Source organism: Rhodococcus sp. JVH1 (assembly GCF_000280725.2).
GTDB lineage: Bacteria > Actinomycetota > Actinomycetes > Mycobacteriales > Mycobacteriaceae > Rhodococcus_F > Rhodococcus_F jostii_A.
This window is the reverse complement of record NZ_CP166289.1, coordinates 2920459-3034883: the sequence shown is the minus strand read 5'-3', so window position 1 is coordinate 3034883 and position 114425 is coordinate 2920459. Positions and strand designations below refer to the sequence as shown.

General features: G+C 67.5%; 106 protein-coding genes and 2 pseudogenes (2 of these 108 only partly in view). 42 read left to right on the top strand and 66 right to left on the bottom strand.

Going from position 1 to position 114425, the window contains the following annotated elements:
- From pucL to JVH1_RS13755, 7 genes are all read right to left on the bottom strand, one after another.
- On the bottom strand, positions 1-216 hold the 5' portion of the coding sequence (gene pucL / locus JVH1_RS13785; protein ID WP_009477568.1) for a factor-independent urate hydroxylase. It extends 696 nt beyond the left edge of the window; 216 of the gene's 912 nt are visible here — the first part of the coding sequence; its start codon is at positions 214-216; the stop codon falls past the left edge of the window.
- 3 nt (positions 217-219) lie between these two features.
- A complete protein-coding gene (gene uraH / locus JVH1_RS13780) occupies positions 220-549 on the bottom strand; it encodes a hydroxyisourate hydrolase (RefSeq protein WP_009477569.1) in 330 nt (109 codons plus the stop codon).
- The gene (uraD, locus tag JVH1_RS13775) at positions 549-1061 is read right to left on the bottom strand and encodes a 2-oxo-4-hydroxy-4-carboxy-5-ureidoimidazoline decarboxylase (RefSeq protein WP_009477570.1); all 513 of its coding nucleotides are present in this window, start codon (positions 1059-1061) and stop codon (positions 549-551) included. The genes uraH and uraD overlap by 1 nt, the downstream gene beginning before the upstream one ends.
- A gap of 44 nt (positions 1062-1105) precedes the next feature.
- A complete protein-coding gene (locus JVH1_RS13770; protein ID WP_009477571.1) occupies positions 1106-2425 on the bottom strand; it encodes an amidohydrolase family protein in 1320 nt (439 codons plus the stop codon).
- Between the two features lie 120 nt (positions 2426-2545).
- Entirely contained in the window at positions 2546-3313 is a 768-nt protein-coding gene (locus tag JVH1_RS13765; protein ID WP_009477572.1) for an alpha/beta fold hydrolase, read from the bottom strand.
- Positions 3310-4374 (bottom strand): isopenicillin N synthase family oxygenase, encoded by a 1065-nt coding sequence (locus tag JVH1_RS13760; protein WP_009477573.1) that lies wholly within the window; start codon positions 4372-4374, stop codon positions 3310-3312. The genes JVH1_RS13765 and JVH1_RS13760 overlap by 4 nt, the downstream gene beginning before the upstream one ends.
- Positions 4355-5737 (bottom strand): uracil-xanthine permease family protein, encoded by a 1383-nt coding sequence (locus tag JVH1_RS13755; RefSeq protein ID WP_043780798.1) that lies wholly within the window; start codon positions 5735-5737, stop codon positions 4355-4357. The genes JVH1_RS13760 and JVH1_RS13755 overlap by 20 nt, the downstream gene beginning before the upstream one ends.
- Before the next feature lie 141 nt (positions 5738-5878).
- On the opposite strand from JVH1_RS13755, the gene JVH1_RS13750 reads away from it, so the two are divergent.
- Complete coding sequence (locus tag JVH1_RS13750; protein ID WP_009477576.1) at positions 5879-6442, top strand: helix-turn-helix domain-containing protein; 564 nt, start codon at positions 5879-5881, stop codon at positions 6440-6442.
- A 3-nt stretch (positions 6443-6445) separates the two neighbouring features.
- On the opposite strand, the gene JVH1_RS13745 is transcribed toward JVH1_RS13750, so the two are convergent.
- From JVH1_RS13745 to JVH1_RS13715, 7 genes are all read right to left on the bottom strand, one after another.
- Entirely contained in the window at positions 6446-7174 is a 729-nt protein-coding gene (locus JVH1_RS13745; RefSeq protein WP_009477577.1) for an aspartate/glutamate racemase family protein, read from the bottom strand.
- Between the two features lie 10 nt (positions 7175-7184).
- Complete coding sequence (locus JVH1_RS13740) at positions 7185-8723, bottom strand: NCS1 family nucleobase:cation symporter-1 (protein ID WP_009477578.1); 1539 nt, start codon at positions 8721-8723, stop codon at positions 7185-7187.
- A 180-nt stretch (positions 8724-8903) separates the two neighbouring features.
- Positions 8904-9617 carry a GntR family transcriptional regulator gene (locus JVH1_RS13735; RefSeq protein ID WP_009477579.1) on the bottom strand — a complete coding sequence of 238 codons (714 nt, stop codon included), beginning with the start codon at positions 9615-9617 and terminating at the stop codon, positions 8904-8906.
- A gap of 10 nt (positions 9618-9627) precedes the next feature.
- Entirely contained in the window at positions 9628-10560 is a 933-nt protein-coding gene (puuE, locus tag JVH1_RS13730; RefSeq protein ID WP_043780800.1) for an allantoinase PuuE, read from the bottom strand.
- Positions 10557-10712 (bottom strand): hypothetical protein, encoded by a 156-nt coding sequence (locus JVH1_RS13725; protein ID WP_009477581.1) that lies wholly within the window; start codon positions 10710-10712, stop codon positions 10557-10559. Before JVH1_RS13725 ends, puuE begins: the two co-directional genes overlap by 4 nt.
- Positions 10713-10799: 87 nt before the next feature.
- Positions 10800-12047 carry an aldolase/citrate lyase family protein gene (locus JVH1_RS13720; RefSeq protein ID WP_051033755.1) on the bottom strand — a complete coding sequence of 416 codons (1248 nt, stop codon included), beginning with the start codon at positions 12045-12047 and terminating at the stop codon, positions 10800-10802.
- Positions 12048-12108: 61 nt separating this feature from the next.
- On the bottom strand, positions 12109-12687 hold the full coding sequence (locus JVH1_RS13715) for a TetR/AcrR family transcriptional regulator (protein ID WP_009477584.1): 579 nt from the start codon (positions 12685-12687) through the stop codon (positions 12109-12111).
- A 78-nt stretch (positions 12688-12765) separates the two neighbouring features.
- Between JVH1_RS13715 and zapE the strand changes: the two genes are divergently transcribed.
- Positions 12766-13683, top strand: coding sequence for a cell division protein ZapE (zapE, locus tag JVH1_RS13710; protein WP_009477585.1), 918 nt, complete (start codon positions 12766-12768; stop codon positions 13681-13683).
- 43 nt (positions 13684-13726) lie between these two features.
- On the opposite strand, the gene JVH1_RS13705 is transcribed toward zapE, so the two are convergent.
- On the bottom strand, positions 13727-15043 hold the full coding sequence (locus JVH1_RS13705) for a TrpB-like pyridoxal phosphate-dependent enzyme (protein WP_009477586.1): 1317 nt from the start codon (positions 15041-15043) through the stop codon (positions 13727-13729).
- A 115-nt stretch (positions 15044-15158) separates the two neighbouring features.
- Between JVH1_RS13705 and JVH1_RS13700 the strand changes: the two genes are divergently transcribed.
- Genes JVH1_RS13700 through JVH1_RS13680 form a run of 5 tightly spaced genes read left to right on the top strand, consistent with a single transcriptional unit; the run spans position 15159 to position 19093 of the window.
- On the top strand, positions 15159-16133 hold the full coding sequence (locus JVH1_RS13700) for a DUF4129 domain-containing protein (RefSeq protein WP_009477587.1): 975 nt from the start codon (positions 15159-15161) through the stop codon (positions 16131-16133).
- Positions 16115-16597 (top strand): hypothetical protein, encoded by a 483-nt coding sequence (locus tag JVH1_RS13695; RefSeq protein ID WP_009477588.1) that lies wholly within the window; start codon positions 16115-16117, stop codon positions 16595-16597. Before JVH1_RS13700 ends, JVH1_RS13695 begins: the two co-directional genes overlap by 19 nt.
- The gene (locus JVH1_RS13690) at positions 16594-17550 is read left to right on the top strand and encodes a MoxR family ATPase (protein WP_009477589.1); all 957 of its coding nucleotides are present in this window, start codon (positions 16594-16596) and stop codon (positions 17548-17550) included. The genes JVH1_RS13695 and JVH1_RS13690 overlap by 4 nt, the downstream gene beginning before the upstream one ends.
- Positions 17547-18770: a DUF58 domain-containing protein gene (locus tag JVH1_RS13685; protein WP_009477590.1), complete on the top strand. Its 1224-nt coding sequence runs from the start codon at positions 17547-17549 to the stop codon at positions 18768-18770. The genes JVH1_RS13690 and JVH1_RS13685 overlap by 4 nt, the downstream gene beginning before the upstream one ends.
- Entirely contained in the window at positions 18767-19093 is a 327-nt protein-coding gene (locus JVH1_RS13680) for a hypothetical protein (protein ID WP_011596912.1), read from the top strand. Before JVH1_RS13685 ends, JVH1_RS13680 begins: the two co-directional genes overlap by 4 nt.
- On the opposite strand, the gene JVH1_RS13675 is transcribed toward JVH1_RS13680, so the two are convergent.
- The 3 genes from JVH1_RS13675 to kstD all read right to left on the bottom strand — a co-directional run bounded on the left by JVH1_RS13675 (position 19072) and on the right by kstD (position 22346).
- Positions 19072-19572, bottom strand: a complete 501-nt coding sequence (locus JVH1_RS13675; RefSeq protein WP_005263843.1) for a C40 family peptidase — start codon at positions 19570-19572, stop codon at positions 19072-19074. The two genes, JVH1_RS13680 and JVH1_RS13675, sit on opposite strands and share 22 nt — an antisense overlap.
- 181 nt (positions 19573-19753) lie before the next feature.
- Positions 19754-20638: a MaoC/PaaZ C-terminal domain-containing protein gene (locus JVH1_RS13670; RefSeq protein WP_009477592.1), complete on the bottom strand. Its 885-nt coding sequence runs from the start codon at positions 20636-20638 to the stop codon at positions 19754-19756.
- On the bottom strand, positions 20628-22346 hold the full coding sequence (kstD, locus tag JVH1_RS13665) for a 3-oxosteroid 1-dehydrogenase (RefSeq protein ID WP_083849815.1): 1719 nt from the start codon (positions 22344-22346) through the stop codon (positions 20628-20630). Before kstD ends, JVH1_RS13670 begins: the two co-directional genes overlap by 11 nt.
- 148 nt (positions 22347-22494) lie before the next feature.
- On the opposite strand from kstD, the gene JVH1_RS13660 reads away from it, so the two are divergent.
- The 3 genes from JVH1_RS13660 to dmpG are packed head-to-tail and all read left to right on the top strand — an operon-like array spanning position 22495 to position 25257.
- Positions 22495-23280 (top strand): 2-keto-4-pentenoate hydratase, encoded by a 786-nt coding sequence (locus JVH1_RS13660; RefSeq protein WP_009477594.1) that lies wholly within the window; start codon positions 22495-22497, stop codon positions 23278-23280.
- A 10-nt stretch (positions 23281-23290) separates the two neighbouring features.
- Positions 23291-24193, top strand: coding sequence for an acetaldehyde dehydrogenase (acetylating) (locus tag JVH1_RS13655; protein ID WP_009477595.1), 903 nt, complete (start codon positions 23291-23293; stop codon positions 24191-24193).
- 44 nt (positions 24194-24237) lie between these two features.
- Entirely contained in the window at positions 24238-25257 is a 1020-nt protein-coding gene (gene dmpG, locus JVH1_RS13650) for a 4-hydroxy-2-oxovalerate aldolase (protein ID WP_009477596.1), read from the top strand.
- A 39-nt stretch (positions 25258-25296) separates the two neighbouring features.
- Here the strand turns inward: dmpG and JVH1_RS13645 are convergent, their stop codons facing one another.
- From JVH1_RS13645 to JVH1_RS13635, 3 genes are all read right to left on the bottom strand, one after another.
- Entirely contained in the window at positions 25297-25674 is a 378-nt protein-coding gene (locus JVH1_RS13645) for a VOC family protein (protein ID WP_009477597.1), read from the bottom strand.
- Between the two features lie 135 nt (positions 25675-25809).
- The gene (locus JVH1_RS13640; RefSeq protein WP_005244812.1) at positions 25810-26157 is read right to left on the bottom strand and encodes a hypothetical protein; all 348 of its coding nucleotides are present in this window, start codon (positions 26155-26157) and stop codon (positions 25810-25812) included.
- Between the two features lie 2 nt (positions 26158-26159).
- Positions 26160-27368 carry a Rieske 2Fe-2S domain-containing protein gene (locus tag JVH1_RS13635; protein WP_009477598.1) on the bottom strand — a complete coding sequence of 403 codons (1209 nt, stop codon included), beginning with the start codon at positions 27366-27368 and terminating at the stop codon, positions 26160-26162.
- Between the two features lie 190 nt (positions 27369-27558).
- Between JVH1_RS13635 and hsaA the strand changes: the two genes are divergently transcribed.
- From hsaA to hsaB, 4 genes are read left to right on the top strand one after another with little or no spacing between them, the layout of a single operon-like run.
- Positions 27559-28734 carry a 3-hydroxy-9,10-secoandrosta-1,3,5(10)-triene-9,17-dione monooxygenase oxygenase subunit gene (hsaA, locus tag JVH1_RS13630; protein WP_009477599.1) on the top strand — a complete coding sequence of 392 codons (1176 nt, stop codon included), beginning with the start codon at positions 27559-27561 and terminating at the stop codon, positions 28732-28734.
- 8 nt (positions 28735-28742) lie between these two features.
- Positions 28743-29621: a 4,5:9,10-diseco-3-hydroxy-5,9,17-trioxoandrosta-1(10),2-diene-4-oate hydrolase gene (gene hsaD / locus JVH1_RS13625; protein WP_009477600.1), complete on the top strand. Its 879-nt coding sequence runs from the start codon at positions 28743-28745 to the stop codon at positions 29619-29621.
- Positions 29621-30523 carry an iron-dependent extradiol dioxygenase HsaC gene (gene hsaC / locus JVH1_RS13620; protein WP_043780805.1) on the top strand — a complete coding sequence of 301 codons (903 nt, stop codon included), beginning with the start codon at positions 29621-29623 and terminating at the stop codon, positions 30521-30523. The genes hsaD and hsaC overlap by 1 nt, the downstream gene beginning before the upstream one ends.
- Complete coding sequence (gene hsaB, locus JVH1_RS13615; protein WP_009477602.1) at positions 30520-31107, top strand: 3-hydroxy-9,10-secoandrosta-1,3,5(10)-triene-9,17-dione monooxygenase reductase subunit; 588 nt, start codon at positions 30520-30522, stop codon at positions 31105-31107. Before hsaC ends, hsaB begins: the two co-directional genes overlap by 4 nt.
- A gap of 3 nt (positions 31108-31110) precedes the next feature.
- Here the strand turns inward: hsaB and JVH1_RS13610 are convergent, their stop codons facing one another.
- Positions 31111-32559 (bottom strand): NAD-dependent succinate-semialdehyde dehydrogenase, encoded by a 1449-nt coding sequence (locus JVH1_RS13610; protein ID WP_009477603.1) that lies wholly within the window; start codon positions 32557-32559, stop codon positions 31111-31113.
- Positions 32560-32673: 114 nt separating this feature from the next.
- Here JVH1_RS13610 and JVH1_RS13605 point away from each other — a divergent pair, with 114 nt between their 5' ends.
- The 3 genes and pseudogenes from JVH1_RS13605 (at position 32674) to JVH1_RS13595 (ending at position 35303) form a co-directional block, all read left to right on the top strand.
- Entirely contained in the window at positions 32674-33915 is a 1242-nt protein-coding gene (locus JVH1_RS13605) for an aspartate aminotransferase family protein (protein ID WP_009477604.1), read from the top strand.
- Positions 33916-33983: 68 nt separating this feature from the next.
- Positions 33984-34478 carry a DUF3830 family protein gene (locus tag JVH1_RS13600; RefSeq protein WP_009477605.1) on the top strand — a complete coding sequence of 165 codons (495 nt, stop codon included), beginning with the start codon at positions 33984-33986 and terminating at the stop codon, positions 34476-34478.
- Positions 34479-34549: 71 nt separating this feature from the next.
- Positions 34550-35303 (top strand): annotated as a pseudogene (locus tag JVH1_RS13595) (PhzF family phenazine biosynthesis protein).
- 2 nt (positions 35304-35305) lie between these two features.
- On the opposite strand, the gene JVH1_RS13590 reads toward JVH1_RS13595, so the two are convergent.
- Both JVH1_RS13590 and JVH1_RS13585 read right to left on the bottom strand, forming a co-directional pair.
- The gene (locus JVH1_RS13590; protein WP_007295505.1) at positions 35306-36466 is read right to left on the bottom strand and encodes an iron-containing alcohol dehydrogenase; all 1161 of its coding nucleotides are present in this window, start codon (positions 36464-36466) and stop codon (positions 35306-35308) included.
- 12 nt (positions 36467-36478) lie between these two features.
- Positions 36479-37969: a CoA-acylating methylmalonate-semialdehyde dehydrogenase gene (locus tag JVH1_RS13585; protein WP_371112982.1), complete on the bottom strand. Its 1491-nt coding sequence runs from the start codon at positions 37967-37969 to the stop codon at positions 36479-36481.
- A gap of 111 nt (positions 37970-38080) precedes the next feature.
- Here JVH1_RS13585 and JVH1_RS13580 point away from each other — a divergent pair, with 111 nt between their 5' ends.
- The gene (locus tag JVH1_RS13580) at positions 38081-38974 is read left to right on the top strand and encodes a LysR family transcriptional regulator (RefSeq protein WP_009477609.1); all 894 of its coding nucleotides are present in this window, start codon (positions 38081-38083) and stop codon (positions 38972-38974) included.
- Position 38975: 1 nt separating this feature from the next.
- Here the strand turns inward: JVH1_RS13580 and JVH1_RS13575 are convergent, their stop codons facing one another.
- The 7 genes from JVH1_RS13575 to hisD form a co-directional block, all read right to left on the bottom strand.
- On the bottom strand, positions 38976-40040 hold the full coding sequence (locus JVH1_RS13575; protein ID WP_009477610.1) for a LacI family DNA-binding transcriptional regulator: 1065 nt from the start codon (positions 40038-40040) through the stop codon (positions 38976-38978).
- 72 nt (positions 40041-40112) lie between these two features.
- Positions 40113-41498: an NAD(P)/FAD-dependent oxidoreductase gene (locus JVH1_RS13570; protein WP_043780843.1), complete on the bottom strand. Its 1386-nt coding sequence runs from the start codon at positions 41496-41498 to the stop codon at positions 40113-40115.
- A 175-nt stretch (positions 41499-41673) separates the two neighbouring features.
- Positions 41674-42513: a sugar phosphate isomerase/epimerase gene (locus JVH1_RS13565; RefSeq protein WP_009477612.1), complete on the bottom strand. Its 840-nt coding sequence runs from the start codon at positions 42511-42513 to the stop codon at positions 41674-41676.
- Between the two features lie 12 nt (positions 42514-42525).
- On the bottom strand, positions 42526-44325 hold the full coding sequence (locus JVH1_RS13560; protein ID WP_009477613.1) for a thiamine pyrophosphate-binding protein: 1800 nt from the start codon (positions 44323-44325) through the stop codon (positions 42526-42528).
- Between the two features lie 34 nt (positions 44326-44359).
- The gene (locus JVH1_RS13555; protein ID WP_009477614.1) at positions 44360-45946 is read right to left on the bottom strand and encodes a GMC family oxidoreductase; all 1587 of its coding nucleotides are present in this window, start codon (positions 45944-45946) and stop codon (positions 44360-44362) included.
- 171 nt (positions 45947-46117) lie between these two features.
- Entirely contained in the window at positions 46118-47512 is a 1395-nt protein-coding gene (locus tag JVH1_RS13550) for an aspartate ammonia-lyase (protein WP_009477616.1), read from the bottom strand.
- Positions 47509-48834, bottom strand: a complete 1326-nt coding sequence (gene hisD, locus JVH1_RS13545; protein ID WP_009477617.1) for a histidinol dehydrogenase — start codon at positions 48832-48834, stop codon at positions 47509-47511. The genes JVH1_RS13550 and hisD overlap by 4 nt, the downstream gene beginning before the upstream one ends.
- Before the next feature lie 132 nt (positions 48835-48966).
- Here hisD and JVH1_RS13540 point away from each other — a divergent pair, with 132 nt between their 5' ends.
- The 3 genes and pseudogenes from JVH1_RS13540 (at position 48967) to JVH1_RS13530 (ending at position 53345) form a co-directional block, all read left to right on the top strand.
- Entirely contained in the window at positions 48967-50508 is a 1542-nt protein-coding gene (locus JVH1_RS13540; protein WP_009477618.1) for a PucR family transcriptional regulator, read from the top strand.
- Positions 50509-50694: 186 nt separating this feature from the next.
- Positions 50695-52011: pseudogene (locus JVH1_RS13535) on the top strand (MFS transporter); the annotation flags it as partial.
- Between the two features lie 113 nt (positions 52012-52124).
- The gene (locus JVH1_RS13530) at positions 52125-53345 is read left to right on the top strand and encodes an MFS transporter (protein WP_009477621.1); all 1221 of its coding nucleotides are present in this window, start codon (positions 52125-52127) and stop codon (positions 53343-53345) included.
- 72 nt (positions 53346-53417) lie between these two features.
- Here JVH1_RS13530 and JVH1_RS13525 read toward each other — a convergent pair whose 3' ends face one another.
- Genes JVH1_RS13525 through JVH1_RS13515 form a run of 3 tightly spaced genes read right to left on the bottom strand, consistent with a single transcriptional unit; the run spans position 53418 to position 57474 of the window.
- Positions 53418-55004, bottom strand: coding sequence for a GMC oxidoreductase (locus tag JVH1_RS13525; protein ID WP_009477622.1), 1587 nt, complete (start codon positions 55002-55004; stop codon positions 53418-53420).
- Positions 55001-56788, bottom strand: coding sequence for a thiamine pyrophosphate-binding protein (locus JVH1_RS13520; RefSeq protein WP_009477623.1), 1788 nt, complete (start codon positions 56786-56788; stop codon positions 55001-55003). The genes JVH1_RS13525 and JVH1_RS13520 overlap by 4 nt, the downstream gene beginning before the upstream one ends.
- 20 nt (positions 56789-56808) lie before the next feature.
- Positions 56809-57474 (bottom strand): ThuA domain-containing protein, encoded by a 666-nt coding sequence (locus tag JVH1_RS13515; RefSeq protein WP_009477624.1) that lies wholly within the window; start codon positions 57472-57474, stop codon positions 56809-56811.
- Between the two features lie 209 nt (positions 57475-57683).
- Here JVH1_RS13515 and JVH1_RS13510 point away from each other — a divergent pair, with 209 nt between their 5' ends.
- Both JVH1_RS13510 and JVH1_RS13505 read left to right on the top strand, forming a co-directional pair.
- Positions 57684-58790 carry a LacI family DNA-binding transcriptional regulator gene (locus JVH1_RS13510; protein WP_009477625.1) on the top strand — a complete coding sequence of 369 codons (1107 nt, stop codon included), beginning with the start codon at positions 57684-57686 and terminating at the stop codon, positions 58788-58790.
- Between the two features lie 46 nt (positions 58791-58836).
- Positions 58837-59721, top strand: coding sequence for an LLM class flavin-dependent oxidoreductase (locus JVH1_RS13505; protein ID WP_009477626.1), 885 nt, complete (start codon positions 58837-58839; stop codon positions 59719-59721).
- Between the two features lie 43 nt (positions 59722-59764).
- Here JVH1_RS13505 and JVH1_RS13500 read toward each other — a convergent pair whose 3' ends face one another.
- From JVH1_RS13500 to JVH1_RS13430, 15 genes are all read right to left on the bottom strand, one after another.
- On the bottom strand, positions 59765-60799 hold the full coding sequence (locus tag JVH1_RS13500) for a proline racemase family protein (RefSeq protein ID WP_009477627.1): 1035 nt from the start codon (positions 60797-60799) through the stop codon (positions 59765-59767).
- A gap of 180 nt (positions 60800-60979) precedes the next feature.
- The gene (locus JVH1_RS13495; RefSeq protein ID WP_043780845.1) at positions 60980-61876 is read right to left on the bottom strand and encodes a dihydrodipicolinate synthase family protein; all 897 of its coding nucleotides are present in this window, start codon (positions 61874-61876) and stop codon (positions 60980-60982) included.
- A gap of 182 nt (positions 61877-62058) precedes the next feature.
- Positions 62059-63399 carry an MFS transporter gene (locus JVH1_RS13490; RefSeq protein WP_009477629.1) on the bottom strand — a complete coding sequence of 447 codons (1341 nt, stop codon included), beginning with the start codon at positions 63397-63399 and terminating at the stop codon, positions 62059-62061.
- Positions 63400-63474: 75 nt separating this feature from the next.
- The gene (locus JVH1_RS13485) at positions 63475-64809 is read right to left on the bottom strand and encodes an NAD(P)/FAD-dependent oxidoreductase (protein ID WP_009477630.1); all 1335 of its coding nucleotides are present in this window, start codon (positions 64807-64809) and stop codon (positions 63475-63477) included.
- A complete protein-coding gene (locus JVH1_RS13480; protein WP_009477631.1) occupies positions 64806-66245 on the bottom strand; it encodes an NAD(P)/FAD-dependent oxidoreductase in 1440 nt (479 codons plus the stop codon). Before JVH1_RS13480 ends, JVH1_RS13485 begins: the two co-directional genes overlap by 4 nt.
- On the bottom strand, positions 66238-67671 hold the full coding sequence (locus JVH1_RS13475) for an FGGY family carbohydrate kinase (RefSeq protein ID WP_009477632.1): 1434 nt from the start codon (positions 67669-67671) through the stop codon (positions 66238-66240). Before JVH1_RS13475 ends, JVH1_RS13480 begins: the two co-directional genes overlap by 8 nt.
- 36 nt (positions 67672-67707) lie before the next feature.
- Complete coding sequence (locus JVH1_RS13470; RefSeq protein ID WP_009477633.1) at positions 67708-67965, bottom strand: hypothetical protein; 258 nt, start codon at positions 67963-67965, stop codon at positions 67708-67710.
- Complete coding sequence (locus tag JVH1_RS13465; protein WP_009477634.1) at positions 67962-69401, bottom strand: aldehyde dehydrogenase family protein; 1440 nt, start codon at positions 69399-69401, stop codon at positions 67962-67964. The genes JVH1_RS13470 and JVH1_RS13465 overlap by 4 nt, the downstream gene beginning before the upstream one ends.
- A 44-nt stretch (positions 69402-69445) precedes the next feature.
- A complete protein-coding gene (locus tag JVH1_RS13460; protein WP_009477635.1) occupies positions 69446-70909 on the bottom strand; it encodes an APC family permease in 1464 nt (487 codons plus the stop codon).
- A gap of 199 nt (positions 70910-71108) precedes the next feature.
- Positions 71109-71771 carry a PolC-type DNA polymerase III gene (locus JVH1_RS13455; RefSeq protein WP_009477636.1) on the bottom strand — a complete coding sequence of 221 codons (663 nt, stop codon included), beginning with the start codon at positions 71769-71771 and terminating at the stop codon, positions 71109-71111.
- Entirely contained in the window at positions 71750-73570 is a 1821-nt protein-coding gene (locus JVH1_RS13450; RefSeq protein WP_009477637.1) for a putative nucleotidyltransferase substrate binding domain-containing protein, read from the bottom strand. Before JVH1_RS13450 ends, JVH1_RS13455 begins: the two co-directional genes overlap by 22 nt.
- Entirely contained in the window at positions 73563-74348 is a 786-nt protein-coding gene (locus JVH1_RS13445; RefSeq protein WP_009477638.1) for a GntR family transcriptional regulator, read from the bottom strand. Before JVH1_RS13445 ends, JVH1_RS13450 begins: the two co-directional genes overlap by 8 nt.
- Before the next feature lie 60 nt (positions 74349-74408).
- Positions 74409-74918 carry a hypothetical protein gene (locus JVH1_RS13440; protein WP_009477639.1) on the bottom strand — a complete coding sequence of 170 codons (510 nt, stop codon included), beginning with the start codon at positions 74916-74918 and terminating at the stop codon, positions 74409-74411.
- Positions 74915-76552: a GMC family oxidoreductase gene (locus JVH1_RS13435; RefSeq protein ID WP_009477640.1), complete on the bottom strand. Its 1638-nt coding sequence runs from the start codon at positions 76550-76552 to the stop codon at positions 74915-74917. Before JVH1_RS13435 ends, JVH1_RS13440 begins: the two co-directional genes overlap by 4 nt.
- Positions 76553-76679: 127 nt before the next feature.
- Positions 76680-77438 carry an SDR family NAD(P)-dependent oxidoreductase gene (locus JVH1_RS13430; protein ID WP_009477641.1) on the bottom strand — a complete coding sequence of 253 codons (759 nt, stop codon included), beginning with the start codon at positions 77436-77438 and terminating at the stop codon, positions 76680-76682.
- Between the two features lie 252 nt (positions 77439-77690).
- Between JVH1_RS13430 and JVH1_RS13425 the strand changes: the two genes are divergently transcribed.
- The 8 genes from JVH1_RS13425 to JVH1_RS13390 all read left to right on the top strand — a co-directional run bounded on the left by JVH1_RS13425 (position 77691) and on the right by JVH1_RS13390 (position 85991).
- Positions 77691-78209 (top strand): RbsD/FucU domain-containing protein, encoded by a 519-nt coding sequence (locus JVH1_RS13425; protein ID WP_009477642.1) that lies wholly within the window; start codon positions 77691-77693, stop codon positions 78207-78209.
- 1 nt (position 78210) lies between these two features.
- Positions 78211-78999 carry an alpha/beta fold hydrolase gene (locus JVH1_RS13420; protein WP_009477643.1) on the top strand — a complete coding sequence of 263 codons (789 nt, stop codon included), beginning with the start codon at positions 78211-78213 and terminating at the stop codon, positions 78997-78999.
- Positions 79000-79043: 44 nt separating this feature from the next.
- Positions 79044-79424, top strand: a complete 381-nt coding sequence (locus JVH1_RS13415) for a DUF1937 family protein (RefSeq protein WP_009477644.1) — start codon at positions 79044-79046, stop codon at positions 79422-79424.
- 96 nt (positions 79425-79520) lie between these two features.
- A complete protein-coding gene (gene treS, locus JVH1_RS13410) occupies positions 79521-81722 on the top strand; it encodes a maltose alpha-D-glucosyltransferase (RefSeq protein ID WP_009477645.1) in 2202 nt (733 codons plus the stop codon).
- Between the two features lie 60 nt (positions 81723-81782).
- Positions 81783-82436 (top strand): hypothetical protein, encoded by a 654-nt coding sequence (locus JVH1_RS13405; protein WP_009477646.1) that lies wholly within the window; start codon positions 81783-81785, stop codon positions 82434-82436.
- A gap of 107 nt (positions 82437-82543) precedes the next feature.
- Positions 82544-84082: an arylsulfatase gene (locus tag JVH1_RS13400; protein WP_009477647.1), complete on the top strand. Its 1539-nt coding sequence runs from the start codon at positions 82544-82546 to the stop codon at positions 84080-84082.
- A 5-nt stretch (positions 84083-84087) separates the two neighbouring features.
- Positions 84088-85032, top strand: coding sequence for an HAD family phosphatase (locus JVH1_RS13395; protein WP_009477648.1), 945 nt, complete (start codon positions 84088-84090; stop codon positions 85030-85032).
- A 74-nt stretch (positions 85033-85106) separates the two neighbouring features.
- Positions 85107-85991, top strand: coding sequence for a formylglycine-generating enzyme family protein (locus JVH1_RS13390; protein WP_237735247.1), 885 nt, complete (start codon positions 85107-85109; stop codon positions 85989-85991).
- On the opposite strand, the gene JVH1_RS13385 is transcribed toward JVH1_RS13390, so the two are convergent.
- From JVH1_RS13385 to JVH1_RS13370, 4 genes are all read right to left on the bottom strand, one after another.
- A complete protein-coding gene (locus JVH1_RS13385; protein ID WP_009477650.1) occupies positions 85983-86330 on the bottom strand; it encodes a YidH family protein in 348 nt (115 codons plus the stop codon). The genes JVH1_RS13390 and JVH1_RS13385 overlap by 9 nt on opposite strands.
- Positions 86327-87817 (bottom strand): protein kinase family protein, encoded by a 1491-nt coding sequence (locus tag JVH1_RS13380; RefSeq protein ID WP_009477651.1) that lies wholly within the window; start codon positions 87815-87817, stop codon positions 86327-86329. Before JVH1_RS13380 ends, JVH1_RS13385 begins: the two co-directional genes overlap by 4 nt.
- Positions 87818-87957: 140 nt before the next feature.
- Entirely contained in the window at positions 87958-89328 is a 1371-nt protein-coding gene (locus tag JVH1_RS13375) for an amidase (RefSeq protein ID WP_009477652.1), read from the bottom strand.
- A gap of 36 nt (positions 89329-89364) precedes the next feature.
- Positions 89365-90339: a D-2-hydroxyacid dehydrogenase gene (locus tag JVH1_RS13370; protein WP_009477653.1), complete on the bottom strand. Its 975-nt coding sequence runs from the start codon at positions 90337-90339 to the stop codon at positions 89365-89367.
- Positions 90340-90419: 80 nt separating this feature from the next.
- Between JVH1_RS13370 and JVH1_RS13365 the strand changes: the two genes are divergently transcribed.
- From JVH1_RS13365 to thpD, 4 genes are read left to right on the top strand one after another with little or no spacing between them, the layout of a single operon-like run.
- Positions 90420-91163 (top strand): hypothetical protein, encoded by a 744-nt coding sequence (locus JVH1_RS13365; protein ID WP_005254469.1) that lies wholly within the window; start codon positions 90420-90422, stop codon positions 91161-91163.
- 34 nt (positions 91164-91197) lie between these two features.
- Entirely contained in the window at positions 91198-91938 is a 741-nt protein-coding gene (locus JVH1_RS13360) for a maleate cis-trans isomerase (RefSeq protein WP_009477654.1), read from the top strand.
- A complete protein-coding gene (locus tag JVH1_RS13355) occupies positions 91925-92602 on the top strand; it encodes a GntR family transcriptional regulator (protein WP_009477655.1) in 678 nt (225 codons plus the stop codon). Before JVH1_RS13360 ends, JVH1_RS13355 begins: the two co-directional genes overlap by 14 nt.
- 36 nt (positions 92603-92638) lie before the next feature.
- A complete protein-coding gene (gene thpD, locus JVH1_RS13350) occupies positions 92639-93553 on the top strand; it encodes an ectoine hydroxylase (protein ID WP_009477656.1) in 915 nt (304 codons plus the stop codon).
- Between the two features lie 41 nt (positions 93554-93594).
- Here the strand turns inward: thpD and JVH1_RS13345 are convergent, their stop codons facing one another.
- Positions 93595-94038 (bottom strand): MarR family winged helix-turn-helix transcriptional regulator, encoded by a 444-nt coding sequence (locus tag JVH1_RS13345; protein ID WP_009477657.1) that lies wholly within the window; start codon positions 94036-94038, stop codon positions 93595-93597.
- A gap of 155 nt (positions 94039-94193) precedes the next feature.
- Between JVH1_RS13345 and JVH1_RS13340 the strand changes: the two genes are divergently transcribed.
- Positions 94194-95393 (top strand): MFS transporter, encoded by a 1200-nt coding sequence (locus JVH1_RS13340; protein WP_009477658.1) that lies wholly within the window; start codon positions 94194-94196, stop codon positions 95391-95393.
- Positions 95394-95395: 2 nt separating this feature from the next.
- Here the strand turns inward: JVH1_RS13340 and JVH1_RS13335 are convergent, their stop codons facing one another.
- The 5 genes from JVH1_RS13335 to JVH1_RS13315 all read right to left on the bottom strand — a co-directional run bounded on the left by JVH1_RS13335 (position 95396) and on the right by JVH1_RS13315 (position 101181).
- Positions 95396-96367, bottom strand: coding sequence for a beta-propeller fold lactonase family protein (locus JVH1_RS13335; RefSeq protein WP_043780851.1), 972 nt, complete (start codon positions 96365-96367; stop codon positions 95396-95398).
- A 52-nt stretch (positions 96368-96419) separates the two neighbouring features.
- Positions 96420-97268 carry an amino acid-binding protein gene (locus tag JVH1_RS13330; RefSeq protein WP_009477660.1) on the bottom strand — a complete coding sequence of 283 codons (849 nt, stop codon included), beginning with the start codon at positions 97266-97268 and terminating at the stop codon, positions 96420-96422.
- A 147-nt stretch (positions 97269-97415) separates the two neighbouring features.
- Positions 97416-99446: a neutral/alkaline ceramidase gene (locus tag JVH1_RS13325; protein WP_009477661.1), complete on the bottom strand. Its 2031-nt coding sequence runs from the start codon at positions 99444-99446 to the stop codon at positions 97416-97418.
- A 158-nt stretch (positions 99447-99604) separates the two neighbouring features.
- A complete protein-coding gene (locus tag JVH1_RS13320; RefSeq protein ID WP_009477662.1) occupies positions 99605-100333 on the bottom strand; it encodes an acetoacetate decarboxylase family protein in 729 nt (242 codons plus the stop codon).
- Positions 100330-101181, bottom strand: a complete 852-nt coding sequence (locus JVH1_RS13315) for an SDR family oxidoreductase (protein ID WP_009477663.1) — start codon at positions 101179-101181, stop codon at positions 100330-100332. The genes JVH1_RS13320 and JVH1_RS13315 overlap by 4 nt, the downstream gene beginning before the upstream one ends.
- A gap of 140 nt (positions 101182-101321) precedes the next feature.
- Between JVH1_RS13315 and JVH1_RS13310 the strand changes: the two genes are divergently transcribed.
- Positions 101322-102497: a cytochrome P450 gene (locus JVH1_RS13310; protein ID WP_009477664.1), complete on the top strand. Its 1176-nt coding sequence runs from the start codon at positions 101322-101324 to the stop codon at positions 102495-102497.
- On the opposite strand, the gene JVH1_RS13305 is transcribed toward JVH1_RS13310, so the two are convergent.
- The gene (locus tag JVH1_RS13305; protein WP_043783116.1) at positions 102494-103585 is read right to left on the bottom strand and encodes an IS630 family transposase; all 1092 of its coding nucleotides are present in this window, start codon (positions 103583-103585) and stop codon (positions 102494-102496) included. The two genes, JVH1_RS13310 and JVH1_RS13305, sit on opposite strands and share 4 nt — an antisense overlap.
- Positions 103586-103699: 114 nt before the next feature.
- Positions 103700-104581: an aldo/keto reductase gene (locus tag JVH1_RS13300; protein ID WP_009477665.1), complete on the bottom strand. Its 882-nt coding sequence runs from the start codon at positions 104579-104581 to the stop codon at positions 103700-103702.
- A gap of 64 nt (positions 104582-104645) precedes the next feature.
- Between JVH1_RS13300 and JVH1_RS13295 the strand changes: the two genes are divergently transcribed.
- Entirely contained in the window at positions 104646-105461 is an 816-nt protein-coding gene (locus JVH1_RS13295; RefSeq protein WP_009477666.1) for an HAD family hydrolase, read from the top strand.
- Positions 105462-105512: 51 nt separating this feature from the next.
- Here the strand turns inward: JVH1_RS13295 and JVH1_RS13290 are convergent, their stop codons facing one another.
- From JVH1_RS13290 to fadD3, 5 genes are read right to left on the bottom strand one after another with little or no spacing between them, the layout of a single operon-like run.
- Complete coding sequence (locus JVH1_RS13290) at positions 105513-106562, bottom strand: acyl-CoA dehydrogenase family protein (RefSeq protein WP_009477667.1); 1050 nt, start codon at positions 106560-106562, stop codon at positions 105513-105515.
- Positions 106559-107527 (bottom strand): acyl-CoA dehydrogenase family protein, encoded by a 969-nt coding sequence (locus JVH1_RS13285; RefSeq protein ID WP_009477668.1) that lies wholly within the window; start codon positions 107525-107527, stop codon positions 106559-106561. Before JVH1_RS13285 ends, JVH1_RS13290 begins: the two co-directional genes overlap by 4 nt.
- On the bottom strand, positions 107524-108684 hold the full coding sequence (locus JVH1_RS13280) for an acyl-CoA dehydrogenase family protein (protein WP_009477669.1): 1161 nt from the start codon (positions 108682-108684) through the stop codon (positions 107524-107526). Before JVH1_RS13280 ends, JVH1_RS13285 begins: the two co-directional genes overlap by 4 nt.
- Positions 108685-109557 (bottom strand): enoyl-CoA hydratase, encoded by an 873-nt coding sequence (locus JVH1_RS13275; protein ID WP_005254492.1) that lies wholly within the window; start codon positions 109555-109557, stop codon positions 108685-108687.
- The gene (gene fadD3 / locus JVH1_RS13270) at positions 109554-111101 is read right to left on the bottom strand and encodes a 3-[(3aS,4S,7aS)-7a-methyl-1,5-dioxo-octahydro-1H-inden-4-yl]propanoyl:CoA ligase (RefSeq protein WP_009477670.1); all 1548 of its coding nucleotides are present in this window, start codon (positions 111099-111101) and stop codon (positions 109554-109556) included. Before fadD3 ends, JVH1_RS13275 begins: the two co-directional genes overlap by 4 nt.
- Before the next feature lie 48 nt (positions 111102-111149).
- Between fadD3 and JVH1_RS13265 the strand changes: the two genes are divergently transcribed.
- The 4 genes from JVH1_RS13265 to JVH1_RS13250 form a co-directional block, all read left to right on the top strand.
- Complete coding sequence (locus tag JVH1_RS13265) at positions 111150-112370, top strand: acyl-CoA dehydrogenase family protein (RefSeq protein ID WP_009477671.1); 1221 nt, start codon at positions 111150-111152, stop codon at positions 112368-112370.
- The gene (locus JVH1_RS13260; RefSeq protein WP_009477672.1) at positions 112367-113170 is read left to right on the top strand and encodes an SDR family oxidoreductase; all 804 of its coding nucleotides are present in this window, start codon (positions 112367-112369) and stop codon (positions 113168-113170) included. The genes JVH1_RS13265 and JVH1_RS13260 overlap by 4 nt, the downstream gene beginning before the upstream one ends.
- A 91-nt stretch (positions 113171-113261) precedes the next feature.
- Positions 113262-113876, top strand: a complete 615-nt coding sequence (locus JVH1_RS13255) for a TetR/AcrR family transcriptional regulator (protein ID WP_009477673.1) — start codon at positions 113262-113264, stop codon at positions 113874-113876.
- Between the two features lie 13 nt (positions 113877-113889).
- A protein-coding gene (locus JVH1_RS13250) for an acetyl-CoA C-acetyltransferase (RefSeq protein WP_009477674.1) crosses the window boundary here: on the top strand, positions 113890-114425 show its beginning. Its footprint extends 613 nt past the window's final position; 536 of the gene's 1149 nt are visible here — the first part of the coding sequence; the start codon lies at positions 113890-113892; the stop codon falls past the right edge of the window.

The following is a 114425-nucleotide window of genomic DNA, read 5'->3' as shown; positions in this document are numbered from 1 at the left end:
GTAGGAGAACGCCGTCTGCTTCTGGGTGTCGGTGGGCAGCACCGAACTCTGGTCGCCGGCGAGATGCGCCGCCGAGAAGTCACCGCGCAGGCAGGTCGACACGCTCACGTCCCGGATCTCGTGCCGGGGGGTGTCGCGGTAGATCCGCACGATGCGGTTCTCGGCTTTGCCGTACTGGTGGTCGCCCAGGACGATGGCGCCGGTGAGGTCGGTCATTCTTCAGCTCCCGCGGTAGGTGGAATAGGCGTAGGGGGACAACAGCAACGGGACGTGGTAACCGCGCTGCGGGTCGTCGAGGACGAACGTGACGGAGACCTCCGGGTAGAACGTCTCCTGGCCGCGGGCGGCGAAGTACTCGCCGGTCTCGAAGACCAGCGAATAGGTGGCCGCGATCAGACCCTCGGGAGCGATCTCGGCTATGCGGCCGTCCGCATCGGTCGACGCGCTCGCGATGACGTCGCGTTCAGGTGACAGCAGGTGAACGAACATCCCGGCCGCGGGTGTGCCGTCGGTGGCGTCGAGCACATGGGTGCTGAGGATCTTGGACATCAGTGTTCGGTGTCTCCGATCTCGCCGAGAAGGCGTTCGAGGCGTATCCGGTTGATGGCGGCCAGTTCGGTCCGCAGGATCTTGCGCTCCGTCGCGCTGTCGTTGCCGAGGCGGTCGCGCAGCACGTCCAGTAGTTCCTGCGCCGACCGGCCGGACGCGCACACCAGGTAGACGTGCCCGAACTTCTGCTCGTACTCCTCGTTCCCGGCCCGCAGGCGCGCGCGGACGTCGTCGTCGGCGGAGGCGACCGCCGATTGTTCGCGAGCGGAGGACGGGTTGTCGGCCCGGTCGCCGATCCTCGGGTGGCCGGCCAGGGCCGCGTCGATCTCGGACTCCGTCAGGTCGCCGAGAACGTTGTCGGCGGCGGTGTACAGCGCGTCGGCGGACGGAAACGGGCGGCCCGCGGCGACCCGCTCCGCCCACACCGCCGACGAGCAGCACTGCACGAGCAGATCGGCGGCCCGCGCGTCGCTCAGTGCGTTGAACGCGATCAGGCCGGGCGGTTCGGTCATGAGGGCTCCTCGCTCGTGCGCCTTTTCGGTACCTCTGGCTACCACTATGGCGCACCGGTGGCGGTCAATTCGGCGATAAGCCCCGCTTCGTCGACCCTGGTGCTGTGCCCGTCCCGGATCAGTACTTCGCCGTCGACCAGGACGGTGTCGACGATCTGCCGGCTCCCGGTGGTCAACAGCGTCGCGCCCGGATCGCGGACCGGCAGGCAACCGAAGTCGCGCTCGAAGCGGATCACGGTCAGGTCGGCCGGGCCACCGACGGAAACACCGTCCGGGCGGGACGCGAAACCGAGATTCCCGTTCGCGCCGTTCGTCGCGAGGTCCATCATGGCGTCGAATCCGAACAGGTCGGCCGTCTTGCGGTGGGCCCGCTGCACGTAGGCGCCCATGCGCAGCGTTTCGAGCATGTCCTGGGTGTCGTTGCTGGCGGCGCCGTCGACGCCGAGCCCGACCGCGATCCCCGCCGCGAGCATCTCCGGGACCGGGGCGACACCGCTTCCGAGTCGCATGTTGCTCATCGGGTTGTACGAGACGGCCACACCGCAGCGGGCCAGCACCTCGCGCCCGTGGGCGTCGAGTTCGCAGCAGTGCACGGCGAGCAACCGGTCCCACAGGAATTCGTTCGTGTCGAGATAGTCGACCGCGCCTGCGCCGGCATGCTCACGGCACATCACGTCGTCGGTGGGCGTCTCCAGCAGGTGGATCGACACGGTCATGTCGCGTTCGCCGGCGAACTGCCGCACCGCTGCCATCCCCTCCGGCGTCAGCGATCGGGGATTCGGGACGGCCAGACCGACCGTGACGCGTGTGCCGTCGGCCTGCTTGACCAGCTGGTCGGTGTGCTCGAGCACCCCGGCCAGCGGCTGCAGGAGGCGCGGGTCGACGCCCCACTTGCGCGTTGCGTCCGCCCGGTCCGCGACTCCGCGACCGAGGAGCGCCCGCACCCCGGTGTGCTCCAGGGCGCGCAGCACCGCGTCGTGCACGTCCGGAGACGGATGCGGCCACATGTGCTCGACCAGCGCCGTGGTGCCGCTGCGCAGGGCGTCGAGACTTGCGGCGACCGCGGCCAGATACGCCCGCTCGTGGGTGATGACCGCGGACTCCTCACCCACGGTCAGCAGCCAGCTGAGCAGCGGCTGCCCCTCGCCGATGCCGCGCATCAACGACTGCTGCAGGTGGGTGTGGGTGTTGACGAATCCGGGGATCAGGTAGGCACCCGACCCGTCGACGGCCGTGGCCCCTGACGGCGCCGGAGCGGTCGGGCGGATCTCGGTGATCAGACCGTCGGCGATCAGGACGTCGCGGTGCGGCAGCCAGCTGCCGTTCGAGTAGACGGTGACATCGGAAATCAGATCGGCATGCATCCGCATCCTCCATGGGTTCTCGGGAGTGCGGCTGGTTCGCGCCCGCCGGACACGGGTTCGCCCGTTGCTCGTTTCAGCCATGGGCAACGTGCTCCGAAATATAGGAGGCTCGTGTGTCCATCAGATTTCCCGTGCGGAAACAGTTCTCGGACCGACCGAGGCGCAGAAGTCGACGAGTGCCGTGAGCAGGGCCGCGCGCGCCGACAGCTGCGGGGCGTGATCGCTGTCCAGTGTCACCACCCGCGCGCCCGGCACCCGGGCCTGCATCGCACGCTGCGTCACGAGCGGCACCGAACGGTCGAGCGTCGCCTCCACGTACAGGCGGGGGACGGAGCCGAACCGCTCCGGCGTCCACGCCGGGGCCATCAGACGTGCAGTCTCGAGTTGCGGCAGCAGCTTTCGCGCAGCAGCAATTGCAGCACCGGCCGACGACTCGTGAAAGAACACGGCGGCCGCAGCTTCCGGCGGCACGACGGTTCCGGACCCGTCGGGGGTGGACTCCAGCCAGGCCGAGATCCCGACCGGTTCCGGTAGACCCAGGTCTCCGCAGAGGTCGCCGAAAGTGCTTCCCGAGGGCAGCATCATTCCGGCGACATACGCCGCACCCGAGATCCGGTGCGGAAGGCGTTCGACCACCTGGGTGGCCACGATGCCGCCTCCGGAGTGGCCGACCACGAACACGGGCCCGTCCAGCGAATCGATATGTGCGACCACCACATCCGCGACGTCGTCCAGATCGGTTCGCGCGCCGTCCGGCCAGCTCCCCACGCCGGGAAGATCGAGCGGGTGCGGCTCGTACCCGCTGTTGCGCAACGGCTCCAGAAGTGTGTCCCACACCCAGCTGCCCGCCCACGCGCCGTGAATCAATACGACGTGCCCACGATTCACCGGGCGGCCGCCCGTTCCGCGGCGGCGAGGACCCGCTCGGTCTCCCGCCCCGCGGCGGTGTTCTTCTTGCCGTGACGGGAACCCGCCAGTTTCGCCTTGATGTGCTCACGGACCGTCACCGGCGCGTACCCGTCGTCGGAGTGTTCGCACAGTCCCGGCAGGGTCGCGATCACCGCGTCGACGTTGCCGTCGTGGAAGAACGCCGCCGATCGGCGGCGCTTGATCGTTCCGTCGACGACGGGCGGAGTCACCCGGTGCAGCGTCGACATCCACCGGTCGTTCGTGAGCCGGGCGGTGAGGTCGCCGAGGTTGACGAGCAGTGCGCCCTCCGCGGGACTCACATCGTGCCAGCGCTCGTCGCGCCCGAGAACCTGCAGGCCGGCCACCCGGTCGGCCCACAGCACCGTAACCAGTCCGAAGTCGGTGTGCTCACCCATGCCGGTCAGCTCGCCGTCCAGGGTGACACTGCCTTCCGGCAGCGCGTAGTTGTTCATGCGGAGGACGTCGATGGAATGGTCGGTCAGGGCGGTGAAGAAACCCGGATCGAGCCCGAGGGCGTCGGCGAAGATCCGCGTCAGGGTGTGGGCGACGCGCTCGCCGTGCGCGTAGTACTCCTGGACGGAGTCGGTGAACGAGGGCACCTCGGGCCACACGTTCAGTCCGTAGTCGGCCTCGGAAAGGTTCAGGTCCGGGAACGACCGGGCCTCCGTCCCGACGTTGTAGGCCTCGAAGAAGTCGTTCATCCGGGTGGCCGATTCGACGCCCAGGCTCAGGCTGAGCGACTCGCTCTTCGGCGGGCTGTACCCGCGGTTCGCGCCCTCCACGCGATACGTCTTCTTCGTCTCCAGGGGCAGCGCGAAGAAGTCGTCGACGGCGCCGGCGAGTCCCTCGATCACCGGTTCGGGGATGCCGTGACCGAGGATCTGGATGAATCCGACGGTGGCGCAGGCGGAGTCGATCTCGCGCGCCACCCGGGCGCGTTCCGAGTCGGACCCGCCGGTCACGTACGAGGAGATGTCGATGACGGGGACGTCGAACGGCTCAGGCACGGGCGGCAACATGCGGCTCCTCGGAGGTCGGGGAAACGGGGTCGGCTGCGATGACGGGTGCGGAGGCGGCGCGGGCCGCGGCGCCGATCCGGGTGTGATTGAACAGCAGGTTCAGGGAGAACGCGGAGATCGCGGCGAGTGTGATGCCGCTGCCGAGCAGGATCTGGGCGGACGAGTTGAAATGCTCGAACATGCCCTCGGCGAACTCGGGGAGCAGGCCGATGCCCACCGACACCGCGACGATGGTGGTGTTGATCCGGTCGCTGAGATCCACCTTGCGGAGCGTGTTCATCCCCACCACGGCGACCGTCGAGAACAGGATGATGCCGACACCGCCGACGACCGGGGCGGGCAGGGCCGCGACGACGGTGCCCATCTTCGGGATGAGTCCGAGGACGATCAGGATGGCACCGCTGGTAGCCGTCACGTACCGGCTGTGGATGCGGGTGGTGGCGACGGCTCCGACGTTCTGCGTGAAGATCGTGTCGACGAATGCGTTGAAGATGCCGCCGAGTACGCCGGACAGCGCATCGCCGACGAGTCCGCGAGCCACGTCGCCCTTGGTGAGTGGCTTGCCGGTGATCTCGCCGAGGGCCAGCATGCTCGCCGTCGACTCCGCGAACACCACGGCCATCACGATGCTCATCGCCACCACTGCCGTGATCGGGAACTCCGGTGCCCCGAAGTGGAACGGCGCGGTGATGCCGAACCAGGGGCTGCCGGAGACGCCGCCCAGGTCGATCAGGCCCATCGGAATTGCGACGAGCGTGCCGATCACGAGGGCGAGGAGCACGCCGAGCTGGGTCCAGATCCCGCGGCCGAGGCAGAGGAATGCGATCGCGACGAGCACGACGACCCCGGCGAGCATGATGTTGCCGGGATCCGCGAAAGTGGCTGCCGTCGGATCGTTTCCGACGACGAGACCGGCGGCGACGCCGATCAGGGAGATGCCGACGACGGTGAGGACGACGCCGGTGACCAGCGGTGGGAAGAACCGGATCAGCCGCGCGAAGGGTACGGCGAGGGCGAGTCCGACGACGCCGCCTGCGAGCATCGAGCCGTACACCGCCTGCAGCCCGTATTCCTTGGCGATGAGGATCATCGGAGTCAGCCCGGCGAACGTCGCGCCACAGACGATCGGCAGCCGTGCGCCCGCAAGCTTCCCCACCCCGAGGCTCTGGATGATCGTGATGATCCCGGCGATCAGAAGGTCGGCGCTGATCAGTAACGCGACGGTGGACTTGTCGAGTCCTACTGCGGCCCCGAAGACCAGCGGAACGGTGATGCAGCCGGTGTACATGATGAGCACGTGCTGCAGACCGAAGGCCGCCTGCCGCACCAAGGGCAGGCGCTGGTCGACTGCGTGGAAGGACATGGGTCGATCTCCGTCCGAGTGAAGGGAGCGTTCGAGTTCACGTTCTATTGAGCACGCCAATCTTTACTAAGCAGGGTCAATTTCGTTTCGTCCGTGTTATCAGTCGCGGATTCCGCGAAACACGGTGCTAGCGTTCGCCTCATGGACGAGGATCAACACCTGCTGGCCGTCGCCATCGGCACCGCGATCAGATCGGCCCGGCATGACGCGGGGCTGACGCTGCGCGACGTGGCGGCCAAAACGGGACTGTCGCAGCCGTTCCTGAGTCAGGCCGAGAACGGCCACTCGGTGCCGAGCGTCATGAATCTGCACCGGGTAGCCCAGGTACTGGGAACCACGGCGCACGCCCTGCTCGAACAAGGTGCGCGCACGCCGACGAGTCTGGTGCGCAGCCGCGAGGGCAGACGCTTCGCACTGTCGGACGGAGCCGTGCTCCGGTTCTGTTCCACGGGGGTGCGCGCGATGGAACCGAACGAGGTGACGGCGCAACCGGGTTCGCAGGCCGGCGAGCACACCGAACACGCCGGCGAGGAGTTCATCTACGTCATCGACGGCAGCGTCCGCGTGGAAGTCGGCGTCGAGGAGAGTTACGTGCTCGACAAGGGAGACACTCTGTACTACCCGGCCACCGTGCCGCACCGGTGGTTCAACGACGCCGCGGAACCGGCGAGGTTCCTCATCACGAGCACCCCGCCGTCCTTCTGACCGTCAGCGGCCGAAACCCTCGAGCAGTCCGGTGTACTTCTTGGGCAGGGGAGCCGCGAATTCTCCGCGCGCGCCGGTCCGCAATCCGAGCATCACGAGGGACTGCACCATGAGGGTGGCCGCCGCCACGCCGTCGACCACCGGCACCCCGAGTTCCGCCGAGATGACGGCGCACAGGTCCGCCATGCCCGCGCACCCCAGCACGATCGCGTCCGAACCGTCCCGGTCGAGGGCGACGCGGCAGGCCTCGGTGATTACCTTCATTGCATCCGGATCGCGGTCGAGGTCGAGGACGGCGATCTCGCACGCGTGCACACCGAGGCAGAAGCGTTGCATCCCATACCGTTCGGCCAGTTCCCAGGCCCGGCCCCGGGTTCGTCCCAGCGTCGTGACGACGCTGAACCCGCGGCCGAGGAAACTCGCGGCGTGCATGGCCGCCTCTGCGATCCCGAGGACGGGCCCGGAGGCCAGTTCACGGGCCGCGTCGAGGCCGGGGTCGCCGAAGCAGGCGATCACGTACCCGTCCACCCCGGCCGCCTCACCACGTGCGATCTCCTCGAGAAGGCCGGGGACGCTGAGTGCTTCGTCGTAATGACTCTCGATCGAAGCCGGACCCATCTGGGGGCTCACCGCCTCGACGAGCGTCCCAGGCCCCGCGACGGAGCGCGCGCAGTCGCCGATCTTGTCGGTCATCGACTGGGTGGTGTTGGGATTGATGATCTTGATGTGCACGTTCGTCGACCTACGCTTCGATCGGGGCCGTGCGATTCGCACGACGGGCACCGGCGGACAACCCGAGGTAGCAGACGAATCCGACACCCATGCCGAGGAACCACGAGTACTGGGCCGCACCCGCCATGCCCCACACTTCGAGTCCGAACGGCTGGGCTTTGAGGATCACGGGAATCATCGCGACCAGAGCTCCGACGACGGTGGAGATGATCGCAGCCGGGTTGTAACCCTTCTTGTACCAGTATGTTCCGCTCTCGGACATGGTGAACATGTCGTCCAGGATCACCCGCTGCCTGCGCACCAGGTAGTAGTCCGCGATGAGGATTCCGAACAGCGGTCCGATGAACGCTCCCAGCGTCTCGAGCGTGTAGTGGATCACCTCGGGGTTGTTGTACAGGTTCCACGGTGTGATCAGGACGGATCCGACGGCGGCGATCATTCCGCCCGTACGCCAGCTGATGCGCTGCGGGCTGACGTGCGAGAAGTCGAAGGCAGGAGAGACGAAGTTGGCGACGATGTTGATACCGATGGTGGCGACGATGAAGGTGAGGAGGCCGAGGACGACGGCGAACAGGTTGTCCATCTGCGCGACCGTCTCGACGGGATCGGTGATCAGGCGGCCGTACACGGGCAGGGTCGCGGAGGCGGTGACGACGGTGAGGATCGAGAAGAACAGGAAGTTCACCGGGAGACCGAGGAAGTTGCCGCGCTTGACCGCGCCGAACGTCTTGCCGTATCGGGAGAAGTCGCCGAAGTTGAGCATCGGGCCCGAGAAGTACGACACGACAAGGGCGATCGCGCCCAGCACCACGGGCACAGCGGACCAGCCGGTGTAGTTGACCTCGCCGAGGTTCAGGCTGATGTTCGACCATCCGGCCTCACTGATCAGGTAGATCGCGAGCATCAGCATCACGACGTAGACCGCGGGACCGCAGAAGTCGATGAACTTGCGGATGCTCTCCATGCCGCGCCAGAAGACCAGCGCCTGCAGCACCCACATCGTCATGAACCCGGCCCAGCCGAGCGCCGACAGTCCGAGGAATCCGTGCTCGTGCACGTCCGCCCAGGGCGCCAGACCCGGCCAGATCTTCAGGCCGAGGATCACGAACGCATGCGACGCCAGGTACGTCTGGATTCCGTACCAGGCCACCGCGATGAGTCCACGGATGATGGCAGGCACGTTGGCGCCCAGAACACCGAAGGCGCTGCGGCACATGACCGGGTAGGGGACACCGGTGACCTGGCTGGGCTTGGCCACCAGGTTCGCGAACACGTTGACGATCGCGATGCCGACCACCAGGGCGACGAGGACCTGCCAGCTGGTCAGCCCGAGCGCGAACAGGCTGCCCGCGGTGACGTAGCCGCCGACGCTGTGCACGTCGGACATCCAGAACGCGAAGATGTTGTACGAAGACCACGACTGCGTCTTCAGCGGCGCGAGATCGTCGTTGGTGAGTCTCGGGTGATAGCCGGGCTTGATCAGCCCGGCGCCGGCCAGGTGTGCACCGGGGACGGTTTCCCCCTCGTTGGAGGGCGCTGTCTGAGTCATCGTTTTGCTCCCTGGTGCAGTACGGACACGACTGCGTCGACGTAAGGGGTGCCTCGGTGAAAAGCACACCACCGAAGTGCTGGGAGCAAAAGTAGTTTTCGGATATTTCCTGCCTGTGACGGCGAAGATATATTCTCGCCGGGCGCCGGTGTGAGCTGAGAATATATCTTGCCGGACGGCTTACCCGGGCGTGTCCCGGAAGATTCCGGTGTCCGTGGGGAGGGCGGCGATCACCGTGTCGAGTTGTTCGTTGTGCCGGTCGGTGGCCGCCTTCAACGCCGCGGCGTCGCGGGCGAGGAACGCCGCAAGCATGTCCCGGTGCCCGAGATGGAGTTGCAGCCGCGCCGGCGTTCCCACCTGCGACATCGGCTGCACCGGCTCGGTGATGTTCCACGCCGATTCGAACATGTGCAGCAGTCGCTGCATCCGGCAGGGCGACGCCAGGGCCAGGTGGAAGTTGCGGCTCTCCCGGTGGTACGCGGTCAGGTCGTCCTCGAGAACCGAGCGGTCGAGTGCCGCGTACGCCTGCCTGGCCCGGGTGTCGTCGGCGTCGTCGGCGAGGGTGATCGCCACGGAGTGCGCCGCCGACTCGAGGACGCCCCGCACCAGGTAGAGCTCCTCGAGTTCGTCGACGGTCAGCCGGGCGACCGTGTACCCGGCGTTGGCCCGGTGGTCGACGAGACCCTCGCCGATCAGCGTCTTCAGCGACTCCCGGATCGGGATACGGCTGACGCCGAAGTGCTCGGCCACCTCGTCCACCGGGATCGGGGTGCCGGGTGGGGCGCCGCCGCTGAGGATCACCCGGCGCAACTCCTCCAGGATCACGGTCTGAGAGCTGCCGGGATCGCGGTTGGCCAGGTTCGTGACCAGCATCGACGGTCGTCGCGGGGGCATGGGTCCGTCCTCAGGCGGGGTGTACGTCGCGCCAGTGGCGGGCGATCTCGATGCGCCGGGCGACCCAGACGTCGTCGTGGGACTGCACGTGATCGAGGAAACGCTCCAGCGCCGCGGTGCGGGCGGGCCTGCCGACGATGCGGCAGTGCAGGCCCACGGACAGCATCTTCGGCGCCCCGACCGTTCCCTCCGCGTACAGGACGTCGAAGGCGTCCCGCAGGTGCGCGAAGAACTGCTCGCCGCTCGGGAAACCGCCGGGCGACGCGAACCGCATGTCGTTGGTGTCGAGGGTGTACGGCACCACCAGGTGGTCGACGAGGCCCTTCCCGGGGGCATCGACCTTCACCCAGTACGGGAGGTCGTCGGCGTACGAATCGGAGTCGTACTCGAAGCCGCCGTGCTCGACGACCAGCTGCCGGGTGAGCGGGGAGTCGCGGCCGGTGTACCAGCCCAGCGGTGCCTCGCCGGTGAGGTCGCGCAGTATCTCCACCGCCTCGGCCAGGTCCTTGCGCTCGGCGTCCTCGTCGGAGAGCTGGTACGACTTCCACCACAGACCGTGGCAGGCGATCTCGTGTCCGAGTTCGCGAAAGGCACTGACGGCTTCGGGGTTCCGCTGCATCGCCTTCGCCACCGCGAAGATCGTGAGCGGGAGCCCTCGTCGCTCGAATGCCCGGAGCACGCGCCACAGTCCGGCGCGGGATCCGTATTCGTAGATCGATTCCATGCTCATGTGCCGGTTCGGGAACGGCTGGGCCCCGACCATCTCGGACAGGAACGTTTCCGACGCCTCGTCGCCGTGGAGCACGTTGTTCTCGGCGCCCTCCTCGTAGTTGAGGACGAACTGGACGGCGATCTTCGCGCCGCCCGGCCACTGCGGATCGGGCGGGTGCTGGCCGTATCCGACCAGGTCGCGTGGGTAGCTGGAGTCGAAACCGTGGGTCATGATGCCAAGCCTGCCCGACCGGCCTCGGTCACGGAACCCCACCGGCGCAACCGCGCCGTGCCGCCGTCCGGGACGATCTTCCCGCCGAGTGTGCGTACCTCCAGGTCCGGCAGACTCCGGAAGCCGGGCGGGGTCAAGGTGTTCGGGCTCACGGGTGCGGCTACCTCCTGATCGGGCGTGGGGCAAGTGTAGGGCGTCGAAGTGGGTGTTGCGGGCGGTCCTCGTGCGCGGCGAGGTGCTCAGCTCCCCGGAATCACCGCCCGGGTGAGGAGGTCGCGCAGGGTGTCCACCGTGCATCCCGGGGCCTGCGCGCGGACGGCGTCCTCGTCGAACGCGCCGCACGCCAGTCCCCGCAGGATCACCGTCGCGAGGGCCTGCGCGGTCGCCGGTTCGTCCATCACCCCGCCACCCTGGCGGTCGAGGTACGCCTGCACGCGGGTGGCCGCGGCGGGCAGCGCGGCGCGGTAGAAGTCGAACGTCGCGAGCCAGCGGGTGATCAGGTGCCCGGGATGCATGTCCCATCCCTGGTAGTACCCGCGTTCGAGCGAACGGGTGACGAGCCGGTAGTGCCGGGCCAGCGCGACGTGGATCTCCTCGTCGCTGCCCTGCGGGATGACCTGGGTGGATCCGTCGCACACCCACACCCCAGTCTGGGCCGCCGCCACCAGCATCACAGACTTGGCGTGGTCGGCCACCGGGTGCTCGAGCGACTGGAACCGGGACGCGATTCCGCAGGACGCGCTGTAGTCGTAAGTGCCGTAGTGCAATCCGGTGCAGCGCCCGTCGGCGAGGTGGATGGCCTTCGCGACGGTCACGGTGCCGTCGGGTCCGAGCACGGCCTGCGGGCTCTCGATCTGCAACTCGAAGAGCAGCGACCTGTCGGGGAGCCCGTACGCGCGCTCGAGTTCCTCGCACAACGCGACGACGGCGGTGACCTGCTGGGCCGCACGCAGTTTCGGCACCGTGAACACGAAGCCGTCGGGAACCCCACCCGCGCCTTCGAGGACGAGTTCGAGCGTCCGGATCCCGCGGCGGCGCTCGTGCGGGGCCAGACCCTTCGCGCGGATGCCCAGCGACCGCGGGCCGGACGGGTCGGACGAGAGCAGTCGCAGCGTGCGCCCCGCCTCCAGTGCGGCCGCGTCCTCGACGTCGTCGCTCCGCCAGCCGTAGCCGTCCTCGAAATCGATCCGCAGATCCATGACCGGACGGTGCTCGAGCATCGCGCGGACGTCGGGAAGCGCACCGGTCGTTCCGATTTCGGACAGCGCATTCGTGTGCCTGTCCAGCAGTTCGACAGCCTGCTCGCCCCACACCCTCGGCGTGTCCGGTCCGGCGTCCGCCGCACTCACATAGACGGTGTGGACGGGCTGCGGTTGCTGCCGATCACCCGGAAAGGCGTCCGCGAGGTCGGTGTCGACGGGGTCGAGGAGTGCGTCGACGCGGTCGAAACCGCTGTCGGGGAGACGGCTGAGGTACTGGGGGTTCACGCCACGATCTTGGCAGAAATGCGGGATTCTCGTCGTCCACACCGCGCCGGGTGACCTTCGTTCAGGCCGTCACACCGCGCAGATACGACTCGACGGCGCGGGCCAGCTGCCGCACGCTGCGTTCGGTGCCGGGCTCGATGCCGTCGAGTGACCTGGCTCCTGCGAAACGGTCGAAGACCAGGCCTTCGACGACGCTGACGAAGTCCGCGCCCGCGTTCTCGGGGTCGGTGACGCCGAGGGCGTCGAACAATTCGGTGGCGCGGGCACGGGAGAACAGGCACGTCGCGAGGAGTGCGTGCAGTTCGGCATCGCCGGACAGTTCGACGGTCAGAGCGTGCCGCGCGACGACGTCGTCGTGGCGGGTGTGCAGCAGCCGGTCCAGCGACCGGGCCACGCCCTCGGCGAGGGATGCGAGGTCGAGCGGCGGGGCCGCCGTGGTCTCGAATTCCCGCCGCGAGCGTTCGGCGAGCCGGCGGACGGCGGATTCGATCAGGGCACGCCGGGTGCGGAAGTAGTAGGACGTGGACCCGCCCGGAAGATCCAGGGCGCGGTCGACGGCCCGATGCGTCAGCGCCCGCATGCCCTCGCGCGCGATGATCGCGATGGCCGCGTCGGCTATCTGCTCACGCCGCTCGGGCACGGTGTCTTCCTCCTCACATCGGCTTGTCGCCCGAGACTCTACATTCGTAGTGTTTCCTCTGTGGATGTAGAGGTTCTGTTGGACGACGCGCAGCGCGCGGCCGCGGCCGTCCTGCACGAGACCGCCGAGGGCCTGGAGCAGGGGAGGCCCGGAGTTCGCGGCGTGTACCTGTGGGGGCCCGTCGGACGTGGCAAGACGTGGTTGATGGACCGCTTCTACGGGTCGGCCGCGGTCCCGAAGCGGCGCGTGCACTTCCACTCGTTCTTCCGCCGACTCCACGCCGACGCGCACGCGCTGGGGTCCATCGACCTCGCGATCGACGCGGCACTCGGGGATGTCCGGCTCCTGTGCTTCGACGAGTTCCACCTGCACGACGTCGGGGACGCGATGCTGGTCGCGCGACTGCTGAAGGTCCTGTTCACCCGCGGAATCACGCTGGTCGCCACGTCGAACTATCCACCGGACGGGCTGTTGCCGAATCCGCTGTTCCATCACCTGTTCGCGCCGGCGATCGCCGTGCTGAAACAGAATCTGACCGTCGTGCGGGTGGCCGGTCCCGTCGACTACCGCACCGTGGCCACGGCGGACGCCGGGTTCGCTTCCGGACGCTTCGTCCGGGTTTCCGAGACCGAGCCCCCGGCCCTGTGCGAGCGCGTCGCTCTGACCGTCGGGACCCGCACGGTGACGGCCGCCGCGGTGCGGGACCGCACGGTCTGGTTCGAGTTCGCGGTGCTGTGCGGCACCCCGACCGCACCCGCCGACTACCTCGAACTGTCGGAGCGGTTCGGGTGCTGGGTGATCACCGGTGTCCCCCGACTGCGGGAGGCAGGCGCGGAGACCGTGCGGCGGTTCGCGAACGTCGTCGACGTGCTGTACGACCGGGGAACCGCGCTGACCCTGGTCGCCGACGCGTCGCGGGACGACGTGTTCGCCGGGCTCGACGGCACGCTCGACTTCGACCGGCTTGTGAGCAGACTGTCGACGCTGAGCCGGTGACCACCGAGGCAGACCCGTACGTGGGTCTACCTCGGTGAATCGATCAGACGTACCGGCTGTACGCGGGGAGGTCCAGCTGGCCGTTGCCGGACAGTCCGATGACCACGACCTCCGGTTCGGTGACCGTGCGGGCGTGCTCGATGGCAGCGGCCACGGCGTGCGTGGATTCCGGCGCGGGGATGATGCCTTCGGCGCGGGCGAAGAGCAGGCCCGCGGCGAGTGCGTCGTCCTGTTCGATCGCGGTCGCGTCCATCAGCCCGAGGGCGACGGCGTGCGAGACCATCGGCGACATGCCGTGGTATCGCAGTCCGCCCGCGTGGATGGCGGGCGGAACGAAGTCGTTGCCGAGGGTGTACATCTTCAACAGCGGCGTCAGGCCTGCGACGTCCCCGAAGTCGTAGCGGTACTCGCCCTGCGTCAGCGACGGGCAGGCCGCCGGCTCACACGCGACGAGGCGGGTGGTGGTGCCCTCGCGCAGATTGCGACCCAGGAACGGGAACGTCAGGCCCGCGAGGTTGGAACCACCTCCGGCGCAACCGAATACCGTGTGCGCGACAGGCTCACCCGCCTCCTCCAACTGGACCAGAGCTTCCTGGCCGATCACGGTCTGGTGGAGCATGACGTGGTTGAGGACGCTGCCCAGCGAGTAGTGCGCGCCGGGATCGTTGGCGGCCACCTCGACGGCCTCGCTGATCGCCATGCCCAGCGAACCGGTGGTGTCGGGGTGCTCGGCCAGGATGGCCCGACCGGCTTCGGTCAGGTCGGACGGAGACGGATGACAGATGCCGCCGTATGCCTCCATCTGGAGTCGGCGGTACGGCTTGGCGTCGAACGAGGCGCGAACCTGCCAGACCTCCACCTCGAGGCCGAGCAGGGCGCCGGCGAACGACAGCGACGCGCCCCACTGGCCCGCGCCGGTCTCGGTGGTGAGCTTGGTGGTGCCCTCGAGTGCGTTGTAATAGGCCTGTGCCACAGCCGTGTTCGGCTTGTGTGATCCGACCGGGCTGACACCTTCGTACTTGTAGTAGATCCGTGCCGGCGTGCCGAGCACTCGCTCGAGCCTGCGTGCGCGCACCAGCGGCGACGGCCGCCACATGCCGTAGATCTCGCGGACCGTCTCGGGGATCTCGATGTACCGTTCGGTCGCGACCTCCTGCTCGATCAGTCTCGCGGGGAACAGAGGTGCCAGGTCTTCCGGTCCGAGCGGCTCACGAGTGCCGGGATGCAGATGCGGCGGAACGGGTTCCGGAAGATCGGCTGCAAGGTTGCACCAGTGCGTGGGCACGGCCGAGGGGACCGCAACCCCCAGAGGTTCCAGCGAACGCGCCAGTTCGGCTCCGGTTACCGGGGACGTGGTCAAGTAACTCTCCTTCGTGGATGGATACGTCCCGAACATGCTGCGCTGTCCGCCGCCGTGAACGGGTGATTTTCCCGGTCCCCGCGTGTCACGATGGAGGGGCAACTCGGGAGTGAGGATGCCGGACCGTCGCGTGCGAACCAGGCTCGTCCACACGGTCGCCCTGCTGGCGGCCGTCGTGACGGTCACCCTTGCCGTCCGGGTGGTCCCCGCGCCCGACACCCCCGCGACACCGTCGGAGCCGGGCGCAGGTGCGACGCGCGCTCTCGTCATCCTCTCGGCGATCGCCGTCGTCGTCGCGGCGGTGGCGCTCGCGTCCGCCTTTCGCAGCGGTCGGCCGAGGGCCGCACCCGACCCGCCGCCGGTCGGGCTCACCGGAAACACCGGGTCCTCGGTCTCGCGCCGACACATTCTCGGATGGGCGGCGTTCGCCGCGCTTCTCGTGACCGCGGCGTTCCTCCTCGGGTCCGTCGGCGGTGACGAGCCGGTCGACCGTCAGCGGTCGACGGCGAGCCCGACCACCGACGACGGGGCCGACCGAACCGACGCGTCCGTGCCCACCGACACACGCCCACCGCCCGACATGGTGAACGAATCCCGCGAGGACCTGGCGGAATTGTGGACCGCGGCAGCGATTGTCGGTCCGATACTGGTGACCGTGCTGATCCTCGGCGCCGTGGCTCGGCGCCCCCTCCGGGCCCGGGTCGGCGGCTGGACCGCGGCGAGTTCCCCCGACGGTCCGGCTGCCTCGCAGTCGCTGGCCCGGGCGGCGGAGGAAGGTCTCGCCGTGGTCGTGGCACCGAGTCTGCCGCCGCGTGAGGCCATCATCGCCAGCTACGCCGCCATGGAAGATGCGCTGTGCGAGGCACCGGGCGCCGAACCGCGGGAGTCGGACACCCCGTCCGAAGTGCTCGCTCGCGCAGTACAATTCGGAGCGCTGCGCTTCGAGGCGGCGGCGCCGCTGGTGCGGCTGTTCTCCGAGGCACGGTTCAGCCTGCATCCGATGGGCGAACAGCACCGTGACGAGGCCGCCGATCTGCTCCGGCGCGTGCTCGACGACCTGGGGAGCGACGCGTGCTCGCCCTCGCCGTAGCCGGTGTCGGGGCAGTGCTGGCCGTGGAGGTCCCGCTGGTGGCCGCCGGCCGGTACAGTGCGGCCGTGCTGGTCGCGGGAGCGGTGACCGCGCTGGTGCTCTTCGAGATTCGACGACGCATGGCACCCGGGGAAGTCGACGACCAGCCGCCGGGCCTGGAGGCGGAACGGGCCGAGGTGACGGCCCGCTGGATGGCGCGGACGGAATCATTGATCAGCTGGGCGGACGGTACGCGCGGCGACTGGGATCACCATCTGCGTCCGCTCCTGGCGCGCGAGTTCCAGCAGTCCACCGGACATCGGCAGGGACTCGACCCCGCCGACACGGCGGCCGCGGGTGAGGTGTTCTTCGGCGACTTGTGGCAGTGGGTCGATCCCGAGTGCGTGCAGCGCTCCGACAGGGCCGCACCCGGTCCGGGCCGGGACGTGCTCGACCGGATCCTGCAACGGCTGGAGCAGCTGTGACGATGCCCGCCGAGGTCACCACCGCGCGCGCCCACGCGGTGCTGGCGGAGGTCGAACGGGCGGTGGTCGGCAAGCACGACGAACTCACGTCGATCCTGCTCGCGGTACTCGCCGGCGGGCACGTGCTCATCGAGGATCTGCCCGGACTCGGAAAGACCCTGGTGGCACGATCTTTCGCTGCCGCGCTCGGGCTCGACTTCACGCGGGTCCAGTTCACCCCCGACCTGTTGCCCGCCGACCTGCTCGGCGCCACCATCTACGACATGCCGTCGGGGCGCTTCGAGTTTCGTCCGGGCCCGATCTTCACCAACCTGCTCCTGGCCGACGAGATCAACCGCACCCCGCCCAAGACCCAGGCCGCACTGCTCGAGGCGATGGCCGAGGGGCAGGTCAGCGTCGACGGCACCACCCGGATCCTGCCGCGTCCCTTCGTCGTGCTCGCCACCGACAACCCCATCGAATACGAGGGAACCTACCCGCTGCCCGAGGCGCAGCTGGACCGGTTCGCGCTCCGCCTGCGACTGGGGTACCTCACCGAGACCGACGAGCACGAGATGCTGCGCCGACGGCTCGACCGGGGATCCGCCGCCGTCGTCGTCGAGCAGGTGGTCGATGCGGCTGACCTCCTGGCGATGCGCGAATCGCTCGAGCAGGTCAGCGTTCATCACGACGTCCTCGGGTATGTCGTCGCGCTCGCGAACGCCACCCGGCATCACCCGCAGGTCGAGGTCGGGGCCAGCCCCCGCGCGGAACTCGACCTCGTGCAGCTCGCTCGGGCGCGTGCGCTCCTCTCGGGCCGCGACTTCGTCATACCCGAGGACATCAAGGCCCTGGCCGTTCCCGCTGTCGCGCATCGCATCAGCCTGCGCCCGGAGATGTGGGTGCGCCGCATCCGCAGCGACGACGTCCTCGCGGAACTGTTGCGCCGTCTCCCCGCGCCGAGGGCACGATGACGGAGCACCGGCTGACGTGGCGTGCGTCGCCTGCAGCCCTCGCGCTGACGACCTGCGCGGCCGTGGCGCTGACGGCGGGTGTCGTGGGGCGGTGGTGGGAACTGATCGTGTTCGCCGCCCCGATGCTGGGAGCGCTCGGCACGGTGATGTGGTTGCCCCGCCCGGCCACCGGCGTCCGCGTCGAGGCGTCGGCACGCATGCTGCGGTGTTTCGAATCCGAGTCCGTGCACTTCTCGGTGGACGTGACGGCGTGCGATGGTGCGGCGCAACTCGCGGTGGCGCCGACGCCGTCCGACGGCTACACGGTCGAGCAGGTCGGTGACGGCGACTATGTGGTGTCGGCCGACCGGTGGGGCCGGTACGAACCGGCGCTGACGGTCACAGCACGTGCAGGCGGCGGCCTGCTCACGGCGTCGCTGCCGGTTCCCGTCGCGGAACTGCGAGTGTTCCCGTTGGCGCCGCCGATGCCGACTCCGTTGCCCCACGCCACCCTTCCGGACCGGATCGGCGCGCACCGCACCCGCCGATTCGGTTCGGGCGTCGAGTTCGGGGACATCCGGCCGCACGCGCCGGGGGATCCGTTGCGCAGCGTCAACTGGCCGGTGAGTGCCCGGCGCGGCCGCCTCCACGTCACCGAACGGATCATGGACCGCGCCGCGGACGTCGTCGCCGTACTCGACACCACCCCGCAGGCACCGGGCCCGGCGTCGGAGAGCCTGCACCGGACCGTGCGCGGGGCCACGCAGGTGGTGCAGACGGCCCTGCAGCGCGGCGACCGCGCCGGGGTCGTCGCCCACGGGCTCCGGCTGCGATGGCTCGGCGCAGACATCGGACGCAGGCAGTTCTATCGGATCCTCGACACCGTCCTCGACTCCGACGCCGGCGCCGCCGAAGGCACACTCGTCCCGCGGGTCGCGTTGCCGCCGCGGGCGGTGGTCATCGCGTTCTCCACCATGCTGGACACCAACTTCGCGCTGTCGTTGCTGGAGTTGAGGCGTCGCGGTCACGTCGTCGTGGCCGTCGACGTGCTGCGCGGCCCGCCGTTCGAGTACGAACTCGATGCGATGACCGGCAGGATGTGGCGGCTCGAGCGGCGGAACATGTACCGGAACATGGGTGTGCTCGGTGTTCCGGTGGTGGCGTGGGACGACGATTCCGCACTGGATCTGGCGCTGGCCCTCGCCGATCGAGCCCGTCGGCCGTCGGGGGCACTCCGATGAGATGGGTCGCGGTGGTCGCGGTGCAGGCAGCGTTGATCGCGCTCGTCCTGGGCGACGCGTCGGCGTTCGCGGCCGCCGCCGCGGGGGTCGCCGCGACGGCACTGTTGCTCGTCGCGTACGCCGGCCTCGCACCGGGAATCTCGACGCTACTGCTGGGCGCGGTCGTCACGGCGGCCGCCGCCGGTCTGGCAGCGACACTGCCGGAAGGGCCGGCGTGGGCGTCCCTCTTCGGGCCGGTGGCGGTGGTGGTGCTGTTCCTCGTCGCGGTGTGGCCGTACGTCGGCAGACGCACGACCGAGAGTCAGAACCGGCGGATGCTGTAGATGTGGAACTGCGACAGCGGCGCCAGACCTACGGGGACGCCGCGTCCGTACGCATTGAAGACCTGGCCGAAGCCCGCGTAGATACCGATGTGCGACGCGTCAGGGTTGAGCACCACGATGTCGCCGGGAGCCAGCGCCCACAGTGGAATGGGTGCGCCGACCTCAGCCTGCTCCCACGTGGTGCGTGGCAGATTCACCCCCGCCTGCCGGAATGCCCACTGCACCAGCCCCGAGCAGTCCCACGCGTCCGGACCCGTCCCACCCCACAGATAGGGCTTGCCCGTCTGGGTCGTCGCGGCCGCGAGCGCAGCCAGCCCGGTCGGGGTGGGAATGGGCGTCGGGAGAACGGACGAACCCATCGAACTGCCGCCGGTGCTGCCGCTGTCGGAACTGCCCGCCACGGGTGCGGCGTTCGCGGGGAGAGCGACGAGGGCGGTCGCACAGAACGCGAGAGCACCGGCAACGGCAGCGCGCCGCACGGGACGGAGATGTCTGCGCTGGGACACGAGGTCCCCCCTTTGTTCGCTACTGCTCGTGGAGAGCCGTGAAACCGCCCCGACCATCGGTTGACACGTCTCGATGAGGTCACGGAAAGCGTACAAAGTGTTGCGGCATCGTGCCTGATATTCGCGAATATCCGCCCGAACTGGGCACATTCGGTCAAATTTCGGTAACTGTCACCCCCTGGGCCAGGGTCAGCACCACGTCGGCCAGGGCCGGAGCATGATCACGCTCGGGAACCGTGGCCGAGATGAGGAGCCTGCCCTCGTCCCGCCAGATCCGCGTGTGCAGCGTCTCGCCGGGAAAGACCACGCCCGCGAACCGGACTCGGAAGCCCGCGACCTGCGATGCGTCCGAGTCGAGTACTGCGTCGACGGCCGCTTTGCACACCATCCCGTAGGTGCACAGGCCGTGCAGGATCGGGGCGGGAAACCCTGCGGCGGAAGCGAACTTCGGGTCGGAATGCAGGGGGTTGCGGTCGCCGCACATCCGGTACATCAGCGCCTGCTGCGGAAGGACGGGGGTGTCGACCTCGACGTCGGCAGGCCGGTCGGGCAACTCCACGGACTGGGACGGCCCGCGCTCACCGCCGAAACCGCCTTCACCGCGGGCGAAGATGGACGACCGCCCGCTCCACAGGGCAGTGCCGTCGAGGTCGGTGGTCGTCGACTCCTGCACGATGACGGCGGCCTTGCCCTTGTCCCACACCTCGGCTATGCGGGTGGTGGTGCGGGCCGTGCCCTCCGGGGGAATCGGCTGGTGCACGGTCACTTCCTGGCTGCCGTGGACCACCTTGGCGAGGTCGATCTCGACGCCCGGGAACGACACACGCGGGGCCTCGGTCGCGTGAAAATTCGCGGCCACCGTGGCGAACGTGGGGAGCACCTGCGGCTTCCCGTCGGTCAGGTACCGCAACTCCCTCTCGTCCAGCGGACGGGATCCGGCACCGAGCGCGAGGTGGTAGTGCTGCACGTCGGAACTGGTCCAGGAGAACTCCTGAACGGGCAGTTCTGCTCCGATGGCGATGTTCGGATCAATGGGCATTTGTGGTGTCTCCGGTGAGTGACGTCGGGGAATCGGCCTGCGAGGACTTGTCGAGGATATCGAGAACCGCGAGATAGCCGAACGTCATCGCCGGGCCGATGGTCGCGCCGGGTCCGGCGTAGGTGTGGCCCATCACCGGGCCGCTGGCATTGCCCACCGCATAGAGGTTCTCGATGGTGCTGCCGTCCTCCCGCAGCACGCGGGCGTTGCGGTCGGTGCGGAGACCGCCCTTGGTGCCGAGGTCGCCCGGGACCATCTTGACGGCGAAGAACGGCGCCTTCTCCAGCGCCCCGAGGCTCGGGTTGGGCTTGTTGCGGGGATCCCCGTAGTAGTGGTCGTACCCGCTCTCACCACGGCCGAAGTCCTCGTCCTTGCCGTTGCGGGCGAAAGTGTTGAAACGCGATACCGTTTCGGTGAGCGAGTCGACCGGCACGCCGATCTTCCCGGCCAGCTCGGCGACGGTGCCCGCCTTGACGATGACACCGGCCTTCAGCCAGCGACCGGGGAACGGGGACCGCGGGGTGACTCCGGCGAACGCGTACCGGTCGCGGTAACGCTGGTCGAGGACGAGCCAGCAGGGCACGTTCTCGCCCGGTCCGTCGCCCTGGCCGTGCGTGCCGCCGTACATCGCGTGCGTCGCCTCGACGTACGGTGCGGATTCGTTGACGAAGCGCTTGCCGGATCCGTTGATCATGATGCAGCCCGGCAGGCTCCGCTCGGACAGCGCGAACCACGGGCCGCCGGTGAGCGGGATGGACGGTCCCCACCAGGCGTCTTCCATCAGATCGAGCGCGGCACCGAGCTTTTCGCCCGCCCAGATGCCGTCGCCGGTGTTGGCCTTCGCGCCGACGGTCCACTCGGTGCCGATCGGTGCCCGCTGGTACTTCTTGCGGGCCTCGTCGTTGTGCTCGAAACCGCCCGACGCGATCACCACGCCGCGGCGTGCCCGGAACACCTGCGGCTGTCCGTCGACCGTGGCGTTGACGCCCTTGACCACGCCGTCCTCCACATACAGGTCGGTGAGCGGGGTGTCGAGCAGGATCGGGACGCCGGCGGCCTTCAGTCCGGCCTGCAGTCCCGCGACGAGCGCCTGACCGCGGACGAGCAGGCGCTTCCCGGTGAGCTTGGCGCCGAGGAAGCGGAGGCCGACCCGGGCTGCGCGCAGCGGGCCGCGTGGGTTGCGCATCAGGAGATTCAGCCAGCGGTAATCGGCCTGGGTGATCACGAAATTCGACGGCGCCTTGACGTAGTCGGGTTCGAGCTTCGCGAGGTCGGCGCCGAGTTTCCTGCCGTCGAACGGTGTCGGCTCGACGGACCGTCCGCCGAGCCGTCCGCCGGGGGCCTCGGGGTAGTAGTCGGAGTATTCGGGCACCCACTGCAGTTTCAGTGGGCTGTTCTTCAGCACGAACGACAGCATCTCGGGGCCGCGGTCGATGTAGGCGTCGATCCGGTCCTTCGGGACGACGTCGCCGATGATGCTGTGCAGGTAGGTCCGCGCGGCGTCCGTGGTGTCCTCGACTCCCGCGGCGATCAGCGCCTCGTTGTTCGGGATCCACACGCCACCGCCGGAGCGCGCGGTGGAGCCGCCGAAGTGCGGCGCCTTTTCGAGGATGACGACGCTGAGTCCCTTGTGGGCCGCGGTGAGGGCCGCGGTCATTCCACCGGCACCGCTACCGACGACCACGATGTCGTATTCGTGCTTGCTCATGTAGAACACGTTATAGAATGATGGGGTTGTCAGTCCATCCTTTCTGCCAGGAAGTATTACTGACGCCAACAAACAAGAACGAAACACGTTGCAGTGGAAACCGGTGGGCGTGCGCACGCAAACGAACTTCAGGGAAGGTCCTCACACCATGCTCTCGACCCAACTACGCACCGAGTTGGCGAATCAGCTCGACGCCGCGGAACGGGGCCGCGCTCCCATCGGCCCCCTGACCGCCGACCATCCCGACATCGACGTCGTCGACGCCTACGAGATCCAGCTGATCAACATCCGCCGCCGGCTGCAGGACGGCGCGAAGGTCGTCGGGCACAAGGTCGGCCTGTCGTCCCTCGCCATGCAGCAGATGATGGGCGTCGACGAACCCGACTACGGCCACCTGCTCGCCGACATGGAGGTCTTCGAGGACCAGCCCGTCGACACGGCGCGGTTCTGCTTCCCGCGCGTCGAGGTCGAGGTCGCATTCGTGCTGGGCGCCGACCTCCCCGGCGCCGGCTGCACCGAGCAGGACGTCCTGGACGCCACCGTGGCGTTCGCACCGTCCATCGAGCTGATCGACAGCCGGATCACCGACTGGAAGATCACGCTGCCGGACACGATCGCCGACAACGCGTCGTCCGCCGGGTTCGTGCTCGGCAAGAACCGGGTGCGGCCCGAGGACATCGACATCAAGTCCATCGACGCGGTTCTGACCAGTAACGGCGAGACCAAGGCCGAGGGACGCAGCGACGCCGTGCTCGGCAACCCGGTGACGGCCGTCGCCTGGCTCGCGCAGAAGGTCGAGAGCTTCGGCGTCCGGTTGAAAGCCGGCGACATCGTGCTGCCCGGATCGTGCACCCGTGCCATCGACGCGCACCCGGGCGATCACTTCCGCGCCGAGTTCAGTGGGCTCGGATCCGTATCCCTGCAGTTCAAGTAGGAGTTTGTTCATGACCAAGGCAAGTGTGGCGATCGTCGGTTCGGGAAACATCAGCACCGACCTGCTCTACAAGCTGCAGCGATCCGAGTGGCTCGAACCCCGCTGGATGATCGGGATCGACCCCGAGAGCGAAGGCCTGGCACGGGCCCGCAAGTTGGGACTGGAGACGTCGGCCGAGGGCGTCGACTGGTTGCTGAACCAGCCGGAGAAACCCGACCTCGTCTTCGAGGCCACGTCCGCGTACGTGCACCGGGAGGCCGCACCGCGGTACGAGGCCGCCGGCATCCGCGCCGTCGACCTGACACCCGCCGCCGTCGGACCGGCCGTGGTCCCGCCGGCGAACCTGCGCGAACACCTCGGCGCCCCCAACGTCAACATGATCACGTGCGGAGGGCAGGCCACGATCCCGATCGTGTACGCCGTCTCCCGCGTCGTCGACGTGCCGTACGCCGAGATCGTCGCGTCGGTGGCGTCCGTCTCCGCAGGCCCGGGCACCCGCGCCAACATCGACGAGTTCACCAAGACGACCAGTCGCGGCATCGAGACCATCGGCGGAGCGCAGCGCGGCAAGGCCATCATCATCCTCAACCCGGCCGACCCGCCGATGATCATGCGCGACACGATCTTCTGCGCGATCCCCGAGGACGCCGACCGTGCCGCCATCACCGATTCCATCCACCGCGTTGTCGCGGACATCCAGCAGTACGTCCCCGGCTACCGGCTGCTCAACGAACCGCAGTTCGACGACCCGAGCGTCGTGTCGGGCGGGCAGGCGACGGTCACCACGTTCGTCGAGGTCGAGGGCGCAGGCGACTTCCTGCCGCCGTACGCGGGCAACCTCGACATCATGACCGCAGCGGCGACCAAGGTGGGCGAGGAGATCGCCCAGAAGCTCCTGAGCGTGGAGGCATGAGCACTATGGTTCATTTCGACGGGGCGAGCGGAGCGACGGGAAATATGCGCAGCAGCTGGGACATTCGAGTCACCGACACCTCCCTGCGGGACGGTTCGCACCACAAGCGGCACCAGTTCACTGGTGAGGAGGTCCGGGCCATCGTCGGAGCGCTCGACCACGCCGGGGTCCCGGTCATCGAGGTGACGCACGGCGACGGACTGGGTGGGTCCTCGTTCAACTACGGGTTCTCCAAGGTCCCTGAGCAGGAACTCATCTCGATCGCCGTCGACACGGCGAAGAACGCGAAGATCGCCTTCCTCATGCTGCCCGGGCTGGGCATCAAGGACGACATCATCGTCGCCCAGGACAACGGCGCCTCGATCTGCCGCATCGCGACGCACTGCACCGAGGCGGACGTGTCCATCCAGCACTTCGGGCTGGCCCGCGACCGCGGTCTCGAGACCGTCGGCTTCCTGATGATGGCGCATTCGATCGCACCGGAAAAGCTCGCCAAGCAGGCCCGCATCATGGCCGACGCGGGCTGCCAGTGCGTGTACGTCGTCGACTCCGCAGGCGCGCTCGTGCTCGAGCAGGTGTCGGACCGCGTCGAGGCGCTGGTGCAGGAGCTCGGCTCGGACGCCCAGGTGGGATTCCACGGTCACGAGAACCTCGGACTCGGTGTGGCCAACTCGATCGCCGCCGTGCGGGCAGGTGCCAAGCAGATCGACGGCAGCACAAGACGATTCGGTGCCGGTGCGGGTAACGCGCCGGTCGAGGCGTTCGTCGGCGTGTGCGACAAGATCGGAGTCAAGACGGGGATCGACTTCTTCGCGATCGCCGATGCCGCCGAGGACGTGGTGCGTCCGGCGATGCCCGCCGAATGCCTCCTCGACCGCCAGGCGCTGATGATGGGGTACGCCGGCGTCTACTCGAGCTTCCTCAAGCACGCCGAACGCCAGGCCGAACGGTACGGCGTCTCGTCCGCCGAACTCCTCGTCCGCGCCGGGAAGCGCAAGCTCGTCGGCGGCCAGGAAGACCAGCTCATCGACATCGCGCTCGAACTGCAACGCGAGCGCCTGTGAGTACTTGTTAACGTCCCGCGGTTAATAAGTACTCACGGGTCAGCGGGCGGTCTCCCACAGCCCGACGACGTTGCCCTCGGAGTCGGTGAAGTAGGCGGCGAATCCCATGTTCCCGACGGGGGTCCTGCCGGTGACGGTTTTGCCACCGAGGGATTCGATCCTTTCGAGGGCGGATTCGATGCTCTCGACGTCGACGGTGACCACGGGAGTGGTCACCTCCCCGCGCTGCATCATGCCGCCGTTGATGTAACCGGGTTCGTCGGGCATGCCGCTCTCACCGACGGGTCCGGTGGTGACCATGCTGTAGTCCATGTCGGGGATCTCGGCGATGGCCCACCCGAATGCGTCCCGATAGAACGCTCGTGCGCGGTCACCGTCGTCGAAGGGGATTTCGAAGTGCACGATTCGGCCTGTCATGGCACGCCTCCGGTTCGGCTGGAACCGCCGTATCCGACGGCACATCCAGCCTAAGCGCCCAATGTGACATTCGTGCAGCCTGACTGCACGAATGTCACATTGGGCGACGCATCCGCGTCGCAGCGGTACCGACGACTATTCGACGCGATCTCGCACGTCGATGAACCCCTCCATCACCGCGTGGTTGATGCTGTCCCACAGTCGCGGGCACCCCTCGCGGAGCGCGGTGGACTGTCCCTCGCCGACGGCGTCCCGGAACGTCGGGCACGTCTTCGCAGGATCGTCCGTCCACTGGACGCTCGTGTGCTTGAGGCTGTTCTTCCGCACCAGCACACAGGTTCCGCACGTACGGCACTCGACTTCGTTCATGCCGTCGTCGAGGTAGTTGGCCTTGTCGGCCAACGTCTGCGCATGAATGGCCTCGAGCCGAGCAGGCTGCCCGGCGAAGTCGGGAGCTTTGGCCCATTCGGTCGAGGCACTCATGATCAGACCTGCGCTTCCCGGTTCTCGGACCGCTCCGCAGTCGTGTTCTCGGACCGCTCCGCAGTCGTGTTCTCGGACCGCTCCGCGGCCTCGCGTTCGGCCTTCTGACGGGCCAGGTTCTCCTCCACCTCGTGCTGCCAGGCCTCGTTGGCCTTGGTGGTGTCGACCTCGAACTCGAAACGCTGCGTCATCTTGTCGGTGACGTCGGCGACGTCGACGTAGAACTGGTCGTACCAGCGTCGCAGCTGGTAGACCGGACCGTCTTCGTCGCAGAGCAGGGGGTTGTCGATCTTGGTCTTGTTCTTCCAGATCTCGACATCCTGCAGGAAGCCCTCGGCGATGCCCTCGGTGAACTTCGCGGCCAGCTTGTCGGCTGTTTCGTCGTCGATGCCGGTCGGCTTCTTGACGGTCACGCCGTACTGGAGCATGAACGAATTGTTCGTCACCGGATAGTGGCAGTTGATGAGGACGCTCTCGACCTCGTACCCGCCGTAGCTGTTCCACAGCGGATTGACCATGTAGGACGGCCCGTAGTACGCGGCCTCGGAGCGCAGCAGCGATTCCATGCCGTACTGCGTCGCCATCCCGACGTCCGGGCGACCCTTCGTGTTGAGGTACTGCGTCGCGATGTGGCCTTCGAAGACGTTCTTGAAGTACGTCGGGAACGCGTAATGGATGTAGAAGAAGTGCGCCATGTCGACCACGTTGTCGATGATCTCGCGGCAGTTGGACCCTTCGATCAGCATGGAGTTCCAGGTCCAGTCGGTCCACTCGTCGCTGTAGGCGCCCTCGATGCGGGGGATGGTCACGTTCTCGGGCGGGGGATTGCCCTCCGGGTCGTTCCAGACGAACAGCTGACCGTTCTGCTCGAGGGTGAGCCATGCCCGGGTGCGGGCGATCGGGGGAACCCGGCGGGCGTAGGGAATGCTGGTGCACTTGCCGTTGCCGCCCCAGCGCCAGTCGTGGAACGGGCAGGCCACGGAATCGCCCTTCACGGTGCCCTGCGACAGGTCGCCGCCCATGTGCCGGCAATACGCGTCCAGAACCTTCAGTTCGCCCTTGCTGTCGGCGAAGACGACGAGTTTGGTGCCGAATGCCTCGATCGAATGCGGTTTGCCGTCCTTGAACGTCTTGGTCAAACCGAGGCAGTGCCAACCACGCGCGAAGCGGGTCTGGACCGTGCCCACATCGATCTCGCGAATCTGCGCCATTGTGCCCTCACATCCCTTCATGCTGTTAGTAGAACACGTTATAGAACTTCGACACGATCCGCCAGATTTTCGGGGGCTTTCTTCCAGACCCGGGCCGTCAAACAGCACCTTTGCCGGTATCTCGACATAAATGGGAACGTGTTCTAGTCTCAGAAGATAAGTGAACCATCGAACGAGACAGGAGCGTCCTGTGGGTGACCATGACAGTCACGAGGTGATGCAGCGGCTCGACGCACTACTGCCGACGCTGCGAGAGCGTGCGCAGGAGACCGAGGATCTACGTCGTATTCCCGACGATTCCATGAAGGCGCTCCAGGAGACCGGATTCTTCCGGTTGCTCCAGCCCGAACAGTGGGGTGGTTACCAGGCGGATCCGGTGCTGTTCTACTCCGCGGTGCGGAAGATCGCGAGCGCTTGCGGTTCCACCGGGTGGGTCTCGTCGATCATCGGTGTCCACAACTGGCACCTCGCCCTGTTCTCGCAACAGGCTCAGGAAGACGTGTGGGGCAACGACACCGACGTCCGCATCTCGTCCTCGTACGCGCCGATGGGCGCCGGGCAGGTCGTCGACGGCGGATACACGGTCAACGGCGCCTGGGCCTGGTCGTCCGGCTGTGATCACGCCAGCTGGGCGGTGCTCGGCGGACCCGTCATCAAGGGCGGACGCCCCGTCGACTTCGTCAGCTTCCTGATCCCGCGCGAGGACTACCGAATCGACGACGTGTGGAATGTCGTGGGACTTCGCGGAACCGGCAGCAACACCGTGGTGGTAGAGGACGTGTTCGTTCCGACGCACCGCGTCCTCAGCTTCAAGGCGATGAGCAACCTCACCGCTCCCGGGCTCGAGTGCAACACCGCACCCGTCTACAAGATGCCCTGGGGAACAATTCATCCCACCACCATCTCCGCGCCGATCGTCGGGATGGCCTACGGCGCCTACGACGCGCACGTCGAACATCAGGGCAAGCGGGTCCGCGCCGCGTTCGCCGGTGAGAAAGCGAAGGACGACCCGTTCGCCAAGGTCCGCATCGCCGAGGCCTCGAGCGACATCGACGCCGCCTGGCGCCAGCTGTCCGGAAACGTCGCCGACGAATACGCACTGCTCGTCGCGGGTGAGGAAGTCCCATTCGAGCTGCGGCTGCGGGCACGCCGCGACCAGGTGCGCGCCACGGGCCGCGCCATTTCGTCCATCGACAAACTGTTCGAGAGCTCGGGGGCCACCGCGCTGGCCAACGGCACGCCGCTGCAGCGTTTCTGGCGGGACGCGCACGCTGGACGCGTCCACGCGGCCAACGATCCCGAGCGCGCCTACGTCATGTACGGCACAGGCGAATTCGGTCTGCCCATCACCGACACGATGGTCTAGGAGAACACGTGACGACTACCGAAGAGGCCCTCACGTTCGAGTTCACCTCGAAGTTCGCCCAGGTCCGGCCCGACCTGAAGTTGCACTACCACGAGGCCGGAGTCGGCAACGACACCACGATCGTGCTGCTGCACGGCGGCGGGCCGGGCGCTTCGTCGTGGTCGAACTTCGCCGGGAACATCCCGGTTCTCGCCGAGAAGTTCCACGTGCTCGCAGTCGATCAGCCGGGATACGGGTTGTCGGACAAGCCGACCGAGCACCCGCAGTACTTCGTGCACAGTGCGTCCGCGTTGAAGGATCTGCTCGACACCCTCGGCGTCGGCGGGCGTGTCCACCTGCTCGGCAACTCCCTCGGTGGCGGTGCCGCAGTGCGTTTCGCGCTGGACTACCCGGACCGCGCGGGCCGGCTGGTGCTCATGGGCCCGGGCGGACTGAGCGTCAACCTGTTTGCCCCGGACCCGACCGAGGGCGTCAAGAACCTCGGAAAATTCGGCTACCAACCCACTCGCGAGAATCTCGAGGCGTTCCTGCGCATCATGGTGTTCGACCAGAAGTTGATCACCGACGAACTGATCGACGAACGTTTCGCCGCCGCGAGCACACCCGAGTCGCTCGCGGCCGCCAAGGCGATGGGAAAGTCGTTCTCCTCGGCCGATTTCGAGCTGGGAATGCTGTGGCGCGACGCATACAAGCTGCGCCAGCGCGTGCTGCTGATCTGGGGCCGCGAGGACCGGGTCAACCCGCTCGACGGGGCGCTGGTGGCGCTGAAGATGATTCCGCGGGCACAGTTGCACGTCTTCGGCGGGTGCGGACACTGGGCGCAGCTGGAGAAGTTCGACGAGTTCAATCGTCTGGCCACCGATTTCCTTCTGGACGGGGGTAAGTGATGAGTATTCGTTCACTGGCGTACATGCGCATCGAGGCCACCGACATGGCCGCGTGGCGCGAGTACGGTCTCAAGGTGCTGGGCATGGTCGAGGGCAAGGGCTCCGACCCGGACGCCCTGTATCTGCGGATGGACGACTTCCCGGCGCGCCTCGTGATCTTCCCCGGGGAGCACGACCGGCTGTCGGTGTCGGGCTGGGAGACGGCCAATGCCGCGGAGCTGCAGGAGGTCCGCGACAACCTGTCGGCGGCAGGCGTCGCGTTCAAGGAGGGGACGGCCGAACAGCTGCAGGACCGCAGGGTCGACGAGCTGATCACGTTCGAGGACCCGTCGGGCAACACGCTCGAGGCGTTTCACGGCGCGGCGCTGGAGCACCGGCGCGTGGTCAGCCCGTATGGGCACAAGTTCGTCACCGGTGAGCAGGGCCTCGGGCACGTGGTCCTCTCGACCACGGACGACGAGGCGTCGCTGCGCTTCTACCGCGACGTTCTCGGCTTCCGCCTGCGCGATTCGATGCGGTTGCCCCCGCAATTGGTCGGGCGGCCCGCGGACGGTAAGCCGGCGTGGTTGCGGTTCTTCGGCTGCAACCCGCGGCATCACAGTCTCGCGTTCCTGCCGATGCCGACGCCGAGCGGCATCGTGCACCTGATGATCGAGGTCGAGAACTCCGACGATGTCGGATTGTGCCTCGACCGCGCGCTCCGCAAGAAGGTCAAGATGTCGGCCACGCTCGGCCGCCACGTCAACGACCTGATGCTGTCGTTCTACATGAAGACTCCCGGCGGCTTCGACATCGAGTTCGGTTGCGAGGGACGTCAGGTGGAGGACGAGAGCTGGATCGCGAGGGAGAGCACGGCCGTCAGCCTGTGGGGTCACGACTTCAGTGTCGGGATGCAGCCGTGAGCGAGGTGACCGGGGACGGGGCCGTCGCGGCCGAGGCGATCGATCCGCGACGGTTCCGGACGGTGCTCGGCCAGTTCTGCACCGGCGTCACCATCATCACGACGATCGACGACGGCGTGCCCGTGGGGTTCGCGTGCCAGTCGTTCGCCGCGCTGTCGCTCGAACCTCCGCTCGTGCTGTTCTGCCCGACCAAGACGTCGCGGTCGTGGGCGGCTATCGAGCGCAGTGGCATCTTCTGCGTCAACGTGCTCGCGGAAGAACAGCAGTCGACCTGCGCCCGCTTCGGTTCCCGCGACCCGGACAAGTTCACCGGGATCGACTGGACGGTGTCGCCTCTGGGCTCACCGATCCTCACCGGTTCGCTCGCCCACATCGACTGCTCGCTCGAGAGCGTGCACGACGGCGGCGACCACTGGGTCGCGTTCGGCCGGGTCTCCTCCCTGAGCGAGATCAGGGAGGAGCGACCGCTGCTGTTCTACCGCGGGCAATACACCGGCATCGAACCGGACAAGACGGTGCCTGCGCCGTGGCGCGACGACCTCGAGGCGTTCCTCACGACGTCGTCGGAAGACACCTGGCTCTAGCTCCTAGACGGCGACGCCGATGTACTTCGTCTCGAGGAATTCGTCGATGCCGGTGGTTCCGCCTTCGCGCCCGAGTCCGGATTCCTTCACGCCGCCGAACGGCGCGGCCGGATTCGACACCACACCCTGGTTGAGGCCGACCATGCCCGACTCCAGCGCCTCGCACACGCGGATGCCGCGCTTGAGGCTCTCGGTGTACACGTAGGCCACCAGCCCGTAGGGGGTGTCGTTGGCCCGCTCGACGGCCTCGGCCTCGGTCTCGAACGTGCTGATCGCGGCCACCGGACCGAAGATCTCGTTGTGGCACATCTCGGCGTCGTCGGGCACACCAGTCAGGACCGTTGCCGGGTAGAAGTTGCCCGGACGGTCGAGTGCCTCGCCGCCGGTGAGCACCGAGGCGCCGCGTTCGACCGCGTCCGCGACGAGACTGCTCACCTTCGCGACGGCCGCCTCGTCGATCAGCGGTCCGACCACGACGCCGTCCTCCGTGCCGCGCCCGACGGGCAGGGCCTCCATCCGCTGTGTGAGTTTGCGTGTGAATTCTTCGGCGACCGAACTGTGCACGAGGATTCGGTTGGCAGCCGTGCAGGCCTGGCCGATGTTGCGCATCTTCGCCGCCATGGCCCCGTCGACGGCGTCGTCGAGATTCGCGTCGTCGAAGACGAGGAACGGCGCGTTGCCGCCCAATTCCATGGATGTGCGCATCACCGTGCGCGCGCACAGTTCGAGCAGATGCTTCCCGACCTTGGTGGAACCGGTGAACGACAGCTTGCGGGCCCTGCCGTCGAGGATGAGGGGAGTGATGACCTCGTCGGGGCTGGACGTGGTGACGACGTTGACGACGCCGTCCGGCAGCCCGGCCTCGGTGAGGATGTCGGCGAGCGCCAGGATCGACAGCGGCGTCTGGGCCGCCGGCTTGATGACGGACGTGCACCCGGCGGCGATCGCGGGCCCGATCTTCCGGGTGCCCATCGCCATCGGGAAGTTCCACGGGGTGATGAGCAGGCTCGGCCCCACGGGCTGGCGGGTCACGAGAAACCGCGACCCGCCGCCGGGCGCCGTCATGTAGCCGCCGTCGATGCGGACGGCCTCCTCCGCGAACCAGCGGAAGAACTCTGCGGCGTAGGCGATTTCACCCCGAGCCTCGGTGAGGGGCTTGCCCATCTCGAGCGTCATGACCAGCGCGAGCCGGTCGACGTTCTCGAGCAGAAGTCGGTGTGCGTTCATGAGGATGGTGCTGCGTTCGCGGGGTGTCGTGGCCGCCCACGACGGTTGCGCCGCCACCGCCGCGTCGAGCGCCTCGCGGGCCTCCGCGGCGTCGGCGTCGGCGACCGTGCACAGGATCTGTCCATTGGACGGGTCGTGGACCGGCATGGTGCGGGCGCTGTCGCGCCACTTGCCGCCGATGAACAGGCCGGTCTGCACCGATGCGATTGCTGCTTCCTCGAGCATGATTTTTCCCCATTCTCCGTTGCCGAAGGGACGCTCCCCATGTTATACAGATTGTCAACAATCTGACAATGCACTTGCCGACATCCGCCGGCATCTACGCGTGGGAGGGTTCTCGTGACTCGGCTATCTCCACTGCTCGCACAGGCCACACCCGTGACGGTCGATCACGGTGAAGGGTGCTACCTCTACGGCACCGACGGCAGGCGCTATCTCGACTTCACCGCGGGCATCGGCGTCACCAGTACCGGGCACTGCCACCCGCACGTCGTGGAAGCCGCGCGTAGGCAGATCGGCTCCCTGATCCACGGCCAGTACACGACGGTCATGCACCAGCCGATGCTCGAACTGGTCGATCGGCTGGGGTCGGTGCTGCCCCCGGGGCTCGACTCGCTGTTCTTCGCGAACTCGGGGAGCGAGGCCGTCGAGGCGTCGCTGCGACTGTCGCGGCAGGCGACCGGCCGCCCCAACGTGATCGTCTTCCACGGCGGATTCCACGGACGCACGGTCGCGACGGCGACGATGACCACGTCCGGCACCCGGTTCTCGGCCGGCTTCAGCCCGCTGATGGGCGGGGTGCACGTGGCACCGTTCCCCAACGCCTACCGCTACGGCTGGTCCGAGGAGGAGGCGACCGCGTTCGCGCTGAAGGAACTCGACTACATCTTCGCGACGCTCACCGCCCCGAACGAGACGGCGGCGTTCGTCGTCGAGCCCGTCCTCGGCGAGGGCGGATACGTGCCCGGCAACACCGCGTTCTTCCAGGGGCTCCGCGAGCGCGCCGACCGCTACGGCATCCTGCTCGTCATCGACGAGATCCAGACCGGTTTCGGCCGCACCGGCAAGTTCTTCGGGCACCAGCACTTCGACGTCCGGCCCGACATCATCACCATCGCCAAGGGTCTGGCCAGCGGCTTCCCGCTGTCGGGCATCGCGGCGTCCGAGGAGCTCATGGCCAAGGGCTGGCCGGGGTCGCAGGGGGGAACGTACGGGGGCAACGCCGTGTCCTGCGCGGCCGCGGTCGCGACGCTCGAGGTGATCGAGAAGGAAGACCTCGTGGCCAACGCCGCCGCGCGAGGAGTCCAGTTGCTCGACGGTGCCCGCGCCCGCGCCATCGACGGGATCGGCGACGTCCGTGGTCTCGGACTGCTCGTGGGAAGCGAGTTCACGGCCGCCGACGGCAGCGCGGACCGCACGAAAGCGTCTGCGGCGCAGCAGCTGGCCGCGAAGAAGGGGCTGCTGCTGTTGACCTGCGGCGCCCACATGAACGTGGTACGGATGATTCCACCGCTCATCGTGACGGCGGAACAGATCGAGGACGCCCTGAAGATCTGGTCCGAAGTACTCGACGAAGTGTGACAAGCACCCGTGAGTACTTATTAACCGCGGGCGGTTAAGAAGTACTCACGGGCTCCGAAGGAGGAATCGTGGCTCGCTACATCACCATCAGCCTGGACAAGCGCGGCGTGACCTGCCGTGCCCGGCTTCTCGACGAGGACGCACCACTCACGTGCGACGCGGTGTGGAACGTGCTCCCGCAGAGCGGCGACGCGTACCACGCCAAGTACGCGCGCAACGAGGTGTACACGCTGATCCCGCGGATCACCGCGGCGCCGCGGCGGGAAAATCCCACCGTCACACCGATTCCCGGCGACGTCTGCCTGTTCGACTTCGAACCCTGGGAGATCGGCAACTCCGCCTACGGGTACGAGCCGGGCTCCGAGGCGCACGCCGCGCAGGGCGCCACCGACCTCGCGATCTTCTACGGCCGCAACAACCTCCTGCTCAACGGCGACGTCGGCTGGGTGCCGGGCAACGTGTTCGCCGCCATCGAGGAGGGACTGCCGGAACTGGCGGCCGCGTGCAACGACCTGTGGATGCGCGGCGTCGAAGGCGAGACGATGAGCTTCGCGCGAGCCTGACGTCGGGACCGGTCCAGCGTGTGCGCGATGGCTCTCGACGGGCGCCGGATCGTCCACCACCATCGGACGCTATGAAGCTGGATATCTATCAGATCGACGCATTCGCCGCCGGACCCTTCGAGGGCAACCCGGCGGCGGTCATGCCGCTGACCGACTGGCTGGACGATTCGGTGCTTCAGCAACTCGCCGAAGAAAACAACCTGTCCGAGACGGCGTTCTACACCGCCGGGCTTCCCGCGGACGCGGGGCCCCACGACCCGGAACATCCGGCGTATCACCTGCGGTGGTTCACCCCTGCCGTCGAGGTGGACCTGTGCGGTCATGCCACCCTCGCGACCGCCGCGCAGATCTTCGAGGACGTACACCCGGACGCCGACCGCATCCAGTTCCGAGCCGCCGGTGCCGACCGCGGCCGATCCCCGGATCGTCGCGGCACTCGGCATTCCGGTGCGGGAGTGCCTGAAGGCAACCGACCTCGTGTTCGTCGCCGAATCCGAACACGACATCGTGTCGATGGCACCCGACTTCGCCGTTTTCAGCCCGCTGAAGGTGCGCGGAATCGTCGTCACCGCGGCATCCGACGTCGAGGGACTCGACTTCGTGTCGCGATGGTTCGGCGCCGCGGCCGGCGTGCAGGAGGATCCGGTGACGGGGTCCGCGCACTCGCAGATCGCACCGTACTGGGCTGACGTCCTGGGCCGAAACAGCCTTGTCGGACGCCAACTGTCGGCGCGGGGAGGAACCGTTCACTGCGAGGTGCGCGGCGACCGCGTCCACCTGTCCGGGGCGTATCGGCGGTACCTCAGGGGCACCGTCGAGTTCTAGCGCTAGCTGAAGACCTCCGAATACAGCGTCTCGATCTGGCCGGCGGTGGGGACGACCGGATTGTTGCCGGGCGATCCGGACGCCAGCGCCTGCTCTGCCATCAACGGAATGAGGCCGTCCCAGGCGTCGCGGTCGATCCCGTAGGCGAGCGGCGTCGGAACCTTCAGGTCGTGACACAGCGTGCTCAGGGTCTCGACGAGGAACTGCGCGGCGACGGAATCGCCGGCCGATTCGGGTGCAGCGCCGAACGCTCGCGCGCAGTCGGCGTAGCGGCTCTCCGCTCCGTTCACGGAGAACGCCGTGATCGCGGGAAGCAGCATGGCATTCGACAGTCCGTGTGCGACATGAAAATGCGCACCGATCGGCCTGCTCATCCCGTGCACCAGCGCCACGCTCGAGTTGGAGAACGCCATACCGGCCTGCATGGACGCGACCATCATCGCTTCTCTCGCGGTGCGGTCTTCACCGTCGGCGTACGCGGTGCCGATGTGCTTGCCGATGGTGCGGATCGCGGACAGCGCGAGTCCGTCGGTGAACGGCTGGGCCTTCTTGCTGACGTACGCCTCGATGGCGTGGGTGAGCGCATCGATTCCGGTGTCGGCGGTCAACCGCGGCGGCATCGACATCGTGAGTTCGAAATCCACGATCGCGGCGATCGGCAGGAAGGAGAGTCCCGGACACAGCATCTTCTCGTCGGAAGCGCTGTCACTGATGACGGTGAATTGCGTCGCCTCCGAGCCGCTTCCGGCGGTGGTCGGTATCGCGATGATCGGCAGCGCCTTCCCGGCGTACACGTGAGGTGCCTTGTACGACCGCATCTGGCCGCCGTTCGCGGACAGCACTGCCAATGCCTTCGCGGTGTCCATCGGACTACCGCCGCCGAACCCGATCACCGAATCCGCGTTGTGCTCGGCGACGATCCTCAGCCCCTCCTCCAGAGAATCGGTGGTGGGGTCGGGCACGGTGCCGGAGAACAGTGCCGGCTCCTTGCCCGCGGACCTGAGGAGGCTCATGATCCGGTCGGCCGCGCCGGTGCCGGTCAGATAGGAGTCGGTGACGAGAACCGGTCTCTGCAAGCCAAGTTGGTCGACAACCGAGCCGATCTCGTCGACTGCTCCGGCCCCGATCCTGGCGAAACGGGGGAGTGAGAGGTGTGCGGTCATGGGAGAGGTTCCTTAGTTGTTCTGGGGGAAGCCGAGGTTGAGGCCGCCGTGGCTGGGGTCGAGCCAGCGGGTGGTGACGACCTTGCCGCGGGTGAAGAAGTGCACGCCTTCGGTGCCGTGGGCGTGGGTGTCGCCGAACAGGGAGTTCTTCCAGCCCCCGAAGGAGTAGTACGCCATCGGGACGGGGATGGGGACGTTGATGCCGACCATGCCGACCTCGACCTCGTTCTGGAATCGTCGGGCGGCGCCGCCGTCGTTGGTGAAGATGGCGGTGCCGTTGCCGAACGGGCTGGAGTTCACCAGTTCCAGGGCGTCGTCGTAGGAGCCGACGCGGATGACGGAGAGGACGGGTCCGAAGATTTCGTCGGTGTAGACGGACATGTCGGTGGTGACGTGGTCGATCAGGGTGGGTCCGAGCCAGAACCCGTCCTTGCCGCCATTGGCCTGCACGGTGCGCCCGTCGACGACGATGGTGGCGCCGTCGTTTTCGCCGGCGTCGATGTAGGAGGCGACCTTGTCGCGGTGCACCTTGGTCACCAGTGGTCCCATGTCGGAGTCCTGGGTGCCGTCGCCGATCTTGAGCGTGTCGGTGCGGTCCTTGATCTTGGCGACCAGTTCGTCGGCGATGTCGCCGACCGCGACCAGGGCACTGATGGCCATGCAGCGTTCGCCGGCGGAGCCGAAGCCGGCGTTGACCATGGCGTCGGCGGCCAGGTCGAGGTCGGCGTCGGGGAGGACGATGGCGTGGTTCTTCGCCCCGCCGAGGGCTTGGACGCGTTTGCCGTGGGCGGTGCCGGTGGCGTAGACGTACTGGGCGATGGGGGTGGAGCCGACGAAGCTGATGGCCTTGATGGCGGGGTTGGTGAGGAGTTCGTCGACGGCGGTCTTGTCGCCCTGCAGGACGTTGAACACGCCGGCGGGCAGGCCGGCTTCGGCCCAGAGTTCGGCCATCCAGATCGCGGCGGTCGGGTCCTTCTCGCTGGGCTTGAGGACGACGGTGTTGCCGGCGGCGATGGCGATGGGGAAGAACCACATCGGGACCATGGCGGGGAAGTTGAACGGGGAGATGATCCCGACCGGGCCGACGGGTTGGCGGAGGGAGGAGACGTCGATGTTGGTGGAGGCGTTCTCGGTCATGCCGCCCTTGAGCAGGTGCGCGATGCCGCAGGCGAATTCGACGACCTCCTGGCCGCGGCTCACCTCACCGAGGGCGTCGGAGACGACCTTGCCGTGCTCGGCGGTGATGATCTCCGCCAACTCGCCCTTGCGGGCGTTGAGCAGTTCCCGGAACGTGAAGATCACCTGGGTGCGCTTGGCGAGGGAGGTGTCGCGCCAGGCGGGGAACGCGGCGGCGGCGGCGTCGATGACGGCGCGGGCGTCCCCGACGCTGGCCAGGGCGACCTGACCGGTGACGGCACCGGTCGCCGGATTCGTCACCGGAGCGGTATCGGCACGCGTTCCGGGGTAGGACTTGTTGTTGAGCCAATGCGAGATAACGGCCATGGGGTTCACTCCTGGGAAAGGTGGGGTGCCCACGAGTCTGCTGGGCAACAATGCCTGCGTCAACGAGTAAAATGGCACTTCGGACTGCACTTTTGCACGAGGATGAGGGCGATGTTCACCGCAGACAACATGCGTTACCTCCTGGAGTTGTCGAGAACCGGCCGCCTCGCCGATGCGGCGAAGCGACTCGGTGTCGATCACACGACCGTCTCGCGGAGAATCACCCGGCTCGAGAAGGACACGGGCACGAGACTTTTCGATCGTGGCGTGTCGGGGTGGCAGCTCACCGAGGCGGGCCGGCGACTGGTTCCCCACGCGGAGGCGGTGGAATCCGCGGTGCTCGCCGCTCTCGACGAAACGTCGTCCCTGGGCGGGCTGACGGGCACCGTCCGGATCATCACTCCGGACGGTTTCGGGTCGTTCGTGCTGGTGCCGGGGTTGGCCGCACTGCGGTCCGAGCACCCCGACCTGTTCACCGAACTCGTCACGTCCACCACCCACGACCTGCTGACCGGGCGCGACTTCGACATCGCGGTCACCCTCGAGCGTCCGTCGCCGCGGTCCGTGGTGGTCCGCAAACTGGCCGACTACGACCTTCGTCTGTACGCGTCGCGGCGCTACCTGGGCGCACACGACCCCATCACGTCACTCGAGGATCTCCGGCACCACACGCTCATCTGGTACGTGGATGCGTTCCTGGACGTCGAGCCGCTGCGGATCCTCGACGCGCTGATTCCCGACTTCCAGGCCCAGATCCAGACCAACAACATCGCGGGCCACTACCAGGCCGTGAAGCACGGAGTCGGGATCGCGCCGCTGCCGAGCTACATCGGGGCGCTGGACGAGGATCTGGTGCCGGTTCTCCGCGACGACTTCATCGCCCACCGCACCTACTGGCTGGTGGTACCGCGGGAACTGACGCGACTCGCGCGGGTGAAGGCGATCACCGAGGCGCTCTACTCCATCGTCGACGGCAATCCCGAACTGCGAGGTGCAGCAGGGTAACTTACCGGTCCGCAGTGACGGGTCCGGCGCTCTCGCGGACGACGAGCTCGGTGGGGAGTGTGATTTCCCGTCCCGCTCCGCCACCGATGATGTCGAGCAGCAGTTGCGCGGCCTCGCGGCCCTTGTCGACGAGTGGTTGCCGGACCGTCGTGAGTCCGGCGGCCCGGGCCGCGGGAATGTCGTCGAAACCGACCACCGACAGATCTTGCGGCACCCGGAGACCACGTTCGTGTGCGACGTCGATGGCCGCGAGGGCCAGCAGGTCGGAGGCGGCGATGACGGCGGTCACGGGACCGGCATCGAGCAGCGTCTCGACGGCGGTGCGCGACAGTTCGTAGTCGAACCCGCCTGCTTCGACGACCACGGTGGACGACCACGGCACCGTGTATTTGCGGCAGGCGGACGCGTATCCGGCGAGGCGTTCCTTCATCACGTGGTCTCGTGCGGCCCGGGTGCGGGCGGCGTCGACGGGCCCACCCTTGCCGTCGGGGACGAGCCGGTCGACGAGAAACCCGACACGCCGGTGCCCGAGCGACAGAACGTGCTCCGCGATCTCCTTGGCGGCCTGCCGATCCCGGATTCCGACCCGCGGCAGTCCGCCAGGGTTGGGGCCGTCGATCACGACTATCGGCAGCCGGCGGCTCATCGCCGTCTGCATTCCGGGATGGCCGTCCGGCATCGCATACGCGAGGAAGCCGTCCACCGCGCCCCGCACGAGCACGCCGGAACCCTCGGCCACCCGGGTCGACTCGAGTGGGCAGGGCAGCAGCGTCAGCGCGACCTCGGCGAGTTCACCGACCTCCGATATGCCTTTGAGCAACTGCGAGGTGGCCGGGTCGTCGAATGCGTAGCGCAACGAGTCGGTGATCATCAGCCCCAGCGCACCGACCTGCCCTGTGCGGAGATTGCGTCCCGCGGGGTTGGGGCCGGCATACCCGAGTTCCGCGGCCACCTGGAATATGTGGGCGCGCCGCGCTGCCGACAGTTTGTGGGGCTGGTTGTACGCGTACGAGACCGCGGCCTGGGACACGCCTGCGGCTCGGGCGACGTCGTGCATCGTGGTCACGAATGCCGATCCTCTCCGTCGCACGGTTACCGAGCCCAGCTTATCGGCCGGACCGTGCGCGTCCCCCGGGTGTCAGCTCGCTCTGGCGACAACGGTGTCATCGTCGTCCTCACCCCGGTCGAGGAGAACGAGTTTGCCCATGACGTTGCGTGCCGCCACCTGTTGATCGGTGACGGTCATCTGTCCCCGCCACGACCCGACGAAGGTCCACGTCCACGACATGAGCGTGGACAGCCGGCTCCGGAACCCGACGACGTAGACGACGTGGACGGCCAGCCACAGGATCCACGCCAACAGTCCCGCGAGTTCGATACCCCCGACTTTCACGACCGCGTGGAACCTCGAGATCGTGGCCATCGCCCCCTTGTCCCGGTATTGGAAGGGAACGCGGTCGGGTGACGAGTCACGTCCTCGGGCGCCGGCCGCGATCTGCTTTGCCGCGTAGCGGCCACCCTGGATCGCGACCTGCGCCACCCCGGGAAGGCGGTCGCGCGCCATCATGTCTCCGATCACGAATACCTCGGGGTGTCCCGGCACCGTCAGGTCCTCGTGTACGGCGATCCGCCCGGCGCGGTCGAGTTCGGCCCCCGACTGCTCGGCCAGCTGCCTGGCCAGCGGGCTGGCTTCCACGCCCGCCGACCACACCTTGCACGCGGATTCGATGCGGACGGTCTCGCCTCGCCCGTCCTTGATCGTCACGCCGTCCGCGTCGACGTCGGTGACGGCCGCCCCGAGCCGCACCTCGACACCGATCTTCTCGAGGCGTTCGGCGGCGGTGGACCCGAGCCGGTCGCCGAACGGCGGCAACACCGCGGACGCGGCGTCGAGCAGGACGATCCGGGCGTCGCGGGTGTCGATGTTCCGGTACGCGCCGACGAGGGTTCGGTGGGCCAGTTCCGCTATCTGACCGGCCATCTCCACCCCGGTGGGTCCTGCGCCGACCACCACGAACGTCAGGAGGCGGGCCCGCTCCTCGGGGTCGGTGGACAGCTCGGCGCGTTCGAACGCGCCCAGGATCCGGCCGCGGAGTTCGAGTGCGTCGTCGATGGTCTTCATGCCGGGGGCGTGTTCGGCGAAGTGGTCGTTACCGAAGTACGACTGCCGGGCTCCGGCCGAGACGATCAGACTGTCGTACTCGGTGGTGGTGGTGGTTCTGCCCTGGTGGGTCGAGGTGATCCTGCGCGCGGTCAGGTCGATGTCGGTGACGTCCCCCAGCATCACCGAGGCGTTCGACTGCTTCTTCAGCACCATCCGCGTCGACGGTGCGATTTCTCCCTCGGACAGGATTCCGGTCGCCACCTGGTACAGCAGCGGCTGGAACAGGTGGTGGCTGGTGCGGTCGACGACGAGCACGTCGACGTCGGCGCGGCGCAACGCCTTCGCGGCGAACAGGCCGCCGAATCCGGAACCGATGATCACCACGCGATGACGTGCCTCGGTGCGGGCAGGAGTATTCATCACACGCTCTTCCCGGATCGCGCCTATCGCCATCCGCAGTACTGGTAGGGGTGAAGCGTGCCGCCCGACACACGGGGTGTCGGGCGGCACGATGGACACGACGCACCGGAGACTCGAATGTCGGTTCAGGACCCGGCGTGCCGCGAGATCACCTGCGGGACCGGCGACGCCGTTGTCAGCTGCCCTGGGTGCGGGTGATCAGATCGGTGAGGTAGGTGTAGCTCTTCTTCGCGGCGTCGAGGCCACCGCACTCGACCGACAGGACGACGTCGTGGTCGGCCTTATCCAGTGTGTTGACGATCCGTTCCCAGTCGATGACGCCGTCGCCGCAGGCGCAGCCGAGCATGCCGCGGACCTTGCCGCGCAGCCGCTTCGCGTCCTCGATCCCGATGTCCTTGGCGTGCAGGTGCGTGACGCCGCCGATGATCTGCTCGAGCCACTCGTGCGGGTCGTTCTCACTGAGATAGCTGTTGCCGGTATCGAGGTTGATCGTCAATGCCGGGCTGTCGATCAGCGTCGTGATCTTCTCGAGCCGCTCCGGGGTCGCGGTGTACTCGCCGTGCGTTTCGATCGCAATCTTGATGCCGCGCGGTTCGGCCACCTTCGCCGCCTCCTGAAGTGTGTACCGCATCAGCGTGTAGTTCTCCGCCTCGGTGGTCCACGTCGGCAGCGGCCCGTCGTCGACCATGATCATCGGCGAACCGACCTCGGCCGCGTAGCGGATCGACTGCTTGAGATAGTCGACGCTCACGTCCGGCTTGGCCAGCGGCGCATGACTGGACAGCGAGGAGATGTTCAGCCCGCGTGATTCGGCGGCGTCCCGCATGATGAGCGGGTCGTCGAGCATCGACCGGGTGTGGAAGTACCCGGCCGTGCTCAGCAACTCGCGGCCCCAGTAGACCATCGGCTCCACGTACTTGTAGCCGATCTCCGCGGCCTGGTCCATGGCCCAGTCGAACGACCCGTTCTCGAATCGGGCGAACTCCAGGTTCAGGCCGAGCTTGATCTCTCCCATGCCGGTCTCCGATCAGAATCCGCGTTGCGCGACGTAGTCGTCACGGACCTCGCCGTGGTAGGCGGGAACGGTGATGTCCCACCAGCCGGTCGGGTGCATCTCGGTCCACGGCAGCTCGTGGGCGCTCATCGCCTCGATGATCACCGGGCCCGGCGTCGCGAAGGCGCGCTCGATCGCGTCGGCCAGCTTCTCCGGGTCCTCGACGCGCTCGGCGCTGCAGCCGAGTGACTGGGCGAACCGGGTGATGTCGGCGAAATACGGTGTCCCGTCGAGGTTCTTCCACCCGGAGATGATTTCGCGTTCTTCGCCGAACAGGCTGATCTGGAGGTCCTTGATCGCTTCCCAGCCGCCGTTGTTGAGCACGACGATCACCAGCGGCACTCCGAGCATCGCGGCGGTCGCGATCTCGGTGCCGGTCTGGAGGAAGCTGCCGTCGCCGACCATCGCCAGGACCGGGGTGTCCGGGGCGCCGATCTGCGCGCCGATCGCGGCGGGCACACCGAATCCGATGCCAGAGAAGCCGCCGGCCACGATGTTGGTCTTCGGGCCGTAGATCGGGAACTCGTTGAACGCCTGGTTCGCGGGGTTCGACGAGTCGGTGACCAGAATGCCTTCGCGCGGAAGGGCCTTGCGGATCTCGACCATCGCCCGCGAGTTGGTCATCGGCAGGTAGTCGGTGGTCCGCATCGGCCGCAGGTGCTCTTCCCACTGCGCCTTGAGGTCCTGCAGTTCGGCGAAGTAGTCGGTGCTGCGGTAGTCGAGGGCAGGCCCGAGGTCGGCGAGCACGTCGCGCAGCGCGGCGAGGGACGTTTTCGCGTCGCCGACGACGCCGACCTCGACCGGGTAGTTGCGGCCGATCTCGAAACCGTCGATGTCGATCTGCACGAGCTTGGTGTTCGGGATGTCGAACGTGACGCCGGGGCGGTACGACGACGTGATGCGGTCGCTGAACCGGCAGCCGACGGCGAGGATCACGTCGGCGGTGCGTGTGACGCCGTTGCCGGGGATCGACCCCATGTCGCCGCACGGCCACGCGTAGAGGTCGTGGTCGGCGGGGAACGCGCCCTTGCCCTGGAACGAATGGGTCACCGGCGCGCCGAGGTGCTCGGCGACGGCCATCAGTTCGGCGGCGGCCTCGGCGTGGATGACGCCGCCACCGGCCACGATGACGGGACGTTTCGCACCGGCGAGCAGGCGTGCGGCCTCGGCGATCACGGCCGGGTCGCCGGTCGCGCGGGTGGCGGGACGGCGGGCACCGGTGTCGGGGGTGTAGTCGCCGTACTCGGCCTGCAGGTCCTGCGGGATGTCGACGAGCACGGGTCCGCGCCTGCCCTCGTGCATCGTGTTGAACGCCTGCGCGAGCGCCACCGGCAGCTGTTCGAGGCGGCTGGGCTGCCACCACCGCTTGACCACCGGCTCCACCATGCGGGGGAAGTTGTTGCCGTGCGGGCGGTCGATTTCCTGGAGCACCCCGCGGTTCTCCATGTAGGTGTGCACGGCGCCGGTGATCAGGAGCATCGGCATCGAGTCGGCGAACGCGGTCGCGAGCCCGGTGAGGGTGTTGGTCGCGCCCGGTCCGATGGAGGTACAGATCGCGGCGATCTTGCCGGACGCCCGGTAGTAGCCGTCGGCCATGTGGGCGGCGCCCTGTTCGTGCATGGCCGGCACCAATTCGATCTCGTCGGCTCGGTCGACGAACGCGTCGAGGAGGGCGGTGTTGCCGTGTCCGGGGATCGCGAAGACCTTCTCGACTCCCTCGCGGATGAGGAAGTCGACGACCATCTGTCCGCCGGTGAGTTTCTGTGTTGTCATCGAAGAGGCTTTCTGGGTGTGGTGGGGCGAAGCGTCACAGGGACGCGGACTGGGCCGGGGTGTCGTGGGAACGGGTCTTGCCGACTCGGTCGGCGATGCTCTCGGCGACGCGGAAGGCGTTGGCCGCGATGGACAGGGCAGGGTTCATCACGGGCAGGGACGGGAAGAACGACGAGTCGACGACGTACAGGTTGCCGACGTCGTGGGCGCGGCAGTCGGCGTCGAGCACGGAGGTCGCGGGGTCGGTTCCGGCCCGCACGGTGCCGGCCTGGTGGGAGTTGACCTCGATGCCGGTGCCCTGGCTGAAGACGAACGGATAGCCGATCTTCCGGAGGATCTTGCGCACCTCGCGGACGAGTACCTCGTGGGCGCGAGTGTTGTTGGGGGTCCACGCGATCTGGATGTTGCCGTCGTCGGTGAGGGTGACGCGGTTGTCCGGATCGGGCAGATCCTCGGTGAACAGCCACCAGTCCATGCTGCGGGCCGTGGCCTGGCTCAATGCCCACTTGGGGATCAGCGGCCGTTGGCCCTTGATCATCTCGTCCTGCAACTTGCCGATGAGTTGCACGTGTCCCAGCGGGTAGGGGTGGTCGGCGGTGCCGTGCGTGTAGAAATCGTTGATGTACAACGTCTTCTGGAACTCGGACGTGTTCTTCTTCAGCGGGTTGACGCCGACCATGATGGAGTTGTTGTGCACCATGTAGTTTCGTCCGACCATACCGGAGGAGTTGGCGAGACCGTCCGGGTGTGCGGCGTTCGCCGACCGGAGCAGCAGCGCCGCGGAGTTGACGGCGCCACAGGACACCACCACGGTGCGTGCATCGACGACGAGTTCGGTGCCGCGGTGCCGGATCTGCACGCCGGTCGCCCGGTGCCCGGTCTCGTCGGTGAGCACGCGCTCGGCGTACGCGTTGGTCAGCAGTTCCACCGAGCCCGACGCGATGGCAGGCCGGACGCAGCACACATCCGCGTCCGACTTCGCCAGCACCCGGCAGGGGAACCCGTCGCAGGTCCGACATCGGATACATCCTCCGCCGTCGCGCAGGTCGATGCCCAGTGGGATGTTCGACGGCGTGTACCCGAGGCGCCGCAGTGCGTCGGCCGCCTCCTGCACCGGTGGCTCGTGTCCGATCGCCGGGTAGGGGAACGGTTCGTCGCGGGGGAGCGTCGGGTCGTCGGTGTGATCGCCGTGGACCCGGTACACCTGTTCTGCCCGTGCGTAATACGGGGCGAAGTCGTCGTACGAGAAGGGCCACTCGGGAGATTCGCCGGCCTCGTGTTGCGTCGACTGGAAGTCTTCACGCCGGAACCGCACCAGCGACGAGCCGTACAGCTTCGTGTTCCCGCCGACGTAGTAGTACGTGCCGGGGCTGAACGGCCTGCCCTCGGTGTCGTACCACTGCTCGGCGTTCGCATACCGGTGACCTTCGAAGACTTCCTGCGGGTCCCAGTTCTGCTTCTCCTGCGGCAGGAAGTCGCCGCGCTCGATCAGAAGCACATCGACTCCCGAGTCCGCGAGCGCGTAGGCGAGCGTTCCGCCGCCCATTCCGCTGCCGACGATGACGACGTCGTAGCTGTGTTTGCTCGGGCCTGTGGGCTCCCCCACGGATGCGTCTCTCATGGGTCCTGCTCCTCGGTCGTAGAGAGTGGTGTCACGGATCTGCCGGGCGGGTCGACGCGAACCGGCAGTCGGTGAATGGTTATACGTATAACTAAAGGTTAGCGGCAGTGTCGGGGATGTCAACCCCGCACGAGCAACTCATCCCGGCGGGGGATGAGCTGCCCGCGGCCGTCAGGGCACGAGCGGTCGAGTGAGGTTCTCCGGCCGCAGCACGTCGTCGAGTTGCTCGCGGCTGAGCAGACCCCGCTCGAGCACGAGCGCGGCGACGGTGCGCCCGGTCGCGAGTGCGTCGGCGGCGATCGCGGTGGCCGCGGTGTACCCGATGTGCGGGTTGAGGGCCGTGACCACGCCGATGGACGCGTCCACCATGTTCTTCAGATGGTCGATGTTCGCGCCGATACCGACCACGCAGCGTTCACGCAGGACGGTGCATCCACGAGTGAGCAGTTCGATCGTCTCGAACAGGCTGTGCGCGATCACCGGCTCGAAGGCATTGAGCTGAAGCTGCCCACCCTCGGCCGCCATCGTCACCGTCAGGTCGTTACCGACCACCCGGAAGGCGATCTGGTTCACCACCTCCGGGATCACCGGGTTCACCTTGCCCGGCATGATCGACGATCCTGCCTGCACGGGCGGCAACGTGATCTCACCGAAACCGGCACGCGGGCCCGACGACAGGAGCCGAAGGTCGTTGCAGATCTTGGACAGCTTCACCGCGGTGCGTTTGAGCACCCCGGACAGCTGGACGAACGCCCCGACGTCCTGCGTGGCTTCGATCAGGTCGGACGCCGTCGTCACCTCGATCCCGGTGATCGCGGCAAGATGTTCGCGCACCCGCCACGCGTACTCGTGGTGCGCGTTGAGACCGGTCCCGATCGCCGTTCCGCCCAGATTGATCTCGGAGATGAGCGTCGCCGCCTCCCCGAGCCGCTGGGAATCCTCGTCGATCATGAGAGCGAACGTCGCGATCTCCTGGCCCAGGGTCATCGGAACCGCATCCTGCAACTGGGTGCGGCCGACCTTGAGGACGTCGGAGAACTCCGTCGACTTCACCGCGAACTCCGCCGCCAAGTCCCGCATGGCCGCCCGCAGCCTGGTCAGGGCGGTTTGCAGGCCGGCCTTGATCGCGGTGGGGTAGACGTCGTTCGTGCTCTGGCTCATGTTCACGTGCTCGAGCGGATGGAGATACTCGTAGCGACCGCGCCGGTGACCGAGCAATTCCAGAGCCCGGTTGGCCACCACCTCGTTCGCGTTCATGTTCGTCGACGTGCCTGCACCGCCCTGGATGACGTCCACGACGAACTGGTCGCGCAGGGCGCCGGCCCGGATCTCCTCGCAGGCCGCCACGATGGCGTCCGCCTCGCGCCGCGGCAACAGGCCGAGGCCCGCGTTGGTCTGCGCCGCAGCCTGCTTGACGGACGCCAGCGCCGACACGAGGTCGGGATGGCTGGCCAGCGGAATGCCGGTGATCGGGAAGTTCTCCGTCGCCCGCAAAGTGTGGATGCCGTAGTAGGCGTCCTCGGGGACCTCGCGGTCGCCGAGGAGGTCGTGTTCGGTGCGGGTCATCGTTCCGACGTCACCCGGGTCGGGATGTCGCCCCACGGGAGCGGGGCGTTGCCGAACTTGGCGGCGCGAAGGTCGCCGGAGCGGGCGTGCCCCTCGAACTTCTCCAGCCGCGACAGGCGGCCGCACACCTCGCCGAGTTTCGCGCTGCTGCCGAGATCGCGCACCTCCTGGTAGGTGAGCGTCTTGAGGAACTTGCCCACCCACAGACCGCCCGTGTAGCGGGCCGCACCGAGCGTCGGGAGAACGTGGTTGGTTCCGATCAGCTTGTCGCCGTAGGGAACACACGTGCCTTCGCCGAGGAACAGGGCGCCGTAGTTCCGCATGGAGGTCAGGGCCTGACGGGGGTCCTCGGTGAGGATCTGGACGTGCTCCGACGCGAAGACGTCGGCGAGCCGGTACGCCTCGTCGAGCGTGTCCACCACGTGGATCTGACCGTGATCACGCCACGCGGGGCCGGCGATGGCGTTGGTGACCAAGCCGGGGAGCAGGGCGTCGATATGGTCGATCACCGCCCGTCCCACGGACTCCGACGTGGTGATCAGCACGCACGGCGAATCGGGGCCGTGCTCGGCCTGGCTCAGCAGGTCGACGGCGATGGTGAACGGGTCGGCCAGGTCGTCGGCGACGATGAGCGTTTCGGTCGGCCCGGCGAAGAGGTCGATCCCGACCTCGCCGAACAGCTGGCGCTTCGCCTCGGCCACGTAGGCGTTGCCGGGGCCGGTGAGGATGGACACCGGGTCGATGGTCTCGGTGCCCAGCGCGAGTGCGGCGACCGCCTGTACTCCGCCGAGAACGAAGATCTCGTCGGCGCCGGCGAGGTGCATCGCCGCGACACTGATCTGCGGCGGCTCGCCGGCATTCGGGGGCGTCGTCGCGGCGACGCGTTCGACACCTGCGACCTTCGCGGTGAGCACCGTCATGTGTGCGGACGCGGTCAGTGGGTAGCGCCCGCCGGGTACGTAGGCGGCGGCCGCGTCGATCGGGACGTTGCGGTGCCCGAGGAACACCCCCGGCAGGGTCTCGACCTCGAGGTCCTGGATGGAGTCCCGCTGCGCCTGGGCGAAGTCGCGGATCTGGCGCTGCGCGAATCGCAGATCGTCGAGGACGGTCTCGGGAACGGACTTCACGATCTCCGCCACCCTGTCCTCACTCAGCCGGAACGATTCGGGGGACCAGCCGTCGAACTTCTCGGAGTACTTCCGGACGGCCTCGTCGCCGTTCGCGCGGACATCGGCGATGACGGCGGCGACGGTGTCGACCACGGCGGGGTTGCTCGCCCGCTGCGCTGGTTCACCGACGGCGGCCTTGAGAACGAATGACATGGGATGCTTCCTTCGGATGAGCGAGGGGCTGGATCTGTTGCCACTCAGCATCGCGGTGCCACACACGTTTCCGACAGTTGCATTGTGGGAACTATTTGCGTCGGTTCATGCACGTTCTGTGTACCATTGAGCATGGTCTTCACCGTCGCCGACGCTCTCGACATCGATCTCCTGAAAGACGCGGGAGCCCGTGTCCTGACCGGATCGGACAGCCTCGACCGTGAGGTCCGCTGGGTGCATTCGTCGGAGATCTCGGATATCGCCCGCTTCCTCCGGGGTGGAGAATTACTCCTGACCGCCGGGCTCGGAATGGGCAGCACGGACGCCCTTCAGCAGGTGTTCGTCCGCGCAGCCGCTCATGCCGGGGCCGCCGCTCTCGTCATCGAGGAGTCGGGACGGATGTTCGACCGCGTACCGGATGCGGTAGTCGCCGAAGGGCAGGCCTGCGGCCTGCCGATCATCGCCCTTGCCCGCGAGGTGTCGTTCGCCGGCGTCTCGTCGCAGGTGCACGAGATCCTGACCGACAAGCGCCTGCAGGCGCTCACCCACGAACGGGAAGTCGAGTCCACGTTCTCGAATCTCCTCCTGGACGGCGCCGACTACCTCTCCATCGTGCAGACGCTGGCCGAACTCACCGACGGCACGGTGGTACTCGAGAACATCGCACATCGCGTGATGGCGTACGTCGGCGAATTCGACGAAGAGGCCGGCATCGAGGACTGGGACCGGCACGCGCGGGGCCTCCACAGCGACGACAGTGGATGCGTCCGCAGGCCGGTGCTGATGCGCGGTCAGCCGTGGGGCTGGATTCACGTCTTCACCGACCGGCCCGCGACCGAACGGTCCACCGCGGGCTTCGCGACCGAGCGTGCCGCCGCGTCCGTCGCGATCTCGCTGCTGACCGACCGGAGCCGCGAAGCGAGGGACGATCAGCGGAGCACGGCACTGATCACGCGACTGCTGATCGGCGATCTCTCCGGCGCCGAATTCGTCGACCAGGCAGGAAGACTCGGGTACCAGCTGGGGTCGGGACAGATCGTCGTCGTCATCGCGAACAAGGATGCCCGCGACGAGTCGTCCGGTCCGCGCGCCGGCCGTCAGATCGACACGGGTGCGATCAGCGCCGACATGGGCGACTACGTCGTGGCCGTGGCGGCGGAGTCCGGCCGGACCCGCGCCGAGCTCGCGGGCCTGCTCGGGACAATGGAGCACGGCGGCGGCATGAGCCGCACGGTGCCCGCATCGATGCTGCAGGTCGCGGTCACGCAGGCGAAGAGTGCCGCCGCGGTGTCGCGCTCCCTCCCTGCCTCACCCATGCTGCATTTCGACGACCTCGGCGTCGAACGTCTGCTCGTGACGTTGGCGCAGGGGCCCGAGCTCGCCAGCTTCGTCGAGGACGAGCTCGGCCCACTGCTCACGAAGGACGCGCAGTCCACGACCCCGCTGCTGCCGACACTGCGAGCATTCCTCGCCGTCGACGGCCGCAAGACCGAAGCGGCGGAGAAACTCTTCATCCAGCGCCGGACCTTGTACAACCGGCTCGACCGCATCGCCGCGATTCTGGGCAAGTCCCTGGACGACGCCGCCACCCGCCAAAGCCTGCTGCTCGCGGTGAAGGGGCTGGATCTGCTCGAAGGGTCGTCGGTCGTGGCTCGGCGGAGCTCGCGACCATGACACTGTCGCCGGGTTCTCATTCTGTGCAGTCTGCGCGCAGGAGGTACACGGTCTGTACCTGTTGTGCGGCGCGTCACCTTCGTAGTGTTTTCACCAAGATTCCGGCCATCCAGTCGGCGTTGATCGAAAGTTCACGCACTCGCTACTCGCTGAACGGACGCCTACCCCCGTAGGCGTCCGCGGCGGTCCGAGACCTACCGCAAGGACGAAATCATGGCAACACATGGAGCAGGCACCGCTCCCGTGCTCGACCATACACGCGTGCGTAAGGCGCGAATCGCGACATTCTTCGGCTTCTTCCAGCTGGGCGCCGTGATGTTGATGTGGTCGACGAGCACCACCTCGTTGCGTAGTCACCTCGGATGGGAAGGCGACGGCGGCGACTCCCAGTTCGGCCTCCTCGCGCTGTCGATCGGCATCGGCGCCGCCGTCGGCTGCTTCGCCATCGGCCCCTTCATCGATCGGTACGGTCCGAGAAACACGGCCATGCCCACGATGGTCGTCTACCCCCTCTGTTACATCCCACTCGCGTTCCTCGACGGACTGGTCGGAGCGATGGTGATCGGCGTGCTCATCGGACTGCTCCGCGGTGCCTTCGACACGGCGTTCAACACCCACGGTGTGCAGGTCGAGCGGTACTACGGGCGACCCATCATGTCTGCGTTCCACGCCGCCTACCCGGCAGGTGGCTTCGTGCTCGGCCTCGTCGGCAGCGCTTTGGCCCGGCACTTCACCGACAGCCCGGCCGTCGCCTACATCTCGATCGGCGTGGTCCTGTCGGTACTCGGTGTCGTCTTCGGCAAATGGCTTCTGTCTCTCGACGAGTTGCTGCCTCCGGAACAGGACGAGATTCCGGGCGCCGCCGACCCCGCGCACCCGGGAAAGCGTTCGGCCACCACCGCGACGCTCCTCGTGATGATCGGATTCGGTGTGCTTCTGCTCGGATCGATGTTGAGCGAGGGCGCGGTCCTGGACTGGGGTCAGGAATTCGTTCGCCGCGCGGTCGGCACCACGGCAGGCCTGGCAGCGACGGCTGTCACGCTCTACTCGGGAGCTCAGTTCGTCGGCCGGTTGTTCGGCGACAAGCTGGCCGAGTACTTCGGTGCGCGACTCATCGTCGGTGCGAGCGGTGTCATCGGCGCCGCCGGTGCGCTTCTCGCGATGCTGGGCGGCTCGGCTCCGCTCGCCCTCACCGGCTTCGTGCTGCTGGGACTCGGCCTGGCGTGCATGGCGCCGCTCATGCTGTCGGCGGCCGGGCGACGCGATCCCGAGAACGCCGGACGGAACATCGGACTGGTCAACGCAATCGGCTACGTGGGCATGCTCGTGGGGCCTGCCGCGATCACCGTCGTCGTCGACAACCTCGGTATCGAATGGATGCCGCTGCTGCCGGCTATCCTCCTCGCGCTGATCGCGATCGGCGGCCCCGCGCTGATGCGCCTGGTGCCGCGCTACCACAAGCCGTCGTCGGAGACGACCAGGCACGAGGTCGCGACCGGGTAGGTCTTGCTCTTCCGGTTCTGCGGTCCGGTACCTCTCCCGAGGTGCCGGACCGCCTTTCGTGTCATGAGCGGGTGATACGATTAACCATCCCCCGACACGAACAGGAGACAGCTGTGCCTACCGAGAGTCCGCCGTTGAAGCGGGGCGAGCGTGGCTGGAAAACAGCAACTTTCGTCATCTTCGTCGGGACGGGGATCACCTATGCGTCCTGGGTGACCCGCACTCCGGCCATTCGCTCCTCCCTCGGAGTCGGCACGGGCGACATGGGGCTGATCATCCTCGGACTGTCGATCGGATCGATGGCGGGACTGCTGCTCGCCGGTCCCGTCGTCGCCCGGATCGGCGCCCGTCACGTCATTACGGCCGCGGCCACCGTCGCGAGCCTCGGCCTGTTCACGGTGGGACTCGGTTCGGGTGTCGCGATCGCGGCCCTGGTCGGTCTGGGACTCGCGTTCACCGGTGCGGGATTCGGCATGTGCGAGGTGGCGCTCAACGTCGAGGGCGCAGCGATCGAGAAGCGTATGGGACGCAGCTTTCTGCCGTCGCTGCACGGTGCGTTCAGTCTCGGAACGCTCGCCGGCGCCGGCCTCGGGGCGATCGCCGAACTGCTCGACGTTCCGGTGCCGGTACATCTCGGGGTGCTGGCCGTCGTGGTCATCGTGTCGAGCGTGAGCGTCGTGGCACTACTCCCTCCGGCTACCGGACGAGAGGTCGGGCGCACGCGTCGACGATCCGGCACGTCCGGCCTGACCATCTGGCGGGACACCCGGATCGTTCTCCTCGGCCTGATCGCGCTCGGCATGGCGTTCGCGGAAGGCAGCGCCAACGATTGGCTGCCACTGGGAATCGTCGACGGGTACGGCGTCGGATCGGCCACCGGCGCCGCGTTCTACGTCGTGTTCGTGGCCGCGATGACGTCGGGCCGCCTGCTCGGCGGGCGCGTCGTCGACCGGTACGGCCGCTCTGCGACCGTCCGCTGGTCCGCGGCGCTCGCGGTGGCGGGGGTCCTGATCGTGATCCTGGCCGGGAACCTGGTTCTCGCCGCGCTCGGCTGCGTGTTGTGGGGTGCCGGTGTCGCTCTCGGATTTCCGCTCGCGCTGTCCGCGGCGGCCGACTCGGGTGCCGACGCCGCGCGACGCGTCAGCGCGGTGTCGACGCTCGGCTACATGGCATTTCTGGTCGGGCCGCCGCTCCTCGGGCTGCTCGGGGAGCAGTTCGGACTCCTGCAGGCCTTCTACGTCGTCCTCGCCGGCGCCGTCCTCGCCGGGCTGGTCGCGAGTGCGACCGGGGAAACCCGTGAGACCGAGGAGTCTCCGCTCGCCTGCGTGAGGTGAGAGTGGCTCGAGGTGAGCACGCAATCGCCCGGCCTCTGAGAACGAGGCCGGGCGAACCGTGATCGGATCACATCACACTGCGGCAGAAGCGATCTCCGGCGCCACGCGCAGCGCATTGGCCGCGATGGTCAGCGCGGGATTGAGCGCCGCCGACGACGGGAAGAACGAACCGTCCACGACCCACAGATTGTCGACGTCGTGACTGCGACAGTTCGGGTCGAGGACACTCGCCGCCGGATCGGTACCCGCGACCGCGGTTCCGCACATGTGCGAGTTCGTCGCGATCCCCATCCGCTCGGTGAGGATGATCGGATACCCCGCCTTGCGGACCGCCGCGGAGACGCGGCGAACCAGTTCACTGTGCGGTGCCGTGTTGTTGGGAGTCCAGTCGACGATGATCCGGTCGCCGTCGACCCGGACCCGGTTGTTCCGCGTCGGCAGATCCTCGGTGGTGAGGTAGATGTCGAGGCTGCGATCCACCACCGCCTTCAGCGCCCACATCGGAGCCCAGGGCCGCGCCCCCTTCACGTGCGCGGCCTGCAGTTTGCCGAGCATCTGCAGATTGCCGAGCGGGTACTCGTTGTTCGGGCCCGCGACGTACCAGTCGTTGATTCCCAGCGTCTTCTGCCACGCAGTCGTATTCGTCCGGAAGGGGTTGACGCCCATGAAGAACGTGCTGTTGTGCACCATGTAGTTCCGGCCCAGCAGCCCCGACGAGTTGCCGAGTCCGTCCGGATTCCGTTCGTCGGCCGAGCGGAGCAACAGCGCCGCGGTGTTGACCGCCCCTGCCGAGACCACGAACTGGTTGGCCGTGATCCGGATCGTGCGACCACGGAACTCGGCCTCCGCGGCGACGATTCGCGTGCCCTTCGCGTCGGTGAGCAGACGCGTCACCTTCGCTTCGGTGAGCAGACGCACCCGCTCCGACTGGAGAGCGGGCCGCAACGCCCGGTTCTCCGCCTCACTCTTGTGATCGGTCTGCGACGGGGTGCCGTCCGACGCCGTCGACTGCCGGCGATGCTCCTGTGTGGTCAGGTTCATGCCGTTCGGCGTGTGGAACGGGTGCAGGCCCTGCCGGCGAAGCGAGGACGCGAAACGCTCGATCGTCGGCTCGTGCGGCAGCGGTGGCAACGGGTACGGAGACGACCGCGGCGGTTCCGTCGGATCCTCGCCGTCGATGCCGTGCACCTGATAGAGACGCTCCGCCTCGGCGTAGAAAGGTTCGAGATCGGCGTAGTTGAACGGCCACCTCGGTGAGATGCCGTCGTAGTGCTGTGTCTCCTCGAAATCCGTGACTCGGAAGCGGGGGAGGCTGCCGCCGTAGAACTTGGTGTTGCCTCCCACCCAGTAGTACACGCCCGGCTGGAACGGTTCACCGTTTCTGCCGTCGAACCACGGTTCCGCGGTCTTGTACCGGCCCTCGAGGAACATTTCCGCGGCCTGTGAGTTCTCCACCTCGCGGGGGAGGAATCGTCCGCGCTCGACGACCAGGACGTCGACGTCCCGATCGCGGAGCGCCCACGCCAGCGTCGAACCACCCATCCCGGATCCGACGACCACGACATCGGCCGTGACCGTGTCGGAGTCGCCCACATCGACCACCGCGCCCTCGCGCAGCGGTGAATACGCGTCGATCTGATCGTGTCCGGACGTTCTCACAGGTGCTGTTCCTTGGCTCGGGTCGCCCAGTACTCGTCCTGACGCTCGTCCTCGATGTACGCGGGAACGGGGAAGTCCCACCAGCCGGGAACCCAGGGTCCCGCCGCATCACGATCGGTCGGGATTTCGATCAGCGCAGGCGCTTTCGAGTCGAAGGCCTTCCGGTAGGTGCTCTCGAGGTCGGCCGGGTCCTCCACCCGGAACGATTCGAGTCCGAACGACTGGCCGAGTGCCTTGAAATCGGGGCTGTACGGGGTGCCGTCCGGGCGGTTGAACTCGGTGCCGATGTGCCGGCTGGTCTGCTTGCGCTGGCCACCGCGGATCGACATGAAGCCCGCGTTGTCCTGGACCACGAAGACCACCGGAATGTCGTGCTGCACGCAGACACCGATCTCCTGCGACGTCATGAGGAAGTCGCCGTCACCGAGCACGCACGCCACCTGCCGGTCGGGGGCGGCGAGCTTGGCGCCGATCGCGGCGGGCACGGCCCAGCCCATGGACGAGAATCCACCCGACGTCAGGTGGGTGCGCGGGTGATACACCGGGAACGTCTGCTTCACGGCGCCCTGGGTGTTGCCGGAGCCGGCGACGATGATGCCGTCCCGTTCCATCACCGATCGCAGACCGCCGAGGGGGCGCTGGGAGGTGAACGGGAACCGGTCGGAATCGCGACGGCCTGCGAGCTTGGTCTCCCACTCCGCCTTCAGCTGCTCGAGTTCGGCGAGGTATTCGGACCGGTCGGCGCTGCTGCGGGGGAGGGAGGCGACGATCGCGGCGACGGTCGGCTTGGCGTCGGCGACGATGCCGACCTCGGCGGGGTAGTTCTTGCCGATCTCGTGCGGATCGATGTCGATGTGAATGAGCTTGGCGGGCGGAATCGAGAACGTGACTCCCTGCGCGTAGCTGGAGGACGACCAGTCGGTGAACCGGCAACCGATGGAGATCACCACGTCGGCGCGGGACGCGACGGCGTTGCCCACGATCGTTCCGGTCTGGCCGACGCTGCCCGCGAACAGTGCGTGGTCCTCGGGGAACGCGCCCTTGCCGTTCCACGTGGTGACGACGGGGATCTGCCACGTCTCGGCGAGGGCGAGCACCTCGTCTGCCGAGTCGGACGTGATGGCGCCGCCGCCGACGACGATCACCGGCCGTCGAGAGTCACGGAGCACGTCGACGGCCTTGTCGATCGCCAACGGGTCGGGCTGCTGGAGCCCGACCGGCAGCCGCCGTGCGAGGTCGTGGAGCGAGACGTCGGCGGCCTCGGCCTGCACGTCCATCGGCACCTCGATGTGCGCAGGCCCCGGGCGACCGGTCAGCATCGTGCTGAACGCACGGTGCATGATGAACGGCAATTCCTCCACGCGGGTGGCGACCCAGCTGCGCTTCGACACTGCGTCGGTGACCTGCGGAAAGCCGTTGTCGGTGTGCCGCTCGAGTTCCTGGAGCAGACCACGCCCGCGCATGTGGGTGGGCGGCCCGCCGGTGATGCACAGCAGACTCGTCGAATCGCTGTACGCGGTCGCGAGACCGAGCACGGTGTTCGCCGCACCCGCCCCGATCGACGCCACCGCGGCCATCGGCTTCCCGGACACCCGGTAGTACCCGTCCGCAAGGTGCGTGGCGCTCTGCTCGTGGTAGACCTGGATGAACGGGATCTCGGACCCCTTCTCCAGGAACGCATCGGTGAGCGACCAGATCCCGTGGCCGGGAATTCCGGTGACGTACTCGACGCCGTACTGCTTCAGGACCTGGGCGACCACCTGCCCGCCGGTCAATTTCGCCATGATCGTTTCTCCTTGCTGTGTCAGTTCGCTACGCGGGCGGCGTAGCGCAGTCCCTGCTTGGTCAGTCGGCGCACGTTCGGCTCCGACAGGTCTGCCGGCGTGTGGCCGATCGAGTGGTAGAAGACCCGGCCGGCGCCCCACTGGCGCACCCACGCCACCGGGCTGCGCAGTCCCTCCAGCCAGGGCAGGTGCTCGCCGCTGAACTCGGTCTCCGCGAGCACCCGGTTGTTCGGGTCGACGTGCATGTAGTACTGCTCGGACGCCACCGCGAAGTCCTCGACACCGGCGGTCACCTCGTGCTCGCGGTCGGTGATGGTCACCTTGTACGGCTGCGGGAAAGCCTCTCCCGCAGGATGTTCGACGAAGTCGCCGCCGAGGAGGAAGTGGTACTTCAGGCTCGCCCGGAACGCGGCGGCTGCGCCGTGCCACGCTGCGACCCCGGTTCCGGCCACGACGGCGTCGAGCAGGTTCTTCTCCTGTGAGTCGCTCAGGTCTTCGGTGGTGAGCGCGTTGTTCCAGCCGAGCACGATCAGGTCGTATCCGGTCAGGTCACGGTCGAGGGTGAAGATGTCCTGCGACTCCTCGACCTGGTAGTTCAGCTCGGAAAACAGTTCGCGTGCCCATGCGGCGATGTCGTACGGATGGTGGCCGGGCCAGCCGCCGTAGAGGTAGAGGACCTTGGTCATGAGTGCTCCCGTGGATGATGAAACCGCAAATGGTGAAACGATTAACTTATGGTGGTGAATCGTATCACCGGCTGGGGAGCTGTCAATGGCTGATGCCGAGGGGGACGTGGGGAGCGTCCGGACGCGGACTAGGATCGGGCTTTGCCAATTGTGCGCTCCGGTGCGCAACGGCCGGTTGCGGCCGATGATCGCCGACGAGGGAGCACCACTTGGTCACGATGAAGGACGTCGCCCGAGCGGCCGGAGTATCGGTCGCCACCGTCTCCTACGCTTTCAGCAAATCGTCGAAGGTCTCTGCGACACAACGGGAACGCATCTATTCCGTCGCCGCGGAACTCGGTTACGCCGGGCCGAACATCGCCGGGAGCAGTCTGCGGTCGGGGCGAATCGGCGCGGTCGGCGTGATCGTGCCCGATTCCCCGGTGCAAGCGCTCGAGGATCCGTCCGTGACCCTGCTGATGAAGGGCATCGCGGAGATCGGGAACTCGGCCGACATCGCCCTCACCCTGTTTCCGGCCTCACGTGGTGGCTCCCCGGATTCACCACCGAACTCGCTGGTTCTCCGTGGACTCGTGGACGGTGTGGTCATCCACAACGTCCCCGACGGTCACCCCCTGGTCGAGGCGATCATCGCGCGCGGTATCCCGGCCGTCGTCGTCGATTCGCCCAGAAGTGCGGGACTGCCGTTCGTGGCCATCGACGACCGGCACGGCGCCTATCTGCAGATGGACCACATCCTGAGCCTGGGCCATCGACGCATCGGGATCATCGTCGACAAACTCGGCCAGGACTCCGACTGCCGGATGGTCACGGCGGACGACGTCGGCGCAGCGACCGAACGCAACGCGCGGGAGCGGCTTGCCGGTTACTACGCCGCGGCCCGTGACCACCACCTCCCGGTGGAGGAACTGTCGATCGTCGTGGCGGGCAACATCGATCGCGCCGCCGGTGCCGAGGCCACCCGGATCCTGCTCGACGCCGCTCGGCCGACCGCTCTCGTGGCGACCTCCGATGTGCACGCGGTGGCGGCGTGGCAGGTGTTACGCGAGCGCGGCCTGACGGTGCCCGACGACATGTCCGTCATCGGATTCGACGACGCACCCGTTGCAGAGCTTCTCGGTCTCAGCACAATTCATCAGCCGATCGTCGAGAAGGGCCGCGCGGCCGCGACGATCCTGCTCGATCGGCTGGGCGGCGGCACCCGCACGCGATCGATGATGAAGACGTCGCTGGTCGTCCGCACCAGTACTGCGCCGCCGCGCGAATCCAGCACCGCGCCGCCGCGCGAATCCAGCACCGCGCCGCCGCGCGAATGATGGCGATGCCCCGCGACGGCCGGGCGTCATCCTCCATGATGGATCGATGACGACTGCGGTGCCGCGACTGTGCGTGACGTTCCTCCCGACGATCGAACCCGAGAGGTTGAAGGACTTCGCGCGGGTGGCCGAGGACAGTGGTCTCGACGAGATCTGGTTGTGGGAAGACTGTTTCAAGGAGAGCGGCGTGGCTACGGCGGCCGCGGCACTCGCGTGGACGGAGCGCATCCACGTCGGCGTCGGGTTGATGCCCGTCCCGCTGCGCAATGTCGCGCTCACCGCGATGGAGATCGCCACGCTCGCTCGGTTGTTTCCGGGTCGAGTGATCGCGGGTATCGGACACGGTGTGCAGGGCTGGATGGAGCAGGTGGGTGCGCGGGCGGCGTCGCCGATGACCCTCCTCGAGGAATACACGGTGGCGCTCCGGGCACTGCTGGACGGCGAGTCGGTGAGCACGCAGGGGCGGTACGTTCGGCTCGACGGGGTGAGACTCGACTGGCCTCCCGCCGAACGGGTTCCGCTGATGCTCGGCGGCGAAGGTTCCAAATCGGTCCGCCTGGCGGCACGTCTGGGTGACGGCAACCTCCTCGCGTCCGCGGTCGGCGAAGGCGACATCCGCAGAACCCGCGACCTGATCCTCGACGAAATCGGAGCGGACGGGGTGTCATCGCATCACCTGGTCGTCCCGAAGATCGCCGCTACCGGGGAGGGTGCGCGGCAACGGGTGGACGAGGAACTGGCGCGGTGGGAGAAGCCGGCCGACACCGGAATCGGGGTCGCGGGTGACGCGAACACCGTCGCCGAGGAGGTGCGAAGGCTTGCCCGCCTGGGCGCGACGTCGGTGGCTTTCGCGCCGACCGAGGATGAACCGGACCTGCTGGGCTTCGTCGAGTTCCTCGGCCGCGCCGTCAAACCCCTTATCCCCACGTGAGTGGGAAAGAGTGCCCGAGCACACTTTCCCACTCACGTGCGGGTCAGTTGCCGGTCGGCCAGGTGTCGGACAGGGTGTAGCCGGTAGGGAACGGGTCGGCGGGGTCGAGCCCGACCTGGCTGAGCTCGGTGATGTACGCCTGGCCGCTGACGCGGGGAACCACGGCGTCGTACGTTCCGACCTTCGTCAGTCTGTCGATCCGGCTCTCGAAGCGACTGCCGATCACCGATTCGTGCACGAACTTCTCCCCGACCTCGATGAGGCCCTTCGCCTTCAGCACCGCCAGGCGGGCGGACGTGCCGGTGCCGCAGGGCGAGCGGTCGAGTCGGCCGGGGGAGACCACCACGGCATTCCGGGCGGTCAGCACCCCGTCGGTGCGTGAGAGCGGGCCGACGAACTCGGTCTGAGTGATTCCGGCGAACTCGGGATTGGTCGGGTGCACCGCGGGGATCTGCTCGGCGGCGGCGGTCTTGACCTTCTGTCCGAGGTCGCAGATCTCGCGCGCCTCGTCGGGTTGCAACTTCAATCCGAGTTGGTCGGCGTCGGCGAGCACGTAGGCCATGCCACCCCACGCCACGTCGACGGTCAGGGTGCCGTAGCCGTCGAGTTCGAGCGGCACCCCGATCTCGTAGGCGAACGCAGGCTGGTTCTCGAATTCGACGCTCGTCACCTTGCCGTTCTCGCAGGTGCAGCGAATGCGGATGAGCCCGGCGGGTGCTTCCAGCACGATGTCGGTGACCGGTTCGACCATGGGAATCATGCCGGTCTCGAGCAGCGCGGTGGCGACGCACATGGTGTTGCTGCCCGACATGGCCGGGTACTCCGTGGACTCGGCGATGACGTAACCCATCTGGGCTTCGGGGTCCGTCGCCGGGACGACGAAGTTGACGCACTGGGTCACCGAGCCCCGCGGCTCGTGGAGCAGAAGCTGACGGAGGTCGTCGCGATGCTCGCGGAAATGCTTCATCTTGTCGAAGACCGTGGCGCCGGGGACGTCGCCGATTCCGCCGGTGACGACGTTGTTGATCTCGCCCCCGACGTGACACTTCACTACGTTGACTACTCGACTCCAGCGCACGATCTTCCTCCGTGTGTTCGTCTGCGTTGCGGTGGCCTGGTTCCACCCTGCCAGGGCTGAACTTCTCTGCGCCTGCCGGCGAGAGGCGAGGCCGGCAGCAGAGTGATTGCTGCCGGCCTCTGCGCACGTGTCGGGGAAGGGTCACTCCGTGATGAACGCGCGCGGTCTTCTTGGTGGTGACTAGCGGGCGTAGGTGAGTCCGGTCTCGGCGATGAGCTTGGTGAGCTCTTCCTTCTTGTCCGCGGGCAGCTCACCGTACGGTGCGCGGGGCACTCCGAGGTCCACGCCGACGGCCTGAGCGGCCGCCTTGGTGGCCACGGCGTAGCCCTCCTTGCCGAGGAAGTCGAGGACGTTCCACAGCCGCTTGAAGATTTCGAGGGCCTCGGTGTACTTGCCGGCCTTGGCGAGTTCGTAGATCGCGACGCACTCCTTGGGGGCGAAGTTGGGCGCACCCCAGATGGAACCGGCGGCACCGGCGGAGAAGGCGGGCAGCACGATCGTGTCCCAGCCGACGAAGGTGTCGATGGCGTCGCCGAGGTTGAAGATGAGGTCGAAGGCCTGCTCGATCGACCCGGACGTGTCCTTGATGTACCGGACGGCGTCCGTGCGTTCCAGCAGTTCACGGTAGAACGGGCGATCCAGGTTCATTCCCGTGACACCCGGCAGGTTGTATGCGATCACCGGGATGTTCGCCGCTTCGCCGACGGTGGCGAAGTATTCGATGACCTCGTGGCGCGTGGGGGCCTCGTAGAAGGGCTGCACCAGCAGGACGGCGTCGGCGCCTGCGTCGGCTGCGTGGCGGGACAGTTCGATGGCCTCCGCGGTGCGGGTGGAGCCGGTCTGGGGTGCGACGGGCACGCGGCCGGCGGCCTGGTCGATGACGACCGTGTTGACGAGCTTGCGCTCGTCGAGCGTGAGGGCTGCGAACTCTCCGGTGCTGCCGCCGGGTACCAGGCCGTGCAGTCCGTTCTCGATCAGGAAGTCGACGTGGTTGCGCAGTGCGCCTTCGTCGACCGAGCCGTCCTGGGCGAAGGGCGTGGAGACGGCGGCGAGGATGCCACCCAGCTTCTTGGTCATGTCGTGTCCTTGTTCGGTGGTGGTGGTCGATGCCCGTTGTGGGGGTCCTCGACTGGTGAACTTTCGGGAACTCGCTCTCGCCTTCGACAATTGTTGAATTGGCGATTGTCGACAAGAGAACGATGTCAAACCTAAGGTCGATCCTCGGTGGTGTCAAGGGATCGGCAGGGGATCTTCGGCCGCTATTCGCCGACGGTGATGGGATCGCGGCGAAGGGGCTCCGCCTCCGCCCTCGCGTCGACTTTCCGGCCCGCGGTTTCGTGTAGCGTCGCCGCCGCCACGATGGCCATCACGCCCGTCACGATCAGGATGACCGAGGGGGCCAACGGACTGCCGGTTGCCGCGATCAGATACGTCGCCACATACGGCGCGGTGCCGCCGAAAACTGCGACCGAGATGTTGAATCCGATCGAGAATCCTGCGTACCGAACACGACTCGGGAAGATCTCCACCATCGCTGCGCCCGACGCGGACATGAACATGGCGAGGCAGATCCCCATCACGGCGTGCGCCACGACGATTGCGGGGACATTCCCCGTCGCGAACACCATGAACGCGGGATAGACGATGAGCGTGCTCGAGACGGCGCCGAGGATGATCACCGGTTTGCGGCCGTAGCGGTCGGAGAAGCGGGCGAACACGAAGATGGCGACCGCCGCCGAGCACAGGCAGGTGACCGTCGACGCGGAGGCCAGGCCGAACGAGAATCCCACCTCCGACTGCAGATACGTCTCCATGTAGACGAAGATGAAGTAGAAGGCTGCGGCCTGCAGCGCAATGCACCCGACCACCTGCACGATCTGCCGGCGACTGGTCGCGAGGGCGTCCTTGACCGGGGACTCGCTGACTTCTCCCGACGACTGGAGTCGCTCGAATTCTGCTGTGTCGCTGAGCTTCAGCCGAATGTAGAGACCGACCAGCCCGAGCGGTCCGGCGATGAGGAAGGGGATCCGCCAGCCCCATTCGAACATTGCCGTTTCGCTCAGTGCGGCGTTGAGGCCGAGGATGAGAACCGAGGCCGCCGCGTTGGCGAGGTAACTCGAGCAGTGCCAGAAGCTGACGGTGCGCGCCCGCCTGCCACGTTTCGCGGATTCGACGAGGAACGTCGCCGCACCGCCGGGCTCGCCGCCGGCGGCGAAACCCTGGATGATCCGCAGTGTCACCAGCAGTGCCGGGGCCGCGAGGCCGATGGTGGCGTATCCCGGCAGCAGGCCGACCGCGAACGTCGACAGCGACATCAAAATGATCACCGTCGCAAGGATCTTCTTGCGGCCGACCTTGTCTCCGAGCCGGCCGAAGACGAAGCCGCCGATCGGATTCATCAGGAACGCGACTCCGAATGCGGCGAACGTTGCGAGCAGACTCGTCGCCGGATTTTCGGAGGGGAAGAAGATCCTGCCGAGCAGGACGGCGAGGAATCCGTATGCGGCGAAGTCGAACCAGGTGATGAAGTTTCCGATCGCGGCGGCCGTGATGGCCCGCCGCATCTCGGGGCCGTGCAAACCGCCCTGTACTTCCGTCATGTGTCTTCCGATCGATCGAGGTTTATTGTCGACAATCTGTGTGTGAGCTGAACGAGAGAGTGTGTCGGGGTGTGCTCAGCTGCAGCGGGTCGGGATGAATTCCCCTGCCGCGTTGCGCATGGTTTCCTCGTGAGGCGCGTTCGCCAGACCGACGGTCACGGGCCCCTGGGCCGGGTCGACGGCATCCATGATCGACCACGGCACGCGGAAGACCCGCCCCGGTGACGCGGCCCACGGCAGCGCCTTGGTCGCGACGACGTGACCCCGCTGCGAGACAGTCACCTTCGGGAACCGGACCAGCTGATCGGTCCACAGCAGCAGGCGCCGGCGTGGTGGGGCCGGGTCGCCTGCCCGGAGCAGTCCCGGGGAAACCCAGCGGAACGGCGGGGCCGCGAGGATGCGCACCGCGGTCGCACCCGGATCGATCGCTTCGCCGGCGTCGAGGAACGCGGCCACCCGGTCTGCGACGAACGTGCCGTCGAGGGCTGCGATGTCGGCGGTGTCGACCGGGTGCAGGACGTTGCCCGCGGCGAAGACGCCCGGCCTGCTGGTGCGCAGGGCGGTGTCGACCAGCGGTCCCTTCGTTCCGGGGTCGATGGCGATACCCGCCGTGCGCGCGAGTTCGTGGTCCGGGATCCAGTCACCGGTGAAGACGACGGTGTCGCACTCGACGATCTCGCGTGCGCCGGTGTCGAGATTCTCGATCTCGACCGCCTCCAGATTGCCGTGGCCGATGACGCGCACGACGCGGGTGCGGGTAGCGATCGGGAGCCGGAACAGCGCCTTGCCGGGAATGGTGAAGGCGGCGTAGGACTCCGGTGACGGGTACTGCGTCGTCATGAGCACGGTCGTGCACCCGGCGTGCTTCAGCGTCATGACAGCCGACCAGCTCACCAGTTCGCCTCCGACGACCACCGCGCGTGTTCCGACCCGTCCGCGGTGCAGGTGCACCATGTTCTGCAGTTGTCCGGTGGTGTAGACCCCGGACGGTCTGTCGCCGGGAATCATGCGGGCCGGACGGGCACGCTCACGGGCGCCGGTGGCCAGGACGAGCGCCCTGGACTCGATGCGGAGGAGCCCCGCGGGTGAGGTGACGTCGAGCGCGCCACCGGGGTGCACCGCCGTCACCATCGCGTTCGGCATGATGTCGGCTCCCGCGGACTTCGCCTCCCGCACCAGGCGTTCGGCGTAGGCCGGGCCGCCGATGAACGTGTGCATGTCTCGGATGCCGTAGCCGGGGTGATCGCAATGGCGCGGGATCCCACCGGCACGGCTTTCACGGTCGAGGACGAGAGCCTGCCGCCCGTGGACCTTTCCGAGCTGTGTGGCCGCAGCCAACCCGGCGGGGCCTGCGCCGACGATGGCGACATCGGCGGTGATCACGGTGCGTGAGGTGTCGGGAGCGCTCATCGGACGGCTTCCTTCCGGGTCACGGCCGCCTCGGGCGAACCTACGGGGCATCGGTGTGCAGCGACGAGCGAACCGACCTCGGCGCCGCAGAAGAAGCCCTGGCACCGGCCGTTCATCGCCCTGGTGCGACGACGGAGCCCTTCGAGTCCGGCCGGGGGGATCAGCGACTGGTACGCGTCGCGGATCTCACCCGCCGTGACGCGCTCGCAGAAGCAGACGACCCTGCCGTATTCACTGTCACGCGCGATGAGTTCGGCGTCCTGATACGGGCGAGTGAATGCCTCGCCGATGTTCGGCATCCGGGGCGGCGGCGGCAATTCGGTGCGTGCGCTGTCGAGAGCGCCTGCCTTGGTGAGCAGTTCGCCGACGTACTCGGCCACCGCCATCCCGGACGTCAGTCCGGTCGAGCGGATTCCACCGACCAGGACGTAACGCTGATCGTGGTCGACCTCGACGAGGTAGTCGCCGTGGTCGGTGGCGGCACGGAGTCCGGCGTACGTGGCGGTGACCTCCTCCTCGAGTAGGCGCGGCATCAGCTTGGCGCCCTTGTCCAGCAGGAACTCGAAGCCGGCTTCCGACGTCGCCGTCGCGGACCGGTCGGTGAGGTCTTCCGCGGTGGGTCCGAGCATCACGTTGCCGTAGATCGTCGGGCTGACCAGAACACCCTTGCCGCGGGACGACGGGACGGGGAGCACGATCTTGTCGATCAGCGGTCGCGCGAGCTTGTCGTAGACGAGCAGTTCGCCGCGCCGCGGGGTGACGTGGAATCGTTCGTAGCCGAATTCCTTGTCGATGTAGTCGGCTCCCAGCCCGGCGGCGTTGATCACCCACCGCGCGCCGATGTCGCCGCTCGAGGTGTGCAGGATCGTCCGCTCGGGCAGGGCGGTCACCGACTCGGCGCGGGTCCGCGTCCGCAGCGTCACTCCGCGAGCGACGGCATCCGTCGCCAGCGCGAGGTTGGTGGTCCAGGTGCAGATGATCGACTCGTCGGGGACGGTGAGCCCGCCGAGCGCGCCGTCGCCGAGCGCGGGCACGAGCCGGTAGATCTCGTCGGCGTCGATGATGTCGCAGTGGGTGTAGCCGTTGTCGGCTGCCTTGTCGCGCAGGCCCGGCAGTGCGGCCAGTTCCTCGTCGTTCCACGCGACGAGGATGGCCCCCGACCGTTCGACGGGAATCCCGGTCTGCTGTGCGTATTCGGAGAGCAGCGTGTAGCCGCGGCTCACCATGCGGGATTCGAGTGTGCCGGGCTTCGCGTCGAATCCGGTGTGCAGGATCGCCGTGTTCGCCTTGCTCGTCCCGTCGCCCACGTCGTCCCGCGCCTCGACGAGTGCCACGGTGTGCCGGTATCCGGCCAGCTCCCGCGCGATCGCCGAGCCGACGATGCCCGCGCCGAGCACGACGAAATCGTAGTCAGGGGGCGGAGGGGTGTCAGTCATCGCTTTTCTCCTGTGGCAGCGCCGCTCGTGCGGCCGCCCGCCAGTGGTGTCGGAATTCTGCCGCGCGGTCGACCGACCACCGCGGCTCGTAGGTGGTCGCCGGTTCCCAGTCGGCTACCGCGTCCTCCAGGGACAGGTCGGGGTTCAGTGACAATCTGGCGCACGCCGCCGCACCGAGAGCGGTGGCGTGGGACGACGGATAGACGTCGAGGGGGATCTGGATCAGATCGGCCGTGGCCTGCATGAGCCGGCGGGACCGAGTGAGACCGCCGTCCACCCGCAGCCGGGTGAGGGGAGCGCCCAGGTCACCTTCGACGGCAGACACCAACTCCGCTGTCTGCGCCGCCAGCCCCTCGAGGACGGCGGCCACCAACTGGGACCGATCGGTGGACAACGTCATCCCGGAGAACGACGCCGTCGCGTCCGGCCGCCACCACGGTGCGGCGAGACCGGCCAGTGCGGGCACGAAATACGTTCCACCGGAATCGTGTGCGGCCACACTGTCGAGGTCGCGCGCCGACTCGATCAAGCCGAGGTCCTGGATCCACCGGATGGCGGAGGCGGCGGTGTAGGCCTGGCCGTCGACGCAGTACGACGTCTTCCCGCGCACATTCCACGCGACGCAGGACGCCAACCCGGCTGCCGAGCGGACCGGGAGCGTGCCGGTGTTGGCCAGCAGGAACGCCCCGGTGCCGAACGTGCACTTGGCGGTGCCCGCGTCGAAGCACCGCTCCGCCAGCAGAGCCGCCTGCTGATCGACGACGAGACCGCCGACGGCAGCGTCGGATCCGAAGACATCCGTGGTTCCCACGACGACGTCGTTGGCGACGATGGCAGGCATCCGCTCGGCGGAGAGCTCGAACAGCTCGAGCAGCTTCGGATCCCACGCGACCGTGTCGAGGTCGGTGAGCAAGGAACGGCTGGCAGTGGCGGAATCGGTCACGAACTCCCCGGTCAGGTAGTGCACGATCCAGGTGTCCGTCGTGGTGACCACCCCCGCCGTGGTGGCGTTCTGCCGCAGCCACTGCATCTTCGGCGCCGAGAAATAGGGATCCAGCACGAGGCCCGTCCGCTGTTCGACCCATGACTTGGACTCGGACTTGGTGCGGCACAGCTGGTCCGACCGGCGGTCCTGCCACACCACGGCCTGACTGAGGGGTCGGCCGGTGTCCGGGTCCCACACCAGGACGGTCTCACCCTGGTTGGCGAGGGAGACGGCAGACACGGGCACACCCGCTTTCGCGACCGCGCTCCGTCCCGCCTCGAGGACCGAACCCAGCAGTTCCATCGGGTCCTGCTCCACGCCGCCTGAGGCGAGATACGCCGGCCGGACCGGTGTTTCGGCGATCGCGAGGACGTCGCCGTCCTCGGAGACGACGACAGCCTTCGTGCCGGACGTGCCCTGGTCGATGGCAAGGACTGTCACGCGCTCTTCCTTTCGGGTCGGAGGGGTGGAACAGGTCTAGTCGGTCGGAGTGCGAAAATCGAACTCGTATCTCGCGGTCGTGTCGTCGACCCGCCACACGTCGACGTTGCCGTCCCACAGCGTCACCAACCAGCACGTGCGCCCTCGCGACGGCACGACCATGGTGGCGTGCGCCCAGGGCGACGTCGTTCCGCTGCGCAGGTCGATCCGCCGGATCGCCCGTCCGACCGCGTCTTCCGGCTCTACCGGATCCCACGTGCCCCACGCGGTGTCGTGGCGGCTCGGCGCCGTCACGACAGGCTCACGATGACGTGCTTGACCCGGGTGAATTCCTCGAGACCGGCCGCGCCGCCCTCCTTGCCGTAACCGGAGCCCTTGAAGCCGCCGAGCGGTCCTTCCGGGCCGACCGCCATGTGGTTGTTCACCCACACGACCCCGGACTCGATCGCGTTGACGTTCCGCAGGGCTCGGCCGATGTCGCGGGTCCAGACCGACGCGGCGAGTCCCTGCTCGACCGCATTGGCCTTCTCCAGCGCGTCCGCCTCGTCCGTGAACGTCTGGACCGTCGCCACCGGGCCGAAGATCTCTTCCTGCACCAGCTGATCGTCCTGCTGCAGACCGTCGATGAGGGTGGCCTCGTAGAAGTAGCCGGGACCGTCGACGATCTTGCCGCCGGTCACGACCCGTGCGTGGTCGGGCCTGCCGTCGACGAGCTCGGCGACGCGGGCGCGCTGGCCCTCCGAGATGAGAGGTCCGAGAACCGTCGACGTGTCGGCGGCGTCACCGATCCTGGCCGCCCGCAGGCTGTCGGCCAGCGCCGCGACGAACGTGTCGTGGATGGTCTCGCTCACCAGCAGCCGGGTTGCCGACATGCACTCCTGGCCGGCGTTGAACAGGATGCCGTTGGTGAGGATCGGGAGTGCGGCCTCGAGGTCGACGTCGTCGTAGACGACGACGGGAGCGTTCCCGCCCAGCTCGAGCACCAGCCGTTTGGGTGTGGCACCCGCAGCCTCGGCGATCCGCTGTCCCGCGGACGTCGAGCCGGTGAAGGAGACGAGGTTGACGTCGGGGTGACGAACGAGAGCGTCCCCGACCACACTGCCCTTGCCGTGCACGACATTGAGAACACCCGCGGGCAGCAGCTGCTGCGCGAGCTCCGCGAACCGGGTGGTGGCCAGCGGGGTCAGCTCGGCCGGCTTGACGACCACGGTGTTACCGGCGACCAGTGCGGGTGCCAGCTTCCAGATCGCCTGCCAGAGAGGGAAATTCCACGGTGTGATGCCGAGGACGACGCCCAGGGGTTCGCGCCGGACGAAGCTGGTGTTGCCTGCGGTGAATTCACCGGCGGCCTGCGCGGACAACGCCCGGCCCGCTCCGGCGAAGTGCCGGAACGCCGCGACGATGCCGGGAAGCTCGTCACCCTTCGCCGCCGTCGTCGGCTTGCCGGCATCGAGCGTCTCGAGGTCGGCGAGTTCGTCCAGGTTCGCCTCGAGGAGGTTGGCGAGGTCGTGCAGAATCTGCGAGCGCTCGCCGGGCGTCTTCGCGGCCCAGGCGGGGAAGGCGGCGCGGGCCGCGTCGACGGCGCGGTAGCCGTCCTCGACGGTCGATTCCTGGAGTTCGGCGACGACCTCGCCGGTGGACGGGTTGCGGACCTGTCGCACCTGCTCGGAGGATCCTGCCACGGCCTTGCCGTCGATGATGTTGGTGACGGAACGAAGCGTGGTTGACATGAAAGTCCTTTCGAAAGTGGGTCGGTGGTCGGGGAGGTGGGTTGTCAGAGGTGTCCGGCCTGGGTGTCGATGGACTTGCCGCGCCTGCTCTTGGGGATCAGCATGTAGATGACGGCGCCCGACGCGATGACCAGCAGCATGCCGAGGCCGACATGGGTGGGGTCGGAGTAGATCAGGAGCGCGCACAGCACGACCGACCAGGCGATCGCCAGGACGAAGATGACCGGGCTGACGATGCCGTAGTGCCACGGGTGGGACGGCAGCTTGCGCTTGACCAGTCCGTAGAAGCCGACGACGACCACGACACCGTAGGCCATTCCCCAGGCGAGTGCCGTCATCGCTGCGAGTACGGACAGCAGCGAGGACCACAGCGCGAACACCACGGAGATCGCGAAGATCGTGAGAGTCGCGTTGATCGGGATCCGCTGGGTACTGACCTTGCGCAGCCAGGAGGCCGCGGGGATCTGGCCGTCGCGTGCCTGTGACCACAGGACGCGAATGCCGGTGAGCTGCAGCATGACCAGGGCGGCGAACAGGGCGACGATCGCGACCGCTTCGAAGATGTTCGCGAACGCGGTACCGACCGCGGTGTCGAGGATCAGCTTCACCGGGGTGGTGCTTTCCATGACCGCCGGGAGATCCTGGATGGCGAGCATGATCAACGCGACCATGAAGATGCCGACGACGTAGGAGGAGACGTTGGCCATGACCGATGCCATCGGCGCCTTGCGGGCGGCGTCCTTGGTCTCCTCGGAGGCGTTTCCGGTCGCGTCGAACGACGAGATCGCATATGCGGGAAGGATCATCGCGAGGAGGAAGGGGACGAACCAGTTGCCGCCGGTGGTCGTTCCGCCGGACTCGCTCAGGAACGACAGCGGCTGGGTCGGGTGCTTCACGATCAGCAGCACGGCTACCAGCGCGACGACGCAGAGCACTTCCGCCACCACGCCGATGTTGTTGAGCACGGCGGCGACCTTGACTCCGGCGATGTTGATGACGGTGCCGAGCACGATCAGGCCGAGCGCCCAGGGGAGTGCGTCCGTGTTGTCCTCGAACGTGACGCCGAACCAGCCGGCGACGAAGGGGGCGATGCTCACGGCGACGGTGGTGACCGCGACGGTGTGCGCGATCAGCAGCCACCATCCGGTTTGCCAGGCCAGCCATGGCTTCCCGGTGATCCGCCCGGTGATCTGGTACACGCCGCCGGCCAGTGGGTAGGCGGAGACGAGCTGCGCGACCGCGAGTCCCACGGTGAACACCTGCAGGCCGCCGCCGACGAGGAACGACCAGAACGACGCGGGCCCGAAGAATCCGAAGCCGACGATCAGGGTCGTGAAGATTCCGGAGGCGATCGCAATCGAGGTGAACTGGACTCCGAAGGCGGAGAACAGTCCCAGCGTTCGGTTGAGTTCCTGCTTGTAGCCGAGCTTCTCCAGATACGCGGAATCGGTGTCCGCTCCGGAGTCGAGGAGCGGACGCTCGGGCTCGGTGGGCGGTTGAGTGGACACCGGAGGCTCTTCCGGGGTTATGGCCATCGTGACCTCGCTGGTCTCTGTCGCGGGTATCTCGGCGGGGGATGTGCCGAGACGAGGTTCGGTTGTCGTGGAAGAAGGCGAAAGGATGCGTCGCGCTTGTTCTACTGTCGACAATCTACCACAAATCGGTGTGACCTCAATCACCAGTTGTTTCGGCTGGATTACGTCTGCGTCAACCGCGCCCGAGGCGACGGTCGCCGGCACTCAGATCGACCAGGGAGCGCGCGGTGTCGTAACCGACGCGCTCGAGCCGGGACGCCAGTGCGAGGAACACCTGTGCCGTGGTGACGGCGTCGCCAAGCGCGTGGTGGGGATCGACGACGGGCAGGCCGAGCGTGTCGGCCAGCCATTCCAGGTTCGGCTCACACCGGTGCTGCCGCGGCGCCACGCCGACCGCGCGGGCGAGGGCTGCGGTGTCGACGACCGTCGGCCGGAACTTCAGCCCGCTGTCGCGGAAGGCGCGGGAGAGGAAGGCCGTCTCGACCCAGGCCGCGTGGGCGACGAGGACACGATCGGTGAGGAGGCGTCGCAGGACTCCGACGGCCTCGCTCGACGGTGGGGCGTCGGCGACATCCGCCTCCCGGAGCGTGTGAACGGCAACGGCCTCCGGGCGGATGTCGCACTCAGGGTGGACCAGTCCGTAGACGCTCTCCGACACGACGATGCGACCGTGCCGGACCACGACCGCCCCGTAGGACACGATGGTGTCGCGCACGAGGTCCAGTCCGGTCGTCTCCAGATCGACGACCGCGAACTCGGCGTCGCGCCACGGGCGCACCAGAGCGTCGGCGCGGCGGAACCTCCGGTGTGCCCTCACGGAAGACGCGCCACCCATTCACTTTCCAGCCGGTTCTGGACCTCGGCCACCGCGCGGAACGATTCACGCAGATACCGGCGGGTGAGCGTATCCAGTTGGTTGGGCGCGACCCACGTCGTCGCGTCGGTGCTGCCCTTGATGGCCTCGATCTCGCGGCCCAGGACCAATCCGTAGACGTACTCGAACGCGCGCACGAGCGTCTCGGTTTCGTCCGCGGTGAGCAGACCGGCGGCCTCGCCGCGCCGCAACCGGGTGAGGGTGGAGCCGCGATCGTCACCGGTGACGACGGCGATCCACCGGCCGAGGGAGGCGATCGGCACGAGTCCGCCCGCCTTGAGGTCGAGGTGGCCGCGGTTGGCGCCGGAGTGCTCGACGACGAAGTTGCGCACGAACCCGACCGGAGGTCGCCGGGAGGTGGTGAAGCGCAACAGGGCCGACAGATACTCGCGGCTGCGTGTGGTCGCGAGCATGGCGTCGGACACCGAACGTCCGAGCGACATCCCGCTGACGGGTCTGCTGTCGGCGATCATCGACGACAGCAGCAGAGCGTTCTTCTGGGTGGGATTCGTGATCCACGACGTCGCGGCGGCGACCGCGTCGGTGCGCGAGCGCGCGAACAGGGGGTTGGTCGCGTTGGCGCCGTCGGCGCAGCGGGGCAGGCCGCAGCGTTCCATGTTGTCCAGGACGCGCCCGGCCCAGTTCTGCAACTTCCGGGCGGGCGAGTCGGTGCCGGGCAGGTCTTCCCAGACGAGGCCGGTGTCGACATCCGACTTGGGGAGGGGTTCGCGCCGGGCCACCGACCCGAGAAGCAGCCAGGACGTCCGATGGGGAACGTGGTCGGCGCCGACGTCGGTCAGCTCGACGAGCCGCCTGATGATCGCGTCGATCACCGCGGACATCAGTCCCGCGACGTGCATGACGGACGCGCCGGTGTCGTACAACTCGACCCACGTTCCGGGGAGCAGGGCCGCCGCGGACGCCAAGTCCTCCACCGTGGTCGCGTCGTCGATCGCCCGGCGGACGACGAGGGGGTTGCGCACTTCGGCCGACGCGAGGTCGACGACGCGGAGAATCCCCACCGGCCTTTCACCGGTGCCGGTCACGACCAGGTGGTGCACCCCCGACTCGACCATCGTCAGGAACGCATCGCCCACGAGAGTCTCCGCTGGGACGGATCGGGCGGGGAACGAGGCGATGACCGATGCCGGGCTGTGCGCGTCGACGTGCCCGTCGGCGAACGCCCGCCGGAAGTCGTTGTCCGTGACGATGCCGATCACGCCGCCCCGGTCCATCAACGCGTACGACTGGCCTGCGTCGGTGATCACAGACGCGGCCTCGCTCACGGTCGCGTCGGCGGGACACCAGACGACAGGTCGCATCTGATGCCGGGCCGCGCGCAACGCCTGATCGACCAGTCCCGAGCGGGCCAACCGTTCCCGCGTGACAAGGGTGCCGTAATGCCCGAACTGGAGTCGCTGCGGGTGCCGCAGCACCGGCCGCGGGTCCGGGAAGCGGTAGCAGAGTGTGTCTTCCGAGGCGCGGATCGCGAGAGGCGGAGGCAGACCGGACAGCACCGAGATCTGCCCGAACGTTTCGCCGGGGCCGAGGAGGTCGACGACCCGGCCGCGGTCGATCACCTCGACCTCTCCGGTGCGGACTACGAAGAAGTGATCGAGTGGGGCCTCGCCTGCCTCGACGATCTTTGCGCCGGCGGCGAAGTACTCGACCTCCACCGTCCGAGCCAGGGCATCGAGGTCGGCGGAGTCCAGCGCGTCGTAGGGCGGCTGACTGCCGAGGAAGTCGACGTACTCACGCATTCGACGGTTGAGAACCGTCGACTGGAGCGGTTGCGTCCGGGGCAGCGTCGGTCGAACCGTGGACGTGCCGGTCGATCTCGCGGGTGATCGCCTCGAGGTCGCCGGTGTCGATGATGGTGAGCAGGCGCTCGTGTTCGGCGACGACGTCGTGGAGATCGGGGAACGACTGATGATCCGCCGAGAGGAACAACTGGAGCTGGGATTCCCAGCTGCGCCACAGGTCGAGCAGGAGGCCGTGCTCGGACAGTTCGTAGATCACCCGGTGGAAGCTCATGTGCGCGTCGATGGTCCGGGTCAGGTCGCCGTCGTCCGCGCCCCGGGCCATGTCCTGGAGAGTCCGCACGATCTTGGTCCGGCCTGCCCCCGACAGTCGTGGCAGTGCCAACTCGATCGCGTAGGGCTCGAGTCGTTTGCGCAGGCTGGCGATCTCGGCCATCCCTTTCGCGCTGACCTCGGCCACGAACGCGCCCTTGTACGCGATCTTCACCACGAGGCCTTCGTCGGCGAGGATGCTCAGCGCCTCCCGCAGTGGCGCCCGGCTCACGCCCAGGTCGGCGGCGATGTGTGCCTCGCGGAGCTGACTGCCGGGGGCCAGGGTGCCGTCGAGGATCGCCGTGCGCAGGACGCCCGCGACCGTGCCCGGAGTGGTGCGCTGATGGATCCGCCCGAGGGAGATGTCGCCGTCCTCGCGTCGACCTACAGTCGATCCCGGTGGACGATTCGGTGACAGAGTCATCGGGTTGTCCTTTCTGATGGTGGTTGTTTCGACGTTGACCACGCCGGGAGCCTCTTGTCGACAATAGATCAACAGTGCGGAACGGGGGAGCGTCCGAGCAGGCTATTCGCCGTTCGCGGACACGTAGAAGTGTCCGCGTTCGAGCACCGGATCGAGTATCCCGGTGTCCAGTTCGTTGGCGGCATCCTCGAATCCGGCGGCGTCGCGGTGCTGCCCCGGGTACCCGATCAACGCCTTGACCTGGGGAGTCATGAAGTAGGCGCCGGCGAGGATCGACGACAGCGGATCGAACGTGAACTTGTCTTCGGCCCACATCCGCTTGAGCTCCGCGCGCAGGACGTCGCCGTGCAGCTCGGCCGCCTTGTCGACCGCGGAGAGGACCGTATCGAAGACGTCGGCCCGGGCGGCCAGCGCCAGATTCAGGTAGCGGAGGTATTCGTCGGCCTCACTGGCGGCGGGATTCTCACCGGACGCGGGGATCAGACAGTCTGCGATCCGCAGGAGCGTCGTCAGTTCGGAGTCCGTGAGCGGCCGCGGCGGTGCCGTGTGCCTGCCCGGTACCGACAGTCGCCGTTTCGGCGTCGAGTGCAGGTCGAGGGATGTGGTGCTCATACCGATGCCTTCCGTGCGGTGACGTCTTCGACGACCTTCTTGCCCACCCTGAGGGCGAGGGCGCTGATCGTGCAGGTCGGGTTGGCGGAGCCGGACGTGACGAAGATGCTGCCGTCCGCGATGTAGAGGTTCTCGACATCGTGTGCCCGGCCGTGCGAATCGACCACGGACGTCGCCGGGTCGTCGCCCATCCGGGCCGTTCCGAGGAGGTGCCCCGGCTGGTCGACCCACAATTCCTGCGTGAAGATCTGCTTCGCGCCCGCCGCCTCGTGGAGTTCGACCATGCGGTCGACGGTGTACTTCAGGATCTTGCGGGTGTTTTCGCTGACGCGGTACTCGACCTTCGGCGCAGGCAGGCCGTCGGCATCGAACTCCTCGGTGGAGAGGGTGACCCGGTTGTGTTCCTCGGGCAGATCCTCCACGTTGGCCGCCCAGAGAATGCCGTTGGACGCCGCGCGCGCGACATCGTGGATGGCCGGTCCCCACAGGTCGTCGAAATCGAGCTGCCGGTGGGTCTCGATCGTGTTCAGCGGTCCCGGAGTCGGGAGGGCGTGCAGCTTGGCGCCGCGGACGAACCCGCGGGAGGTGTCCGTGTCGTAGAACTGCATGGAGTGAATGAGCTGTCCGGCCGGCCCACGCCAGCTCTCCAGGTTGTCCTCGTAGTACCCGATGGCGGTGCAGTTGGGGTGCAGCATGAGGTTCCTGCCGACCTGGCCCGAGGAATTCGCCAGGCCGTCCGGATGCTTCTCGTCAGCCGACAGCAGGAGCAGCCGCGGTGTTCCGATGCCGTTCGCGCAGACGATCACTGCCCGGGCCGGCTGGAAATGGACGGCGCCGGTGCGGTCCACCCATTCGGCGCCTGCCGCGCGTCCGTCGTCGCCGGTGACGATCCGGCGGACACGCGCACCGGTCTCCACGCGGGCGCCGGCCTGCTGCGCCTGCGGCATGTAGATCAAGTCGAACGAGGCCTTCGCGCCCTGCGGACAACCCCATTCGCAGACGCCCCAGCGACCGCACTGCTCGAGTGTCTTGTTCTTCTGGCTGGGAATCGCGTTGGTGCCCGGCCACCAGTGCCAGCCGAGCGTGTTCGCGGCTTCGGCCGCTTTCATCCCGGGCTTGCCCAACGGGTGTGGCGGCAACGGATATTCGAGACCTTCGGGGTAGGCAGTGTCGCCGTCGACTCCGGAGACGCCGATGAATTCGTCGACCTCGTCGTGGTACGGCTTGAGGTCGTCGTAGCTGATCGGCCAGTCGTCCGCGACACCGTCGAGCGTCTTGACCCGGAAGTCCGAGGGCAGCAGCCGCGGCCACTCCGCGCCGTAGAAGATGGAACTTCCCCCGACGGCGTTGAACATCACGGGCCACATGTCGGATTCCGTTACGTCGACCGGGTAGTCGGACGGCAGGGCACGGACATTCGGATCGTGCGCCCAGTCGTGCTGGATGAGCAGTTCCCACTCGGGGTGGTTGGCGGGGAAGTCGCTGGGGTTGACCCAGTCGCCCTGCTCGAGGCAGAGGGTGCTCAGTCCCGCCGTGGCGGCGGTGTGCGTGACCACCGCGCCGGACGGACCCGCGCCGATCACCAACACGTCGACAACGTCGTGCTGGGTCACATCGGAGTCAGTGGAAGTCATCGGGGTCGACCTCATTTCGTCTAATTGTCGACATTACGTCAATGGTGATGGGAGTCACGTCGGCTGTCAAATGGGATTGTGGTGGGAGCCCTGTGGCGGCAGGGCTCCCACCGCAAGACTGGGTGTGTCAGGCCCCGGCGAGAACGCCGCCGTCGACGACGAACGCCGTCCCGGTGATGGCGGTGGAGTGGTCCGACAGCAGGAAGGCGACGGAGTGCGCGATCTCGATCGGGAGGATGGCGCGTCCGATCGGCTGGAAGTCGGGGAGCCCGGCCTCGAGTTCCTCGCGGCCGCCGAGCGCCGTGTAGTGCGGCACGTTCAGCGGGGTGTCGACGAAGCCCGGGCAGAGGGTGTTGGCGCGGATGCCCTGCGCGCCGAAGTCCAGGGCGATGGCCTTGGTCAGCGTGAGCACGGCGCCCTTGCTCGCCGTGTATGTCGTCAGCAGTTTCTCGGCGCCGATCGAGTTGATGGAACCGAAGTTGACGATCGACCCGCCGCCCACCTTCAGCATCTCGGGAATCGCGTACTTCGAACCCAGGAACACGCCTTTCACGTTGACGTCGAACGTCTTCTGGTAGTCCTCGACCGACGCGTCCAGAATGGTGCCGGGCTTGAGGATGCCGGCGTTGTTGACGATGCCGTCGAGCTTGCCGAACGTCGCAACCGTGAAGTCGACGAGGTCCTTGACCTGCTCTTCCTCGGTGACATCGACGACACGGCCGATCAGGCGATCGTCGTCGACCTTCAGCTGGGGAAGGCTCGACTCGGAGTGCACGGTGGCGACCACCTGTGCCCCCTCGTCGTGGAGATGCAAGGCCGTCGCGAGGCCGATTCCTCCGCCTGCGCCCGTAACGATGACTGTCTTACCCTGCAGCAGCTGGCCCATGGTGTTCTCCCTCGAGGGTCATGTGGATGTGGAAGCGCGAAGACGCGGAAGCGATTGACTCTTTGTCGACAATCGACCAGGCAAGTGTGCGCCCTCTCCGGACGATCGGTCAAGCGTTGGATCTGGATTCGTTCAGTGCTTGACCTCCGGGCAGGGACGTCTTAGATTTCTAGTCGATTGTCGACTAGAGCACATTCTGTGCCCGGCACGCTGCGCCGCACACTTCACGCCCTCGATCGAAGGACGAATCCCATGGCACCAAAAACCCGATTGCTGCACGAACGCCTCGCCGCCGTCGTGAGCCAGCTCCGGCACGGCGAGATGATCTACGTCGCGGACGCCGGAAGCGGCACGTCTTCCGCGAGCCTCGTTCCACTGTCGCCGCAGGTCGAGACGATCGATCTCGGCCTCGCGCCGGGATTGCCGTCGGTCGGGGATCTGCTGTCGGTGCTGTGCGAGGTAGGCGATTTCGAAGCAGCCATCGTCACCGAGGACATGGTGACCGCCAGCCCCGAAGCCCGGAAGTTCGTCTCCGTACTGGTGGGGGAGGAGAACGTCCACGAGTTGCGGTACCTCCCCGAGTTCTACAACCTCCGCGACCGCGTGAAGGTCTTCGTCCAGACCGGCGACTACTCGGTGCACGGCAACGTCGTTCTCGTCGCGGGCTACCCGAGCCCGCCGATCCCGCTGAACTGGCTCACGTCACCGACCTGGTTCGACGACTTGCCCACCGCGCCGCCGTCGAACGGTCCGGAAAGCCCAGAGGCCTGACATGCCCTTCTTCGACGGCGTCAGGAACAAGGTCTACTACCGGCAGTGGGAAGCCTCGCAGCCCTGGGCGCGGATCCTGCTCCTGCACGGATTCGGTGAGCACTCCGGGCACTATCACCGGCTCGCGGGGCAGCTGAACTCGGCCGGTCTGGACGTGTGGGCCCCCGATCACCTCGGCCACGGTCACACCGGCGGACCTGCAGGGCTCTTTCCTTCGGTGGACGAACTCGCCTCCAATGCAGGCGTTCTCGTCGACATCATGGCCGGCGACGAGCCCGGCCTGCCGGTGGTCGTCCTGGGCCACTCGCTCGGCGCACTGACCGGGGCTCTCCTCTCGGTGCGCACACCGTCCCTGCGGACCGGACTGATCATGACGGGGGCGCCCCTCTGGGGACTGCCGCGTGAGGCGGAGGGACGGACTGACCTCGTCATGGCGAAGGACCGGTCGTACCTCGATGCGCTCGAGAACGATCCGCTCGGTTTCGACACAGCTCCCGCCGAACCGAACCTCTGGCAGGCGCTCACCGTGGCCGGAGGAAAGGTGCGGGCGTGTCTGCCCGCGATGACGATGCCGATCCTGTTGGTCAACGGCGAATTCGACGCCTTCGCGACGCCACACCGGGCCGCCGAGTTCGCACGAGAACTGCAGCACGGACAGAGCGTCGTCATCCCGGGCGGCTACCACGACATTCCGAACGACGTCGCCCACCGGGAGGTCGCGTCGCTGATGATCGAGGCGATCTCGGGATGGTGCCGGACCGTGCGTCCACTCACAGCGGGTTCCCGATGAGCGCGCCCCACCGGGGCCCGCGCCCCACGAATCACGAGGAATCCATGAGAAAGATCTTTCTGGCCTGCCCCTACAGCCATGCCGATCCGGCGGTGACGCACGAGCGGTTTCTCGCCAGCAACGAGGTAGCGGGATACATCGTCGAATCCGGCCATGCGGTGTTCAGTCAGGTGTCGATGTCTCATCCCGTCAACCTGACCTTCACCGGAAAGGACAACACGGCGATCGGCAGGATGTGGGGACCCGTCGACCGGGTGTTCATGGACGCGATGGAGGAACTGATCATCCTCGACCTCCCCGGATGGGATCAGAGTTCCGGCATCAGACGCGAGATCGAGTTCTTCGAGAGCCGGGACAGGCGGGTGAGCCTGTGGTCCGAGGCCTCCACCGAGTTCGTCGCACCCGAAAGTTCCCCGGTCCGCTGACAGTCCTCCAACTCCCCATGCCGGGCGGTCGTTTCCGTGGGACGGTGGACGGGTAGCCGACCGTGCGGCGAGCAGACGAGATGACGACGGAGGACCATGAACCCCGAGATCCATCACGAGCCCAGCGAGATCAGCTACGACGAGCAGTTCTACCCGGCGCGCCCTCGGCCGTTGAAACCGTCGGTCCGCCGTGCGACCAGGGTCGATGCGCAGACGGGTGAGCCCGTGCCGGACAACCCGAACTATGTGGAGTGGCTGATCAATCAGTCGATCCTGCACGATGCGAAGTTGATCGCGGAGCAGTTGTCCGGCAAGGGCAGCATGTGGCAGAACCCGTATGCCGATCCGAATCCGCGCGCAGCGGTGGAACGCGGATCGGTGTGGTTCACGGCGTACCCGATTTCGATCATCACGGCACCGGGCGCGAGTTTCCTGAGTTCCCTCGGTGACGAGTCCCTGTGGCAGGCGTTCTCCGAGATCGGGGTGACGGCCGTCCACACCGGGCCGGTGAAGCAGGCGGGCGGGATCAACGGGTGGCGGGCCACGCCGTCGGTGGACGGCCACTTCGATCGCATCAGCATGCAGATCGACTCGGCATTCGGGACCGAGGAGGAGTTCCGCAGGCTCTGCGTCGTCGCCGCCGCGTACGACGGCATCGTCATCGACGATATCGTCCCCGGTCACACCGGCAAGGGCGCCGACTTCCGGCTCGCCGAGATGGCGTACGCCGACTACCCCGGCATCTACCACATGGTGGAGATCGAACAGCAGGATTGGCACCTGCTTCCCCGTGTGCCGGAAGGCCGGGACTCGGTCAACATCGACGCCGACACGGAGGCGCAACTCGCCAGGGCCGGGTACATCATCGGCCAACTCCAGCGCGTCATCTTCTACGAACTCGGTGTCAAGGAAACCAACTGGAGTGTCACCCCCGTGGTGACGGGGGTGGACGGCATCGAGCGGAGATGGGTGTACCTGCACTATTTCAAGGCCGGGCAGCCCTCTATCAACTGGCTGGATCCGTCGTTCGCGGGCATGCGTCTCGTCATCGGCGACGCGTGCCACTCCATCGCGGACCTCGGTGCGGGCGCGCTTCGACTGGACGCCAACGGATTCCTCGGGGTCGAACGCCGAACCGAAGGGTTGCCCGGGTGGTCGGAGGGGCATCCACTGTCCGAGGCGGCGAATCACCTGATCGCCAGCATCGTGCGGAAGATGGGGGGATTCACGTTCCAGGAACTGAACCTCACCATCGACGACATCAAGGCGATGGGCACGACCGGAGCCGACCTGTCCTACGACTTCATCAATCGTCCCGCCTACCATCACGCCCTCGTCATGGGGAACACCGAATTTCTCCGGCTCACCATGAACCTCGCCCGCGATCACGGTGTCGACGCCGCGTCGCTCGTCCACGCCCTGCAGAACCACGACGAGCTGACGTTCGAACTGGTCCACTTCGCGACGCTGCACAAGGACGACGAGTTCGCGTACGGCGGCGAGTCGATCACGGGGTCGGATCTCGGTGACCGCATCCGTAAAGATCTGTGCGAGAGGCTCACCGGACGCTGGGCCCCGTACAACCGCACGTTCACGACCAACGGGATCGCCTGCACGACCGCCAGTGTCATCACCGCGGCGCTCGGCATCCGCGACCTGGACAGGATGGATGCCGCCGACATCGACACCGTCAAGCAGGCACATCTGCTCCTGGCGATGTTCAACGCACTCCAGCCCGGTGTCTTCGCCCTGTCGGGCTGGGATCTGTGCGGGCTGCTGCCCGTGCCGTCCGAGGACGTCGCCGACCTTCTCGCCGAAGGCGACACCCGGTGGATCAACCGCGGTGCGCACGACCTGATGGGGGTCAATCCCGAAGCCGCCCGGTCGGAGTCGGGCATTCCCCGGGGCACCAGCCTGTACGGGAGTCTGCCGGTGCAACTGCAGGACCCGACGTCCTTCGCTCGCGGTCTAGCCCGGATCATCGACGTCCGTAACCGGTTCGGCATCGCCACCGCGGTCCAGCTCGACGTGCCCACGGTGTCGCACAAGGGGCTGCTCGTCATGGTCCACGAACTGGCGGACGCGAGTCTCGAAGTGACGGTTCTCAACTTCACGTCAGAGGAGATCGCCGCGACCGTGCAGTCCCAGTGCCTGCCGGCCGGATCGCCTGCGGTCAATCTGTTCACCGACGAACAGATCGGCACCGTCGACGAACTCCACAGCTTCCCGATCACCCTGGCCCCGTACGAGGGGGTTCCCGTCGTCGTGCGACCGGGCAGGGCGGACGACGCGGGCTGATCCGGTCACGCTTGTGCGTCCCTGTTGCCCTGGAGCTCGGCCTCGGCGAAGACTGAACTCATGGCCGGCACACAGAGCGAGGCCGAGTTCCACCAGCTACGGACTCCACGGGCCGCGGCCGTCGCCGGTGTCGTCTTCGGTGTCCTTTTCGCCTCCAGCATCGTGCTGCTGCGCACCGGGCTGCCCGGCGAAGCCGCCACCCCGTGGTTACACCACCAACGGCAGATCACGACGGCGCTGATACTCGCACCGTTTGCGGGCATCGCGTTCCTGTGGTTCATCGGTGTCATCCGCGACCGGCTCGGGGACCTCGAGGACCGATTCTTCTCGACCGTCTTCCTCGGCAGTGGGCTGCTGTTTCTCGCCATGACGTTCGTGTCGACGGCAATCGCCGGCGGGCTCCTCGCCGTCTCCCGGCTCACCAACGTTCCGCAGAACGACCTCGTCTTCTTCGGGCGCGAGGTGATGTTGCATGTGAACAACGTCTACGGGGTGCGCATGGCCGGGGTGTTCATGATTTCGCTGGGAACAATCTGGCTGCGCACCGGATTGATGCCGCGGTGGCTGGCTGTCGCCACCTACGCGCTGTCCCTCACCTTGCTGGTGGTCGTGAGTTTCAGTCTCTGGGTGACGTTGGTCTTCCCGGCCTGGGTGATGGTGATCAGCGTGTACATCCTCACCGTGGATCGGCCGCCCTCGATCCCCCCGGACTGACCGCCGTTCCGGTACACGAGGTTCTCACCCGGTACGGGTGATGTGGCGCGAGGGCGCCGCGAGCAACGTCATGACTGCGATTCCCCCGATGATGCGAGGAGAGACAGATGACGGACGCGAAACCCAACATCCTGGTCATCTGGGGCGACGACATCGGTATCACCAATCTCAGCTGCTACAGCGACGGACTGATGGGGTACCGGACGCCGAACATCGACCGCCTCGCCGACGAGGGCATGAAGTTCACCGACTCCTACGGTGAGCAGAGCTGCACGGCGGGTCGCGCGTCGTTCATCACCGGTCAGAGCGTGTACCGCACCGGCATGAGCAAGGTGGGGATTCCGGGCGTCGACATCGGATTGTCGCCCGAAGACCCCACCATCGCCGAACTGCTCAAGCCCCTCGGATACGCCACCGGACAGTTCGGGAAGAACCATCTCGGCGACCTGAACAAGTATCTGCCGACCGTGCACGGGTTCGACGAGTTCTTCGGCAACCTCTATCACCTCAATGCCGAGGAAGAACCCGAACTGCCGGACTTCCCGAGCGCCCTGGACTATCCCAAACTGCACGAGTTGGTCAAGCCGCGCGGTGTGCTCCATTGCTGGGCAACCGAGGAGGATGCCGGTGAGGTCGATCCGCGGTACGGGCCGCTCGGGAAGCAGCGCATCGAGGACACCGGGCCGCTGAACAAGAAGCGGATGGAGACCATCGACGACGAGACGGTAACGGCGGCAATCGACTTCATGACGCGGCAGAAGGAAGCGGACACACCGTTCTTCGTGTGGATGAACACGACGCACATGCACCTGCGGACCCACACGAAGCCGGAAAGCATCGGCCAGGCCGGGCACTGGCAGTCGCCGTACCACGACACGATGATCGATCACGACAAGCATGTCGGCCAACTGCTCGACGCGGTCGACGAACTCGGCCTCGCCGAGAACACCATCGTCATCTACAGCACCGACAACGGTCCCCACGCGAACACCTGGCCGGACGGTGCGACCACCCCGTTCCGCAGTGAGAAGGACACCAACTGGGAGGGTGCGTTCCGCGTCCCGGAGGTGATCCGCTGGCCGGGCAGGATCCCCGCGGGCAGCGTGTCCAACGAGATCGTGCAGCACCACGACTGGCTTCCCACCTTCCTTGCCGCCGCGGGTGCACCGGATGTCGTCGAGCAGCTGAAGACCGGCTACGAGATCGGTGAGAAGACCTTCACGGTGCACATCGACGGCTACAACCTGCTCCCGTACCTCACCGGTGAGGTCGAGACATCCCCGCGCCGGGGAATGATCTACTTCTCCGACGACTGCGACGTGCTGGGCATCAGGTTCGACAATTGGAAGATCGTGTTCATGGAGCAGCGGGCGCAGGGCACCCTCGGGCTGTGGGCGGAGCCGTTCACCGCCCTGCGGGTACCCAAGGTGTTCAACCTGCGCACCGACCCCTTCGAGCGGGCCGACATCACTTCGAACACCTACTGGGACTGGTTCCTCGACCACGACTACATCACGATCTATGGAACATTCATCACGACCCAATTCCTCGAGACGTTCAAGGAGTTCCCACCGCGACAGGAGCCGGCCAGTTTCACCATCGACCACGCGGTGGCCAAGCTGCACGCGTACCTGTCGAGGGACTGACCGACGTGGGCGCCGGGCTCGGTGGTTCCTGGTCGGACGGATCGACGCGGTCCGCGATCGAGGACTTCGTCGCACGGGTGACGTCGGCGGGCGGACCGGACTTCGTCGAGCCCGCCGACCGGGTGGCCGTGTTCGACAACGACGGCACACTCTGGTGTGAGAAGCCGATGCCCATCCAGCTCGACTTCACCATCCGGCGCTTCGCCGAGATGGCCGCGAAGGATCCCGGCCTCCAGCAGACGCAACCGTGGAAGGCGGCCCACGAGCACGACCTTCAGTGGCTCGGTGCGGCGATGGTCAAGCACTATCAGGGCGACGACGGCGATCTGAAATTGTTGATGGGCGCAGTCACCGAAGCATTCGATTCGATCACCGTCGAGAATTACGACGCAAGGGTGCGGGCCTTCTTCGACGACGCGGATCACCCGACGCTCGGCCGCCCGTACGCAGGCTGCGGATACGCGCCGATGGTCGAGTTGCTGCGCTATCTCGAGGCGAACGGATTCACGATCTACATCGCGTCCGGTGGTGATCGGGACTTCATGCGCCCGGTCGCCGGAGGGCTCTACGGGATTCCGCCGGAACGCGTCATCGGCAGTGCCCTCGGCCTCTCGTACCGTGCAGGGGCGGACACGAGCGACCTGCTCTACAAGGCCGCGATGGACTTCTTCGACGACGGGCCGGAGAAACCGGTTCGAATCTGGAGCAGGATCGGGCGACGGCCGATCCTGTCGGTCGGCAACTCCAACGGCGACCTGCCGATGCTCGCGTTCTCCGGGCTACCCGACCGCCCGTCGCTTCGGGTGCTGATCCTGCACGACGACGCCGATCGCGAATTCGACTACGTCGCGGGCGCGGAACAGGCCCTCGAACACGCACGAGAAAAGAACTGGACCGTGGTAAGCATGAAGAACGATTGGACGAGCGTCTTCTCGCCGGCCGTCACCTGATCAGGCAGAAGGGCAGGCGTGTGGATACCCAGACCGTCTCCGAAGTCCGGCACATCCCCGCTCAGACCTTCACGATGGGTTCGGATCGGCACTATCCGGAAGAAGGTCCGGCGCATCGGGTCGCGGTCGACGCCTTCGCCATCGAGACCCACCAGGTCACCACCGCGCAATTCGCCCGGTTCGTCGGCGACACCGGGTACGTGACGGTCGCCGAGCGGCCGCTGGACCCCGCCGAATTCCCCGGTGCTCCCGCCGAGAATCTGCAACCCGGATCGATGGTGTTCACCCCCACTCGGGGCCCGGTCGATCTGCGTCACCTCAGTCAGTGGTGGACCTGGACCGTCGGTGCGTCGTGGCGGCACCCCACGGGACCGGGTTCGACGATCACCGGCCGCGAAACGCATCCCGTCGTCCACGTCGCCCACGAGGATGCGGCAGCGTACGCGGAGTGGGCCGGGCGGTCCCTCCCCACCGAGGCGCAATGGGAGGCCGCGGCGCGCGGCGGACTCGACCACACCGAATTCACCTGGGGTGACACCGCCGAGAGCGAATCCCCTCCGCTGGCGAACTACTGGCACGGGGAGTTCCCGTGGCGCCCGGACCCCGGGTACGGCACCACGACCGCCGTCGGTAGCTATCCGCCCAACGACTACGGTCTGTTCGACATGGCGGGAAACGTGTGGGAATGGACCGCCGACTGGTACTCGGATCGGCACGCCGACACAGCGGAGTCGTGCTGCGCACCACGCAATCCGCGTGGGCCCGGAATGTCGGAGAGCTTCGACGCCCGGCAGCCCCAATTCCGGGTGCCCCGGCGGGTGATCAAGGGTGGGTCGTTCCTGTGTGCGGACAGTTACTGCCGGCGGTATCGGCCCGCGGCACGGCGGCCGCAGATGGTCGACACCGGGATGAGCCACATCGGATTCCGCTGCGTCACGGCCCTGCCCGGGTCAGAGTAGGACCACCACGGCGAGGAGCGCGAGCACTGTGACGATGCTGGAGGTGACCACGGCGGTGAACGTCGCCGGTGCGAATTCCCCGGATTCGATCTGCCTGCTGATGACCCGATAGCGGATGGTGCCGTACGCGGACACCAGTAGTCCCGCGCCGATCAGGATCAGTCCGGCTGCCACGGCATGACCGCCGCGATTCGGTGCGAACTTGGCGACCGCCACACCGAGCGCGGCGACGCTGATGCCGGTGCGATGCCAGGCGAGGTAGGTCCGCTCGTTGGCGAGATGGTCGCGCGCGGTGCTACCCGTGTTCGGCTGGGTGGGTCCGAAAATGTTGGGGCTCATGCGCCGCTACCCACGAAGCCGATCTCCGACAGGCGCGACTGGAACCCGGACTCGCCGCCTGACAGTCCCGAGATCCAGATGAGGACCCGGTCGGTGGGTGCAGGCGTTCGGGCCACGATCTGGGTGACCCCGTCGCCGAGCGTGGCGCTGCCGATCAGCTGGGTGCGATCGATGCTCGCCCACGCGACGGGCGCGGTCCGGATCTCGACCGTGGTGCCCGGTGTCGGGGAGTCGATCCAGACGGTCCGCAGATCGACGGGCCCGGGAAACGACACGATCAGACCCATTCCTTGCTTCGCCGCCGACAGTTGCTGTGGGTAACGGTCGGTCGCCCAGGATGTCGCGGGGTTCGCGTCGACGGCGAGGGAGGCAGTGGCACCGTTGTCGGGGAAGCGCAGAGGGGAGTAGGCGGCCGCGGACGATGGGGTGAGCGGTGCCTGACGGGGGTCCGGAACCGGCGCGATCTGGCTGAGCATGCTGTCTGCGACGGCGGCCGGGGGAGCGTCCGACGAGCTGAATGTGGCGCCCGCCGCCCACCCGGCGGCGCCGAGCGCGACGATCAGGGCGAGTGCACCGCTCAACGCGGGAAGCGGCGCATTCGGCCGGGGTGACAGGTTGGTGGGTGCCGGGCGGGCTCTCTTCGTAGTCGTGGCGAATGCGGATGCCGAGCGGGCCCGCGCGTCCGCCAAGATGCGGTCGAGGGCGTCGACGATCGCCTGCGCGGTGGCCATCCCGGGTCGCCGGGCAAGCGCGTTCATGGCCACGTCGGACAGACGTCGTGGAATCGCGGGCCGCACACGATGCGGCGGGACGACGGAACCGTCACCACGCCTGCCGGCCGGGGGCAGCCCGGCTGCGCGGGTCGCGCCGGACGAGGACAACGGCCACGTGCCGAGCAGCAGGGCGTACAGCAGCGCACCGAGCCCCGCGACGTCGTCGGCTGCGCTGCCGTCGGCAAGTGTGGCGGGGAAGGCGAGGACCGCGAGTCCGTCGTGGGAGATCCGCACCCGGTTGGGATGATCGAGTGAGATGCGGGCACCGAAATGGTGTGCGTCTGCGGTCGCGGCGGCCAGGTGCCGCACGGTGCGAGCGGCATCCAACGGCCGTGGGACCGTGTGCGCGACATCCGCGACACGCCACCCCGGCGTCCATTCTGCGACCACGGCGATCCGGTCGCCGACCGCCGCGATGTCGTAGACCTGTGCGATCCGGCCCTCGTGGCTGAAGCTGGTTCCGGTGGTGTTCCGGCAGAAGCGCGCCACCGGATCCGGACGTGTGTCGGTGGCGCGGACGTGCGCCGAGTCGACGAGGCTGAGCGCGACGTCCCGGCACAGTTCGGTGTCGTGCGCGTGCCACCACTGCACCCAGTCGGGTCCGGCGAACCGGCCCAGGAGCCGGTATCGGGTGGCGACGAGCATGCCCGGGGCGAGCGGATCCGGGCCCTGCGGCGAATGCGGCAGGCCCCCGGACACCGGCGTCGCTGTCATCTACTCTCCCGGGCTCTCCCCGACCCCGAAAATCCCTGTCAGGCAACTGTCACCCGGCAGCAGAGCAGATATTCGCACGGCACCGGGCCTACTGCTGATCATCCTCGGATGCCGAGCGAACCGTGTGCTTTTCGGCCGACCTAGCCGAGGACGTGCTCCGCGTATCGCGCGACCGCGAGCACCAGATCGTCCGAGTGCCGGGGGCCGATGATCTGCAGACCCACCGGCAGACCCGCTGCGGTGCGGCCGACGGGGATGCTGATCGCCGGCTGCTGCGTCAGGTTGAACGGGTAGGTGAACGGAGTCCACTGCGGCCAGCTCGTGAGATCGCTGCCCGGCGGCACGTCGTAACCGGCCTCGAAGGCCGGAATCGGGACCGTGGGGGTGAGCAGGACGTTGTGCGTCAGATGGAATTTGCCCATCCTGATGCCGATGTCCGCGGCGACCGCGCGAGCGTCGAGATAGTCGACCGCGCTGAACTTCTCGCCCCGTTCCCAGACCTTGCCGAGCCCCGGGTCGACCTTGTCGCGCGCACCCTCCGGGAAGTTCTTCAGCATGGCCGCGGCGCCGGCCGCCCACAGCAACTCGAAGGCCTCGATCGGATCGCTGAAGCCGGGGTCGGCGGCGGTGACCGGCAGACCGGCCGCGTCGAGGGCCTGCACCGCTCGGTCGACGATCGCCCGGACCTCCGGATCGACGGTCACGTAGCCGAGCGTGGGGGAGTACGCGACTCCGAGTCCGACCACGTCGCGGCCGATCTCGCCGCGGAAGGTGGTCGCGAACGGCGCGAGCGACGTCGGGTCACGCGGGTCGGGCAGCGACAGGATGTCCATCAGCAGTGCCGCATCCTCGACCGTGCGGGTGAGGGGGCCGGCGTGCGCCAGCGGCCCGAAAGGGCTCGCCGGGAACAGGGGGATCCGACCATGGGTGGGTTTGAAACCGACGACGCCGCAGAACGAGGCGGGGATGCGCACGCTGCCGCCGCCGTCGGTGCCGACGGAGCAGGGACCGAGACCGGCCGCGACCGCCGCGGCACTGCCGCCCGAGGATCCGCCGGCCGTCTTGGTCGGGTCGGCCGGGTTGCGGGTGATCCCGCACAGGGCGCTGTCGGTCACGGCCTTCCAGGCGATCTCGGGGGTCGTGGTCTTGCCGAGGAACACCATGCCGTCCTCACGAAGCCGGGCGGCCACGGGACTGTCGACGTCCCACGGCTGGTCCTCGTCGACGGCCTGTGATCCCCGCAGCGTCGGCCAGCCGTCGGTGAGGAAGATGTCCTTGATCGAGATCGGCACGCCGTCGAGCAGCCCCTTGGAGTAGCCGGTGGTCCAGCGCTCCTCGGATTTCCGGGCCTGCGCGAGGGCTCGCTCCTCGTCGACGAGGCAGTAGGAATTGATGGTGCGGTCACGCTCGGTGATGGCGTCGAGCATCGCCTGCGTCGCTTCCACCGGCGAAAGTTCTCCGGACGAGAAGGCCGTGACCAGTTCGACGGCGGTCATGTCGGTGGGATTCATGAGAACTCCTTCAGCCTGGACGTTCGGGCCCTGTCTTCATCGGCTCGGTACGTACCCGAGGTGCTTGTCAACTACGTTCTCGAGCGGGTACCCCGCAACCCAGCGTTCGAAATTGTCGGTGAACACGGTTACGAGGTCATCTCGCCAGCCGGCGAAGTCGCCCGAATTGTGGGGCGTGATCGAGACGTTCGGCATGTCCCAGAGTGGATGGCCGGCGGGGAGCGGTTCCGTGTCGAACACGTCGAGCGCGGCGCCCGCGATCGTCCCCGCCCGGAGCGCTGCGACGAGGTCGTCGGTGCGGACGAGCTCACCGCGTCCGACGTTCACGAACCGGGCTCCCGGCTTCATCGCGGCGAACGTCGAGTCGCGGAACAGGTGGCGGGTCTGGTCGGTGAGCGGTGCCACCGCGATCACGTAGTCGGCGGCGGCGAGCTGCTCCGGGAGATCTTCCGTTGCGGTGACCGTCCCGAAGTCGGGGTCGGCGTTGCGTGCGGTGCGGCCCGACCCGCTGACCTTCATACCCGCCGCGCGGAGAAGCCGTGCGATCGCGCGGCCGATGGGACCGGTGCCGACGATCAGGGCGGTGCGGCCCGCGATCCGTTCGGATTCGCGGTGCTGCCACGTGTGGGACTGCTGCAGGCGCAGCGAGCCCGGCAGATCCTTCGCGAACGAGAGGATCTGGGCGAGCACGTACTCGGCGATCGCCCCGTCGAACACGCCCCGTGAGTTGGTGATCGTGACGTCGCTGTCGCGGGCCTCGGGGAACATCACGGGATCGACGCCTGCCGCGGCGATGTGCAGCCACTGCAGCGAGCCGGCGGCGTGCCAGGCGCCCGGCACCGCGTCGGTGAGGAAGTCGTAGAGGAACAGCACGTCCGCGCCGTCGAGGGCGTCGCTCAGCCCCGCCTTGCCGGTGTAGCGAACTTCGGCACGGGACGCGACGGGTGCCATGAGTTCGTCGCTCGGCAGGACGTGGGCATGTAGCACCGCGACGATCGGGTTCCGACTCACGTTGACACCGTATGAGTAACTCGTATGATTGTCAACAATCTGATAATGCTCGGGCGTGGCCGAAACGAAGGTGAGGCCTGGTGTTGGAACTGAACATTCCCGAATTCGAGGGGCCTATCGCGCAACGGGGAATCGGCATCATCGCCCCGTTCGACCTGGCGCTCGAACGAGAACTGTGGCGATGGGCTCCCCTCGAGGTGAGCCTGCATCTGGCGCGCACGCCGTACGAACCCGTGCCCGTCAGCCTGGAGATGGCCGAACTCGTGTCCGAGCGAAGACACCTCATGGCGGCGACGCGCGACGTCCTGCACGTCGAGCCCGAGGTCGTGGCCTATCTGTGCACGTCGGGAAGTTTCATCAAGGGCCTCGAATACGAGCGAACCCTGTGCGACGCGATCTGCGAGGCCGGCGCCCAGCACGCGATCACCACGTCCGGTGCGCTGGTCGAGGCGATCGAACACCTCGAGCTGAGCAGGCTGTCGGTGATCACGCCGTACGACGCCCCGCTGACCGAACGGCTTCATGCGTTCCTCCACGAGGCGGGCACCGAGGTGGTGCGCTCCGATCATCTCGGGCTCGGCGGTGGCATCTGGAAGGTCAACTACCGCACGATCGCCGAGCGGATCATCGCCGCGGACGACCCCAGGTCGGAGGCGATCTTCGTGAGCTGCACGAATCTGCCGACGTACGACGTCATCGCCCCGCTCGAGCAGGAGCTCGGGAAACCGGTCCTCACCGCCAACCAGCTCACGATCTGGGCCTGTCTCGGCCGGATGAAACTCCCCATGACGGGCCCCGGCAAGTGGCTCCGCAACGTCTTCTGACATCACCCCTCACGACACGGAAAGAGGAGAACGTATGACGAGCACGCCGACCCCCACTGTGGGATTCATCTACCCCGATCACGCCGCCGAGGACGACTACCCCTTCGCCGCGGAGATGCTCGGAGTGGATCTGCCGGTCGTGCACATCTACGGCACCGACCTGCACGCCGTGCCCGAACTACTCGACCTCGGGAGCCCCGAGAAGCTCGCAGGCGGGGCCGCACTCCTCGCCGAGGAGAAGCCGGACGCCGTCGTGTGGGCCTGCACCTCGGGCAGCTTCGTCTACGGTCCCGACGGGGCGAAGCAGCAGGCCGAGACGCTCGCCGCGACCACCGGTGTACCCACGTCCAGCACCAGTTTCGCGTTCGTCCACGCCCTGCACGCGCTGGGGATCACCCGCGTCGCGGTGGCCGCGAGCTACCCGGAGGACGTCGCGAAGCTGTTCGTCGAGTTCCTCGCCGCCGCCGGTATCGAAGTGCTGTCGATGTCGAGTGCGGGAATCGACACCGCGGCCGAGGTCGGTCTCCTCAGCCCGGAATCCGTGGTGGAACTCGCGGTGGAGAACGACCACCCGGACGCCGAAGCCCTGCTCATCCCCGACACGGCCATGAGGACGCTGGGCGCGCTGAGTACTCTCGAGCAGCGCCTCGGCAAGCCGGTCCTCACGGCAAACCAGGTGACCATCTGGGAAGGCCTGCGTCTTGCGGGCCACACGGCGGTGCACCCGTCGTTAGGAACCTTGTTCGAGAAAGGCCACAGTCATGGCTCTGACTGACCTGGAACCCGTCAGTCGTCAATCGACTGCCGAATTCATCGCGGACCGCCTGCGGGTCGCCATCATGAAGGGTGCGCTCGAACCGGGTGCACAGCTGGGCGAGGCGGAACTGGCCGCGCATTTCCAGGTCTCGCGAGGGCCGCTGCGCGAAGCCATGCAGAGACTGGTGTCCGAGGGCATACTGCACAGCATCCGTCATCGCGGGATCTTCGTGACGGAGCTGACCCTCGACGACGTCGTCGACGTGTACCGCAGCCGCTCGGTCATCGAGCGCGGGGCGCTCGAGATGATTCTCGACGACGGCCGCCGGGAAGCCACCTACCTGGCGCTCGAACCCACCGTGCTCGTGATGCAGGCCGCGGCCGAACGCGGCGACGCCGCCGCCGTCTCGGACGCCGACCAGCAGTTCCATCAGATCCTGGTGGAGAGTTCGGAGAGCCCGCGGCTCATTCGCGCGGCGAGGACGCTGCTGATCGAGACCCGGATGTGCCTGGGTGCGTTGCAGACCACCTACGACGACATCCGCGAGCAGGCGCAGGAACATGCCACCCTGCGCGAGGCGATCCGGACGGGTACAGCTGGAGAGGTGCAGAAACTGCTCGCCGAACACCTGGACGACGCCGTCCAGCGGCTCCGCGCCGACCAGAAGACTCTGTCGTCGTAGCGACAGAGAAGTAGAGGTAAGTGCCGAGGAGGGACAATGACTCAGGTAGCTGAGGTTCAGGGATACACCAACCACCACGATCGCTACCCCACTCGGATCGCCGCCGAGCCGTCGATGCTCCAACGGGCCGAACCCGCCGTGTGGGGCACACCCGCCGACGGGCCGTTCGATTCGTCGGCCCTCGCCGGACACGAGTCACGCGGCTTCACCATCATCGACAACATCCTGAACGCCGGCGAAGTGAAGTCGTGCCGGGAGGAACTCGACCGGCTGTCCCGGGACCCCGCGATGCGTGACAGCGGGCGCGTCATCTGCGAACGCGGCACCGACGAGGTCCGTTCCGTCTTCGACGTGCACCGGCGCAGCGACGTGGTCGCCGAGCTGATCCGCGACGGCAGAATTCTCGACCGCGCACGGCAACTCCTCGGCTCCGACGTCTACATCCACCAGAGCCGGATCAACTCGATGCCCGGGTTCAAGGGCACCGGCTTCTACTGGCACTCGGACTTCGAGACCTGGCACGCCGAGGACGGTCTCCCCGTCCCGCGGGCCGTCAGCTGCTCGATCACGCTCACCGAGAACTACCCGTTCAACGGGTCGCTGATGTTGATGCCCGGTTCGCACAAGCGATTCGTCCAGTGCGTCGGCGCCACCCCCGACGAGAACTACACGTCGTCTCTCGTCGCCCAGGAGGTCGGGGTTCCGCGTCGTGAAGACGTGACCCGGATGGCGGGGGAGTTCGGGATCGACCAGTTCACCGGTGCCGCAGGCACCGCGCTGTGGTTCGACTCGAACGTCATGCACGGGTCGGGGAACAACATCACGCCCTACCCCCGGTCGAACCTGTTCCTCGTGTTCAACAGTGTCGAGAACACCCTCGTCGAGCCGTTCGCCGCGGCGCGTCCGCGGCCCGAGTACATCGCGTCACGCGACTTCACGCCGCTGTCCTGACGTGAGTGGCACAGCGTGCTCCGGCACGCTGTGCCACTCACCTATGCGGGGACTTCGTGCAGGGCTCGGGCGAGATGGGCGAGCTCGGGAATGTCGGCGGCCCGATCGAGCGCCGCCTCCAGCGTGGCGTCGTGAGTGGGACGAGCCTCGTCCAGTGCGGCCCGGCCGGCCGGTGTGAGCTCGGTGTAGATGCCGCGGCGGTCGTCGTCGCACAGAATGCGGGTGAGCAGTCCGCGGTTCTCCAGACGGTTCACGAGCCTGGTCGTAGCGCTGCTGCTCAACGCCGCCGCGCGGGCGAGTTGCGCCATGCGCATGTGCCAGCCGTCCTGGCGGCTGAGGGCGTCGAGCACCGTGTACTCGACCACCGAGAGATCGTGCCCACGCTGCAGGGCGCGTTCGAGCTCCGCCTCGAGTAGCCCGTGCAGGGCCGCGAGCGTGCGCCATCCCTGCGACCGGATCTCGACGGCGTCGTCAGCGACTGCCATGGCCCACCTCCTGCGGATACGACTGCCACGTCAGAATACCAGCTTGCGCACATAGAAGGCGTGTGCAACTATTTATACCGCGTCTGCAACTAATGCAGACGCGGTATTCGAGCTAGCGCTCTTATCTCCCAGTCTGTACGGAAGGAGTGGCTGCGATGCCACTGGGTCTGCTCGCCCTCGCAATGGGCGGCTTCGGGATCGGTCTCACCGAATTCGTCATCATGGGATTGCTGCCGGAGGTGTCGGCCGATTTCCAGGTGAGCGAGTCGGTGGCCGGCTACCTCATTTCCGGCTACGCCCTCTCCGTCGCCATCGGAGCGATCGTCATCACCGCAGCCGTCACCCGCTTCGACCGCAAACGTGTGCTCCAGGCGCTGATGGTGCTGTTCATCGGCGGCAACCTGCTGTCGGCCCTGGCCCCGACGTACGAGGTCATGATGGGCGGACGCGTCCTCGCGGCCCTCTGCCACGGCGCGTTCTTCGGCATCGGCTCGGTCCTCGCCGCCGACCTCGTGCCCGCAAGCAAGCGGGCAGGCGCGATCGCGACGATGTTCGCGGGTCTGACCATCGCCAACGTTCTCGGTGTCCCGTTCGGCACGTTCCTCGGTCAGCAGTTCGGCTGGCGCTCCACGTTCTGGGCCATCACCGTCATCGGTGTCGTGGCGCTGATCGGCATCGCAACGCTGGTGCCGTCCGTGTCCCGTCCGGCGGACGCACCGGAATCCGCCGGTCTGCGTAGCGAACTGCGGGCCTTCCGATCTCCGCAGGTGTGGTTCTCGATCGCCGTCACCATCCTCGGATTCGGCGGCATGTTCGGCGCGTTCACGTACATCGCGTTCACCCTCACCGAGGTCGGCGGATTCGCCTCGACCAGTGTCCCCTGGCTCCTCGTGCTCTTCGGCGGCGGTCTGTTCGTCGGCAACGTCCTCGGTGGACGTGCCGCCGACAAGGCACTCACCCGCACGCTGATCACGATCCTCGCCGTGCTCACCGTCGTGCTCGTCGTGTTCGCCCTCACCGCGGGGAGCAAGCCGATGACGATCGTGGCCCTGTTCTTCATGGGCGCCTTCGGTTTCGCGACCGTCCCCGGACTGCAGATGCGGATCATGAACTACGCGGCGCAGGCGCCGACCATGGCGTCCGGCGCGAACATCGCCGCGTTCAACGTGGGCAACGCACTCGGGGCCTGGCTCGGCGGCATCACCATCGCCGCGGGACTCGGCTTCACGTCCCCGATCTGGATGGGTGCCGCACTGACCGTGGGTGCGCTCGCCGTTCTCGTCCTCGCCACCGCACTCGACCGTCGGCCGAAAGGTCAGTCGGTGGAGGAGGATCCGGCGGTGGTGTCGGTCTGACGTCAGCGCGGCAGCGTCGCGTCGCCCGGTGCGCGCGAGATGGTGGCGATCGTGTTCTCGTTCTGACTGGTGGCGTAGGCCCTCGCGCCGTCGGCGGAGACCGCGACGCCACCGGCGCTGCCGCCGACGGCGAGCGACGTCACCTCGGTGTTGGTGCCCGGATCGAACACGGTGACGGCCCCACCCTCGGAGTCGACGACGTACAGGGTGTGTCCGTCCGCGGTCACCGCGGAACCGCCCATCGTCCCGTCGACACCGAACGTGGCGGTCACCGTGTTGGTGGCCGCGTCGATCACCGACATCTCCGCGCCGCTCCGCACGTAGGCCCGGTCGTTCGTGGCCGTCACGGCACTGGGGTGGGAGGCGACGGGAATCGTGTCGACGACGGTCGTCGTCGCCGTGTCGATCACCGTCACCGTGTTGTCGGAGGAGTTGGTGACGTACACGTGCGTGCCGTTGGCCGCGAGCTGGATGGGGAAGGCGCCGACCGGAACCGTGGCGGTCACCGTATTCGTGGCGGTGTCGATCACGGAGACGGTGCTCTCGACGCCGTTGGTGACGTAGGCGTGGGCCCCGTCTGCGGATACCGCGACCGCCAAGGCGAATTCGCCGACCGCAATCGTGGCCGCCACGGTGTTGGTGGCGGTGTCGATCACGGACACGCTCCGGTCGGCGGTGTTCACGACGAACGCCCTCGCACCGTTCGGGGTAACGGCGATTCCGGTGGGTCCGCCGCCCACCGGGACGGTGGCGGTGACGGCGTTCGTGGCGGTGTCGATGACGGAGACGCTGTTGGCCCCGGAGTTCGTGGCGTACGTGACGGCGCCGCCTGGTGCGACCGCCACCTGCATCGGCGTCTGCCCGACGGGAACGGTGGCGGTCACGGCATACGTCGGCGCCGCACCGGCGGTGGTGGCCAGGAGGCCCAGCGTGGCGACGCCGATCGTCAGGACAGTCGAAGTGCGGGCGAACATCACCGTCGTAGTGTCTCTCGCACCGTGGCCGTCGTCCGGGATGTCCGCAAGATCACGTGGCAGGCCCGGCGAGTCCCCCCGAGTTCGCGGTCTCGCGGGTTCGCTGCGCCAGCTCGCTCAGGCGACGGGCGCGGGCGATCTCGGCCGGAGTGAACGGCTCGTCCGCCGGCCGCACGAAGACGAGCGGCTCACCCTCACCCGACGGGATCTCGACGGACGCGGCCGTGCGCGGATGGTCGCTCACGCGCGAATCGACGTACTGGGCGCCGAGAAGCTCCGCGATCGACAGGGGCAGTTCGGACGGATCGGCCGCCACCCGCGACGCCAACGTCAGTGCCTTGGTCTGGCCGTCGATCAGCGCGAGCGCCGACGCCGGCCAGATTCCCACACTGCGTCCGCCTCCGGCCCGGACGGCATGCGCGAGCGCCTCCGGCGACGTCCCGCGGCACGCGCCGACGATCAACTCGTCGAGCGAACCGCCGTCCAGGTGATGGACGTGCACCGTCAGGATGTTCGCCTCCAGCTTCGCGAGATTGTGGGCCAGCGATTCGAGCTGTCCCGGTTGGTCGCTCACCCGGACACGGATGCGCCAGAGCGACTGCCCCGTCGGGAGAGGGCCGTGCTTGCCGTCGGGCGGACCGTGCAGCCAGCCGCCGAGCAGTCTCATCGCCGACGGCTCCACCACCCAGATCACCAGCACCGTGGTGCTGACGGTCAGGACCGTGACGGTCATCAGATAGGAGACGTGGAAGTGAATGACCAGGGCATGAAGCAGTAATTCGACGGGAAAGACGGCGCACAGTTTCGCGAGCGCCAAGCGGACGCGACGGGGGTGCGGAAGCCGGCCGCACGCCTCGCACGCGTTGACATGAACTCCGGGTTCTCTCTCGGCATCGTTCATGCACCCACTGTCGTCCCGAAGTATTGCCGGGTAGTTTCATCCCACGGTCGGTGGTGTGACGGATGATCGTGAAATACGTTGGGGTGCAACGCCGATGTGGTGGGACAGACACCGCGTCACCGCGTGTGATCGGGGGCACGTGGACGGCTATCCGACCTCGAATTCGTTCGACGTCCCGGTGAACGAGGTGATCGCGCCTGCCGCGTCGCGGCTGTTGCCGAAGTGCTGCACACGGTAGCGCCCGGCGGGAGTTCCGGCGGGGACGTCCCACGTGATCCGCGCGACCGACCGGTTCGACCCGGTGCGCGTCCAGCGGTACTTGGTCGACCAGTCGCCGTCGTCGGCGTGACGCACCCAGCCGTCGCCGCCCCGGCGCTGGATCTCGAGGAACGTGCCACGCCGGCGCGGGTCGTTCCGGGGGTGGCCGGTGACGAACTCGACCGTGACCTGTTCGCCCGCAGACGCTTTCGCGGCGGGCTGGGTCAGTACGTCGCCGAAGACGCGGCCTGCCGGTGGTTCGTCGTGGTCGACGCCCGGACCGGCGTACGGCTGGAACTGCGACAGGTCGCGGGGCGCTGGGCCGCGGGGAACGTCGCGGCCGGTGCGCATCGCGTCCGCGAGCGCCGCGAATCCCTGCTGGTACGCGGGCAGCGTGTAGCGGCCGAAGAGGGTCGAGCCGCCCTCGTACTGCTGCGCGTCGTACTCCTGCGGGGTGGTGCAGTAACTCGCGTACGAGTTGGCGTAGCCCTGGAAGATCACGTTCTCCAGCGGCACACCGAGTCTGTCGGCGACGGTGCGGCGGATCCGTAGCCCGGACACGATCGTGAATTCCGCCGGGCCGCCCACCACGTACACGCCGCCGATGCGGATGATCTGAATCTTCAGCACGTGCGGAACCCACCCGTCGGGTGGCAGCAGACCGACGGCCACGAGCACGAGTTTCGGGGCCTGCGCGTCCTGCAGCCACTGCGGGATCGGAGCGTCCATCCCGCCGAGCGTGTCGACGAGCGGGTTGGTGGTGCTTTCCGGGAAGATCGGGATGGCCGGACCGTCCTCGGTGCTGCCCGCGCTCATGGCGGCCCCGACACACGCGGGGGACGTGCGATAGGTGCGGCCGTCGGGGGTGAATTCGCCGCCGACCTCCTGATTCGCCATGTCGAGGTACATGATTCGGCTGTCCACACCGCCGGTGAGAATGTCTGACGCCGATTCCCACGCCGTGCGTGCGGCCGCGACCTGCCGTTGCCCGATGATGCGGGTGTTCTCGAATTCGTCGTCGGTGGGTCCGTGGCCGGGCCGGAGGTCGAGGTTGGGGGACATGTCGCCGGTGTTCGTCTGCGCGAACGCGGCGACGAAACGAGGCTTGTCGTCGTCGAGGTAGCGGACACCTTCGTGGTCGTGCTCCCAGAAGTAGGCGGCCGCACCCTTGTTGTCGCCGGATATCAGATGGTTCGTGTTGGTGAGCGAAGCGCCGTGGGTGGGGAACCAGTTGATCGCCCCGACGTCTCTGCCGCCTTGCGTGATTCGCAGGACCCGCATCGACGTGTCGATGCCCAGGGGGTAGTAATCCCGGTCCTCGGAGGGGTTGCGGTCGAAGGCGATCCGCGAACGGTTGACACTGGCATCGGTGAGTTCGCTGCGCCCGTACGACACCGAACCTGGAGCGAGGGAATCGTGCGCTGCGGTGATCGCCTCGACGATGCCGCAGACCTCGGCGTCGAACACCTGACGATTGTGGCCGAGCACGGCGAGGTTGTAGGCGTAGTCGTGGGACGCCCCGCCGCACGCCGCGTGGGAGTGCACCGCCGTGAGCATGACGTTCCGCTCCGTGTACAGGCCGCCGTGGAGTTCCGCGAGCCGGGCCAGCACGGCGTCGTGCACGGACTGAAAGATCATGCACACGTCGACGCACACGTAGACCACGCGCTGCCGACCGGGCTCGGCGAACACGAACGCCCGCGCACGGGTCCGCTGATGCAGTCCCTCGGCGCGCTGCTCGAAGCTGGAGTACCCCATCATCCCGACGTCGGCGACCGGCCCGGTGGCGTCGGAAATGCCGACCCCGACGAGGAATTCGGAGTCGGGGTCGGGATTTGCGGCCGCCGTCCCGGAACCGAGCGTGGCGAACGCCGGAGTCAGGGCCGCCCCCGCGAGCACGCTGCGTCGTCTGATCTGCACTACCGATCGTCCTTTCGGCGGCCGTCCCCCCAGGGGTGCCACGAATTGGTCAAGCGTCCAGAACCGTAGCCGGTATTGGACCCCAGTTCGGTCATCGGCGCAACCCCCCCACGTGAGTGGCGAAGCGTGCGCGGGCACGCTTCGCCACTCACGTGCGGTCAGACGGGCTGCGCGTCCCCGAACGTCATCGTCAATTCGGGGATCCAGGACGTGACGAGTGCCCGATTCGGAAGTCCCAGCGACCGTAGTTCGTCCGCGATCGGGTGGCTGCCCAGTTTGAGCTCCGCCCCTCCGGGCCGGGAGCGGATCCCGGTCGGGTGCATGTCCCAGGTGGTGAATCGGGTGAGCCCGTCGAGGTGCGAATAGGCGGTGAGCGACGTGCCTGCCCCCGAACCCGGCACCGCAATACCCGGCTTGACGCTCAACTGTGCGATCAGCCGGCCGTCCCGGCTCACCGAACCGCGCCTGACGGAACCGGTGTGGTCGACGTCGAAATCGGCCAGGATCTTCGGGAAGCCCCAGATGCCTCGGCCGGCGGCCAGACTGAAGTCGCCGTCGACGGGCAGGCGATGAATCAGCGCACCCGCCCGGCCCCGGGCCAGCGCCTTCAGGTCCCGGGGGACCGAGGTGCTGTCGGCCCGGTGGTCGCGGACGAGGAACGCCACCCCGAATTCGTTGTACGGGCCGAGGTCGCCGTCCACGTAGTCGACGAACACGAGGACGCAGATGCCGCGTCCCGGCCGGAACTGCAGGATCTCGAGGCCGGTGTAGTCGATCAGCGACTGGGCGGCGCGGGACGGCACCGAATACATCGCCATGAACGCCGACGCGGCCCGGATCTGCACGGGCATGTCGACCTGCTTGCCGAGAACCTGGTGCGACGTCACGGCCCGACCACCCCGCGCAGACCGTCGGCGCCGAACATGGGCTCGAACATCGACGTGAAGTCGGGTCCACGACGCAACATCTGGCCGCCGTCGACGTTGATGATCTGCCCCGTGATCCAGGTGGAGTCGGGGCCGAGGAGGAACTCGGCGAGCGCGGCGATGTCGGTGACCTCGCCGACCCGTGCGATCGGGGTGTTGGCCAGGTAGTCGTCCAGGACGGGCCCGCCGTCGGTGATGAGCGCGACGAGGTCGGTGCGGGTCAGTCCGGGGCGGATGCAGTTGACGCGGACGTTGCTGGCCCCGAGTTCGTCGGCGGCGAGTTGCGTCAGGTTGTCGACACCCGCCTTGGACGGGCCGTATGCGCCGAACCAGCGGTGCGTGTTGCTGCTCGCGATCGAGGAGATGGTGACGATGGAACCGCCGCCTCCGGCGACGAGGGCCCGCGCGGAATGCTTGATCGTCAGCATGGTGCCGGTGACGTTCAGGTCCACGGTCCGCCGCCACGCGTCCACGTCGAGTTGGGTCACGGGTCCCACCGTTTCGTTCCCGCCTGCGCAGGTGACGACGCCGTGAAGCTGCCCGGTGCGCTCGGCCGCTGTTGCGACCGCGCGGATGATGTCGTCCTCGTTCGTGACGTCGGCGGTGACCGTGTCGACCGTCCCCGCGGGATCGCCGGCGGTGATCTGCTCCGCTGCGCGTGCCAGTTTCTCCTCGTTGCGACCGCAGATCGTGACGTGGACGCCGTCGACCGCGAGGGCGGTGGCGACACCCAGTCCGATGCCACTGCCGCCACCGGTGACGAGTACGGACGTCTTCGCGAGCCCGCTGCTGCCGTCGTTGGTAACCACGTACACCTCCAGGTAATAGAACTCGTGTCAATTATCGAGCCGAGGATCTGTGAACTTGCCGCTATACCACTGCGTCATAGTAGGAACACGTTCTATTATCGGGGCACGATCGGCGGGATTCAATGCGGAGGAGTGCCTCGATGACGAACAGGCCGGATTTCGATCTGATCGACGGACGGTTCTACTCGGGCGAACTCGGTGACCCGCGGCAGGCCTACGCATGGATGCGCGCCCACGAACCCGTGTATCGGGCGGACGGGATTCTCGGCGCCGCGTCGTACGAGGCCGTCCTGGCGGCCGAACGCGACCCGGAGTTGTTCTCGAACGCGGGTGGCATCCGCCCCGGGGTGGGCCCGTTGCCGCAGATGATCGACATGGACGATCCACAGCACCTGCAACACCGTCGCCTCGTCAACGCCGGCTTCACCCGTAAACAGGTGGAAGCGAAGATCGGCCGGATCCGGGAGATCTGCGATCACCTCATCGACGCCGCGTGCGACAAGGACGACGTGGACTTCGTGCGCGACCTGGCCGCGCCGCTCCCCATGGCCGTCGTCGGCGACATGCTCGGCGTGCGGCCCGAGGAACGCGACACGTTCCTGCAATGGTCCGACGACCTGATGAACGCACTCGGCAGCAACGCCACCCCGGAAGAACTCCAGGCCCAGGCCAACGCGTACCTGGCATTCAACGAATTCACGCTCCGGACCATCGAGGAGCGGCGGCAGAATCCGACGGACGACCTCACCAGCATCCTCGTGCACAGCGAGATCGACGGGCACCGGCTCAGCGACCCGGACATCGTCGGCGAAACCCTGCTGATCCTGATCGGCGGCGACGAGACCACCCGGCACGTCCTCAGCGGCGGCATGGAACAACTGATGCGTCACCCCGACCAGCATCAGCGGCTCGTGAACGACCCCGACGGCATCCCGGCGGCGGTCGAGGAGATGCTGCGCTGGTCTTCGCCGATCAAGAACATGTGCCGCACCGTCACCCGCGACGTCGAATTCTTCGGAACCGACCTGCGTCAGGGCGAGAAGATGATGCTGCTCTTCGAATCCGCCAACTTCGACGACGCCGTGTTCGACAGTCCCGAGGTGTTCGACATCGAACGGTCCCCGAACCCGCACGTCGCATTCGGTTTCGGCACCCACTTCTGCCTGGGCAACCAACTCGCCCGGCTCGAAGCGAAGATCATGTTCGAGCAACTGCTGTCGCGGCTGCCGGACATGGTGCTCGTCGACGACGGCCCACTGCGGCGTCGTCCCGCCAACTTCGTGTCCGGGCTCGAGGAGATGCCGGTGAAGCTCTAGTGTCCTGAGTCTTTAATTCTGGCGCAGTAGTGTGCGATGGAGTCGAGGATCTGGTCGGCGGTCTTGACCCAGACGTAAGGTCTGGGGTTGTCGTTCCAGGTCTCGATCCATGCTCGGATGTCTTTGTTGAGCTGTTGGACCGAGGTATGGGTGGAGCGTTGGAGCTTCTTGGTGGTCAGTTCGGCGAACCAGCGTTCGACGAGGTTCATCCACGATGAGCTGGTCGGTGTGAAGTGGATGACGAAGCGCGGGTGCGCGAGGAGCCATCGTTTGACCGCGGGAGTCTTGTGGGTCGATGCATTGTCCATCACGAGGTGGACATCGAGATCGTCGGGCACCTGAGCGTCGATCTTGCGAAGAAATGCGATGAATTCTTGTGCGCGGTGGCGTGAATGGAGTGATCCGATCACCTTCCCTGAGGCGATGTCTAGAGCAGCGTACAGGCTCGAGGTGCCATTGCGGACGTAGTCGTGACTGGCGCGTTGCGGGGTGGTGGGAAGCATCGGGAATATCGGTTGGGTCCGGTCCAGTGCTTGGATCTGAGTTTTTTCGTCGACGCAGAGCACCAGAGCCCGCTCGGGCGGGTTCATGTACAGGCCGACGACGTCACGGACCTTCTCGGTGAACAGTGGATCCTTCGACAGTTTCCACGAGTCTTGTTTGTGCGGGGCCAAACCGAACGCGCGCCACACTCTCGAGACCGTCGATTGCGAAATATCGAGATGCTCTGCCATTGATCGTGTGGACCAGTGTGTGGCATTCTTCGGTGTCGTTTCGAGGGTCGAGGTAATCAGATCCTTGATCTTGTCGTCGTCGATCGTCCGCGGACGGCCCGGGCGTGGTTCGTCGAGCAACCCGTCGCATCGGTCCTCGACGAACCTGTCGCGCCACCGCCGCACCGTGCCTCGGTTCAACCCCAACCTCTGCGCCACTTCGGTATTCGATCCACCATCGGCGGCAGCGAGAATGATTCGCGACCTTACTGCCAAACCTGCAGCGGTCTTGCGTCGCCGCGACCACCCCTCGAGTTCTACGCGTTCGGCCTCGGTCAGCACAATCTCCGTCGGTCGCGGACCACGAGTTGCCATGACCAATCTTAACAACCGATGGCTTATTTATGACTCAGGACACTAGGCGCTCCGCGCCCGTGCGCGGTCGACGAGTCTCTGGACTCGTTAACCACTCACGGGCGGCGAAGCCGCCTACTCCGGTGCGTCGATGTTCAAGTCGTCCGGGTGGGCTCCGACGCGGACGCCGTCGTCCATCGTCTCGATCTCGCTGAGGTCCTGTTCGCTGAGCTCGAAATCGAACACGTCGATGTTCTCGCGGATCCGCGACTCGTGCACCGACTTGGGGATGACGATCAGCCCACTCTGCAGGTGCCAGCGGATCAGCACCTGGGCCGGGCTCTTGCTGTGGCGGTCGCCGATGCGGGTGATGATCGGGTCGGTGAGCAGCGTGTTCGGCTTCGAGTCGTCGCCCCACCCCGAGTTGCTGGTGCCGCCGAGCGGGCTCCACGATTCGACGGCGATGCCGTGCTCGATGGCGAACGTCCGGATCTCCTGCTGCGCCAGATGCGGATGCAACTCCACCTGGTCGACCGCCGGAACGACGCCGCCCCGGTCGATCAGCAACTGCAGGTGACGCGGTTCGAAATTGCACACACCGATCGCCTTCGCGCGACCCGACTCGGCGATCTTCTCCAGCGCATCCCACGTGCGGAGGATGCGGTCGTCGTCCTGCAGCGGCCAATGGATCAGGTAAAGGTCGACATAATCGACGCCGAGACGTCCGAGGCTGGCGTCGAACGCCTTCAACGCCGGCTCGTAGCCCTGATCGGCGTTCCACAACTTGGTGGTGAGAAAGATGTCTTCGCGGGCGACTCCCGAGTTCGCGATGCCGCGGCCGACCCCTTCCTCGTTGCCGTATGCGGCGGCGGTGTCGATGTGCCGGTAGCCCGCCTCGTCCAGGGCGAACCCCACGGCGTGTTCGGTCTCGTCGTTGTCCGCCTGCCAGACGCCCAAGCCGAGCTGCGGGAGGATGGTTCCGGAATTCAGCACGATGCTGGGTACTCGAGGACTCATGCTGTCCAGGCTATCGACTGTGGTGGGGTCGTGAGGGGTACATGCGCCCTGGCATCATGCGGAGGTGACGCAAATTCGGCTGTTGGCGACGGACCTCGACGGCACCCTGCTGCGGTCGGACCGCACGATCTCCCCTCGCACCGCGCAGGCAATGGAGGACGCGCGACTGTCGGGGGTGGAGGTGGTGTGGGCAACGGCCCGCGCCCGGCACTCGGTCCACGAGCTGGCGCAGTCGTGCGGATTCCGCGGCAAGGCGATCTGCGCGAACGGCGCGGTGGTACTCGACCTGGCCGACGGAACCCCGGTGATCACGGCGACGACGACCATCGCGATGGCGTCGGCCGCAGCGGCCATGGACCGGGTGCGGACCCTGATGCCCGGTGTCGTGTTCGCGAACATCGGTCCGACGCGCTTCGTCGCCGAACCGGCGTACGCAGCGTTGTGCGAGTTCGCCGACCACCACCGGCACCCGCACCAGATGGCGCTGTCGGAACTGCTGCCCGACATCGACGAGCCGATGGTGAAGATCGTCGCCCGGCACCCCGAGGTTCCCAGCGCGGAGCTGTACCGGGCGGCGGTGGCGGCCGGCGTCGACGGCGTCGAACTGACGCACTCCGGTGCGCCGTACGTCGAGATGGCGGCGTCCGGCGTGTCCAAGGCGAGCGCGCTCGCCGAGCTCTGCGCGGTCGACGGGATCTCGACGGAGGAGGTCGCCGTCGCCGGGGACGCCATCAACGACGTCCCGATGCTGACGTGGGCGGGCACGGCTCTCTGCCCGTCCAACGCGCTGCCGGAAGTCCTCGCCCTCGCCGACCACATCCTGCCCAGCAACGACGAAGACGGGGTCGCCAGCTACTTGGAGCGGCTCCGCCGCCCGTGAGTGGTTAACGAGCACAGAGACTCTTTAACCACGCACGGGCGGCGGAGCCGCCTACAGTCCGGCGGCGGTGGCCAGTTGCGGCAGGTACTCCCGCGGCTGCCCGAACAGCTGTGCGCTGCCGTGCGCACGTTTGAAGTACAGCTGCGCGTCGTGTTCCCACGTGATCGCGATGCCGCCGTGCAGCTGGATGGCCTCGGCCGCGACGTGCTGCAGTGCCTCCGAGCAGTACACCTTCGCGATGACGGCGTCCTCGTGCGTCCCCGACAGCGCCGCGGCGTACGACATGGACCTGGCCGTCTCGACGAGGGCGTACATGTCGGCCATGCGGTGCTTGAGTGCCTGGAACGACCCGATCGCCCGGCCGAACTGCTTGCGCGACTTCGCGTACTCGACCGTCTGCTCCAGCGCCGCGGACGCCGCACCCACCTGTTCCGCCGACAACGCGACCAGTGCGACCGTGCGCAACTGGTCGACGAGGTCGGTGGGGGAGACGAGCCTGCGCGCCGCGACCCCGTCGAACACGACCTCCGACAGCGGACGCGTCGGGTCCATCGCCGGGACGCGGCGACGCGTGACGCCGTCCGCCGCCGGATCGACCTCGAACAATCCGGCGGACGTGAGAACCAGGAGCACGTCCGCGACGGCACCGCCGAACACGTACGACGCCGTCCCCGACAGCGTCTCGCCCGATGCGGTGACCCCGAATCCGGACCAGCCGTCCGCACCTGCCCAGCACAGCGCGGCGACAGTACCGGCCGCGATGCCGGGCAGCAGTCGGGCGCACGCGTCGTCGTCCCCCGACAGCACCAGCGTCTGCGCGGCCAGCACGGCGCTGCCCAGCATCGGCGACGGCGCCAGCGTGCGGCCCAGTTCTTCCTGCACCACATGCACTTCCAGCAGCGACGCCCCCACGCCGTCGTATTTCTCCGGCACGGCCAGCGCGGCGACGCCGATCTGCTCGCACAGCTTCGACCACAGGGTGTCGTCGTAGCCGTGCTCGGTGGTGATCGCACGGCGGACGGCGGCCGAGTCGGAATGCTTACCCAGCAGATCCCGGACCGACGACCGGAGCGCGGCCCGCTCCTCGTTGTCGAAACTCATGACGCCTCCACGAGCGAGTCGACGACGCGGCCGCGGTGGTACGCGGGCGTGCCCCAGGCGGTGACCAGCGCCCGGACCTTGGTGAGCCACAGCGACAGGTCGTGCTCCTGGGTGTAGCCGATGGCGCCGTGCACCTGCAGCGCCACCCGCGCCGCCCGGTACGCGGCATCCCCGCACGCGACCTTCGCCGCGGAGACGTCCCGGGAACTGTCGACGGACCCGTCCCGCACGGACAGTGCTGCACCGTGCAGCAGCGGCCGCGACATCTCCAGCCCGACCGCGACCTCGGCCAGGTGATGTTTGATGGCCTGGAACTGTCCGATCACCTTGCCGAACTGCTTGCGCTGCTTGGCATAGTCGGTGGTCACGTCCAGCAGGGTCTGCCCGAGTCCCTGCAGTTGGGCGGCGGTGGCCAGGGCGCCGAGATCGCATGCGGGCGCGAAGTCGGCGTCGCCGAGTGCGTCCCCGGCGGTCAGTGGATACAGCCGTCGCGACTGATCCACCGAGTTCTGCACCGCCCCGGCCTGTCCGAGGCTCACGGTGGCGCCGTCGACGAGCAGGACGAGGTCGGCCGAGTCGGCATCGACGGCGAACGGCACGTGCGGCGCGGCCGCGACCGTGGCGAGTGAACCGGAAGCCAACGCCGCCAACCGGTCCGGGGCCACCTGCGCGAGCAGGGCGGGCGCGACGGCCACGGTTTCGGCCACCGGACCGGGAACGGCATGGCGTCCGAGTTGCTCGACGGCCACGACGAGGTCGACGGCGTCGGCGCCCAGCCCGTCGTGCTCGTCCGCGACGAGCAGTCCGTTGACGCCGGTCTCGGCGAGGCGCTGCCACACCTTCAGGCCCGGACCCGTGTCGCCGGTGTTCCACGACCGGATCACCGCCGGCATGTCCGCCTTCGACAGCAACGCGTCGATGCTGGAAGCGAAGTCCTGATGGGAGGAGTCGAGTGTGAATCTCATCGATCCGCCTTCGGTAGGCCGAGCAGCCGCTCGGCGATCACGTTCTTCTGAATCTCGTTGGTGCCGGCGTAGATCGGCCCGGACAGGGAGAACAAATAGCCGTCCATCCAGTTGTCCGCGAGCTCCGCCGAGGCGCCCTGCAATTCGAGTGCGGTCTCGTGCGTGGCGATGTCCCACTCCGACCAGAACACCTTGTTGATCGACGATTCGGCGCCCAGTTGCCCGCCGTCGGCCAGTCGGGTGACGGTGCCGAACGTGTTCAGCTGGTACGCGCGGGCGCCGATCCAGGCGTCGGCGACCTGGTTTCGCAGGGCCGTGTCGTCGGTGCGTCCGCTGTTCCGGAACAACTCGATCAGCCGATCGACCGTCGCGAGGAAACGGCCCGGGCTGCGCAGCGACAGTCCGCGTTCGTTGGACGCGGTGCTCATCGCCACGCGCCAGCCCTGGTTCACGCCGCCGATCACCCCGGACTCGCCGGGGTTCGCGGGGTCGTCCGGGACGAAGACGTCCTCGAGGAAGATCTCCGCGAAACCGGGTTCGCCGTCCAGCTGATCGATCGGGCGCACGGTCACGCCCTTCGAGCGCAGGTCGAACATGAAATACGTGATGCCCTTGTGCCGCTGGGCATCCGGGTCGGACCGGAACAGTCCGAAGCCCCAGTCCGCGAAGCTCGCCCGCGAACTCCACATCTTCTGCCCGTTCAGCACCCAGCCACCGTCGACGCGCCGCGCGGTGGAACGGAGCGACGCGAGGTCGCTACCCGACTCCGGCTCCGACCAGGCCTGCGCCCAGATGTCGTCGGCGCGGGCCATCCGCGGCATGATGCGGGCCAACTGCTCGGCGTTCGCGTGCTCGAACAGCGTCGGGGCGAGCAGGAAGATGCCGTTCTGGCTGACGCGTCCGGGCGCACCCGAACGGTAGTACTCCTCCTCGAACACCACCCATTCCAGCAGCGACGCGTCCCGTCCACCCAGCTCCTCCGGCCACGACACCACCGACAGCCGGGCGTCGGCGAGTGTGCGTTCCCACTCGCGGTGCGCCTCGAAACCCTCGGCGGTGTCCATCGACGGCAGCGGCTCGGCGGGAACGTTGTCGCGCAGGAAGGTTCGCACCTCCTCGCGGAAGGCGACGGTGGCGGCGCCGAACTCGAGATCCACTTACTTCGCCCCTTCGTTCGAGTTGCGTGCACTGGCCGCCATCGACTTGGCATCCATGCCGCCGAGCGGATCGGTGTCGATCTCGGCGTTGTGCGCGTGCGCGAAGTGGTGGAGGCCGAAGACGGAGTCCATGCCGTTCCGCATGCCCATCTGGTCCTCGCACTGGTTGACGGCCTTCTTGGTGAGCGCGAGCCCGAACCGGGGCATGGCGGCGATGCGCCCGGCGATCGCGAGCGTCTCCTGCTCCAGGTCCTCGCGGGGCACGACGCGGTTGACCATGCCCACCTCGTACGCGCGCTGCGCGGTGAACCGGTCGCCGGTGAAGAGGATTTCCTTCGCGAACCGCGGTCCGAGCATCCACGGATGCGCGAAGTACTCGACCCCCGGAATGCCCATACGTACGACCGGGTCGGAGAAGAACGCGTCGTCCGATGCCACGATGAGGTCGCACACCCACGCCAGCATCAGCCCGCCGGCGATGCAGGCGCCCTGGATCATCGCGATGGTCGGCTTCGGGATCTCGCGCCAGCGACGGCACATCCCGAGATAGACCTCCATCTCGCGCGCGAACCGCTGGTCGCCACCCGGCTTGTCGACGTGGTCCCACCACATGACGGCCTTGTTGTCGTAGTGCACGTGATGGTCCCGGCCCGGGGTCCCGATGTCGTGCCCGGCGCTGAAGTGCTTCCCGTTGCCGGCGAGGACGATCACCTTCACGTCGTCGTCCTCGACGGCCCGCTCGAACGCGGCGTCGAGGGCGTACGTCATCACCGAGTTCTGGGCGTTGCGGTAGTCGGGGCGGTTGAGCGTCACGAATGCGACACCGTCACGCACCTCGTAGGTGACGACGTCACCCTCGTCCGGAACCGTCATTTCTTCTCCTCACGCAGAACGTTTTTCATGACCTTCCCGGAGGGGTTCCGGGGGAGGGAGTCGACGAAGCGCACCGATCGGGGCACCTTGAAGTTGGCGAGTCGCTCCTTGCAGAACGCGACCACGTCGTCCTCGGCGAGCGTGACGCCCGGCTTGGCGACCACGTAGGCCCGCCCGACCTCGCCCATCCGCTCGTCGGGAACACCGATGACGGCAGACTCCGCGACGCCGTCGAGTCGGGCAAGGGCGTTCTCCACCTCAGCGGGATACACGTTGAAACCGCCGGAGATGTACATGTCCTTGAGGCGGTCGGTGATGTCGACGTAACCGCGGTCGTCCAGGGTGCCGACGTCGCCGGTGTGCAGCCAGCCGTCCGCATCGATGGTCTTGGCAGTCGATTCGGGGTCGTCGAGGTAACCGAGCATCACGTTCTCGCCGCGCACCAGGATCTCGCCCTGGTCGCCGATCCGGACCTCCATCCCGGGGATGGCGCGACCCGACGTGGTCGAGACGGTCACCGGGTCGTCGTCGGTCCGGCACATCGTGACCACCACCGCCTCCGTCTGGCCGTAGGCGGTGAGGACGGCGTCGAAGCTCAGCTCCGACTGCATCCGTTCCACCAGGGCGACCGGCACCGTGGCCGCGCCCGTGATCGCGACCCGCAGGCTGGACAGGTCGTACTTCGGCCGGTCGGGGTGGTCGAGGATCGACTGGAAGATCGTGGGGGCGCCGGGCAGCACGGTGATCTGCTCGTCGTGCACGGTCGCCATCACCTTCGGCACGTCGAACACCGCCATCGGTACCACCGTCGCCCCGTTCAGCAGGCACACCAGGAACCCCGCCTTGTATCCGAAGGTGTGGAAGAACGGGTTGATGATCAGGTAGTTGTCGTCGGAGGTCACCTCGGCGCACTCACCCCACGCCTGTGCGATGCCCACCGACTGCCGGTGCGCACTCATCACGCCCTTGCTGCGGCCCGTCGTGCCCGACGTGAACATGACGTCGGAGACGTCGTCGGGGGAGACGGCGGCCGCGCGGGCGTCGGCCTCGGCACGCGTGTCCTCGTCGGCGAGGGCGAGGAAGTCGTCGAAGTCGAAGACGCCGGGCAACTCGGCGTCGCCGCCGTCGACCGGAACCCGGACGACGGTCGGCAGGTCGAAGGTGCTCGACTCGTCGCGCAGCGACGCGTACCGGTCGGTGCCGAGGAAGTTGCCCGCGACCACCAGTGCGGTGGTCTTGGTGCGCTCGAGAATGTCGAGGGCCTCCGTGGCCGTGTACCGGGTGTTGATCGGGACGAGAGTCGCACCGGCGTAGTGGATGCCGAGCGCCGCGACCACCCAGTGATACGTGTTGGGCGACCACACCGCGACGTGATCGCCGGGTCGCACGTCCTGTGAGCTGAGTGCTGCGGCGAAATCGCGGACACGGTCGTGCAGTTGTGTGAAGGTCAGACGGACGTCGCCGTCCGCCACGGCTGTGAGCTCGCCGAATTCGCGTGCGGCCCGTTTCAGGGCGGACGGGGTGGTTGTCGGTTGTTCGGTCACTGGGCTCCCTACCTACCTAGCAAGTGCTTGGTAGGTTATCTTACAGACGTGGACCAGAGCGAGAGCCCGGACGGGCTGATCACCGACGACGACTTTGCGCAGACCGTCAGGACGTGGCTGAACGACAACCTCACCGGCGACTTCGCCCGGCTGAAAGGCAAGGGCGGCCCCGGCAGCGAGCACGAGTTCTTCGAGGAACGGCTCGCGTGGGACCGTCATCTCGCCGCGGCGGGATGGACCTGCCTCGGCTGGCCGAAGGAGCACGGCGGGCGCGGAGCCACGCTGGCCCAGCAGGTGGTGTTCCATCAGGAGTACGCGAAGTCGGGGGCGCCGGCGCGGGTCAGCCACGTCGGCGAGGAACTGCTCGGCCCGACGCTCATCGCGTTCGGCACCGAGGAACAGAAGCGTCGCTTCCTTCCCGGCATCAACACCGTGACCGAACTGTGGGCGCAGGGCTATTCCGAGCCGGGCGCCGGTTCCGACCTCGCGAACGTATCCACCACCGCCCGCCTCGACGGCGACAAGTGGGTGATCAACGGGCAGAAGGTGTGGACGTCCCTCGCGCACGTCGCCCAGTGGGCGTTCGTCCTCTGCCGCACCGAACCGGGATCCAAGCGGCACCAGGGCCTGAGCTTCCTGCTCGTCCCGCTCGACCAGCCCGGCGTCACGGTCCGGCCCATCCAGCAGTTGACCGGCACGTCCGAGTTCAACGAGGTGTTCTTCGACGACGCCGTCACGGACGCGGATCTGGTGGTCGGGGAGCCGGGTGACGGCTGGCGCGTCGCGATGGGTCTGCTCACCTTCGAGCGCGGCGTGTCCACGCTCGGGCAGCAGATCGGATTCGCCCGCGAACTGCAGGGCGTCGTCGACCTCGCGAAAGCCAACGGTGCGGCGACGGACCCGAACATCCGCGAGAAGATCGCCCGTGCGTGGGTCGGGCTGCGGGTGATGCGGGCGCACGCACTGCGCACCCTGGAGGCGGTCGACGCCGGGACCTCCGGCGCGGAGGCGTCCGTCGCGAAGCTGCTCTGGGCCAACTGGCACCGCGACCTCGGACAGCTGGCCATGGAAGTGCAGGGCGCGGCGTCGCTGCTCGCCCCGGCCGATCCGGCGTCCGACGTCACGGACCCCGAACATCTCGAACTCGGCGACTGGCAGCGGCTCTTCCTCTTCACCCGCGCCGACACGATCTACGGCGGATCCAACGAGATCCAGCGCAACATCATCTCCGAGCGCGTGCTCGGACTCCCCCGAGAGGCACGACCGTGACACAGACATCCCCACTCGCCACCGCGCCCGTCGAGACTCCGGGACACGACCTGCTGAAAGACAAGAAGGTCGTCGTCACCGCCGCGGCGGGCACCGGCATCGGCTACGCGTCCGCGCGACGCGCCCTGCTCGAGGGCGCCGACGTGCTGGTGTCCGACTGGCACGAACGACGGCTCGGCGAGACGCAGGAAAAGCTCGCCGCCGAATTCCCGGGCCAGGTGGTCGAGGCGCTGACGTGTGACGTGTCCAGCACGGAGCAGGTGAATGCGCTGATCGCCGCCGCCGCCGAACGACTCGGCCGGATCGACGTCCTCGTCAACAACGCCGGACTCGGCGGCGAGACACCGCTCGTCGACATGACGGACGAGGAGTGGGACCGCGTCCTCGACATCACGCTCAACGGAACGTTCCGCGCCACCCGCGCCGCGCTGCGCTACTTCAAGGAGGTCCCGCACAACGGTGTACTGGTCAACAATGCGTCGGTCCTCGGGTGGCGGGCCCAGCACTCGCAGGCGCACTACGCGGCCGCGAAGGCCGGCGTCATGGCCCTGACCCGCTGCAGCGCGATCGAGGCCGCCGAGTACGGCGTCCGGATCAACGCCGTCGCGCCGTCCATCGCGCGGCACGCGTTCCTCGCGAAGGTCACCAGCGAGGAACTCCTCGACAAGCTGGCGTCCGGCGAGGCGTTCGGCCGCGCCGCCGAGGTGTGGGAAATCGCCGCCACCATCGCCATGCTCGCCAGCGACTACACCACGTACCTCACCGGCGAGGTCGTGTCGATCTCGTCGCAGAGGGCGTAGCCGCCCCGTGCGTGGTTAACGAGTGTCTGGACTCCTTAACCACGCACGGGGCCGAAGGCCCTAACAAGCGCTTGGTTGATAGGATGTGACGATGACGCCACCCCCCGCCGACGACACGTCCGGCAAGTCCGGACGCCGGACCGAACTCCTCGACATCGCGGCCACCCTGTTCGCCGAACGCGGCCTGCGGGCCACCACCGTGCGCGACATCGCCGACGCCGCGGGCATCCTGTCGGGCAGCCTGTACCACCACTTCGACTCGAAGGAGTCGATGGTCGACGAGATCCTACGGGGCTTCCTCGACGACCTGTTCGGCAAGTACCGCGAGATCGTCGCGTCCGGCCTCGACAGCCGCGCCACCCTCGAAGCGCTGGTCACCACGTCCTACGAGGCGATCGACGCGTCGCATTCCGCGGTCGCGATCTATCAGGACGAGGTGAAGCACCTCGTCGCGAACGAGCGCTTCACGTACCTGTCCGAACTGAACACCGAATTCCGCGAGCTGTGGATGGGTGTGCTCGAGGCGGGTGTGAAGGACGGCAGCTTCCGATCCGACATCGACGTCGAGCTCGCCTTCCGATTCCTCCGCGACACCGCCTGGGTCGCCGTCCGCTGGTACCGGCCCGGCGGCTCGGTCACGGTCGACACCGTCGCCAAGCAATACCTCTCGATCGTCCTCGACGGACTTGCGAGTCCCCATAACTGACTAGGAGTTTCACATGACCGAGGCCTACATCGTCGACGCCGTTCGCACACCGATCGGCAAGAAGAACGGTGGCCTGTCCGGCGTGCACCCCGCCGACCTGGGCGCGCACGTCATCAAGGCCCTCGTCGAGCGCACGGGCATCGACCCGGCGGGTGTCGACGACGTCGTCTTCGGTTGCGTCGACGCGATCGGCGGGCAGGCGGGCAACATCGCCCGCACCGCATGGCTGGCCGCCGGCTACCCGGAGGAGGTCCCGGGGGTCACGGTGGACCGGCAGTGCGGGTCGAGTCAGCAGGCCGTGCACTTCGGTGCGCAGGCGATCCTGAGCGGCACCGCCGACCTGATCGTCGCCGGCGGTGTGCAGAACATGAGCCAGATCCCGATCGCCTCGGCGATGGTGGTCGGTCAGCAGTACGGATTCGACACCCCGTTCGGCGGATCGACGGGCTGGACGGAACGCTACGGCGACCAGGAGGTGTCGCAGTTCAACGGCGCCGAACTGATCGCGGACAAGTGGGACATCAGCCGCGAGGAACTCGAGCGCTGGGC

What these genes read in the sequence shown, in the direction of transcription:
- JVH1_RS13495 (WP_043780845.1), bottom strand. Translation starts at nt 61,876, where the DNA reads ATGACCAAGAAGCTGGGTGGCATCCTCGCCGCCGTCTCCACGCCCTTC.
- JVH1_RS13465 (WP_009477634.1), bottom strand. Translation starts at nt 69,401, where the DNA reads ATGTCAACCACGCTTCGTTCCGTCACCAACATCATCGACGGCAAGGCC.
- JVH1_RS13585 (WP_371112982.1), bottom strand. Translation starts at nt 37,969, where the DNA reads ATGGCCGTTATCTCGCATTGGCTCAACAACAAGTCCTACCCCGGAACG.
- JVH1_RS13515 (WP_009477624.1), bottom strand. Translation starts at nt 57,474, where the DNA reads ATGACCAAGGTCCTCTACCTCTACGGCGGCTGGCCCGGCCACCATCCG.
- JVH1_RS13425 (WP_009477642.1), top strand. Translation starts at nt 77,691, where the DNA reads ATGGCACCAAAAACCCGATTGCTGCACGAACGCCTCGCCGCCGTCGTG.
- JVH1_RS13645 (WP_009477597.1), bottom strand. Translation starts at nt 25,674, where the DNA reads ATGACAGGCCGAATCGTGCACTTCGAAATCCCCTTCGACGACGGTGAC.
- JVH1_RS13660 (WP_009477594.1), top strand. Translation starts at nt 22,495, where the DNA reads ATGCTCTCGACCCAACTACGCACCGAGTTGGCGAATCAGCTCGACGCC.
- JVH1_RS13400 (WP_009477647.1), top strand. Translation starts at nt 82,544, where the DNA reads ATGACGGACGCGAAACCCAACATCCTGGTCATCTGGGGCGACGACATC.
- JVH1_RS13440 (WP_009477639.1), bottom strand. Translation starts at nt 74,918, where the DNA reads ATGAGCACCACATCCCTCGACCTGCACTCGACGCCGAAACGGCGACTG.
- JVH1_RS13285 (WP_009477668.1), bottom strand. Translation starts at nt 107,527, where the DNA reads ATGAGATTCACACTCGACTCCTCCCATCAGGACTTCGCTTCCAGCATC.
- JVH1_RS13640 (WP_005244812.1), bottom strand. Translation starts at nt 26,157, where the DNA reads ATGAGTGCCTCGACCGAATGGGCCAAAGCTCCCGACTTCGCCGGGCAG.
- JVH1_RS13760 (WP_009477573.1), bottom strand. Translation starts at nt 4,374, where the DNA reads ATGTTGCCGCCCGTGCCTGAGCCGTTCGACGTCCCCGTCATCGACATC.
- JVH1_RS13685 (WP_009477590.1), top strand. Translation starts at nt 17,547, where the DNA reads ATGACGGAGCACCGGCTGACGTGGCGTGCGTCGCCTGCAGCCCTCGCG.
- JVH1_RS13255 (WP_009477673.1), top strand. Translation starts at nt 113,262, where the DNA reads ATGACGCCACCCCCCGCCGACGACACGTCCGGCAAGTCCGGACGCCGG.
- JVH1_RS13380 (WP_009477651.1), bottom strand. Translation starts at nt 87,817, where the DNA reads ATGACAGCGACGCCGGTGTCCGGGGGCCTGCCGCATTCGCCGCAGGGC.
- JVH1_RS13635 (WP_009477598.1), bottom strand. Translation starts at nt 27,368, where the DNA reads ATGGCGCAGATTCGCGAGATCGATGTGGGCACGGTCCAGACCCGCTTC.
- JVH1_RS13565 (WP_009477612.1), bottom strand. Translation starts at nt 42,513, where the DNA reads ATGGGAGAGATCAAGCTCGGCCTGAACCTGGAGTTCGCCCGATTCGAG.
- JVH1_RS13570 (WP_043780843.1), bottom strand. Translation starts at nt 41,498, where the DNA reads ATGAATACTCCTGCCCGCACCGAGGCACGTCATCGCGTGGTGATCATC.
- JVH1_RS13740 (WP_009477578.1), bottom strand. Translation starts at nt 8,723, where the DNA reads ATGACTCAGACAGCGCCCTCCAACGAGGGGGAAACCGTCCCCGGTGCA.
- JVH1_RS13555 (WP_009477614.1), bottom strand. Translation starts at nt 45,946, where the DNA reads ATGAGAGACGCATCCGTGGGGGAGCCCACAGGCCCGAGCAAACACAGC.
- JVH1_RS13340 (WP_009477658.1), top strand. Translation starts at nt 94,194, where the DNA reads ATGCCACTGGGTCTGCTCGCCCTCGCAATGGGCGGCTTCGGGATCGGT.
- JVH1_RS13610 (WP_009477603.1), bottom strand. Translation starts at nt 32,559, where the DNA reads ATGCTCGAGGAAGCAGCAATCGCATCGGTGCAGACCGGCCTGTTCATC.
- JVH1_RS13405 (WP_009477646.1), top strand. Translation starts at nt 81,783, where the DNA reads ATGGCCGGCACACAGAGCGAGGCCGAGTTCCACCAGCTACGGACTCCA.
- JVH1_RS13275 (WP_005254492.1), bottom strand. Translation starts at nt 109,557, where the DNA reads ATGACGGTTCCGGACGAGGGTGACGTCGTCACCTACGAGGTGCGTGAC.
- JVH1_RS13770 (WP_009477571.1), bottom strand. Translation starts at nt 2,425, where the DNA reads ATGCATGCCGATCTGATTTCCGATGTCACCGTCTACTCGAACGGCAGC.
- JVH1_RS13450 (WP_009477637.1), bottom strand. Translation starts at nt 73,570, where the DNA reads ATGCGTGAGTACGTCGACTTCCTCGGCAGTCAGCCGCCCTACGACGCG.
- JVH1_RS13700 (WP_009477587.1), top strand. Translation starts at nt 15,159, where the DNA reads ATGCCGGACCGTCGCGTGCGAACCAGGCTCGTCCACACGGTCGCCCTG.
- JVH1_RS13580 (WP_009477609.1), top strand. Translation starts at nt 38,081, where the DNA reads ATGTTCACCGCAGACAACATGCGTTACCTCCTGGAGTTGTCGAGAACC.
- JVH1_RS13420 (WP_009477643.1), top strand. Translation starts at nt 78,211, where the DNA reads ATGCCCTTCTTCGACGGCGTCAGGAACAAGGTCTACTACCGGCAGTGG.
- JVH1_RS13335 (WP_043780851.1), bottom strand. Translation starts at nt 96,367, where the DNA reads ATGTTCGCCCGCACTTCGACTGTCCTGACGATCGGCGTCGCCACGCTG.
- JVH1_RS13385 (WP_009477650.1), bottom strand. Translation starts at nt 86,330, where the DNA reads ATGAGCCCCAACATTTTCGGACCCACCCAGCCGAACACGGGTAGCACC.
- kstD (WP_083849815.1), bottom strand. Translation starts at nt 22,346, where the DNA reads ATGAGCAAGCACGAATACGACATCGTGGTCGTCGGTAGCGGTGCCGGT.
- hsaC (WP_043780805.1), top strand. Translation starts at nt 29,621, where the DNA reads ATGAGTATTCGTTCACTGGCGTACATGCGCATCGAGGCCACCGACATG.
- JVH1_RS13505 (WP_009477626.1), top strand. Translation starts at nt 58,837, where the DNA reads ATGACGACTGCGGTGCCGCGACTGTGCGTGACGTTCCTCCCGACGATC.
- JVH1_RS13490 (WP_009477629.1), bottom strand. Translation starts at nt 63,399, where the DNA reads ATGACGGAAGTACAGGGCGGTTTGCACGGCCCCGAGATGCGGCGGGCC.
- JVH1_RS13560 (WP_009477613.1), bottom strand. Translation starts at nt 44,325, where the DNA reads ATGACAACACAGAAACTCACCGGCGGACAGATGGTCGTCGACTTCCTC.
- JVH1_RS13345 (WP_009477657.1), bottom strand. Translation starts at nt 94,038, where the DNA reads ATGGCAGTCGCTGACGACGCCGTCGAGATCCGGTCGCAGGGATGGCGC.
- JVH1_RS13415 (WP_009477644.1), top strand. Translation starts at nt 79,044, where the DNA reads ATGAGAAAGATCTTTCTGGCCTGCCCCTACAGCCATGCCGATCCGGCG.
- hisD (WP_009477617.1), bottom strand. Translation starts at nt 48,834, where the DNA reads ATGTCATTCGTTCTCAAGGCCGCCGTCGGTGAACCAGCGCAGCGGGCG.
- JVH1_RS13655 (WP_009477595.1), top strand. Translation starts at nt 23,291, where the DNA reads ATGACCAAGGCAAGTGTGGCGATCGTCGGTTCGGGAAACATCAGCACC.
- JVH1_RS13305 (WP_043783116.1), bottom strand. Translation starts at nt 103,585, where the DNA reads ATGGCAACTCGTGGTCCGCGACCGACGGAGATTGTGCTGACCGAGGCC.
- JVH1_RS13750 (WP_009477576.1), top strand. Translation starts at nt 5,879, where the DNA reads ATGGACGAGGATCAACACCTGCTGGCCGTCGCCATCGGCACCGCGATC.
- puuE (WP_043780800.1), bottom strand. Translation starts at nt 10,560, where the DNA reads ATGACCCACGGTTTCGACTCCAGCTACCCACGCGACCTGGTCGGATAC.
- JVH1_RS13290 (WP_009477667.1), bottom strand. Translation starts at nt 106,562, where the DNA reads ATGAGTTTCGACAACGAGGAGCGGGCCGCGCTCCGGTCGTCGGTCCGG.
- JVH1_RS13670 (WP_009477592.1), bottom strand. Translation starts at nt 20,638, where the DNA reads ATGCCCATTGATCCGAACATCGCCATCGGAGCAGAACTGCCCGTTCAG.
- dmpG (WP_009477596.1), top strand. Translation starts at nt 24,238, where the DNA reads ATGCGCAGCAGCTGGGACATTCGAGTCACCGACACCTCCCTGCGGGAC.
- treS (WP_009477645.1), top strand. Translation starts at nt 79,521, where the DNA reads ATGAACCCCGAGATCCATCACGAGCCCAGCGAGATCAGCTACGACGAG.
- JVH1_RS13390 (WP_237735247.1), top strand. Translation starts at nt 85,107, where the DNA reads ATGGGTTCGGATCGGCACTATCCGGAAGAAGGTCCGGCGCATCGGGTC.
- JVH1_RS13480 (WP_009477631.1), bottom strand. Translation starts at nt 66,245, where the DNA reads ATGACTGACACCCCTCCGCCCCCTGACTACGATTTCGTCGTGCTCGGC.
- JVH1_RS13455 (WP_009477636.1), bottom strand. Translation starts at nt 71,771, where the DNA reads ATGGGTGGCGCGTCTTCCGTGAGGGCACACCGGAGGTTCCGCCGCGCC.
- JVH1_RS13300 (WP_009477665.1), bottom strand. Translation starts at nt 104,581, where the DNA reads ATGAGTCCTCGAGTACCCAGCATCGTGCTGAATTCCGGAACCATCCTC.
- JVH1_RS13680 (WP_011596912.1), top strand. Translation starts at nt 18,767, where the DNA reads ATGAGATGGGTCGCGGTGGTCGCGGTGCAGGCAGCGTTGATCGCGCTC.
- uraD (WP_009477570.1), bottom strand. Translation starts at nt 1,061, where the DNA reads ATGACCGAACCGCCCGGCCTGATCGCGTTCAACGCACTGAGCGACGCG.
- JVH1_RS13485 (WP_009477630.1), bottom strand. Translation starts at nt 64,809, where the DNA reads ATGAGCGCTCCCGACACCTCACGCACCGTGATCACCGCCGATGTCGCC.
- JVH1_RS13435 (WP_009477640.1), bottom strand. Translation starts at nt 76,552, where the DNA reads ATGACTTCCACTGACTCCGATGTGACCCAGCACGACGTTGTCGACGTG.
- JVH1_RS13520 (WP_009477623.1), bottom strand. Translation starts at nt 56,788, where the DNA reads ATGGCGAAATTGACCGGCGGGCAGGTGGTCGCCCAGGTCCTGAAGCAG.
- JVH1_RS13430 (WP_009477641.1), bottom strand. Translation starts at nt 77,438, where the DNA reads ATGGGCCAGCTGCTGCAGGGTAAGACAGTCATCGTTACGGGCGCAGGC.
- JVH1_RS13590 (WP_007295505.1), bottom strand. Translation starts at nt 36,466, where the DNA reads ATGACCGCACACCTCTCACTCCCCCGTTTCGCCAGGATCGGGGCCGGA.
- JVH1_RS13330 (WP_009477660.1), bottom strand. Translation starts at nt 97,268, where the DNA reads ATGAACGATGCCGAGAGAGAACCCGGAGTTCATGTCAACGCGTGCGAG.
- JVH1_RS13540 (WP_009477618.1), top strand. Translation starts at nt 48,967, where the DNA reads ATGGTCTTCACCGTCGCCGACGCTCTCGACATCGATCTCCTGAAAGAC.
- JVH1_RS13755 (WP_043780798.1), bottom strand. Translation starts at nt 5,737, where the DNA reads ATGTCCTTCCACGCAGTCGACCAGCGCCTGCCCTTGGTGCGGCAGGCG.
- uraH (WP_009477569.1), bottom strand. Translation starts at nt 549, where the DNA reads ATGTCCAAGATCCTCAGCACCCATGTGCTCGACGCCACCGACGGCACA.
- JVH1_RS13550 (WP_009477616.1), bottom strand. Translation starts at nt 47,512, where the DNA reads ATGACCCGCACCGAACACGACCTCCTCGGCGACCGCGAGGTCCCCGAG.
- thpD (WP_009477656.1), top strand. Translation starts at nt 92,639, where the DNA reads ATGACTCAGGTAGCTGAGGTTCAGGGATACACCAACCACCACGATCGC.
- JVH1_RS13310 (WP_009477664.1), top strand. Translation starts at nt 101,322, where the DNA reads ATGACGAACAGGCCGGATTTCGATCTGATCGACGGACGGTTCTACTCG.
- JVH1_RS13360 (WP_009477654.1), top strand. Translation starts at nt 91,198, where the DNA reads ATGACGAGCACGCCGACCCCCACTGTGGGATTCATCTACCCCGATCAC.
- JVH1_RS13735 (WP_009477579.1), bottom strand. Translation starts at nt 9,617, where the DNA reads ATGCCCCCGCGACGACCGTCGATGCTGGTCACGAACCTGGCCAACCGC.
- JVH1_RS13355 (WP_009477655.1), top strand. Translation starts at nt 91,925, where the DNA reads ATGGCTCTGACTGACCTGGAACCCGTCAGTCGTCAATCGACTGCCGAA.
- JVH1_RS13375 (WP_009477652.1), bottom strand. Translation starts at nt 89,328, where the DNA reads ATGAATCCCACCGACATGACCGCCGTCGAACTGGTCACGGCCTTCTCG.